Origin of the sequence: Shewanella sp. SM20 (assembly GCF_025654545.1) — a bacterium.
Classification (GTDB): Bacteria; Pseudomonadota; Gammaproteobacteria; order Enterobacterales; family Shewanellaceae; genus Shewanella; species Shewanella oncorhynchi.
In genome coordinates, this window is the sequence record NZ_JAKKRK010000001.1 from 57,672 (window position 1) to 173,014 (window position 115,343).

Consider the following 115,343-nt stretch of genomic DNA (forward strand, 5'->3'; position numbering starts at 1 on the left):
AACAAGCGAAAAAGTCGGCACCTTGTATTATCTTCATCGATGAAATCGATGCTGTCGGTCGTCAACGTGGTGCGGGTTTAGGTGGTGGTCATGATGAACGTGAGCAAACACTGAACCAAATGCTGGTTGAGATGGATGGCTTCGAAGGTAATGAAGGCGTTATTGTTATCGCGGCAACTAACCGTCCAGACGTACTCGATTCTGCGTTATTACGTCCGGGTCGTTTTGACCGTCAAGTGGTCGTTGGTTTACCAGACGTTCGTGGTCGTGAGCAGATTTTGAAAGTGCATATGCGTAAAGTGCCGCTTTCTGAAGATGTGAAGGCGAGTGTGATTGCCCGTGGTACGCCAGGTTTCTCGGGTGCTGATTTAGCTAACTTAGTGAACGAAGCTGCCTTGTTTGCGGCTCGCGGAAATCGCCGAGTTGTAGGCATGGAAGAATTTGAGCGTGCAAAAGATAAAATCATGATGGGTGCTGAGCGCCGTTCTATGGTGATGTCTGAAGCCGAAAAAGAAATGACTGCTTACCATGAAGCGGGCCATGCGATTGTGGGTTGTTTAGTGCCAGAGCACGATCCTGTGCACAAGGTGACTATCATTCCTCGCGGCCGTGCCTTAGGTGTGACTTTCTTCTTACCTGAAGCTGACTCAGTGAGCCAGAGCCGTCGTAAGCTAGAAAGCCAAATTTCGGTCGCCTACGGTGGTCGTTTAGCAGAAGAGCTTATCTACGGTACTGAGAAAGTGTCGACTGGCGCATCACAGGACATCAAATACGCGACATCTATTGCGCGTAACATGGTGACTCAGTGGGGCTTCTCGGACAAGTTAGGTCCATTGCTGTATGCAGAAGAAGATGGTGAAGTCTTCTTAGGTCGCAGCATGGGTAAAGCCAAAGCGATGTCCGATGAAACTGCAACCATTATCGATGCTGAAGTAAAGGTCTTTATCGACAAAAACTACGCTAGAGCGAGACAGATATTGACGGATAACCTCGATATTCTGCACTCAATGAAAGAAGCTTTAATGAAGTATGAAACCATTGATTCACTTCAAATTGACGATTTAATGAAACGTCGTGAAGTGCGTCAGCCTGCTGATTGGCAAGTGGATGACAATGGTTCTAACGATAAAGGCAATGGTCATGGTGAACCAGCAGCGAAAGCTGAAGACAGTGTGACTGCACCTGCTGAGCCAGAACTGAAAGATCCTGATGAATCTCCAGCTAAGTAATGTGTTGTGAAACCAAAGAAAACCCCGTAAAGGGGTTTTCTTGTTTTACCTTGTTAGCAATTTGACTGCGCTGTCATTGATACTCTCTGCCACCATTGATATTTATCTTCTGACATTGGTCTTTTCGGATAGAAAATGAAGGCTTGAAATTAATGACGCCAGTTATGCCAGTGAGTAAAATCGTAAGTGTTCGTATTACAGGAGTAAATGCGTGTTTGAACTGATTGCTGGCACTAAACGCCTCGCGTTATCTTCACCCATTGTGATGGGGATTCTTAATGTCACTCCCGATTCTTTTTCCGACGGTGGTCAATATTCTTCCTATGAGCTTGCCTGTCAGCATGCAGATGACATGGTGGCTCAAGGCGCGGGAATGATAGACATTGGCGGTGAGTCGACAAGACCTGGCGCTGCCGAGGTGAGCTTAGCCGATGAACTTGCGCGGGTGATCCCGTTAGTGAAATATGTTGCGGCGCACCATGATGTGTGGATTTCGGTTGATACCAGTAAGCCTGAAGTCATGCGTCAAGCTGTTGCTGCGGGCGCGCATTTGATTAACGATGTGCGCGCCCTGATGGAGCCTGGTGCGCTTGAAGCTGCTGCAGAGTTGCAAGTCCCCATATGCTTAATGCATATGCAAGGTGAACCCAAAAGCATGCAATTTGCACCGACTTACCATAATGTTATTGAAGAAGTTTCTGTCTTTTTAACTGAGCGGATTGAAGCTTGCTTGCGAGCAGGGATCCCCCGTGAATTATTAATACTCGATCCGGGATTTGGTTTTGGTAAAAGCTTAGAACATAACTATGAATTACTGGCGAAGCTCGACTGTTTTGCCCAGTTTGATTTACCGATATTGATAGGATTGTCTCGTAAGAGCATGATAGGAAACCTCTTAGCAAAACCGACCTCAGAACGTCTTGCTGGGAGCCTTGCTGGCGCTATGATAGCGGCCCAAAAGGGCGCTCATATCATTCGTGTGCATGATGTTACTGAAACTGTGGATATGCTCAAGGTGTTACAAGCGACACAAGCGTATTTTTAAGCATCGTTATGCTCTCGTTAAGCATTTAATTAATATTATGATCCCAAATCATTGGGACACATTTGAGTTTGTGGAGCGATATGAAAGAACGTAAATTTTTTGGAACTGACGGTATTCGGGGAAAAGTCGGTTCAGGTCAAATGACGCCTGAGCTCGCGCTTAAGTTAGGTTGGGCGGCGGGGCGCGTGTTATCCCGCAGTGGTACCAAAAAGGTGATTATAGGGAAAGATACCCGTATTTCGGGCTATATGTTTGAGTCAGCATTAGAAGCTGGCCTTTCTGCTGCAGGCCTTAATGTGATGTTAATGGGACCTATGCCAACGCCAGCTGTAGCCTATTTGACGCGCACGTTTCGCGCCGAAGCTGGGGTGGTGATCAGCGCGTCACACAATCCGTATTACGATAATGGTATTAAGTTTTTCTCCACCGATGGCAGTAAGTTAGACGATAACCTAGAGCTAGAAATTGAAGCTGAGCTTGAAAAGCCCCTCGTTTGTGTTGAGTCGCATCTATTGGGGAAGGTATCGCGTATTGAAGATGCCCGTGGCCGTTATATTGAGTATTGCAAAGGTAATTTTCCTGCAGAACACACGTTAACTGGGCTAAAAATTGTGGTTGATTGTGCCCATGGCGCAACTTATCACATAGCGCCAGCTGTGTTTCGTGAGTTAGGCGCCGAGGTGATTGCCATTGGTGATAAACCCAACGGGGTGAACATCAATGATAAAGTGGGCGCGACGTCCATGGGCAAAATTTGTGAAACCGTTCTAGCCGAAAGTGCCGATTTAGGTATTGCACTCGACGGTGACGGTGACCGTATTATGATGGTCAACAGCAAAGGCGAAGTGATCGACGGCGATCAAATTTTATATATTCTGGCCTGTGATGCGAAATCCCGTGGCGTATTACGCGGTGGTGTAGTTGGTACGTTAATGTCAAACCTTGGGCTTGATCTCGCCTTGCAAGCATTAGACATCCCCTTTGCGCGTTCGAAAGTGGGCGACCGTTATGTGATGGAACTACTTAAAGAACTCGATTGGCGCATAGGCGGTGAAAATTCAGGGCATATCCTCAATCTTGATCACGGCACAACTGGTGATGGCATAGTTGCGGGGATTTTAGTGTTAGCGGCTATGCGTCGTCAGAATGCCACGCTAGAAGAACTGACTTCTGCGATGGAAATGTTGCCGCAGGTGTTAGTCAATGTGCGCTTTGAAGGCGAGCACGACCCTCTTAAGTCAGATAAAGTTAAAGCGGCGCAGGCACAGGTTGAATCTCAACTGGGCGTGCGTGGCCGAGTATTATTACGTAAGTCAGGTACTGAACCTTTGATCCGTGTCATGGTTGAAGGTGACGATCATAGTGCAGTATTGGCGCACGCAAATTTGATTGCGGATGCGGTAAAATCGGCAAGCTAATATTTGCTAATTTTGTAATGAGTGCGGCTGATACCAATTTAAAATTAAGGTGTTAGCTGCACAAATGAACAGAAAACAGCTTTGGCGTGTAAAAAATAAGCATTCCAACCTGATATCTGAAAAAATTCGAATTTAGCTATTGTAACTTAATAAGTGGTTCGCTATTATTCACGCCGCTTTCAGAGGAGACAGTGATGGCACTCAGACGTCCTATGGTAGCTGGCAATTGGAAGATGAACGGCAGTGCGGCATTAGCGCAAGAGTTGTTCAAAAAATTTGCCTCTAAGCTCCAAAATGATTCAGCTGAAGTGGTTTTATGCCCGCCTTCTATCTATCTAGAGAGCGTTAGGCAACTGCTAGAAGCAAACAAGGAAGCGTTAGACGGTTCACTTGTTAGGATGGGCGCACAAAACCTTAGTCAACATGACTTTGGCGCTTATACCGGAGAAGTTTCAGGTCAGATGCTCAAAGATTCAGGATGTCGATATGTAATTATCGGGCATTCAGAACGTCGCCGTATGTACGGAGAGACGAGTAATATCGTAGCGGAGAAATTCGCCGCTGCACAAAAGCATGGCTTAACCCCAATTTTATGTGTGGGTGAGTCAGGTCCAGCACGAGAAGCAAGACGCACCTTCGAGGTGATTGCTGAAGAGTTGGATATAGTGATCCAGAAAAATGGCACTATGGCTTTTGATAACGCTATTATCGCCTACGAGCCGCTTTGGGCTGTAGGAACAGGTAAAAGTGCTACACCAGAGCAGGCACAAGAAGTTCATGCGTTTATTCGCAAACGCCTCTCTGAAGTGTCTCCGTTTATCGGAGAAAATATCAGGATTCTCTACGGTGGTAGTGTGACACCGAGTAATGCTGCAGATTTATTTGCCCAACCTGATGTTGATGGTGGACTGATTGGCGGTGCTAGCTTAAACTCTAGCGAGTTTTTAAGTCTGTGTACCATAGCGATGAGCGCATAATATGTATGAAGTTCTAGTAGTTATTTACTTGTTGGTTGCATTAGGTCTAATAGGCTTAGTATTAATTCAGCAAGGTAAGGGAGCTGACATGGGGGCCTCTTTTGGCGCCGGTGCATCAGGTACTCTTTTTGGTTCAAGCGGTTCAGGTAATTTCCTGACACGCAGTACGGCGATTCTTGCCATTGCGTTTTTCACTTTAAGTCTGCTTATTGGTAACTTAAGTGCAAACCACGCAAAAAATGAAGATTCATGGAAAGATTTAGGTTCAGACACTGAACAGGTTACCCAACCAGTTGAGCAAGGAACCCAAAAGTCAGAAACGAAAATTCCTGACTAGTAAAAGGTGTCGCCGAGGTGGCGAAATTGGTAGACGCGCAGCCTTGAGGTGGCTGTGACCTAACGGTCGTGCGGGTTCAAGTCCCGCTCTCGGCACCAAATATAACTAAGATAGGCGAGATAAGTTCTCTCTTAGTTATTGCAAGAAATGACGATAGTCAATATACTTGCACACAGTTGACGCGGGGTGGAGCAGCATGGTAGCTCGTCGGGCTCATAACCCGAAGGTCGTCGGTTCAAATCCGGCCCCCGCAACCAACTCCTAGTAACGAATAGTGTTTGAATTCGTTATGGTTTACAGGTTCTTGAAATTAATGACCTCGTGATTACGGGGTTTTTTGTTATCTGGGACTTTTACATTTGTCGCATGCTTCGTATGTGGCGTTGTACTAGGGCTATTAAGCCCTTTTTTGTTTTTTCGGGGGTCAATCTTGGCAACGTTAGAATTCAGACTGGCAGAAATGCTCAAAGTACCTGTGGAAGCATTAGGCTTTCAGCTGTGGGGCATTGAATATGTTCAAGCGGGTAAGCATTCCACACTGCGAGTGTTCATTGATGGTGAGAATGGTATCAATATTGAAGATTGTGCCAATGCAAGTCGCCAAGTCAGTGCTGTACTCGATGTTGAAGATCCTATTTCTACAGAATATACCCTAGAGGTTTCTTCGCCAGGTGTAGATAGACCCTTATTTACTGCTGAGCAGTACGCGGGCTATGTAGGCGAGGATGTAAAGCTTCAATTGACTATGCCGGTTGACGGCAGTCGTAATTTAAAAGGCGCCATCACTGCGGTCGACGGGCAAATGCTCTCGCTGAAAGTGAATGGTAAAGAGTTAGTTGTCGCATTGGATAATATCCGCAAAGGCAACTTAATCGCTAAGTTTTGATGGTTTCAAGGTGAACGAGGCAAGACGAGATGAATAAAGAGATTCTGCTAGTCGCTGAGGCGGTTTCAAATGAAAAGGCCGTTCCACGCGAGAAAATTTTTGAAGCGCTAGAGATTGCTCTGGCCACAGCAACCAAGAAAAAGTACGAAGGTGATATTGACGTTCGTGTTGCTATCGACCGTAAAACCGGTGGTTATGATACTTTCCGTCGTTGGATGGTAGTTGATGATCACGGTGAAGCGTTAGAAAACCCTTATCGTGAAATCACGTTAGAAGCGGCACGTTACGAAAATCCGGACATCCAACCTGGCGAGTTTATCGAAGACGATATCGAGTCAGTGGTGTTTGACCGTATTACCACTCAAACCGCTAAGCAAGTGATCGTACAGAAAGTACGTGAAGCTGAACGTGCACAAGTGGTTGAGCAGTTCCAAGATCAAGAAGGTGAGTTAATCACTGGTGTGGTCAAAAAAGCGACTCGCGAGAGCGTAGTGGTTGACTTAGGCAATAACGCTGACGGCGTATTGTTCCGTGAAGACTTAATTTCACGCGAATCTTTCCGTCCTGGTGACCGTGTGCGTGCATTATTGTACTCAGTACGTCCAGAAGCTCGTGGTGCACAGTTATTCTTAAGCCGTACTAAACCTGAAATGCTGATCGAGCTTTTCCGTGTTGAAGTGCCTGAAATCGCTGACGAACTGATTGAAATCATGGGCGCTGCTCGTGATCCAGGCGCTCGCGCTAAGATTGCCGTTAAGTCGAATGATCGCCGTATCGATCCTATCGGTGCGTGTGTGGGTATGCGCGGTGCGCGTGTACAAGCCGTTTCGAATGAACTGGGTGGCGAACGTGTTGATATCGTGTTGTGGGATGATAATCCAGCACAATACGTGATCAATGCCATGGCGCCAGCCGATGTTGCCTCTATCATAGTCGACGAAGATAACCATTCTATGGATATCGCTGTTGAAGCCGATAGTTTGGCACAAGCCATTGGACGTAATGGCCAGAACGTACGTTTAGCAACACAACTGACTGGTTGGGTTCTGAACGTTATGACAGTGGAAGATATGAATAAGAAACATCAGGCAGAAAGTGCCAAGGTGGTTGATTTATTTGTTAACTCACTGGATGTCGATGAAGATTTTGCACAAGTACTGGCAGATGAGGGCTTTACGTCGCTCGAAGAAGTTGCCTATGTGCCTGTGTCTGAACTATTGGCGATTGACGGTTTTGACGAAGATCTCGTCGAAGCTTTACGTGAACGTGCAAAAGCGGCGATCTCAACTCGAGCTCTCGCTACTGAAGAAGCACTGGATGGTGTGGAGCCAAGTGAAGAGTTGCTAGCACTTGAAGGTGTTGAAAGACACTTAGCCTATGTTTTCGCTAGCAAAGGTATTGTGACTCTAGAAGACTTGGCTGAACAAGGCATTGATGATTTGATCGAAATTGAAGAATTGACAGAAGAAAAAGCAGGTGAGCTCATCATGGCAGCCCGCAATATCTGTTGGTTTGGCGAAGAAGCATAAGTCGATCAACAGGGGGATTTAACTGATGGCAGATACTACCGTAGAGAAATTGGCCACGGAAGTGGGTAAAAGTGTTGAACGTCTGATTGAGCAATTCTCTCAGGCTGGAATTAAGAAAGGCCAAGCTGATAAAGTGACTGAAGCTGAAAAGCAGCAGTTACTGGATTATCTGAAAAAGCAGCACGGTGGCGAAAATGCGCCAACGAAAATGACGCTGCAGCGTAAAACCGTATCGACCCTAAGTGTGGCCGGTAATGGTGGTCAATCTAAAGATGTTAAAGTTGAAGTTCGTAAAACACGAACTTTCGTTAAGCGTGATGCTAATGAGGCTACTCTGAAGGCTGAAGAAGAAGCGAAGGCCGAAGCAGAAGCTTTGGCAAAAGCAAAGGCCGAAGCAGAAGCTGCTGCGGCAGCAAAAGTGAAAGCTGAAGCAGATGCTAAGGCAAAAGTGGAAGCAGAAGCCAAGGCGAAAGCTAAAGCAGCAGCCGAAGTGAAAGTGGTTAAAGATATGTCACCAGAAGCAGAAGCGGCTCGTCTAGAAGCTGAACGTTTGAAAGCGGCGCAAGAAGCGGCAACCAAACGTAAGCAAGACGAAGAAGCGGCTAAAGCGGCAGAAACTGCTCGCTTACTCGCTGAAGAACATTCTAAGCGCTGGGCCGAAGAAGAGCGCCAACGTTTAGAAGCCGAGAAAAACGGTGATCATCACATCACGACATCTAAAGTAGCTCGTGCTGCTGAAGATACTTCTGATCTAGATGAAGAAAAACGCGGACGTCGTGCTCGTAACAAGAGCAACGCGAAAAAACGTGGCGGCAAAGATGCCCGTGACGGCCGTGAAAAACACATGCGTAACCGTAGCACTGCACCTGAGTCTATGGCGCATGGCTTCAATAAACCTGTGGCAGCAGTGAGCCGTGATGTGCGTATCGGTGAAACTGTTACTGTTTCTGAACTTGCGCATTTAATGGCAGTGAAAGCGACTGAAATCATCAAACAGATGATGAAAATGGGTTCTATGGTCACGATCAACCAAGTGTTAGATCAAGAGACTGCCCAGCTAGTTGCTGAAGAAATGGGTCACAAAGTTGTGCTTATCCGTGAAAACGAACTTGAGCACCAAGTGCTACAAGACCGTGATGATGAAGATGGCATTAAGCTAGAATCTCGTGCACCGGTTGTGACTATCATGGGTCACGTTGACCACGGTAAGACTTCGTTACTCGACTACATTCGCCGCGCTAAAGTGGCTGCTGGCGAAGCCGGTGGTATTACTCAGCATATCGGTGCATACCATGTTGAAACTGAAAATGGCATGATCACTTTCCTTGATACTCCTGGTCACGCCGCGTTTACCGCAATGCGTGCCCGTGGTGCCAAGGCAACGGATATTGTTGTGCTAGTTGTTGCTGCCGATGACGGTGTAATGCCGCAAACAATCGAAGCTATTCAACATGCTAAAGCTGGTAACGTGCCATTAATCGTGGCTGTGAACAAGATGGATAAACCGGAAGCGGATATCGATCGCGTTAAGAGCGAATTGTCACAACACGGTGTTATGTCTGAAGATTGGGGTGGAGACAACATGTTTGCCTTCGTTTCAGCTAAGACAGGTGAAGGCGTTGACGAACTGTTAGAAGGTATCTTACTGCAAGCTGAAGTTCTCGAACTGAAAGCGGTACGTGATGGTATGGCTGCCGGTGTGGTCATTGAATCACAATTGGACAAAGGTCGCGGCCCTGTGGCTACGATTCTGGTTCAAGAAGGTACGCTGCGCCAAGGTGATATCGTTCTGTGTGGTCTTGAGTACGGTAAAATTCGTGCAATGAAAGACGAAAACGGTCGTTCAATCACTGAAGCGGGTCCATCTATTCCTGTTGAAATTCTAGGTCTGTCAGGCGTTCCGTCTGCAGGTGATGAAGCAACAGTCGTACGTGACGAACGTAAAGCTCGCGAAGTTGCCCTGTATCGTCAAGGTAAGTTCCGTGATGTGAAACTGGCACGTCAGCAAAAATCTAAGCTAGAAAACATGTTTGCGAACATGACAGACGGCGAAGTGAAAGAACTGAACATCGTTCTTAAAGCGGACGTACAAGGTTCACTGGAAGCGATTACTGATTCGTTAACAGGTTTGTCTACCGACGAAGTGAAAGTGAACATCATCGCTCGCGGTGTGGGTGCACTGACTGAAACGGATGCAACCTTAGCGGCTGCCTCTAACGCTATCATGGTTGGCTTTAACGTACGTGCCGATGCACAAGCCCGTAAGACTATCGAAAGTGAAAGTGTTGATTTACGTTACTACAGCGTTATCTATAATTTGATTGATGAAGTTCGTGCAGCAATGACAGGTATGTTGTCTCCTGTGTTCAAACAACAAATTATCGGTCTGGCTGAAGTTCGTGATGTGTTCAAGTCACCTAAGCTGGGTGCAATTGCTGGCTGTATGGTGACCGAAGGTACCATCAAGCGTAGCGCGCCAATTCGCGTACTACGTGATAACGTTGTTATCTACGAAGGTGAACTCGAATCGCTACGTCGCTTTAAAGACGACGTTGCTGAAGTTCGCAATGGTATGGAATGTGGTATTGGCGTTAAGAACTACAACGATGTTCGCGTAGGCGATCAAATCGAAGTATTCGAAACCGTCGAGATTGCTCGTACTCTGTAACGATAATAAGGGCGGCTTTAGCCGCCCTTATCAATTTAAGCTATGGTAAGAAATATTATGGCAAAAGAATTCAGTCGTACTCGTCGAATCGCTCAGCAGCTTCAGCAAGAACTTGCTCAAGTGCTACAGCGCGACATGAAAGATCCTCGTATTGGCTTTGTGACTGTGAATGACGTCGACGTCTCTCGCGATCTCAGCTATGCCAAAGTGTTTGTGACTTTTTTTGAAGAAGACAAAGCTGTCGTTCAAGAAAAGCTAAACGCTTTGATCAGCGCAGCTCCTTATATCCGCACTTTAGTGGCGGGTCGTATGAAGCTGCGTGTCATGCCTGAACTGCGTTTTATCTACGATAGCTCGCTGGTTGAAGGTATGCGCATGTCTAACTTAGTTAGCCAAGTGATCAACCAAGACAAAGCGAAGCAACAGCAATTTGGCAGCGAAGACGCATCGGTTGAAGATGAAGTCTTAGGTGATGATATTGCTGATGACGCAGATGAAACGGAAGGTAAAGATTAATGGCTCGTCGTCCAAAAGGTCGTTTTATCGATGGGATAGTGCTGCTGGATAAATCCACTGGCATGAGTTCTAACTTTGCATTGCAAAGGGTAAAGCGCTTTTTTAATGCGAATAAAGCTGGGCATACGGGCGCACTCGATCCGTTAGCGACAGGTATGTTACCTGTATGCTTAGGTGAAGGGACTAAGTTTTCTCAGCATTTATTGGATGCCGATAAACGCTACTTAGTCACGGCAAAGCTTGGCGAACGGACAGATACCAGTGATTCCGATGGTGAAGTGGTGCAAACCCGCGCCATTGATTTTACCGAGGCGCAGCTATTAACTGCGCTTGATTTCTTCCGTGGTGAAACTCAGCAAGTGCCTTCTATGTATTCCGCGCTGAAATATCAGGGTCAGCCCCTGTATAAATATGCCCGTGAAGGCATAGAAGTGCCGCGTGAATCTCGCCCTATTACGGTATTTGAGCTAAATTTCATCGGTCTTGAAGGCGATGAGCTGACCTTAGACATTCATTGCTCTAAGGGCACTTATATTCGCACTATCATAGACGATCTCGGTGAGATGCTCGGTTGTGGCGCCCATGTGATTATGCTGCGCCGCACCCAAGTTGCACAGTATCCCTATGCCAGAATGGTCACTTTAGAACAACTTGAAACGCTAGTTGCTCAAGCACATGAACAACAGATAGATCCGAGCGTATTACTCGACCCTCTGTTATTGCCTATGGACACGGCCGTGGCCGATTTTCCAGAGGTGAATGTGCCGGATGCGATAGCTCCTTACTTAATGCAAGGTCAAGCGGTTCGTGTACCGGTTAATGCAGAATTGAAAACCGATGAGTTGGTACGTATCACTTTAGGTGATATTCGCCGATTTGTGGGGATTGGCACAATGAACGAAGATGGCTTATTAGCGCCGAAACGACTCATTGTTATCCATGACGAACCTGCAGAAACGCATTAGCCCGCTATCCATCGACAAATGATTAAATTAGTTGATGCATTAGTCACCGCCTTTTATTGCGCTAGGGTGGGTTTATGGGTAAAATAGCGCGCCCTCTGGCTGAGTTAGTGATCGGCTAGAGATTCATATTATTTATTTGGAGATATACATGTCACTAAGTCCTGAAGCAAAAGCAAAAATTTTGGCTGATTTTGGCCGTTGTGAAAACGACACTGGTTCAACTGAAGTTCAAGTTGCTTTGTTAACTGCGCAAATCAACCATTTGCAAGATCACTTCAAAGAGCACATTCATGATCACCACTCACGTCGTGGTCTGTTACGTATGGTTAGCTCACGTCGTAAGTTAACTGCTTACCTGAAACGTACTGATTTAGCACGTTACACTGCTCTGATCCAAAAGTTAGGTCTACGTCGTTAATTTCGCGTCGACTAACGTGAAAAAGGAGGCTTAGCCTCCTTTTTTATTGTCTAAAATTCAACAGAATATTGATTGTGCAAACGAGAGATATACAGAAGTTACAGCCAAAATCAGTCTAACGTTTAGGTCCGTTATGCTTAGCTTAATGTGATTAAGCATCGAATTGATTAAGTGCCAATGTAAGTATCCTAAGCCCCACGTAAACCATCAAGACTGCTTATTGTTGCTGTTTGTGTTGCTATATACAGCGCTTCAAATTCTGCTTGGGGTAGAGGCTGACTAAAATAGAAACCTTGGCCGACTTGGCACTGATTTTCTTTCAACCAATCCAATTGCTGCTCGTTTTCAATGCCTTCGGCCACAATGGTCAAATTAAGCTGCTTTCCCAACATTAAAATGGTCGATGCAATTGCGCTATCCCCTGGTAGATCGGAAACGAAACAACGATCGATTTTCATGGTAGTGATAGGCAAATGGCGCAGGTAAGAGAGTGAAGAATACCCTGTGCCAAAGTCATCGACTGCAATACCAAATCCGGCTGATTTCAATTGTTCAAGCTTAGCGATAGCGAGTTCAATGTCGTTCATCAACGAGGTTTCAGTGATTTCAATTTCCAGCAACTCGGGTTGGATTTGATAGCGTAATGCCATCTGTTTGATATCGGGAACTAAACTAGCATCGGCAAATTGCTGTGAGGCAACATTAATTGCAATTGGGATGGCATAGTTATATTTTTTCTGCCATTCCCTAAGTACTTTACAGCTTTGCTCTATCACCCAACGACCTATAGGAATGATGATACCGGTCTCTTCCGCGACGGGAATAAAGGAAATGGGGCTGATGAGTCGTCCGTCTTTTTGCCAACGGATCAAGGCTTCACAGGCGATGACTTTACCTGTTTGCAGATCAAGTTTCGGTTGGAAATACAGTAAAAATTCATTGTTTTTTAACGCATCATGTAAAGATGCTTCAGTGCGTAAACGAACTGCTGCTCGCTCAGTCATCTGTTGTTTGAAGAAGGCCCATTGATTCGAGCCTGCAGCTTTCGCGCTGTACATGGCAATGTCAGCGTGACGGATCAAATCTTCAGCGCTGTTACCGTCTTCGGGATAAATAGAAATCCCAATCGATGCCGCAGGATGAATTGCATGTTCATTTAATTGAATCGGGACATTGAGCTGGATCAGTAGCTTATCTACAAAATCTGCCGCTTGGTCTGGGGTGTGAACTGTATCGGCTAGAATAACAAATTCATCGCCACCTAAGCGGGAAACTGTGCCTTTATCACCAACGAATCGTTCGAGAATGCGGGCGATACGAGCGAGGAATTGATCGCCTAATGCGTGGCCAAGGGAATCGTTGATATTCTTAAAACGGTCTAAGTCGATAAACATCAATGCAAAGCTGCGTTTGTGTACTCGCGAGCGTTGGATAGTGACTGCGATGGTTTCAAGCAATAATGTGCGGTTCGGTAAGCCAGTTAGCGGATCTCGGGTCGCCATTTTGCGCAGTTTGGACTGGGTTTGGCTAAATTGAATAAGAATTTGGTTGAATTTTGAGGTTACCAAGCCGAGTTCATCATCCTTGTGTGCGTTGGACATAGGTAAGAGATTTTCATCCGGAGAGTCGGGTTCGATCTTATCGATGGCTTCACTGATGCGTGCAATAGGCTGAGTCAGGAAGCGATGGAATACCACGGAAAGTACTAAGGTGAGTAAGAGTGCACGAGCGAGAGTAGCAAAAAAACTAAATCTTAACTGCGAGAAGAGGGTGTTTGTGAGTTCTTGGGTATCGTAGAAAACCGTTAATGTACCAATGAGTTGCTGTTGTTGGGTACCTTCAAAATAAAAAGGCCTATACAAAGGGCGAGAAATTTCTTTGAGATCATCAAATAATTTATTACTTAAACTGATAAAAGTCTGTGAGTTATTCTGCTTATTATTACTGACAGAAACAAACATTGAGCCATCGTCCAGCTCAATCACCGCCGAGCCAACATGTTCGACTTTGATGGCACCCTCTAAAGTTTGACGGGCTAAATTATCATCTAATGCCCATACGGCATTTGCTGCAGGTTGTTCAACTGAATCAAGGAGTTCTTGCTGAGTGGTCGTGAGTTGTTGTTTGGTTGATACGACGACTAAAGCGATTTCAACAATAAAAATGGCAATGGCAAAAAATAGGGCAGTAAATACGACTAGGTTAGTTTGTTTCCACGTCAGTGACTTAAAACGGCCTGTCATCGGGCGCATCCTTCATGATAATTATTCACCATCGGCGAGATTTTCCGTATCAATATAAACCGCAACTCTTTGTTGATTTAACCACTTTAGTGAAAAGTTACGTATTTGTCATCATTATCTGCTCTTTATCTATTGATCCGAATTGCAGTATACTTACGCGCGTAATTCAAGGTCATTAATTAAGGAATGGGTCACGTGAATCCTATTGTAAAGAGTTTTGAGTATGGTCAACATACAGTCACCCTGGAAACAGGTGTTATAGCGCGTCAAGCTGATGCAGCCGTTTTAGCGAGTATGGGTGACACGACAGTGTTAGTCACTGTTGTCGGTAAAAAAGATGCAGATGCAGGCCGTGACTTTTTCCCTCTGACTGTTAACTATCAAGAAAAAACCTACGCAGCGGGTAAAATTCCTGGTGGTTTCTTTAAGCGTGAAGGCCGTCCTTCAGAAGATGAGACATTAATCGCTCGTCTGATCGACCGTCCAATTCGCCCTCTTTTCCCTAATGGTTTCAAAAACGAAGTTCAAGTTATCATTACCGTAGTATCTGTCGATCCACAAATCGAGCCAGATATCATCTCCATGATCGGTACTTCTGCGGCACTGGCTATTTCTGGTATTCCATTCAGCGGTCCTTTAGGTGCTGCACGTGTGGGTTACATTGATGGCGAATACGTGTTGAACCCAAGTGTTGCACAACTTGCAACCAGTCAACTGAACTTAGTGGTTGCTGGTACTGCTGGTGCAGTATTAATGGTGGAATCAGAAGCCCAAGCATTACCAGAAGAAGTGATGTTAGGTTCTGTAGTTTACGGTCACGATCAACAACAAGTGGTTATCAAGGCGATTGCTGAATTTAAAGCAGAAGCCGGTAAACCAACTTGGGATTGGACTGCACCAACGCAAGATGCCGATTTAGTTGCCCAAATTAAAGAGCTTGCTGAAGCTGGTTTAGGTGATGCGTATAAAATCCAAGTTAAACAAGATCGTTATGCTCAAGTTTCTGTTGTTAAAGCAGCAGCAAAAGAAGCCTTGTTAGCGAGCAATCCAAGCGTTGATTTACGTGAAGTTGACAACTTACTGGGTAGCTTAGAGAAGAAAGTGGTTCGTGGTCGCATCATCCGTGGCGAGCCACGTATTGATGGTCGTGAACCAGACATGATCCGTGCCTTAAGTGTGTTAGCGGGCGTATTGCCACGTACTCACGGTAGCGCATTGTTCACTCGTGGCGAAACTCAAGCGTTGGTAACTTGTACTTTAGGTACTGAACGTGATGCACAGAAGATCGACAGCATCATGGGCGAGCGCACTAACCGTTTCATGCTGCACTATAACTTCCCTCCATACTCTGTTGGTGAAACAGGCATGGTGGGATCACCTAAGCGCCGCGAAATCGGTCATGGTAAGTTAGCTTGGCGCGGTATTAACGCTGTTATGCCTTCAGCGGCTGAATTCCCATACAGCGTACGCGTTGTATCTGAAATCACTGAATCTAACGGTTCAAGCTCTATGGCGTCAGTATGTGGTACTTCTCTCGCGCTGATGGATGCCGGTGTACCTATCAAGACTTCTGTAGCGGGTATCGCTATGGGTCTAGTGAAAGAAGGCGATGATTTCGTTGTTCTTTCTGACATCTTAGGTGATGAAGATCATTTAGGTGACATGGACTTTAAAGTTGCGGGTACGCGTGATGGTATTACTGCACTGCAGATGGATATCAAGATCGAAGGTATTACTAAAGAAATCATGGATATCGCACTGCAACAAGCCTATGGTGCACGTGTACATATTCTAAACGTGATGGATCAAGCGATTGGTTCACACCGTGATGATATTTCTGATCACGCTCCACGTATCACTGTTATCAAGATCAACCCAGAAAAAATCCGTGACGTTATCGGTAAAGGTGGCGCAGTTATCCGTGCTCTGACCGAAGAAACGGGCACTACGATTGAACTGGAAGATGATGGTACTGTGAAAATCGCTTCTTCAAACGGCGAAGCAACTAAAGAAGCTATCCGTCGTATCGAAGAAATCACTTCAGAAGTTGAAGTGGGTCGTATCTACAATGGTAAGGTTATCCGTATCGTTGATTTCGGCGCATTCGTGAATATTCTGCCGGGCAAAGACGGTTTAGTACACATTTCACAAATCAGTGATGAACGTGTTGCTAACGTGTCTGATCACCTTGAGCTGAACCAAGAAGTTGCCGTTAAGGTGATGGAAGTGGATCGTCAAGGCCGCGTACGTCTGTCAATTAAAGAAGCACAAACGAAAGAAGCTGCTGCTGAATAATGAGTCTTTGACTTATTTATAGGCACACACTTTTTAAGTGATTGCATCAAAAGGAGATCAAATGATCTCCTTTTTTGTTTTGGCATTAAGAAAGTCGGTATTAATCTTAATTCCCTAATAGCGGTCCTGTGGTGGGATTGCTATCATGAAGATTCTTCTGCGTATGTTGGGAATCTAAAAAGGTAGAAATGGATGAGTCTTAAAATTAGAACCGCTGTCGTTGCTGTGCTGGCGAGTGCCAGTCTGTTGTTAGCCGGATGCGCAACCACCCAGTCTCCTTTAGATAACCATAATGATGTTGAAGGTAAATTGGTTGTCGCGCCTGTCATGCCTGATTATAAAGTCGAAGTGACACTGGCAAAACTCAACGAGATTTTGGCTACGGTCGAACTGACGAATGAACAGAGAGCCAGATTTCATTACGATCGTGGTGTGATTTACGACAGTGTAGGCTTAAGACTGCTCGCACGGATTGATTTTATGCAAGCGTTAAAACTTCAGCCTGATCTTGCTGATGCCTATAATTTCCTTGGAATTTATTACACCCAAGAAGGTGAATACGACAGCGCCTATGAAGCCTTCGATGGCGTATTAGAGTTAGCACCTAATTATGATTATGCCTATTTGAATCGCGGTATTGCTTTGTACTATGGCGACCGCATTGATTTAGCGACTAAAGATATGCAGGCGTTTTATGCAGGCGATAATAAAGACGGTTATCGGGCATTATGGCTGTATTTGATTGATTTGAAAGCTGACTCCGTTGAAGCGAAAAAACAGTTAGCGCAGCATCGTCAGAATTTAGAAAATGATGCTTGGGCGACCGTTATCGTCGATTATTATTTAGGTAAAAAAAGCCGTGATGAGGTTTTTTCAGCCGCTAAAGTAGGCTTAACATATCCGAAAGAATATGCTGAACGTTTATGCGAAGCTTATTTTTACCTTGCAAAAATGGCGATAGAAACTAAGCAATATCAAGATGCTGCAAACTATTTTCGCTTAGCATTGGCAACCAATATCTATGATTTTGTCGAACATAGATATGCGCGTATTGAACTCGCCAAAGTCAAAGGTTTGCTCGAAGCCACAAAATAACCTCCCTCAGCCCGAGTTCATCTCGGGCTTTGCCTAGCCAAGCTCGAACTGAGGCGCTATAATTTGCGCCTTTTTAGCGATACAAGTGCATAGGTTAACATGTCAGGCAATAAAGTAGAGGTCGATAAACGTCGCACCTTCGCGATCATATCGCACCCCGACGCGGGTAAAACAACCATTACCGAAAAAGTGCTGTTATTCGGAAACGCTTTGCAGAAAGCGGGTACGGTTAAAGGCAAAAAATCGGGTCAGCATGCTAAGTCTGACTGGATGGAAATGGAAAAAGACCGTGGTATTTCTATTACTACGTCTGTCATGCAATTTCCCTATAGTGGCGCCCTTGTTAACCTACTCGATACGCCTGGTCACGAAGACTTCTCTGAAGATACTTATCGTACTCTGACGGCCGTTGACTCATGTTTGATGGTGATCGACTCTGCTAAGGGTGTTGAAGACCGTACGATCAAGTTGATGGAAGTGACACGTCTGCGTGATACGCCGATTGTGACCTTTATGAACAAACTCGACCGCGATATCCGTGATCCTATTGATCTGATGGATGAAGTCGAAAGCGTGCTGAATATTGCCTGTGCACCTATTACTTGGCCTATTGGCAGTGGTAAAGAGTTCAAAGGTATTTACCACATACTGCGTGATGAAGTGGTCTTGTATCAAGGCGGTATGGGACACACGATCCAAGAGCGTCGTGTAATTAAAGGCATTAATAATCCTGATCTTGAGAAAGCGATTGGCAGTTATGCCGCTGATTTGCGCAATGAGATGGAATTAGTGCGCGGCGCGTCGCATGAATTTGACCATGCAGCTTTCTTGAAAGGCGAGTTGACGCCAGTGTTCTTCGGTACTGCGCTAGGTAACTTTGGTGTGGACCATATTCTTGACGGCATCGTCGAGTGGGCGCCTAAGCCATTACCGCGCGAAAGCGATACACGCGTTATCATGCCTGATGAAGAAAAATTCACCGGTTTCGTGTTCAAGATACAAGCAAACATGGATCCAAAACACCGTGACCGTGTCGCCTTTATGCGTGTGTGTTCTGGCCGTTACGAGCAAGGCATGAAAATGCACCATGTGCGTATTGGTAAAGATGTTAACGTTAGCGATGCATTAACCTTTATGGCGGGCGATCGTGAGCGCGCTGAAGAAGCTTACCCAGGCGATATCATCGGTTTACATAACCATGGCACTATCCGTATTGGCGATACTTTTACCCAAGGTGAAAAATTCCGTTTCACTGGCGTGCCTAACTTCGCCCCTGAAATGTTCCGCCGTATTCGTCTGCGCGATCCGCTTAAGCAAAAACAGCTCTTAAAAGGCTTAGTACAGTTGTCAGAAGAAGGCGCTGTGCAAGTATTCCGCCCAATCGATACTAACGATTTAATTGTTGGCGCCGTGGGTGTGCTGCAGTTTGAAGTGGTTGTTGGTCGTCTTAAGAGCGAATATAACGTTGAAGCCATTTACGAAGGTATTAGTGTTTCGACCGCTCGCTGGGTTTATTGTAAGGATGAGCGTAAGCTTGAAGAGTTCCGCCGCAAGTGTAGCCAAAACTTAGCACTCGATGGTGGTGACAACTTAACCTATATTGCGCCAACTATGGTCAACCTGAATCTTTCGATGGAAAGGTATCCTGATATTGAGTTTGCAAAAACCCGCGAGCACTAATTAGGTTCGGTTTAGAATAGTTGTTGAAATGGCGGTGAATTCACCGCCATTTTTGTATCTAATGAAATCTAAAAACGGTTCTGGATGTGAATGATGGCGAATTGGATCACAAAAACATGGCAGGTTTATATTCAGTGGTGCGACCGCATGGGGCTGACACCCGAAAATCGTCGTTGTTGTATGCCACGCCTTGAAGATCCGCCATTAGCGGTAAAATGTGCCAAAGCTTTGGTGGTTGACGAAACGGTATCACCACCTGAACCTCATTCAATTGGTAAATCGACCGCAGAGTGAGGCATTTACTGTGATTGATACCCACGCCCATTTGGATTTTGCCGAGTTTGATGTTGACCGCGACGATGTGGTGTTACGAATGCACAGTGTTGGCGTAGATAATCTGATTATTCCCGGTGTGTCGCCGCAGCACTGGCACAAACAGCTCGCTGTTGCCGAACAATACCAAACTTATTTTGCCCTTGGTATTCATCCTTGGTTTTGTCCAGAGGATGTTGATGCTGGGATCTTAGCATTAACATCTCAAGTTTCGGCGTTACTAGAATGTCCTCGCTTTGTTGCTATTGGTGAATGTGGCTTAGATAAGCTCTATTCCTCAACTTGGCCTCAGCAGCTCGCATTTTTTGAGGCACAATTAGCTTTAGCTAAGTCCGTTAATCTGCCAGTTATTATTCATAGCGTAAAAGCACATTCAGAGGTTTTAGGGTGTTTGAAAAAGTATCAATTGCCTAGGGGCGGTGTGATACATGCTTTTTCTGGCAGTACTGAAATTGCACAGGAATATATTAAATTAGGTTTTAAGCTGGGAATTGGCGGTTTGATTATGAACCCTAATGCCAAAAAATTGCTCAAAACTGTCTGCGAATTACCGCTTCAGCACTTCATACTTGAGACTGACTCTCCTGCAATGACACCAATAAATGTTACTGAAAAACGTAACCAACCCGCTAACCTTGTTCTTTTTATAGACAAAATTGCCAATTTGCAAAAAAAATCAAGTGTTCTAATATCAGAACACTTGGTGTTGAATGCAATGCAACTGTTTGACCTTTAGCTGTTTTTAAATAAACAGGTGTAGGTCGCACTAGCATTCTGCACTAAGCGATTGAAATTAAACTCCAAAAATATGATCAAAACGACGATTTTCGACTTTGCCTCGGGTATAATCTGACTCGGAAATAGGTTGATTAACAACATAATTAAAAAGTGTTAACAATAGGGTGATGGTTAATGGATATATTAATGAGTTTAGTAGGGGTGGTCACCCTACTTGCGATAGGTTTCCTCCTATCGAATAACAAAAAAGCAATTAATTTACGTACAGTGGGTGTCGCGTTAGCTATCCAAGCTGCCTTCGGTGGTTTTGTACTGTATGTTCCAGTTGGTAAAGACATTCTGAAAGGGATGTCTGATGCGGTTTCTAGCGTTATTGGTTACGCACAAAACGGTATCGGTTTCCTGTTTGGTGATTTAGCTAACTTCAAACTTGGCTTTATCTTCGCAGTTAACGTGTTACCCGTTATTGTGTTCTTCTCTTCTCTGATTGCGGTTCTATATTACTTAGGCGTTATGCAGTGGATCATCCGTATCATCGGTGGTGGTTTACAAAAGGCATTGGGCACAAGCCGTACTGAATCTATGTCAGCAACTGCTAACATCTTCGTTGGTCAGACTGAAGCCCCATTAGTGGTTCGCCCATTCATTCCAACTATGACGCAGTCTGAACTGTTTGCGATCATGGTGGGTGGTTTGGCATCAATCGCGGGTTCAGTATTGGCTGGTTACGCGCAGATGGGTGTACCTATCGAATACTTAGTTGCCGCTTCATTCATGGCAGCACCAGGTGGTCTATTAATGGCTAAACTGATGCACCCTGAAACTGAAGCTGCTAAAAATGACATGAGCGATTTACCAGAAGATCCTGACAAACCAGCTAACGTATTAGACGCCGCTGCTGCAGGTGCTTCATCTGGTATGCATTTAGCCTTAAACGTAGGCGCTATGTTGTTAGCCTTCGTTGGTTTGATCGCTATGGTCAACGGCATTATTGGTGGTGTGGGTGGTTGGTTTGGCGTTGAAGGTTTAACACTTGAACTGATCCTTGGCTATGTGTTTATGCCATTAGCATTCCTTATCGGTGTGCCTTGGAATGAAGCATTAGTAGCAGGTTCTTTCATCGGTCAAAAGATCATTGTTAACGAATTCGTTGCTTACTTAAACTTTGCTCCATATATCTCTGATGCTGCCACTACTTGTACAGCGGTTGCTGCTGAAGTTGTTAAAGGCCTGCCGTTATGCGTTGCTGAAACTCAAGCTGTGATGACTCATAGAACACAAGCGATTATTTCGTTTGCTCTGTGTGGTTTCGCTAACTTGTCTTCAATCGCGATTTTGCTTGGTGGTTTAGGTGCTATGGCTCCTAACCGTCGTCATGATTTAGCTACAATGGGTATTCGTGCGGTTATCGCCGGCTCTTTAGCTAACTTAATGAGCGCAACGCTTGCTGGTTTGTTCTTAGCTATCTAAGTAGCAACAGCTGGGGGAAACCCCACTAACTGGGTCCTGACCATGCAGGGCAGGGCCTAAGTTAATTCAACCATTTTCCAGTAGTGATTCCTGTAGTGAATAGTTTCTCCAATTGAAAGACACAGAATGCAACTGAAGTGTAGCTGTCATTCTGTCTTAAATGTCGTGAGTCTACGGTTACGTTAATTAATCGTAATGCAGAAGTCGCGACTTTGTTCACAATTAAGAATTTTGTGTTTGTGATTTTACGCTAGATTATTGAGATTTTTTTTAATCTAGGTAGAATGCGAACGCCACAAAAAGAACGCTACCCTCGATGGTAGCAAACAAGATAAATGGGGTTGATGATGAAAAACGTTAAAACTTTAGCTTTAGCCGCTACTGCAGTAGCAGCAATCTCTGGCAACGCATTTGCTGCTGATCGTACAGATCTTCACGGTTCTGATTACAAGTGGATGCAGTTCAACGCTATGTACTCTATTGGTGAAAAGCCAGATAACCCAGCAACAGGCGATCAACACAACTACTTAGAAATGGAATTCGGCGGTCGTTCTGGCGTATTCGATCTATACGGTTATGTTGACGTATTCAACTTAGCAAACCAATCAAGCAGCAACGGTGATAAGAACCCTGGTTCTGGCACAAGCAAAATTTTCATGAAGTTTGCTCCACGTGTGTCTATCGATGCTTTGACTGGTAAAGACTTATCTTTTGGTCCAGTTCAAGAAGTTTACTTCTCTACTCTGTTCAACTGGGACGGTCTGAATGGTGAAGGCGTTAACTCTTCATTCTGGGGTGTTGGTGCTGATGTAAACGTGCCTTGGTTAGGCAAAACAGGTATGAACCTATATGGTTTCTACGACCTGAATGCTAAAGAGTGGAACGGATATCAGTTCTCTGCTAACTGGTTCAAACCTTTCTACTTCTTTGATAACAAGAGCTTCCTGTCATTCCAAGGTTACATCGATTATCAATTCGGTGCAGATGAAGACCAAGCTGCTTTCGTACCAAAAACGTCAAACGGTGGTAACATCTTCTTCGGCCTATACTGGCATTCAGATCGTTATGCTCTGGGCTATGGCTTGAAAGGCTTCAAAGACGTTTATCTGTTAGAAGATGGTGCTGGTGCTCTAGCTCTAGAATCAACAGGTTGGTCACACTACCTGTCAGCAACTTACAAGTTCTAATCTCTTGTAATCATTGCTTGTTGGAGCCGCATTATGCGGCTCCATCTTTGTTTTACCATGAGTCTTTATCTAAGCCTATTAGGCTAACAAGTGGGTTTATATAAAGGTTTGTGTTTTTCTCGCGCTAAAATGGATTTTTCGCGGAAAAGTAGGAGCAAGATTTTATTCGTATCCTCTCTTCCGGTCTTCAAGGATTCAAGTCGTGGTCACTTATAAGTTATTTTAAGTGTCAGGATGCCTATTGTTCTTTATGACTTAGGCAAGATTGAATACCTACAACAAGGTAGTTTGTACAAGCAAATTACTCGGCACCGCCTGAAGGCCCGGCCATATAAAAATAATCAAAATAATGCCACCTCTCAAGCGTTGCTTTTATGCGACTGATTTCTATTCATTTAATTTTTATTTTGGAGAGCTATTATGACTGATTTAAAAAAAGCAGCACAACGCGCCATTGAGTTAATGGACTTAACGACTTTGAATGATGACGACACAGATCAAAAAGTGATCGACCTGTGCCACAAAGCGAAAACGGCTGCGGGCAATACTGCCGCTATCTGCATTTATCCACGTTTCATCCCGATTGCACGCAAGACGTTAGATGAGATCGGTGCTGAAGATATCCAAATCGCCACTGTGACTAACTTCCCCCATGGCAATGATGACATTGCCATTGCTGTGCTAGAAACTCGCGCCGCTGTTGCTTATGGTGCCGACGAAGTTGACGTGGTATTCCCATACCGCGCACTGATGGAAGGCAATGAAACAATTGGTTTTGAATTAGTTAAAGCCTGTAAAGAAGCCTGTGGTGAAGTCTTGTTAAAAGTCATCATCGAATCTGGCGTGTTAGCTGATCCTGCACTTATCCGCCGTGCATCAGAGCTTTCAATCGATGCAGGTGCTGACTTTATTAAAACCTCTACTGGTAAAGTGCCTGTAAACGCCACACTTGAAGCCGCTGAAATCATGTTAACTGTGATTAGCGAGAAGAATACACAAGTAGGCTTCAAGCCTGCCGGTGGTGTGCGTGATGCTGCACAAGCGGCTGAATTCCTTGGTGTTGCTGAGCGTATTTTAGGTGCTGAATGGGTTTCACCACGTACCTTTAGATTTGGTGCTTCAAGTTTACTAAACAGCTTGTTACACACACTAGAATTAGCTGATGCGCCTAAGCCGACTCAAGGCTATTAATTGCAAACTATCGCTGATTAATACTATCAGCGTATAGCGAGCCTAATTAAGTGTGACCTAAATCTATTTGGCAAACTCAAAACTTCGATAGTATGAACTTGTAATATTGCTACAGTTTTGATGTTTCATTGCAAAGATAAGCACTAGCGACAGGGTTGTTAGTGTCTATCTTGGAGGCAGTATCATGTTTCTAGCTCAAGAGATTATTCGTAAAAAACGTAATGGTTTAGCGCTAAGTTCCGCAGAAATACAGTTTTTTGTTCAAGGTATCACTACTAACGCAGTGTCCGAAGGCCAGATTGCCGCATTAGGCATGGCTGTGTACTTTAATGACATGAACATGGATGAAAGAATCGCTTTAACAACAGCGATGCGTGATTCTGGCACTGTACTTAATTGGCAGTCATTGGGACTCAATGGCCCTGTTATCGACAAACACAGCACTGGCGGTGTGGGTGATGTGATTAGCCTCATGCTTGGCCCTATGGCTGCGGCTTGTGGTGGTTATGTGCCTATGATTTCTGGACGTGGCCTAGGTCATACGGGCGGCACGCTCGATAAGTTTGATGCCATTCCGGGTTATCAAACTGAGCCATCAAGTGAATTATTCCGCAAAGTGGTTAAAGAAGTCGGTGTTGCGATTATTGGTCAAACAGGCGATCTCGTTCCTGCCGACAAACGTTTCTATTCTATCCGCGATAATACCGCCACCGTTGAATCCATTTCCCTCATCACAGCGTCGATTTTGTCTAAGAAATTAGCCTGTAATTTAGATGCGCTAGCGATGGATGTGAAAGTCGGTAGTGGTGCTTTCATGCCAACCTATGAAGCATCGGAAGAATTAGCTCGCAGTATTGCAGCTGTTGCTAATGGCGCGGGCACTAAAACGACAGCTTTGCTTACCGATATGAATCAAGTGCTTGCATCTTGCGCCGGTAACGCGGTTGAAGTGAAAGAAGCCATCGACTTTTTAACGGGTGCTTACCGTAACCCGCGTTTATATGAAGTCACTATGGGTCTTTGCGCTGAGATGTTGCTTCTGGGCGGTCTTGCAAGCAATGAAGCCGATGCTCGCGCTAAACTGAATCGTGTACTCGACAATGGTCGCGCTGCAGAACTCTTTGGCAAGATGGTGTCGGGTCTTGGTGGTCCAGTCGATTTTGTTGAAAACTACAATAAATACCTACCGCAATCACAAATTATTCGTCCAGTTTTTGCCGATATGAAAGGTTATGCCTATAGCATGGATACCCGTGAATTAGGTTTAGCGGTTGTGACCTTAGGTGGCGGCCGCCGTAAGCCCGGTGATGCACTAGACTATAGTGTTGGCTTAACTCAAGTGTGTGCTTTAGGCGATAAAGTAGATTCATCGACTCCGATTGCCGTTATCCATGCACAGTCTGAAGCCGCCTTCGCGGAAGCTGAACTTGCGGTGAAAAAAGCGATTCACATTGGTGAAACCGCTCCAGAAAAAACACCTGAGATCTATGCCTATATTCGTGCATCGGATCTTTAAGGAAGAATTATGAAACGTACCATTATTATGATGTTGGACTCCTTTGGAGTCGGTGCTTCTGCTGATGCAGCAAGCTTTGGTGATGTCGGTTCCGATACTTTTGGTCATATTGCTAAAGCATGCGCCGAAGGCAAAGCCGATATTGGCCGTGAAGGTCCGCTGAAATTACCTAACTTAGCGCGCTTAGGTCTAGGCCATGCGGCGATGGAAAGTACTGGCGCCTTTGCACCCGGTTTTGGCGATAATGTTGAGCTGATTGGTGCTTATGGTCATGCACAAGAGTTAAGTTCGGGTAAAGATACGCCGAGCGGTCACTGGGAGATGGCGGGCGTGCCCGTACTATTCGAGTGGGGTTATTTCAGCGAGCATCAAAATTCTTTCCCTAAAGAACTGACGGATAAGATCTTAGCCCGTGCAGGTCTGGATGGATTCTTAGGTAATTGCCATGCCTCAGGTACAACCATTTTAGAAGAGTTAGGCGAAGAGCACATGCGCTCTGGCAAGCCTATTTTCTACACCTCTGCTGATTCAGTATTCCAAATCGCTTGTCATGAAGAAACCTTCGGTTTAGACAATCTCTATCGTCTTTGCGAAATAACCCGTGAAGAGTTAGAGCCTTACAACATAGGTCGCGTCATTGCCCGTCCATTTGATGGTACTGGTCCAAGTGATTTTGCCCGTACCGGCAATCGTAAGGATTATTCGCTCGCGCCACCTGCAAAAACTGTACTCGATAAGCTGAAAGAGGCTGGCGGTGAAGTGGTGAGTGTAGGCAAGATTGCCGACATTTATGCTTACTGTGGTATCACTAAAAAAGTGAAGGCGAACGGCTTAGAAGCACTTTTCGATGCGACCTTAGCCGAAGTGAAATCTGCGGGTGATAACACTATCGTGTTTACTAACTTCGTTGATTTCGACTCTCACTACGGTCATCGCCGTGATGTTGCTGGCTACGCCAAAGGGCTGGAATATTTTGATGCCCGTTTGCCTGAAATGCTCGCATTATTAGGTGAAGACGATCTGCTGATTTTAACGGCGGATCACGGTTGCGATCCAACATGGCAAGGTACGGATCATACTCGTGAATATGTGCCAGTATTAGCCTTTGGCGCTGGATTGAAAGCAGGTTCTTTGGGGCGTCGTAAGAGCTTTGCCGATATCGGTCAATCTATTGCTAGCCACTTTAAGCTTGAACCTATGGCCTATGGTGAATCTTTCCTTTAGGCAAATTAGCATTTATTTCGATTTGGCGGCTGACATTTGCCGCCAGTAAACAAAGACTTAAGTCTTAATAAAATAAACAGGGGTTATTTCGATGGCAACACCACACATTAATGCTGTAGAGGGCGCATTCGCTGAGACAATGCTGTTTCCAGGCGATCCATTACGTGCAAAATATATTGCTGAAACATTCTTAGAAAATGTTGAGCAAGTGACTGATGTTCGAAACATGCTAGGTTTTACTGGTACTTACAAAGGTAAGCGTATTTCAGTAATGGGTTCTGGCATGGGTATTCCTTCATGCTCTATCTATGCAACTGAATTAATTCGTGATTACGGCGTTAAGAACCTGATCCGTGTGGGTACTTGTGGTGCGATCAGCACTGACGTTAAAGTACGTGACGTGATCATCGGTATGGGTGCATGTACTGACTCAGCGGTTAACCGTTTACGTTTTAAAGGCCAAGATTTTGCCGCTATCGCTAACTATGAGCTGATGAATGCGGTTATCGAATCTGCGAAAGCTCGTGGCACTAAAGTTCGCGTAGGTAACATTTTCTCTGCGGACCTGTTCTACACTCCTGATCCACAAATGTTTGACGTGATGGAGAAGATGGGCGTATTAGGCGTTGAAATGGAAGCGGCTGGTTTGTACGGTGTTGCCCATGAGTTTGGTGCGCGTGCCCTGTGCGTTGTGACTGTATCTGACCATATCCGCACCGGTGAAAAGACTTCTGCAGAAGAACGTCAAACCACATTCAATGACATGATTATCATGACATTAGAAGCGGCGATTACACTGTAACTGTGATTCTGTAAGAGTGTGCTACTGAAAAAAGGGTTCGCAATGCGAACCCTTTTTTATGCCAATTTTTAGCGGCTGTTCTATTCGACTTTGTTATTAATGGTTTGGTTATTAGAAATTGCTTGTTTAAGGCTTATCTAGAGCTTAGCTATCTAGGTGTAGTGATTTTCCTATCTATTGAGATCGAGATTAACCTGTTGAATCTGTGTCGAGATCGCTTGGCTCATTGAGCGTTTTTGGCGTCGAGGTTTCGGCCGCAGCGGCTGTCGCTTTAGTCGCATGTTTTACCCGGCGGACACTTTTAACTTTAGGTTTCATCTTTACAGGTGCCGCTTGAACCGCATCGTTTGTCGCGTTTTCAACTGCTGTATTATCCTGTAATTCCAATGATTTTTTTGACGTTTTTTCGGCCTTAGTTTGCACGCTGGTCTGAGTGAGCTTATCGGTATTTGCCTCTGTCACTGCTTTTGGCGCCTTAGTGGGTTTAGCCGCTTTTTCTTGTGGATTATCAGTGGTCGACACCAGTTGATCTTCGGTTAGCACTTGCGTCAAACCATCATTAACACTTTCTGATGGCTCTTCAGCTATGGATCGTTTCTTAGGTTTTTTCGGCGCTTGACGCAACTTAACCCTAAAGCGGCGGCGGTCGAAGTCGGCACGTTTGAAAGACAAAGAGCGTGAAAGCAACATACCAATCAAGCCTGCAACCAACAGCATGATTTGTTGTTGCTCCATGTTTAAATTATGGGCTTCTTTGATTTCATTGAAAAATAACTTGGTATCAAGCCTGACTTCGACATAACCTAGATTTTTCCCTTCTTGGATCACGGGCTCTACATAGGGAGGATATTTGCTTAGCAGCAAATTCATTTCTTCCGAGTCAGGATCAACTACATCCTTAGTGATGCTTTGAGCGAAGGATAGCCGCATGCCTTGGTCACTGAAGATGGCGGCGGACATCACCTTAGGATCTTCGACTAAAGCGCTGGCGAGCCATTGCAACTGCTCGTCATTTTGCAGTTGTAGCGCGGGCGCGGCACCATAAGCGGTTTGCTGTACCAGTAATCTGGCCATCTTTTGAGTTTGGGACTTTAGAAGCAGCTGACCTTGTAGTAGGCTTGTTTGCCACAATTGTACTAAGCCGAATATCAAGGCGAAGGCGGCGGCAATTTGGATCAGTCTACTGATTTTATGGCTTTTCTTTAGCCCTTTAAGATATAACACTTTGACCCTTAAAATGTAGAGCGCTTGCCTAATCATAATTGATTCTGAGTGAGCCCGATAGTTGGAGAATTTAAGTCCGATGGAAAGCTTGAACCAAGATGCGCTTTTTTTGTGGTTAGTCTCTGACCATTCCCCAAGGTTTGAACGCCAAGGGCAAGTGTTTGAACGTTATCAAGAGTCAGCAAACCCCGCTGGTGTTTCACGTGTGCGAATTATTTATCAAGATGCCGCGGTAGAGGCGACAATATCGGCCTGGATAGCGCAATTGCCTCAGTCTAACGTTATCGGTATCGCCCATATCGAACGCCAAGTTGGTTTACATTGTATCGAGTTGGCACTGGTAAATTTGCCTTCTCAGGCGCAGTTAGCGGCATTCCCGCAGTCTTTAGCTGAATTGCATGTCATCAATTTTGATTTGCCTTGCTTGAATCATCCCGGTTTATTAGTGATGGACATGGATTCAACGGCGATTCAGATTGAATGTATTGATGAATTAGCGGCCATGGCAGGCGTTGGCGAGCGCGTGGCGGCGATTACTGAACGTGCTATGCAAGGTGAGCTAGATTTTGAGCAGAGTTTGCGCCAGCGCGTGGCACAGCTTAAGGGCGCTGATGCCAGTATTATCACGACCTTGTGCGACAACTTGCCTTTGATGCCAGGGCTTGAGCCTATGCTTTTAGAGCTTAAATCCCATGGCTGGCGTTTAGTGGTGGCATCTGGCGGCTTTACGCCTTTTGTTGGCCATTTAAGGCTGCTGTTAAACTTAGATGCGGCCTTTGCTAATGAGTTAGTGATCACTGACGGTAAACTTGCGGGTGAAGTAACGGGTAAAGTTGTGGATGCGCAGTTTAAAGCAGATGTGGTTGAGCGTTGCAGTGAGCAGTGGCAAATTCCAAAAGGCCAAAGAGTCGCGATCGGCGATGGCGCGAATGATATTCCTATGGTGATGGCAGCGGATTTTGGTATCGCTTTCCATGCCAAACCTAAGCTGGCTGCGGCGGCGGATGCCAATATTCGCCATCTCGACCTGCGGGTTCTACCTTATCTGCTACAAATCTAGGTTATTCATTTATTTAAATATAAGTCTGGATAGAGACTGAGTTAGAGCAATGACTCTTGTCTTTTATTGATGAGCTGGTAGTTTAGGGATATTGATAAACTACCAGTGACTTATTTTGACTCAGCTCGCCCAAGGCTCAATTTCGACCATTTCACAGTCTTCAATCTACCTGCCGTACCGCGATGGTCAACTGCATCTACGCCAGTTATTACCGGCTGCGCCTGATTTTTCTAAGACGCCTATCCTCATGCTCCATGGCGCTATGTCTAACGGTCGGGTGTTTTATAGCCAGAGTGGCCGTGGTCTTGGTTGTTATTTAGCGAAGGCGGGATTTGTGGTGTATGTGCTGGATACTGCAGGAAGAGGGCTCAGCTTGCCTAAAATTGATCGTGATTTTACCTTAGGGCAGGGTGAAGTGATCCGCGAGCAGTTACCTTTAGTGCAGCAGGCGATTCTCGATTTACATCAAAAAGTCTGCCAAGAGCAGACGACTCATAAAGCCGTGGCGCCTTCGCAGGTGCATTGGTGTGCCCATTCATGGGGCGGTGTGTTGATGGCGAGTAGTTTGGCCCGATATCCTGATTTGCAGCAAAGCGTTCGTTCACTGCTTACTTTCGGTAGCAAACGGACAATTCGGGTTAAATCCTTCAAAAAGTGGTTAATGGTTGATGTTTTTTGGAATCGTTTAGCGCCAGGTTTAGCGATGGGACAAGGTTACCTCGCCGCCGATAAGCTGCGCATTGGTATGGACAATGAGAGCCGCGCCTCATTAGTTCAAAGTATCGATTGGGTGCGGGGCGATTGGATCGATCACGATGATAGATTTGATTATGCGAAAGCGGCAAAGCATGCTCATTGGCCACCGGCTTGGTTTATCTCAGGGCAAAACGATACTGTGTTGGGGCATCCAGAAGATGTGGCGGATATGGTCGTAGAGTGTGGTTTTAAACGGGTTAAATCGACGCTTCTCTCTAAGGATAATGGCTTTAAGCATGACTATGGTCATGCAGATATGCTGACGCATTTAGATGCCACCAGTGATCATTTTCCTAAGATAAGGGATTGGTATTTAAGTTTTGATCTGGCGGTATTGAACAATTAAGACTGCTTTTTATGAAGTACTGGGTATCTTAATTCGACTTCTTGGGTAATATCTAACAGTTCGCCGACACCAATCACACGCCATAACTGTTCTTCTAACTGCTTAGCTTTATGGTTTGCATGAATATTAATGTATTCCAATTCACGGCGTAGGTAGTTCATGTCTGGCTTCTCTGTCGCGCCGCGATAAATGCGTAGGGCGAGGAACCTGCCTAATGCTTTGCTCTGATTGATAAAGGTTATCTGTGCTTCGACATCACCGATTTCAGTTGCAAGAGTGCACTTTAAAAAGATTTTTCCGCGAGATTGACGAATTAACTGAATAAACACTTCAATAAAATCCATGTCCTGTTGAGGTTTCATTTGACGGATAGGTTCGAGAATATCTTGCTTAAAAAAACCGTCTTTTAGCAGTGGCGCTAAATTATATTGCAGGGTATCTGAGGTGCCCGCGGCAAAAATATCGCTGATCTCATCCTGTTGTGTACCAACGCCTAAACAAGCGACTTGGGCAGATTTTGTCGTTTTTTCAACAAAATAGGGCACAGAATGTAAATCATGCATCAAAATATTTTTTAAACCATCGGCAAGTTCTTTGATTTCACTATTGTTTTCGGTGAGTTGCTCTAATTTTTCTTTGTTATGGGCAATAAGTTTATTTAAAAATTCGACCCCAACATGGGGCGTATGGCCCATAACGGCGGTTAAATGCAAGGTTACACCATTCTTGCGGGTACGCACTAAGCGGTAGGGGAGGTTATCTAGCTGTGTTTTGCCTGCTATGGTTTGGAGCTTTGGGAAGCTTAACAGTAGTGGTTTATTTGATGAAAAATCGGCAGGATTATCCAAGGTTAATTGCATGCCTCGGCTAGAAATATCTAAAGTAATGCCCGTGGCTTTGTGCTTGTCTTGAGTCACATTAACTAAGGTTTTAAAGGCGAAACGCGCCTCTTGGCGTCGCTCGCTAAACTGCATGGAAACTAACTTAATTTGATTGGTGGTCAGTCTTTGTTGACCAAAGGTTTTTAGGGCGTTGGCATTACTATCGTCTTGCCAAGCTTTGTAATGGCCTCTGGTATCTTCGTTGCTGATTTCGATGAGCTGAAGCAAATGACTAAATTGTGATAATTGTTGTTCGACCAATGGGCTGAATTTAGCCTCATCGCCCGGCAGGGTTGCGCGGCGATAGCCCTTATCATGATAAATTTTATCTTGGGTAACTTTAAAGATCCGCCAGCTGGGCTTGGTCGATGCAAAGCCTAGGAATAAAGGCATCATGCCCTTAGCTTTAAGCTCTGCTAAGGTGGCAGAGTAAAAATATAAGCAACCTTGAGCATTATAGGTAAAGCTAAAAAATAGTCCATGGTCGGGATTTTCAGGATGATTAAGTAGCGCAGATAAACGGCTTGGTGTCAGCATAGCTGGTAACTGGCTCACATCATTTTCATCTTGAAAATAATGCACTATCTGCTGGTTGTCTCGGCTGAGTAGCATGTGGCTCAAACCTTGAGTTTGAGTATTGAAATATAAAGGTAAGTGCGGCAAATGGGGTAAATAATGACGCTCAAATCCAAGCCCTGTTGCTGTGACTATCACATCATTCACATCTACTTTGTAACGCAGTTTGTAGCCGCGGATTAAATTGCCAAGCATTTCACTTAAGGCTTCGCTGCCCCCAATACGTTTGAGTCTTAACCAAATATATTCGCCATTGGTTTGGCTATCGACAACCTCATAGTCAACACCGAGCTGGAGATCGGGATAGTAAAACTCTTCACTGAGTTCCAGTAATTTTATTTTAAGGGGATGGTCGAGATCGAAGGGATGGTTGGCTGCAAGACGAATACGGGCACCACCTACGGATAAATCTGCAGTTATCCCTTGTACTTCACCACGGCCGGTTTGCGATGCTGCGATGCGAATACTGTAATTCATCCGCTCTTCTGTGCGGTTGAAATAACTGCCTAATACCACGCCTGGCACCATAAAAGGCTCTGACTCAGCGGCTTCCACTTGCGTGACATTTTGGCGCAACTTTAACCGACGTTGTTGGTGAGCATTGAGCACATACTCGTATACTCCCAAGGTATATTGGTTGCGAAACAGTGACATGGCCTCATGCATACTGTTTTTGGCGGGTTCATCTAAAAAATGTCGCTGTTGACCTAACATCACTTCAACACAAGGAAGCTCAGATTTATCCCTGAGATCGATAATTCGCGTGCATGGTGAAGCCAAGCGACTGAGTTCCATTTTCACTAGAAAACGGGTCGAATTGGTTTCATCTATCGTCAGCTGATGGAAAATCTCTTGGAAGTTAGGTTCCATGAGCAATGGCTTGAGCTGTTCGATGAGTGCACTATGGTTATCTAGACTCATGTAGGGTTCTTTTTAATGCTTATTTTGTATTGGGCTGTTAGTCTTATGTCGGCAGTATTCGCAGTTACTTAAATTGATTTTATACAGATTTTAATGAGTTATGGCAAAGAATAAAACGGCGTACGTATGTAATGAGTGTGGACAAGACTTTCCTCGTTGGCAAGGGCAGTGTAGCGCTTGTCAGGAATGGAATACGATCACTGAGGTGAGGCTCGGTGCAGCTTCGCCTGGGCGCAGCACTAAGTTTGTCGGTTATGCCGGAGCAAGCAGCAATGAAGTGAAGACATTAGATCAAATCGATCTCAATGCCTTACCGCGGATCTTGAGTCATTTTGGCGAATTAGATCGAGTGCTCGGTGGTGGGATTGTACCAGGTTCTGCCATTTTGATTGGTGGACATCCAGGCGCTGGTAAGAGTACGCTTTTATTGCAAACTCTGTGTCATCTGGCCGAGCAAATGCCTGCACTGTATGTCACGGGTGAAGAATCGTTGCAGCAGGTAGCGATGCGCGCCCATCGCCTTGGTTTACCAACCAATAAATTGCGGATGTTGTCTGAAACCAGCGTCGAGCAAATTTGCGAAGTTGCCCTTAAAGAATTGCCTAAAGTCATCGTTGTTGACTCGATTCAAGTGATGCATATGAGTGATGTGGCATCGAGCCCAGGCAGTGTGTCGCAGGTGCGTGAATCCGCTTCTTACTTAACCCGTTTTGCGAAAGAAAATGGCATTGCCGTGATCATGGTCGGCCATGTGACCAAAGATGGCAGTTTGGCTGGGCCCAAGGTATTGGAACATTGTATCGACTGCTCAGTGATGTTTGAAGGGGATAGCGATAGTCGTTACCGCACCTTGCGCTCCCATAAAAATCGTTTTGGCGCGATCAATGAATTAGGCGTATTTGCCATGACAGAGCGCGGCTTAAAGGAAGTCGCCAATCCTTCGGCAATCTTCCTTTCTCGTGGTGAAGAAGAATCTTCTGGATCGCTTGTCATGGTGGTTTGGGAAGGCACGCGGCCCTTGCTGGTGGAGCTGCAAGTGCTGGTGGATAACTCGGCCATGTCTAACCCGCGCCGCGTGGCTGTGGGTATGGATGCAAACCGTTTGGCCATGTTGCTTGCCGTAATGCACCGCCATGGTGGTTTGCAGATGTCGGATCAGGACGTGTTTGTTAACGTGGTGGGCGGCGTGAAAGTGACTGAAACCAGTGCCGACTTAACCTTGCTGCTTGCTATGGTATCGAGTTTTCGCGGTGATATTTTGCCTAGCGATTTAGTGGCCTTTGGTGAGGTCGGGCTGTCCGGCGAAATTCGTCCTGTGCCCAATGGGCAAGAGCGATTAATCGAAGCCGCTAAGCATGGTTTTAAGCGAGCAATAGTGCCCAAGGCCAATGTGCCGAAAAAGCCTCCTGCTGGGATGGAAGTGGTGGGTGTTTCTAAGTTATCCGAAGCGCTAGAAGCGATTTAGCATCAAATGCTCGCGAAGTGAGTTAACACCAGCAAGCAAAACAGCGCCATGAGGCGCTGTTTGTGTTTGTGAGCGAGTGTCTTAATCTGTGATATTGTGTTTTTCGATAAACAACATGAGTTCACGATTTAGCAAAGAAGCATCACCTAGGTTCAGTTCCACCATACGTTTTAGGTGGCTGATACTATCAACATCGATAAAGTTACACTTCAAACCTAATTGGGCATTTTTTTGATGGACCAACTCAGTTTCCATACGGATCTCAATGTCAGATTCTGGTAAGGCAAAACTGAGGGTAATAGCATCACCCGAATTAATAAAATTTTGCGGTTCTTCAACCAAGGCACCATTTAGACTCAAATCGAGAATGGTCGTCTCCCACTGTGCTCCACCTTGTTGTAGATGTGCGCTCGTGGCAAATAGAATCCGCGAAAACTTACGCCTTTCGTCCATACCCAATCCTTTTTCTTTCATAGTCAGCTAAGTGTAGTCCCATCAGTGCCTCTAAGCATAAGTCATATTGATGTGGCTGTAAAAGCAGAGTAATTTTTTGTTCAATAAAGCTACCAAGATCGCATATTCACGCAGGCTGTGTGAATGACGAGGTGTTCGTTACATAAAGCGTAAGTGTGGCTCCTTGTACAACAACCCCTGAAACGTTAATACGCCAAGTATCAATACACTAAGTATCAATACACTAAGTATCAATACACTAAGTATCAAGGTTTGGTTGACTTGCCATATTCTAATATTGGGAGATGAAGGAGGGGTGAAGTTAGCGTACGTTTACGCGGCACTGGCAGACTCTTATCGTGATTAATGTGATATTAAGTAGCAGTTATTACATAGGTTTAGGCGTTTTTTTAAACAACAGATTTCAGTTTTTGCCGCTAATTTTTTATCGAAGTGTAGGGGATGTCTTAGCTATCTTTGGGAGATTCCAGTATCATCCGCGGCCAACAACGGCTGCGTCTACATGATTAATGGCTTGTTAATCATCGCGAAGCATCACTGCTTGCAGATCATGGATTTTTCCCACAGTAGGAAAATGATGTGGATCTCTCACCCAAGTCCGATGGATTTGGGGCTCTAATCTGCCGCAGCCAGCGTCGCCAATTGCGTTTTAGGTAATTGGTACCGACCCCATTTTAAGAGATCACAAGGTATAACAACATTATGTCTGAGCAATTGAGTTCAACAGCCGTACCCTCTGGTTCGTTTCTGGACCGTTATTTTTCTATTCAACAACGTGGCAGCACAGTTCGCCAAGAAGTGATTGCGGGATTAACGACTTTCCTCGCTATGGTCTACTCAGTGATTGTGGTGCCAAACATGTTAGGCCAAGCGGGGTTTGATCCCGGCGCCGTGTTTATTGCAACCTGTTTAATTGCTTCATTTGGTTCTTTGCTCATGGGTTTATGGGCTAACTTACCTATGGCGATTGGCTGCGCTATTTCGCTCACGGCCTTTACTGCGTTTAGCTTAGTCCTAGGTCAGGGAATGTCGATTCCAGTCACCTTAGGCGCTATTTTCCTAATGGGCGTCACGTTCACGCTTGTGAGTGTGACAGGTATTCGCCAGTGGGTGCTGGCGAATTTACCAAAGGGCATAGCCCACGGTACAGGCATAGGTATCGGCTTGTTTTTACTTTTGATTGCGACTAACAGTGTGCAGTTGATTGTGGCCAATAGCGCAGGCTTACCTGTGAAGTTAGGCGACATTAACAGCTTACCTGTTATCGCTACCGTTATAGGTTTAGCGGCGACAATTGGTTTAGAGCGCCGCGGTGTACCAGGCGGTATTTTGTTGGTGATTATCGCGCTATCGGTATTTGGTTTAGTGTTCGATCCGAGCGTTAAATACCAAGGTTTGTTCGCCTTGCCTGATTTTACCTCAGAGCATTCACTGATTGGTCAGCTCGATATTATGGGAGCCTTTAATCCTGTGGTCTTGCCTATCGTATTAGCGTTAGTGATGACGGCGATTTTCGATGCGACCGGCACTATTCGTGCTGTGGCTGGCCAAGCAAATTTACTCGATAAAGACGACAATATTGTCGGCGGTGGTAAAGCCTTAACCTCAGACTCAGTCAGCAGTATGGTGGCAGGTTTAGTCGGCGGTGCACCAGCGGCTGTGTATATCGAGTCGGCGGCGGGTACTGCAGCGGGCGGTAAGACAGGTTTAACCGCGACTATCGTTGGCGTACTGTTTTTATTGATGATGTTTTTAGCGCCATTAAGCTACTTAGTGCCTGCCTATGCGACAGCGCCTGCTTTGATGTATGTGGGTTTGTTGATGCTGAGTAATGTGGCGAAACTCGATTTTGACGATAAAGTTGATGCCATGTCGGGCTTAACCTGCGCTGTGTTTATCATCTTAAGCTGTAATATCGTTACCGGTATTATGCTGGGTTTTGTGACACTGGTGGTAGGCCGTATTTGCAGTGGCGAATGGCGCAAACTGAAGTTAGGCGTGCTTGCCATCACCTTAGGTTTAGTGGTGTTTTATATGGGTGGCTGGGCGATTTAAGTTAGGCAAACTGAGTGATTTGAACTGAGTTATTGAGAACAGAAGCGAGTGCAGTCTTAGGATTAGCACTCGCTTTGATTTTGTGCTCTGTACTCACAATAGGCACGTAATAAGTCTTTCCAAGTAACAATCCCAACCAATTTACCGTCCTCTAACACGGGTAAGCAGCCGATATCGTTATCTAATAACATGCGGGTGGCCGTGTCTAAATTGATGTGGGGTGCGACGGTAACCGGATTACGCGTCATCACTTGATGTACACGTTTTTGTAGAGTTTCTAAGTCTCTTGCGGTTTCCGCGCTACTGCCCAAGTTCGGGCTAATCGCGCGCAATAGATCCCGCTCCGATAACACGCCTTCAAGTTGGTACTCATCGACGACCAACAAGTGATGAAAGCTCGCTTGGTCGAAGATTTCCTTCGCCACAGTTAATCGATCGTCCATTTCAACCGTGACGACTCGGGTACTCATAATATCGGCGATAATGATCGGCATGATGATCCCCTGTTAAGCTTGCGCATCCTAAGATGCGCTCTGTTAATGCGCAGCATTACAGTTACTTATAACAGAGTGGTGCAAGTTTAGCCAACACCCATTACAAAGTTTTAACGCAAAGATCTTAGGCCTCTGGCTCATCATCTGCTGTGATTGGCATCCGCTCCGATTCGGGCAAGTGTGCGCCTATGTAGCGTTGATACTTTTTGCCTTTCAGTTTGTGGGTGTCCACCAGCACTAAGCCATCGATACAATCGCCAAAGTCGGCGTCGATACCAAAGGCGAGAAACTTAACCCCATCGGCTTTACACAGTTCACCATATTGTTTGTAGAGCGTAGGTACGGCCGCCCCCATACTCGCGAGCACTTGTTTGAGTTGCTTAAAGTTACTCTGATAATCCTCGGAGAAATACAAGTCATCTAACTTAGCTTTTTGGGATTTAGATAAGCCAAAGGGTGACATGGAAACTGCCATCTGCTGCGCAGGTGCAAATTCCCGCGCATAAAAGTGCACTAGCATTTCCCTCGCACTTCCAGGCAGTTGATTACTGATGGACACAGGGCCAAATAGATAACGATATTCAGGATGCTTGGCGAGATAAGCCCCAATGCCAAACCACAGATAATCTAAACTGCGTTTACCCCAATATTTAGGCTGTACAAAGCTGCGACCGAGTTCTAACCCTTGCTTCACAAAGGGCATAAAGCTGTCGGCGTATTGAAATAGGGATTGGCTGTAGAGTGCGTTGTCGCCATATTTTGCTAAGACTTGCTCACCACTGGCAAAACGATAGGCGCCGATAATTTCAAACTGCTCTTTATCCCACAACACTAAGTGTTGGTAGTAGGAATCGTATTTATCGATATCGCGGCGCTTGCCCGAACCTTCGCCTACGGCGCGAAAGGCGATTTCCCTCAGGCGGCCGATTTCCCGCATGATGGGATTACTGTCGTGGTGTTGGTAGAGATAAATCAACTTGTTATCTTGCGTTTCCCCTAGAAGTTCACATTGTTGCAGTGCCGCTTGCAGTTCACGGCGCGATTCGGGGTGGGCGATAGCGCTCTGGGTGATAAACAGTGGCTCTTTATCTTTGCCGATACGATACAAGTGATTTTTAAGCAGTTTTATCTTTGTCTTGAGTGGAAAGTCCATTGAGCGTACGGCTTCATTGGGAATGAGCTCGCCAATGCGGATCGGCATATTACGTTTAGCCTGCTTGAACATTTCCTTCACTAGCAGCAGTGTCGCAAGTGGCTTGTAAATCATAGATGCGCCGTAGAAAGTGGCAGAGTTTTTGGCATCTAAAAATATTGGCAGTAGGGGCGCATTGCAGGAAATCGCCATCTTTAAAAAGCCTGAGTGCCATTGGGTATCACGCACGCCGTTAGGGCGCAGACGCGAGACTTCGCCCGACGGAAAAATCAGCACTGCGCCTTCGTTACGCAGGTGCTGGTGGATTTTTTCTAAATGTTGTTTCGGTGTGCCACCCGTCATATTGCGCACCGGCAGTAGGATTGAGTGCAGCGGTTCCAGCGCCATCAAGAGTTCATTCGCGACGACTTTAATATCAGGGCGAACTTCACTGATGAGTTTGATGAGCGCTAATGCATCGAGTGAACCTATAGGATGGTTCGCGAATATGACCACTCGGCCTTCACAGGGAATATTTTCTATTTCGTTGGCGGGCACGGTAAAACTAAAGTCAAAACTCGCCAGCATTTGTTCGACAAAGTCTACGCCCTGTAAATAGGTATATTGACTGGCGATATCGTTGCACTGTTTTTCATTGAGCAGGTAACGCAGCATGGCCTTGGCAGGTTTAGCGAGCCAAGGTTTGTCATTGATCGCTGGTAGATTTTGTTCAACCACATTATCAACGGTAAAAATCATGTTATTCGCCTTAAACGGCACAGTATGCTTGTTATGGCTAAGGTTGCTGTTTAGCGTTTTTTCATTGTATTCCATAGCGTTATGTAATTGATTCATAGTGTTAGGCAACATCCCTTGGGCGAGTTTCGCCGGTATTTGTGTTTGGCATTTGCTGCGCTGCCGTTTTTTGTTGCTTGTCTTTGTGCGTCTCAGACGGCTGTTGTACCAGCGCTATACTGTTGAGAATATCGAGCTTGAGCGTTTGCTCGTTCCAGCGGCAAAGTTGTAATTCGCCGCTTAAGGTTTCTGTGATTAAACTGCAGTTTTCGACCCAGTCACCGTCGTTGGCGTAGATGATCTGCCTCTTTTCTGGGGGGCTGAGTGGTGAGTAATATTGGGCGGCTCTGGGGTGAGTCGAGAGTTCAGGCTGATGGATATGACCGCAGATCACACCGTCAACATCAAAGTGCTGGGCATAGTTGAGTACCGCTTGACGGTAATGTCCAATAGCGGCTTGAGCCTTACCCACTTTGGATTTGATGTAACTTGCCAGTGACCAATAGGGGTAACCTAAGCGTTCCCGCAAGCTATGGAGATTGCGATTGAGGAACAATAATAGGTCATATAAATGGTCGCCCAATATGGCGTAGAAACGGCCGACACACACATCGGCATCAAACTGATCCCCGTGGAGCATCAAGAGTTTATGGCCGCCAATTCCGTGGTGAATATGTTGGCGGGCAATTTTAATATTCCACAGGCTTAGCTCGGCGTAGGGTTTAATCAGTTCGTCGTGGTTGCCCGGCAGATAAATCACTTGGGTGCCGTTTTGTGCCAGTTCAATGAATTTCTGCAGTACCTTATTGTGGCTATTGGGCCAGTGCAGCTTACGTTTCAACGCCCATAAATCGACTATGTCACCGACCAGATACAAGTGCTGACAACGCACGGTTTCAAGCAAGCTGAGCAGGTAGTCAGCCTTGCAATCCTTACAGCCTAAATGGATATCTGACAACCAGAGAGCGTTAACTGTGATGCTTGGGGTATGGGCTGAAGTTAATGCGGATGGGGTAATCGCGGCACAATTGAATTGATTTGAGGATGTTGGTGCTAATGTTGGCGTTTGTGTTGAGCGATTAAAGATGGGAGGAGAAAGGCTGGGGTCATTTATCTCTTCCCGCGTAGACCTCTCAAGTTTCCTGAAATTAAATCCTGTCATCTCGTATTCACCCCATTAGGCTGTTAACGAATATGAGCTTAGTGGGGGGCTTTGACCGAATGATGAAGTTTAGATGACATGCAGATGACAAAAGGTGAATTAGCCTGGACTGAACCTGCAAGATTCACATCAGGATGTAATTAGATCCGATAGGTTGGTTTAACTTACTTCTGCCCCAAAGCAAGATAACTTTGTTGTCAGTTTGCAGCATGAATTGTCATTGTTTCCCCTGTGACACGCCGCCCTAGCATTTAACAAGAAGCGTCCCTGAGGGCTCGACGATGGCATCCATGCCGCCAACGGTCACAGTTGCAACAATGCCAATCTTAATTAACACTTCTGCTGTTCGTGTAGCTAAAAAGCTATTGCCCCCATTATCAGTTAGACCAAATACACTACAGTTTTGAGTTTCAAATCTGTCACAATTTCCTAAATTGCATATCTATTCAACTCATTGACCTCAATCTCAAGCTAAAATAAATAAGGACATTTCTAAAGTCATTTAGGGGTCAGTTATGTGGACGAAAAAAGGCCATCGAACTGGGCAGAAAAAGCCCTTTAAGCTCGAGGATATCTGGCGTATCCGCACTAGACTCGAAATCGAAGGTAATATCATGGAGCTAGCGTTACTTAATCTCGCTATTGATTGCAAGTTACGCTCATGTGATTTACTCAGGATGAAAGTAAGGGATATTTCGTCAGGTGGTATTATCCAAAATCGTGTCCTTTATAGCCAAAGTAAAACGGGTAGAGAGGTACAATTTGAAATCACGTCACGCACGGCACAATCGTTAACCCAGTGGTTTATACACAGCCAATTAGCCATTTCAGACTATCTTTTCCCAAGTCCTCGAAAGTCGGGCAGACCAATGAGTTATAGCTGTTATTCAACAATCATTCGTCGTTGGGCATCACAACTTGGCTATGACTCTCACCTGTATGGAACTCACTCTATGCGAAGAACAAAAGCAACGTTGATCTATGCTCGAACAAAGAACATACGAGCCGTGCAGCTACTACTAGGCCATGTCAAGTTGGATAGTACCATTCGCTATCTAGGGGTAGAAATGGAAGATGCATTAAATATATCTGAAGATATAGAGTTTTGACGTTACCCGTAATAAGTCTATATACATCGGTAGGTTGTAAGGTTAGGCATGAGCAAAATGGAGAACCCTGCGCTGCAAAATAGATAGAAAATCTTATTTATAAGGTTTATATTAAACATAATTTTAATGACTTTATAAACCGAGCTATTGCTTGAGAGGATTCCATGTTTGCAGAACGCTTAGAACGAGCCCGTAAGGCTGCCGGGCTATCCATGAATGCATTAGCCAACGAGGTAGGACTGTCCGCTAACGCCATTAAAAAGTATGAACATGGCACGGCTATGCCTTCTTCTTCAAACCTACTAAAACTCGCGAAAGCGCTCGATGTGCGCACTGAGTACTTCTTTCGTCCAACGAAGGTGAAACTAGAGGGCGTAGAGTACCGCAAGCGTGCTAGTACACCAAAGAAAGTGTTAGACCGAATTAATGGCGATGTTTTAGAACAAGCTGAACGTTGGCAAGAGCTTTTAGAGTTGTATCCCGACTCAGTGAAGCCTATCCCTGAGTTTACTTTACCAAATGAGCTTCCAGAACAAATCTTTAGCTTAGAACAAGCGGAAGACTTGGCTATTCAGATGCGCCATGCTTGGGAGCTAGGGCTAAACCCTATTCACGATATGATCGATACCCTCGAAGCTAAAGGGGTGATGATCATTACCACTGATGTGGAAACTGATAAGAAGTTTGACGGTTTAGCGGGCAAGATTGGTAGCACTCCTGTAGTGGTGATCTCTACCGCCCAAAGTGGTGACCGTCAGCGCTTCACCTTGGCCCATGAACTTGGGCACTTAGTCGTGCATGGTCGTTTAGCTGAAGGGATTGATGAGGAGAAGGCTTGTAATGCCTTTGCTGGTGCATTTCTTTTACCTACCCAATCACTTATTGAACACTTGGGTGAAAAGCGCCGTCATATTGAACCGCGTGAATTACTCATGCTAAAGCACGAATACGGTATTAGCATGCTAGCGGCACTGTTTCGAGCTGGCCAATGTGGAATAATTACGCCTGCGACTCAGAAAAACCTATTTATGCTGTTTAGCAAAAATGGCTGGCGAACGGAGGAGCCAGGAAAAGCTTACCCGCATGAGTCGACTTATCTACACAAGCAACTCGTTTATCGTGCGCTAGGTGAGGAGTATATTGGGGAATCAAAAGCCGCAGAGTTACTGGGAATGTCGGTTTCTAGCTTTCGTAAAGAACGAAAGTTGGAGGTGCCGACTCAAGCACAGTTAGCTCAGGAGGCTAGCCGTGCAGCAGCTGCTAATTAGTGATGCCAATATCCTCATTGACATGGAAGAAGGTGGTTTACTGGAAGCAATGTTTCAGTTGCCCTATGACTTTGCAACGCCAGATATTCTTTTTGTTGAAGAACTTGAAGAAGATCATCCCCACCTTCTGGATTTAGGGTTAGCGCTAAAAGAGGTTTCTGCAGAATCAATGATGTATGCCATGCAGCTAACGGGGACCTATACCCAAGCGAGCCGAAACGATTGTTTTGCCCTTGCTTTAGCAAAGCAAGAACAGTGTCCTTTACTGACCGGTGATATGGCACTGAGAAAAGCAGCAGAAAAAGAAGCTGCCATTGTTAAAGGCACAGTTTGGCTAGTAAGCCAACTGGTGGTTCATCAGCAAATCAATACCGAACAAGCGCGAGCAGCCTATAAGCAGATGCAAGCCAATGGCAGGCGTCTACCTTGGCATAACGCAGAACAAGCTTTAGTAGAACTAGAGCAAGTAAATTAATAATTAATAGGTTGCCCTCATAAAGTGCAATTTAGAACGATCAGGAATTCTAATAATGACAAGTTTACAACAACGTGCCGAACTTCAACGCCAAATATGGGCGATTGCCAACGATGTAAGAGGCTCAGTGGATGGCTGGGATTTTAAACAATATGTACTGGGTACGCTGTTTTACCGTTTTATCAGTGAAAACTTTGTCAACTACATCACAGGCGGAGATGAGAGCGTTAATTATGCTGCCATGTCTGACGATGATGAAAACATCAAGTTTGCTAAAGAAGATGCCATTAAAACCAAAGGCTACTTTCTTTACCCTAGCCAGTTGTTTAGCAATGTAGCGGCTAATGCACACAAAAACGAAAATTTAAATACGGATTTGGCAGCAATTTTTGCTGCAATCGAAAACTCAGCCAATGGCTATGATTCAGAAAAAGACATCAAAGGCTTGTTTGCAGATTTTGATACCACTAGTAATCGTCTGGGTAATACGGTAGAGGCAAAAAACAAACGCTTGGCAGCCGTGTTAAAAGGCGTGGCAGGTTTAACCTTCGGTAATTTTGAAGGCGGTTTTGAAAATAATCAGATTGATTTATTCGGTGACGCCTACGAGTTCCTTATTTCAAACTATGCCGCAAATGCGGGCAAATCCGGTGGCGAATTTTTCACGCCTCAGCACGTCTCAAAATTGATCGCGCAACTTGCCATGCACGGCCAAACCAGCGTCAATAAAATCTATGACCCGGCGGCGGGTTCGGGCTCGTTGCTGTTACAAGCTAAAAAGCACTTTGATGCGCATATCATTGAAGATGGTTTTTTTGGCCAAGAGCTCAACCACACCACCTACAACTTGGCGCGTATGAACATGTTTTTGCACAACATTAACTACGACAAGTTTAATATTCAGTTGGGCGATACCTTAATCGAACCGCATTTTCTCGATGACAAACCCTTTGATGCGATAGTCTCTAACCCGCCTTATTCGATTAACTGGATTGGTAGCGACGACCCAACCCTAATCAACGACGATCGCTTTGCGCCCGCTGGTGTGCTCGCGCCTAAATCAAAAGCCGACTTTGCCTTTGTGCTGCATGCGCTTAGTTACTTATCAAGCAAAGGCCGAGCGGCGATTGTTTGCTTCCCAGGTATTTTCTACCGTGGTGGTGCTGAACAAAAAATTCGCCAGTACTTGGTTGATAACAACTATGTTGAAACCGTGATTTCACTGGCACCTAACCTGTTCTTTGGCACCACCATTGCCGTGAATATATTGGTGCTGTCGAAACACAAAACTGACACCACCACCCAGTTTATTGATGCCAGCGGTTTGTTTAAAAAAGAAACCAATAACAACACCCTAAGCAATGAGCACATTGAAGCCATCATGAAGGTGTTTGCCAGCAAAGAGGACGTGGATCACTTTGCCAAATCCGTTGATTTCGATGTTATCGCAGGCAACAGCTACAACCTGTCGGTCAGCAGTTATGTGGAAGCCAAAGATAATCGCGTAGTTACAAACATTACAGAGCTTAATGCAGAGCTTAAAACCACTGTCGCTAAAATTGATGCGCTTCGCAGTGATATTGATGCCATTGTTGCAAAGATTGAAGGTGAGGAGCTTGAAGCATGAATCATTTGAGTTACATGGAAAAACTGCTAGATGGGGTTGAGGTTGAGTGGAAAAAGTTAGCTGATGTTTTTCAGCTTAAAAATGGATATACACCATCAAAATCAAAAAAAGAATTCTGGGAAAATGGAACTGTTCCATGGTTTAGAATGGACGACATCCGAGAAAATGGTCAAATTCTGGATGAATCGCTACAGAAAGTCTCAGAGAGTGCAATCAAAGGTGGAAAGCTATTTCCTGAAAATTCAATAATAATTGCCACATCAGCAACTATTGGAGAGCACGCTTTGATTCGTGTTCCATTTTTAGCAAATCAGAGATTTACTAATTTAAGTTTAAAGCCAGTATATAAAGACACATTTAACAACAAGTTTATTTTCTACTACTGCTTTATGTTGGCGGATTGGTGTAAAAAAAACACAACCATGTCTAGCTTTGCATCTGTTGATATGGATGGATTTAAAAAATATCCTTTCCCAATTCCATGCCCAAACAACCCAGAAAAATCGCTGGCAATACAAGCTGAAATAGTGCGTATTCTGGACGCATTTACCGCCATGACCGCCGAGCTGACCGCCGAACTTAACATGCGGAAAAAACAATACAACTACTACCGCGACAAGTTGTTGAGTTTTGAAGAGGGTGAAGTTGAGTGGAGGGCTTTGAGTGAAATAGCCGAGTATTCAAAGGCTCGTATTAGTTACACAGAACTAGATGACAGCAATTACGTTGGTGTTGAAAGCTTACTTCAGAATCGAGCTGGTAAAATAGACTCCACTCGAACCCCTGATAGTGGAAATCTTACACAATACAATCCTGATGATATCTTAATTGGGAATATACGTCCTTATTTGAAGAAGATATGGCATGCAGATCGAGTTGGCGGCACGAATGGCGATGTTCTTGTTGTTCAGACGACTGATACAGCTATAAATCCACGATATTTGTATCAAGTTTTAGCTGATGACAAGTTTTTTGAATACAACATGCAACATGCAAAAGGCGCAAAAATGCCACGAGGAAATAAGCCAAAAATCATGGAGTATTTGGTTCCTATTCCATTTGCTAGCAATAGAGAAAAATCTCTTTCGGAACAAGAACGAATCGTTACTATTCTCGACAAATTTGACACTCTAACGAGCTCCATTACCGAAGGTCTGCCCCGCGAAATCGAGCTGCGCCAGAAGCAATACGAATATTACCGAGATTTGCTGCTGAGCTTCCCTAAACCTCATTCAGATGAGGCAGCTTAATGGCCTACCAACCACCTTTTACCATCACCAGCGATATTTTGAACTTGGTGGCACAAATCAGCCAGCAGGTGGGTGAGTTAAATGCCAGCCAGCTCAATGCCTCGCCGCAACTGCGCAAGCAAAACCGCATTAAAACCATTACCGGCACGCTGGCGATTGAAGGCAATAGCTTAACTGAAGAACAAATTACCGCCATTGTTGAGGGTAAGCCCGTGCTCGGCAGCGTGCGTGAGCTGGCCGAGGTAAAAGGCGCGATTGCCGCTTATGATGCACTGCCTGCATTCACACCCAGCGAGATTTCCGATTTACTCACGGCTCACGGTTTAATGCTGTCAGATGTTCTTGTAAATGCCGGTGAGTTTCGCAGTAAAGGCGTGGGTATCCATAAAGGTGGTGTGGTGCACCATGTTGCGCCGCCTGCCCATCAAGTATCTGGTTTAATGGCTGATTTACTCCAATGGCTTAAGCAAACAAAAGACCACCCATTGATCGCCAGTTGTGTATTTCATTACGAATTTGAGTTTATTCACCCCTTTGCCGATGGTAACGGCCGAATGGGGCGGTTATGGCAAACGCTGATTTTGTCCAAGTGGCATCCGTTGTTTCTATCCTTGCCGCTAGAAAGTGTGATTAAAGACCATCAGCAAGCCTATTATCACGCCCTTGAGCAGGCCGATAACCAAGCAGACAGTACGCCGTTTATTCATTTTATGTTGTCGGTTATTCAGCAAACGCTGGCGCAAAACGCCTCTGTAAACGCCCCTGTAAAAGAAGGTGAAAACGCCCCTGTAAATACCCTTATCAATGTAACGGGCCTTAAAACGCCTGAGGCTATTTTGGCATTACTCAGTAACACGCCCGAGCTAACCCGACAACAACTCGCTGATACCTTAAATAAAGACGTGAGAACCATTGGCCGCGCCATTAGCAAACTACAAAAAGAAGGCAGGTTAACTCGGGTAGGTTCAGATAAAACCGGCCATTGGCAAGTCACTGAATAATGCGATGCGGTGGCTATTTCCATTTTGGAAAACACCACGGCTAACAAAAAAGGATGTAAACGTATGACGACGTATAAAACGGTTGCAGAGTCCAATAATTACATTGTTTTAGATAAATACACTAAAGAATGGCAGGTTAACGAAAGCTTTCAGAGTGAAGCTGACTTAGAGCGCGAGCTTATTCAGGACTTAACTAATCAAGGTTATGAATACCTACCTGCTTTAACCACACCCGATGCCATGATGGCGAATGTGCGCAAGCAGCTACAAGCCCTTAATAAGGTCGAGTTTACCGATGCCGAATGGGCGCGCTTTTGCGAGCAATACCTGAACACACCCAGCGATAATATTCTTGATAAAACTCGCAAGGTGCACAGTGACTATATTTTCGATTTTGTCTTTGATGATGGCCACATAGAAAATATCTACCTGTTCGACAAGAAAACCATTGCTCGTAACAAAGTGCAGGTCATTAAGCAGTTTGAGCAAACGGGAAGCCATGCTAACCGTTACGATGTGACTATTTTGGTCAATGGTTTGCCTTTGGTGCAAATCGAACTGAAAAAGCGTGGTGTGGCGATCCGTGAGGCATTTAATCAAATTCATAGGTACAGCAAAGAGAGCTTTAATGCAGAGAACTCGTTGTACAAGTTCTTGCAGTTGTTTGTGATCTCTAATGGCACCGACACGCGCTATTTTGCCAATACCACCAAGCGCGACAAGAACAGCTTCGACTTTACGATGAACTGGGCGAAGTCAGACAATACGCTGATCAAAGATTTAAAAGACTTTACCGCCACCTTTTTCCAGAAAGAGACGCTGCTTGAAGTGATCTTGCGTTACTCTGTGTTTGACGTCAGCAATACCTTGCTCGTGATGCGCCCTTACCAAATTGCGGCCACTGAGCGCATTTTATGGAAGATTAAGAGCGCCTTGAACGCTAAGAATTGGAGCTCTCCTAGTAATCAAAACAAGGAAAGCGGTGGATACATTTGGCACACTACCGGTTCAGGTAAAACACTCACTAGCTTTAAAGCGGCACGTTTGGCCACCGATTTAGACTGTATCGATAAAGTCTTCTTTGTGGTGGACCGAAAAGACCTCGACTATCAGACGATGAAAGAGTATCAGCGGTTCTCACCTGATAGTGTGAACGGTTCAGACAGTACCGCAGGACTTAAGAGTAACCTGGATAAAGACGATAACAAGATTGTCGTCACCACAATCCAAAAGCTCAACAACTTAATCAAAAGCGAAAGCGATTTAGCTATATACAACAAGCAAGTTGTCTTTATTTTTGATGAGTGTCATCGAAGCCAGTTCGGTGAGGCGCAGAAAAACCTGAAGAAGAAATTCAAAAAGTACTACCAGTTTGGCTTCACAGGTACGCCCATTTTCCCAGAAAATGCACTGGGCGCAGAAACCACGGGTAGCGTGTTTGGCCAGCAGTTGCACACGTATGTGATCACCGATGCCATTCGTGATGAAAAAGTACTCAAGTTCAAAGTGGACTATAACGATGTTCGTCCGCAATTTAAGAGCATTGAGACTGAGCAGGATGATAAGAAGCTTAGTGCGGCGGAGAATAAGAAAGCCTTCTTACATCCAATGCGCATTGGTGAAATCTCGCAGTATATTCTGAGCCATTTTAACCAGAAAACACATCGAGCCTATTCTGGCGCCAAAGGGTTTAACGCCATGTTTGCGGTCAGTAGTGTTGATGCGGCGAAAGCCTACTATGAAACCTTCAAAACATTGCAGGCCGAGGCTGAGAATGGACCTACAAGTAAACCTCTGCGCATTGCAACTATCTTCTCATTTGCTGCCAATGAAGAGCAGGACGCCATTGGTGATATTTTAGATGAGAGTTTTGAAGTCAGTGCCATGAACAGCAGCGCAAAAGAGTTTTTGAGCGCCGCGATTAAAGATTACAACGCCATGTTTAAATCTAACTATGGCGTGGACAGTAATGGCTTTCAGAACTACTACCGTGACCTTGCTCAGCGCGTGAAGAATCAAGAAATAGATCTGCTCATAGTGGTGGGGATGTTTTTAACGGGCTTTGATGCGCCTACGCTTAATACCCTGTTTGTTGATAAGAATTTGCGCTATCACGGCTTGATGCAGGCATTTTCTCGCACTAACCGCATTTATGATGCGACGAAGACCTTTGGCAATATTGTTACCTTCCGTGATTTGGAGCAGGCAACCATCGATGCTATCACCTTGTTTGGTGACAAAAACACCAAAAACGTGGTGTTGGAGAAGAGCTACAAAGAATACATGGAAGGCTTTAACGATATTGCTACTGGCCAAGCTCGTCGAGGTTTTGTTGATATCGTCAAAGAGCTGCAAGAACGTTTTCCAAACCCAGAAAATATTGAAAAAGAACAAGATAAAAAAGAATTTGCCAAGCTGTTTGGTGAATACCTAAAAGCAGAAAATATTCTACAAAACTACGATGAGTTTGCTGGATTAAAAGCACTGCAAAGCTTAGATACCAGTGATGAACAAGCTGTTGAAGAGTTTAAGTCAAAGTACTATCTGGACGATGCTGACATCGAGGCAATGCAAACCATCGATATGCCGAGCGAACGTGCTATCCAAGATTATCGCTCTACCTACAACGATACCCGCGACTGGTTGCGACGCGATAAAGAAGGTCAGGATAAAGATAAGTCAACGGTAGACTGGGACGATGTGGTCTTTGAAATTGATTTGCTTAAATCGCAAGAAATCAACCTCGATTACATTCTTGAACTGATTTTTGATCACAATAAGAAGAACAAGAGCAAAGAAGGCTTGATTGAAGAAGTTCGTCGTATGATCCGCGGTAGCCTTGGCAATAGAGCGAAAGAGAGCTTGGTGGTTGATTTTATTAACCAGACAAACCTAGATGAGATCAATGACAAAGCCAGCATTATCGACGCTTTCTTCAAATTCGCCCAGGCGGAGCAGAAGCGCGAAGCCGATGCCATTATTGCCTCTGAAAAGCTCAATATCGATGCTGCCAAACGCTATATTGCGTCATCACTCAAACGTGAGTACGCCTCTGAAAATGGCACAGCACTTAATGAGGCACTGCCCAAACTTAGCCCATTGAACCCACAGTACCGAACCCAGAAGCAAACGGTTTTTCAGAAAATTGCCGCTTTTGTTGAAAAATTCAAAGGTGTGGGTGGGCAGTTGTAGTGATATGAAGAGCTCTTTTCACGTAGTTAATGCTTGATGAAAAGAGCTCGATATTTTTAAATTAGTGCTGTTTTTTTTCGAGATAGCAGATATGAATATTCAAATTAGTTTAATTATTATGCATTTTCTGGATAGGTCATTGGCCCACAAATGGAGCTAATAAATAAAGCTACTAAATGATTTCTGTCCAAAAGTGAGTTGTGTGGTGTCGAGTGGAGATTGTACGATTAAGTCACGCTATATAATCAAATCAGCCAGTTCGTGTATGAGTTAGTGCAAAAAGGGGAGTCAGTTAATCTGACTCCCCTTTTTTGGAACGCTTGTTGGACTTACATTAAAACCTACGTTAGGCCCAAACTAGCGTAATGTTAGAACAATAAATGCGCTACACCTGCGATAACAGGCAGTGTCACTAAGGTGCGTAGAATAAATACTACGAAAAGCTCAACGAAGTTGACGGGAATTTTACTGCCGATAAGCAGTGCACCGACTTCACTCATATAGATCAACTGAGTCACAGATAAGGCTGCAATTACAAAGCGGGTCATATCTGATTCAATTGAGCTGGCAAGGATTGACGGAATAAACATATCCGCAAAACCGACTACGATTGTTTTAGAGGCTTCAGTGGCTTCTGGAATATGCAGTAATTCGAGTAATGGAATAAACGGCATACCAAGATAGTTAAAGATGGGCGTGTGCTCGGCAATAATCAGTGCCAGCGTACCAATGGCCATTACCACAGGGATAATACCAAACACCATATCGACAACGTTTTTAATACCTTCATTTAAGACCGCTTTTATGCCACCAGCACTGGCGGCTTTTTCTAAGGCTTTATCAAAGCCCCAAGATAAGGCGCCATGTCCTGCTGGGATCAGCTCATCATCTGGCATGCGTGGTGTGTCATCTATGTAGTTGTCTTTCTTCCACGATAATGGTGGCAACTTAGGCACAATCACAGCGGCGGCAAAACCCGCGAGGCACACAGTCAAATAAAAGGGCACAAACATATGCTCTAACTTAACTTGTGAAATCACCACTAAGCTGAAGGTAATCGATACCGCCGAGAAGGTTGTACCAATAACTGCGGCTTCTCTCTGGGTATAAAAACGGGCTTCGTATTGTTTGCTGGTCAGCAAAATGCCGACACTGCCATCACCTAACCATGAGGCCATACAATCGATAGCGCTACGACCCGGTAGATTGAACACGGGACGCATGACTTTCGTTAAGAGTGTGCCAAAGAGCTCGAGTAGGCCGAAGTTCAGCAGCAGCGGCAGTAACATACCCGCAAAGATAAATACTGAGAACAACACAGGTAATAAGTCGTTTAAGACTAATGCGCCAGTGCTCGAGGAGTTGATGATCTCTGGACCTAAACCTAAGTAAGTCAGTACGATAAACACTGCACCTAAGATCCGAGTCGTCAACCACATAGGGCTGACATTCAATAAACCATTAAGGAAGTGATTTTGGCTAACAAATGTGGGCTTAAACACTTTTGACAGTAAAGAGGCCAGCGCCGTAGTCACAACAATAATAGTCACTATGAGGGTTAGCACACCGCTCAATGCGCCTTGCAGTGCTTTAGATATGATAGCGATAGGAATTGTGATCGCATCGTTGTAGCTGATAGGGGTCATAAATAACAACAGACCAATCAGCGAAGGGACGATAAAGGTGAGTATCGTCTTAATGTTTCGGTTTTTATTTTCAGTAGCCAATGTTGTACACCTTAAAGTACGAGTCGTACATGGTAAATTTGAATAAATAGCCGCACGTAACAAGCTGTCGACGCTAATTAAGGTGCATTTAAATTCAACTCAAAAACGAGAATGGGGAAGATTACTCGCTTAGCTTCTCTATGTAAAACGATTCGCTAGTTAGTTTGATATAAGCAGCAAAACAGCATAGTTATTTTACTTCAGTTGTCGATAAATTAAGAGTGGTTACATTGGCTTGTGTTACTATAAAAGCATTATTAAACATGGTTTTACCATCAATTATCTTAGGTGGGTTAACGACTGGTTAATTACTTGTTTACTGATGTGTGTGAAACTATCTAGATGTTATTTCTGCACAAAAAAACATCAGCAACTTTAGCGCTACTGCCATGTTGGCTGGTTTTCTGTTCGATTTGAAAGTGCAATAGAGATAACTCTGGCTATATAGCGTTGGCGAGAACCTGTTGTGCATATCGCGGTAATGTTAAGGAGTCTTGGGCACTAGGACACATTTTTATGCGATAAGCCTTTAAATCGACCTATCTCTAAAAGTGACCTTCTCCATTATCTTGATGCTTTTGTGATTGACTAAAAAGTCGCAAATAACGATGAAAGTAAAAATATTATTCATAAAGCGGATACCCGCCGCTTTAAATCTTCTCATTTCCATGTAAGTTAGTATTACTCCCATCCAGCTCTAGTATTCATGATCGCAAAAGTACAGAAGGTTACGATTAAAGGCGGCTCAACACTGGCCATTAAGTTTGGTTTTTTGGGGATCTTTGGGCTTTTAATTGGCATTGTTATTACTGTTTTGGGGTTCGATGATTCTGAATTCCATCGCTTCAACTTTTTGAATCACACCCTAAGTGAATTAGGGACTTATGGTCATTCGTCTTTCGCTGTTATTCTTAACGGTGGATTGTTTTTTGGCAGTTTAAGCCTCGTTTTCTATTGTTTGTCTTCTTTGCAGCAGGTGACTTCTTGCTGGGGATACCCTTTCTTTATCAGTTTGGCTCTCACTTTTCTGGCTTTAGCGAGCGTGGGATTATTTCCGGTGAACGTGTATCACTTGCATGTTCTTGGGCTGAAATGGTTTTTCTATCTGGGGAGTTTGAGTGCGATCTTCTACTTAGCCTTGGTCTGTTTCGGCAAGTCTAACTTTGGCCGTTGGACTGGGTTGTTGGCGTTAATAGTCTTATGTAGCATGTTGACGTTTCTGTATGCACCACAGCTCAATTTAGGTTTGACCGAAGGTGATAGACCGTTTTATCAGGAGATGGTATTGCAACTGCCGCGTCCTACTTTGTGGTGGCCAGCCCTACTAGAATGGATTGGACTGGGAAGTTTATTGTGCTGGACAAGTGTGCTGCTTTTTAGCCAGTTAAGCTTCAGCCAAGATCCCAAAATCATTGGCTGAGTTATCTTTGAATTTAGACTTATCTTCAGCTCTAGGCTATGGATTCACATGCACAGCAAGGCCCGCTTCACCAAACCAATAACCGTTGCACTGGGTTATACCAAGATTGCTATTCATCGAAAAATCCTGAACATTTTTAGTCGCTTGAATCGTATCGACCAAAGTATTGGCTTTAGTGATGCAGTCAAGACTACTGGGTGATACTCGAAACACATCGACCCCTATTTGTGTCATTGCCGCTATTTCACTGCGTAAATCTAAACAGCTAGCGGATTGGGTTTGAATTCCATTGAGCCTGAGTAAAGGTTGCTGCTCTTGGGTTTGCGCGAGTAGTCCTTTACTGTATTCACGGCATACCGTTTCGCAATGATCTTTCGTGAGCTGTTTGTGCCTAGCGGTAAAGCAGCGCGCCGAATGGGCGAGTGGTAAATAGCCGTGGCCGAGCACTTCCACCTCAAATGATGGCTGCTCTTGAATTACTTGTTGTAACCAAGCCTTAGATAGCTCCACTGGCATCACAAATCTTTGCATTCCAAACCGCTGCAAAATGTCTAAACTGGCACGATTGTAGTTATTGATACTCGCGCCGCAGACAAAGGGCAAATTACGCTCTTTAGCAAGATACACTGCCGCCATATCGTTTGCTTCGACGATAAATTCACCGTTATCGACCTGGCGTTTGAGCTCAGTATATTCAGATGGCGCTTCGATTAAGGCCAGCGTTGAAAGCACGACTTCTTTACCCGCCTGCTTGAGCATTTGCGCCAGCTCTAGATAATCGCCCCACTTGAGTTCGCGTCTGCGGCTACAAACCGCCTCACCTAAATACACTAAGGGAATTTGACTGGCGGCGACTTGCTGGTAAAAGTCAGCGACTTGCTGTTTCTGCCAGCAATACAACAGTGGTCCTAGGGAAATCTTCATAAGGTGTCCTTTGTCAATCTTGCTCTCTATTTACCTTTTATTGCCAATCGCGCTCGTAGGCGCCAAGCGTAGTGATCTGACCCTCGGATACTTTCGCTAGGGCTTGTTCCCAATGGGGTTGATTTTGGCTTTGTGAGTACAGCGCTGGATTATTTAGATAGGTGTCTATGGCCTGACGCCATACTCGAGTGACTTGTTCAACATAGGCGGGGCTGCGTTGACGTCCTTCGATTTTCAGCGACACTATGCCAGCTTTGGCTAGCTCTGGAAGTAAGCTTAAGGTATTCAAACTGGTTGGTGATTCGAGTAAATATTGCGGCGAATCTTGATCTGCTGTGATGTAACGGCCTTTGCATACCACGGGATAACCCATTTGTTCGTCGAGGGCCGATTTATCAATTAACACATCGTTGAGCCGGGTTAATCTGTTCTGTCCTTCTTCTTGCCAGCGTACGTGTTTTGCTGGTGAACAAGATCCACCTGTGTTGGGCGATTGGCCCGTTACATAGGATGACAGCTGGCAACGCCCTTCGGCCATAATGCACAGACTACCAAAGGCGAATACTTCCAAATCCACAGGGCTGACTTTAGCAAGATCCCGTACTTGTTTCATGGATAACACCCGTGGCAATACTACTCGGGCGATGTTAAAGGCTTCCTTATAAAAGCTCAGCGCACCCAGATTGGTTGCACTGGCCTGCACCGATAAATGCAGTGGCAGGTTTGGATAGTGCCTATGGGCATAATCGAGTAAAGAAAGATCGGCGACAATTAATGCATCCATACCCAGTTTTGCCGCTAAATCGATAGCTTGATACCAACGATGCTCTTCACCGGGCTTTGGAAAAGTATTTAAGGTCAAAAAGATTTTTTTGCCGTGCTTTTGCGTCAGCTCAGTGGCTTCTTGCAATTTTGTGGGGGTGAAGTTTAATCCTGCAAACGAGCGCGCGTTGGTGTCGTCTTTTAACCCTAGATACACAGCGTCGGCTCCGGCATGTAATGCCGACTTTAGCGAGGCCAGATTTCCTGCTGGACACAACAGCTCCATAGTGATGCTCCCGATAAAATGATAGCCGCTGAGTGTAGGTAAGATTGAATGGCGATGAATTGATTTAAAACAGGTTTAAGATCATAAAATCCCGATAAACTGGGATATATCATGTTTTATTCTTGTAGGGTTCCCGCTATGTCCGCTGTTTTTTTCGCAAAATTTGCTCAGCAACTTTTAGAGTTCACCCCAAAAGCCATCGGCTTTCCCCTTGCTAAGATGCCGTTTAGCCTCAAAGCAAAAGCCATCAGCCAATTGCTTGAACTCTTACTTGCCGAGCAAGCTGCTGGCGATGAGCTTGGATTTTTGACGGATAAATGGGTCGCGATTCGAGTGGAAGATATAAACTTAGCCTTCGAAGTCAGTTTTAATGGCAAGTGGCAAGTCAGAGAGCTCACCAATGCGCAGGTGACCTTCAGTGCCAACTCTGCTGAGCTAGTGTTAGTGGCGGCGGCGAAGGAAGATCCCGACACGCTATTCTTCCAGCGTAAGCTGAGTATTCAAGGTGATACTGAATTAGGACTCGAAGTGAAAAACCTGCTGTTAAGTATCGAATTTGCCAGTATGCCAGCCCCAATTCGTCTTAGTGTTGAAAAGCTTGCCGCTGTGATTGAGCGTCTGCAAATTGAAGCGAAACCGACAATTATTCTCGCCAAATCACCAAGCTTTTAACGTTATTTAGTGAGACTACACACTGCTAATTCCATAAAGAAGCCCGCTAAGTTGTTATCTTAGTGGGCTTATTTTTATTTAAACTTTATTATATGGTTTGGCCAATGAGTTAGTAGCTTGCACTCAGTTGTAGTCCCGAGTAGCTCGAATAAGCGCGTAACATCACATGGTAAGTTCCCGCTTGAGTCACGGTAATCGAACAGCTTTCATTGTTCCCGTTTTTATAGGGACGGCAATCATAGCTGGTAGTCGTCGGGGCTGTACCTGCTTTAACATACAGGTCTACATCTCCAGTTCCGCCACTGGTGGCAATGTTGAGTTGGCTATTGGCAGGAACCACTATCTTATACAGTTTCTCTGTTGCCGTTGCCCCGCTTAAATTCGTGACAGGTACGCCATTGGTTAAGCAGTTTGCATCGGTGCAGCTTCCGCCACCATTCAGGTTATAGCTGGCTGTCAGTTGGGCATTGGCGTAATTATTATAGCCTTGCACCATCACATACCACCGACCCGCCGTAGGTGTGGTGAAATTACAGCTCTCGTTGTTGCCATTTTGATAGGGGCGGCATTGGTAGCTTGTTGTCGTCGGTTTTTGCCCTTGGCTGACATAAATATCCGCATCACCAGAACCACCCGCTAGATTGATCCCTAAACTTGCCGCATTGACTGGGACATCGATGTAGTAATACGTCGCAGAACCTGTGGCACCACTGATTGCGACACCCACATTATTTTGCAGTGGTGTTTCATCGACGGGACAATTATTGCCACAGCCACCATCATCGCCTGCGAGTGAAAAGAGTAATTTATTGGGTGAACCTGTTTTCGCGTCTGTAACTTTATTTGACGTGGCGCGCGTCGTAAGTAAGTTTGTCACCTGTGCGGGAGAGAGATTTGGATTTTCATCTAAGTATAATGCGGCAACGCCTGCCACATGTGGGGCTGCCATTGAGGTACCACTTATGGTATTAGTCGCTGAATTCGAGTTATACCAAGCGGACGTAATGCTCGAACCTGGCGCATAGATATCAAGGCAAGTCCCGAAGTTAGAAAAACTCGAGCGGGAATCGTTACTGGTGGTTGAACCAACCGTGATGGCATTTACCGCCCGTGCGGGTGAGTAATTACAGGCGCTGCTGTTGTCGTTACCCGCCGCCACTATGAAAGTGACCCCTGCGGCAACTGCGGCATTGACTGCATCATCAGTTGCTTGGGAGGCGCCGCCTCCTAAACTCATGTTTGCGACGGCGGGGCCGGAAGCATTGTTTTTCACCCAGTTTATCCCTGCAATCACGCCAGAGTTACTGCCTGAACCTGAACAGTTGAGTACTCTGACGCCCACAAGATTGACGTTTTTAGCCACACCGTAGGTAGCACCGCCAACAGTTCCTGCCACATGGGTACCATGGCCGTTACAGTCAGTCGCATCGTAATCATTATCCACAAAATCATAGCCACTGCTGGCGCGACCACCAAACTCATTGTGAGTATTAAGCACGCCAGTATCGATCACAAAGGCGGTTACACCAGAGCCGTCGAAATCCGTGTGATAGTTACTATCCAATGGCAAGTTTCGTTGATCGATTCTGTCTATGCCCCAGGTCGGACTCGGTTGATTGGCATTGGCTTCAACCATAGGCGTTACTGACATGATTTGATCTTGTTCTATGTATTTCACATTTGGATCTTTACGCAGTGCTTTAATCTGTTGGGCGCTGGCCTTGATGAGTACACCATTGAGCACATTGCCAAAGTTTTTCATCACAGTGACATCATATTGGTTGACTAAACTCTCGGCTTGTTTCGTCGCGAATTCAGCTATGGTGTTGTTATTACTTAGATTAAGAACGCTTGGGGTATTGAATACAACAATGTAAGTATCTTTGATGGCTTTAGATTGCGGGACACTTACCATACTCGCTTGGTATTCATTAGCGTTAACAGGGAAGTAAGCAAGTCCAGTTGCGACCGCGACTGCAATTAAATGTTTCTTATGCATGTTGAACTCCATTTTCTTTTTATGTCTCCACGGACTTCGAGACATAATTCAATGTAGAAGGTATTTTCAACCTGCCCAGTTTGATGATTAAGGTATACCTAATTCATAAGGTTAAAATGTAACACTTGATTTACAATTTGACCGTGGGTGACTTTTTACTTAGCTAAAGAGTGAGGTGTACAAATAAGCGTCAAAATAATAACTATTAGTCTATTAAAACAACCTAGTCTGTAAAAGTGGTGATTTATCAAGCGACATTTTGTCCGAATCATAAACTGTGCAGCAGCGATAAATTCCGTCTGCTACTTTTTTGACATTCACCGCTGAAAAGAAAGTCAGTCTAAAGTAGTGTTTTGACTAATGCTGAGATAAAGGCTTGGATTTAAGCGATTTAAAGGTTTTCCATACCGTTAAATGCATCTTTATTGTGATTTTTTATGCGGGTTGTTTTGCGCAGGTTATGGCAGGTATTAGAGCAGATGTGACCGAGAGGCATTATAGCCACTCGGTCAGGTGGCGTGATTAAGCTTTTTGCGTTAACACGGCAAATTTCACTAACAATTCGTCGTTAGATTCGACACGGTTTGGATCTGGGTCGATGCAATCAATGGGGCAGACAGACACGCAAGTCGGTTTGTCGTAGTGACCCACACATTCGGTGCAACGGTCTGGATCGATTTCATAGATCTCTTCGCCCATAGTGATAGCCTGATTAGGACATTCAGGTTCACACATGTCGCAATTGATGCAGCTATCGTCGATCAGTAGTGCCATGATCTTAACCTAGTTCATGTGGGTTGCGAGTATCCTGACCTTGGGGCAAGTTACGCAGCAAAATTCCGTGGCTCAAATCGACTTCTTTCGGCACGGGTAGATATACAGTGTGCCCCGAACCTAAACCGGCTTCAACCGCTTCAGCTTTGCGATTTTCGAGTTGTTCAATCGTCAAACTGATATTGCCCTGCGGTGTCATCAGTTCAACACTGTCGCCAACGGAGAACTTGTTTTTTACTTCAATTTCGGCCAATCCTGCAAGATTACGTTTGCCCGTCAGTTCACCTACAAATTGTTGGGTGTCACTAACTGAGTAGCCATAGTCATAATTTTGATATTCATCATGCACATGGCGACGTAAAAAGCCTTCGGTATAACCACGGTGGGCTAGGCCTTCTAATTGATTCATTAGACTGCGGTCGAAATCTTTACCCGATGAAGCATCTTCAATCGCGCGGCGATACAGTTGTGCGGTACGGGCAACGTAATAGAAGGACTTAGTGCGGCCTTCAATTTTGAGCGAGTCTATGCCCATTTTAGTCAGGCGCTCAACGTGCTGAATGGCCCGTAAGTCTTTAGAGTTCATGATATAAGTGCCGTGCTCATCTTCGAAGGCGGGCATGTATTCGCCGGGGCGATTGGCTTCCTGTAGTAGGTAAATTTGATCTGTGGGAGCGCCTGCGCCTAAGGTCGTTGGCGTTTCAATTTGCACCGGATTTGGCATGGCAATGATGTCACCGCTGTCATTTTGCTGGGCTTCGTGTACATCGTATTTCCAGCGACAAGCATTAGTGCAGGTGCCTTGGTTAGGATCGCGTTTATTGATATAACCTGAGAGTAAACAACGGCCTGAATACGCCATACACAGGGCGCCATGCACAAACACTTCAAGCTCGATATCGGGGCAGCGCTGACGAATTTCTTCTATTTCATCTAAAGACAATTCGCGTGACAGGATCACGCGTTTGATGCCTTGGGTTTGCCAAAACTTGACCGAGGCCCAGTTGATGGCATTCGCTTGCACGGATAAATGCACCACTTGATCAGGAAACGCTTCACGCACCATCATGATTAAACCGGGATCGGACATGATCAGTGCGTCAGGCTTCATCGCCACTACGGGTTCCATGTCCTTGATATAGGTTTTTAGCTTGGCATTGTGGGGCGCGATATTGCTCACCACATACAGCTTTTTACCGAGTGCATGGGCTTCTTCAATCCCAGTGGCAAGGTTTTCCATTTTAAAGTCATTGTTACGTACCCTTAGACTATATCTTGGCTGACCGGCATACACTGCATCTGCACCATAGGCAAAGGCGTAGCGCATGTTCTTTAAGGTTCCAGCTGGAGACAGCAGCTCAGGTTTAAACATAATCACTCTCAAATGGGTTAATAAATGACGCGGTGCGCGGGGGCGGCATTTTACACAATGAAAGTAGGGGTATGCAAATTGCCTTAGTTAACTTTAGCAGTACTTCACATTTTACGAATATAGTGAGTTTTACTTAGATCGACTGGAGCGGAATATTTCAACTTGAGTGATGATTGAGGTCGATGATCAAGACAGATAATTAAGGCAAAATTGATAACGCAATCATACAATTTATTAACGTCCGTTGCTTTTTTCTACGTATCTAATGACAGCCAGCTGATATACTCCAACTATCCAATGTTCATGTTTACAGATTGATGGGAGCTAAGATGTCTACCGAACATCTACTGTTAGTCAGTTTATTAAAAAAACTAAAAGATGATGCCTTAGTGCTACCGACCTTGCCTGAAGTGGCGATGCGGGTGCAAGAAGTGGTCGGACGCTCCGATGCGAGCCTTAAACAAGTGGCGGAAGTGATCGGTCAAGATGCTGCGATTTCTGCGCGTATTATTAAGGTCGCCAACAGCGCGCTATATAGCCGAGGCGTGCCCGCTGAAAGTATTAACAGTGCGGTTTCTCGTATCGGTTTAATTCAGATTAAAAGCATTGCCACTTCGGTGGCGATGGAGCAATTATTCATTTCCACCAATGAAATGGTGTGGGAAGTCATGGACGAAGTGTGGCGTACCTCAATCGATGTAACCGCTGCGTCTTGTGCCATGCTGCAGATGTACAATAAGCGCCATTCAACCAGCCGGTTAAATTTTGATACCTTAACCTTAGCTGGACTCGTGCATAACATTGGCGCCTTACCTGTATTAACAGAAGCGGAGGCGCATCCCCATTTATTCACTAGCATTGATCAATTACGCGCGCTCGTACGTAAAATGCAAGGGCCTTTGGGTCGTGCTGTTTTGAAAAGTTGGGATTTCTCTACCGAAGTGATGGAAGTGGTTGAGCGTTGGGCTGATTTACCTTATCTACCCGATCATGTCACCTATCTTGACTTTATTCGTGCAGCGGCCTTTTATACCGGTGAATTGCGAGCGGGCACTGAACTAGAGCAACGTCTCGGTGTGTTTGTCGCCCGTGGATTACCTGTGACGACCGATGATTTAGCCAGTGATGAGTTTATGGATAAATTCCATTCAATTAGAGAAAGTTACCAATAATCGTTAGGCCTAAATGGAATTCAAATGGCGCTGATATCTTTTATCGTGTCATTTGAGAAAAAGCTTACGTGGTATGGCAGAGGCCAAGGTATGTTCGTAATCGGGTTAGTTGTCGCTTCTCTCGCTTTATTGATATTTTCATTGTATATCCTGCAGGCAAAATACAGATCTTTACGGTCGCAGCAAAAATTCTTAGCACAGCTTTGTACCCAGCTAGAGCAGCAAAAGGTTGAACGCCAAGCTTTAGACATTGGCATCGTCCCCCAAGCGTTTGCTCCTCTCTACCATACTTTAAATGAATTATTAAAGGCGTTACCGGCAAGTGTGGGTAAGGATAAGCTAACAGGACTAGTTAATCGTGTCGGCTTGAAACGTACTCTTACTGGCATGATGCCGCTGACTCAAGGGACATTAGTGCTAATTGATATTTATCGATTTCGCTATGTGAATGATCTCTTTGGTTTTGTATTTGGCGATATCCTGCTGAAGCAATTTGCAGAACGCTTAAACAGCTTAAGTTTATCCCCAAGGTTAATCGCACGGCTCAATGGTGATGAATTTTGCCTATATTACGAGCAAGCGTTGACTGAGGAGCAATTAGTCCATTTGAGAGGCCGTTTGCAGGTGCCTTTTAGCATTAAGAACACGCCAGTCAGCGTTAAACTTCAAATCGGTTGTGTGCATTTACAAGAACACCACGCCGATACGAGCCAGATGTTACGTCGCGTCGATTTGGCGCTGAAGAAAGCCCGCCACTCTCGTAGCGCGATTGCTTACTATGCCGAGAATGATGATATTCAACAGTTAAGAGAACTGAGAATTATCGATAGCTTGCCCAAAGGTTTACAACGCAATCAAGTGTATATGGTGTATCAAGCGAAACAGGATATTGCGACGGGACGGTGTTTTCAGGTTGAAGCCTTGATGCGCTGGGAGCACGACGAGCTTGGGGTTATTTCTCCTGGCGAGTTTATCCCCTTAGCCGAATATGCTGGCATGATTGATTTAGTGAGCCAATGGGCACTCGACCAAGTGTTAGCGCAGCAGGCAAAATGGCGCGCGGCAGGAATACAATTGTGCGTCGCAGTCAATCTATCAACACGGGATCTCGATAGTGAAACCTTGCCCCAAGAAATTGCGGCGAGATTAGCTTATTACCAGCTTCCACCCGAATCTTTAATGATTGAAATTACCGAGAGTACTTTAATGGCGGATTTAACTAAGGCGGTCGAAACCTTAGATAAAATTCGTGCGTTAGGGGTTAGGCTCGCGATTGATGATTTTGGTACCGGTCATTCTTCATTGGCTTATTTGAAGCATCTACCCGTTAATGAAGTCAAAATCGATAAAGCCTTTTTAAAGGATCTCGAGCAAGATAAACCATCGGAATATATCCTCGAAGCCAGTATTAATATTGCCAAAAAACTCGGTTATGAGGTAACTGTTGAAGGAATTGAAACGCTTGAGATTAGAGATAGGTTAGTGGCTATGGGGGTTGATACTATACAAGGTATGTATTACGCGAAGCCCATGAGTGCCGCTGAACTCGAAATGAACTGGGCCCAACTACATAATACAATCTAAACTTTGTGCTCATTAAAGTAAGCGCTCGTTAAATCAAATGTTCGTCAAATAAAATGCTCGTTAAATCAAGAGTATTAAGGCTTGCAGCCGAGCCTTAATACTGTCCAGTTATCGTTATTTGAGTTGTACTTCTTTGAGTGATTTTTGTTGCCTTTGCTGATGTCGAAATAAGCTCAGGAAATCGCGCGTGTACTTGTATGTAAGAGTATTAGCTTTGTTCGCTTGAAAGAAAACCCTGACTTAATACGGCGATTAAATCTGCCGGCATAGGCGCTAATTGGCGGGCTTGATTCATACACACCATTTCAATGGTTGCCGTAACAGCAGGCTTTTTACCCTGCGGGCGCCAAATCTCCTGCTGCCACACAGTGCGATACTTGCTCTCAAAGTAAAATTTAGTGCGAACATCGATAATATCGGCAAATTCCACCCCCTCATGGCACAACATATCGCTACGATACACAGCAAAACCCAGTTGGTTTTGTTGCCATAATGCACTTAAACGCTCAGCACCAATCACATGCTCACGGGCTCGCTCGAAGTATTTCAAAAAGTTGGGGTGATACACCACGCCAGAAAAATCAGTATCTTCATAGTAGATTTGCACTGGGAAAGAAAAGGTCGGGCTAAATTGCGGCATGGGGTACGGCTATTCTAGATAGTTTTATTGCGCAATAGTTTAGCGGCTTATCTCTTAAAACAAAACCTCTAATGCGGAGAGACAAAAGCGCTGTTAAGGGAAATGTGCAGGCTACTTTAGGTCGGCAACGGCTGGACATGATTGACAATGTGACGACTGAAATAGTTATTAGATTCGATTATGTGACGTTTTTCTGCTTATAGATAAAATGCTTGTTACCCAAAAAATATCACGCTAATCAGGCAGTAAAATCACACTATCGTGCCTAATTCATTAATCCCTTCCTATACTGATAACTGCAATCCCTTTCTTACGTTGATTTGCTAGGTTGAGAGCTTTATATGAGCGAAATTAAAAAATCAGAAATATTGACAGAGAGTGGCACAAATGAACTCGAAATTATTGAGTTTCATCTACATAAGACACTTCCTAACGGTGGCCATAAGGTGTGCCATTACGGTATTAATGTCGCCAAAGTGAGAGAAGTGATTAGGGTGCCAGAAACGTCAGATTATCCCAATGCCCAGCGGCACATGGTTGGGGTGTTCTCGCTGCGAGAAAAGTTGATCCCTTTGGTCGATCTTGCCGGTTGGCTCGGAATATCGACACCAGAGGATTTAACCCACAAAGTGGTCATAGTGACTGATTTTAATAAGATGATTAATGGGTTCTTAATCGATAGTGTTCGTAGCATCCATAGAGTGTCGTGGGAGCAAGTTGAATCGCCGAGTCAATTTTTAGAAGCGGGTGAAAATGATTGTGTCGTTGCCGTAGTGCGCCGTGATGGCATGCTCATTATGATATTGGATTTTGAGAAAATTATTGCTGACATTAATCCTGAACTGAGTATGGATAAGTACGATGTCACGCTCGATAGAAGTGTACTGATCAATGATAAAATGCTGGCGAAACGTGAAGCGAAAACGATTTTAATTGTCGATGATTCCGCTTTTATTCGTAAGATGATCGAAAATACCCTTCGCAGCGCAGGTTACAACATTATCACAGCCAAAGATGGTGGTGATGCTCTTGAAATGCTAATGGAATTTGAGAATCTTGCTGACCAAGATAATGCTTCTATCTCTGATTTTGTCAGCGCCATTATTACGGATGTTGAGATGCCTCGCATGGATGGCATGCATTTGGTGAAACGCTTAAGAGAATCCAAGGCGTATCGACAAATGCCAATTGTGATGTTTTCCTCTTTAATGAGTGAAGATAACCGCGCAAAGGCGATGGCATTAGGTGCTAACGATACCATTACTAAACCAGAAATTGGTCGTATGGTCGGTATGATAGATAAATACGTATTCGAAGAGTAATGCCATTTCATTTAGCGGCGATATTTGAATATGGGGTATTCGAGTCATCGCTATCAACGTCTTTAGTGATTCTTCAATGACAAACCATATCAAAGTAAAAAGCCATATTCACCGAGGCGAATATGGCTTTTTTGTAGGGTAAACGTTGTTTACTAGCGAATGATCATTTGATCGCGCTCTGGTCCAACAGAAACCATGCTAACGCGTACACCCATTAAGTCTTCAATACGTTCAACATATTGTTGTGCGGCGACTGGTAGGCTTTCGAAGGTGCGACAACTAGTAATATCTTCGCTCCAGCTTTGCATTTGCTCATACACTGGGCTTAACGCAGCAGTTTGTGGCCAAATTGGGTTCTCAGTGTGTTCACCAGCATAGGCAACACAGATTTTCAGATCTTTCATGCCAGAAAGACAATCAATCTTAGTCAGGGCAATTTCGGTTGCTGCTTGTAGCTCAACACCATTACGGGTGGCAACAGCATCAAAATATCCCATGTCACGTGGACGGCCTGTCGTTGCACCAAACTCGTTGGCATTTTCGCGGAAGGCGTCTTGCTCTTCCATTGCGGTCACTAACGTACCTGTGCCGACTGATGAGCTAAAGGCTTTTGCGACAGCAATTACGCGCTCTGGACGCAGAGCTGGTAAACCGCTGCCGATACCCGCGTAAGCCGCAGTCACGTTTGAAGATGTGGTATAAGGATATTCGCCGTAGACTAAGTCGCGGCCAGCACCTAATTGCGCTTCAAACAGTAAGCTCGCATCTTGTTTTTGTAATGCTTTTAATGGCTCTGTCACGTTACAAATAAACGGACGCCAAGGTGCCGTCACTTCTAATAACCATGCGGTCATTTCGGCGGCGGTTTGATTAAAATCGCAACTTGGATAAAGTGCTTTTAACTGTGGCAATTTCCAGTCGAGCATAAATTGAATACGCTCTTGCAGCACTTCAGGTTGGTTTAACCAGCCGACTAAAATGCCTTTTTTCATCACGCGATCGCCATAGGCTGGTGCAATCCCTTGACGGGTTGAACCATAGGCGAGGTCGCCAAGACGTTGTTCTTCTAAGGTATCTTCTAATGCATGTAGAGGTAAGCACAAGGTAGCACGGTCAGAAATGCATAATTTGACTTCAATGCCAGCCGCTTGCACTTCAGCAATTTCTACACTGAGTTTTTCAGGGCTGATCACCATGCCAGGGCCTAAAACTGCAACGCAGTTAGGGTTGAAAATGCCACTTGGTAATTGGTGTAATTTAAAGGTGCCATAGTCGTTGACGACGGTATGGCCAGCGTTGTTACCACCTTGAAAGCGAATACTGGCAGCGGCATCCGCGGCTAAATAATCTACGATGCGGCCTTTGCCTTCATCACCCCAATTTGCACCCACAACCACGATCGACGGCATAACAACATCTCCTCATTGATTAAGACGCTATGCTAGACCCGTCATTTGAATAAGAGAAATTAATTATGGTTATCATCCCAATAAGAATTTCATATATCATTGGCTATAATTAACGCTAATACATAGTAAAAGGGGGTTTTATGCTCGATATCCATTGGTTAAAGACCTTCGTGACTTTGGCTGAATACAAGCATTTTGGGAAAGCGGCCACAGCGCTGCACATGACGCAGCCCAATGTTAGCTTGCATATTAAGCAGTTAGAGCAAAGCACTCGAGTCAAGTTGATTGACCGTAATCCCTTTCGATTAACGCAAGCGGGATTTCGCCTGTTAGAGAGCAGTCAGAAGACGTTAATGGAGCTACAAATTTGTCAGGCGGATCTCAATGCGATTAATGACCTTAGCCAAGGCACCTTGACCATTGCCGCCAGCGATATTATCTCGCGGTTATTGTTAATCCAGCCGTTTCAGCTCTTTAAGGCGGAGTTTCCGGGAATAGATTTCTCACTGCTCAACACAACCTCATCACAAGCCTCTGAATTGGTGAAAAATGCCGAGGCAGATTTAGGGTTTGTGATTGCGCAGAAGGAAAGTCAGCCACTGCATTTTACTGAGCTACAACAGATTAAATGGTGTGCAATCGGAGATAATTTACAGCAATGGCAGCAGGCAAAACCCTCTGTGGACACGCCCTTAGCCGAGCAACCGACGTTGATTTTATTAGGACACGATACGCGAACCCGCGAATTGTTAGATCCCGCATTGCCGTCGCTGAACTTATCGAATTACAGAATAATGGAAGTCGGCAGTGTTGACGCGCAAATCGATTGGGCTGAGGCGGGATTTGGTGTGGCTATCGTACCGGAATTTTCGGTTTACACTAAGGCGAATCTCACCACTAAAGTCACTCCTCTACCGCAATTCCCTACAACGAGTTTAGGTTATATTGTGCGCCAGAATCAGATCCTGTCGAAGGCTATTAAGCAGCTGTTATATTGGGTAAATCAAGAGATCATTCGCTCGCAGCGGTAATCTATCATTCGCTCGTAGTAATAGGCGATTAGTCAGCGACTAAGAGCAGTTTGTCGTATTGGCCTGTGGCTTTTAGCTGTGATAAGCCAGCGTCGAGTTGGGTCGCTAAGGTTTGTGCTTGCGGATTTCCTTTCGAGAAGGCCAAAAAAATATCGCTGCTGTGGTTAGCAAATGCAGGAATAATCTCATCATCTACCCCCATTTTTTTCAGGTTTTCCTTGGCGACTAAGTCGAACATCAAGGCGGCATCTATGCGACCAATCAACAATAAATTGATGAGCTGTTGTTGGTTGGCGACGGTGACGATATTGAGCTGTTGCTGTTTAACTAATGTGGGAAACTCATCGCCATATTCATAGCTTTTAATCACGCCGATAACGGTGCCTTTAGGTAGCGCCCATTTATTGTCTGCCAGAATAGGTTTTTGTTTCTTTTGATAAAAAGAAGCCGTGGCGATAAATAATGGGGTGTTTCCAAAGATGAAGCGTTGCTCAGTACTGTTCTCGCGGGTGACGTTAAACACCCCATCAACTGCACCTTTTTCCGCCATCATTAAGGCGCGGGAGTAGGGTACAACTAAGCTATTCACTTCAATATGCGACTGTTTAAATGCGGCTTGGATTAAACGATGGGAAATACCTTGACCAAACTGATTGGCGAAAGGTGGCCAACTGTCTTCTGCAGCTAAGGTTATGGCTTGAGGTTGCGATTCTGCTGGTATTGCATTGCTTTCTTTAGCGAGTGCCATGTTACAAATAATGGATACGAGCAATAAAACGATGCTAAGTATCAATGCTGACGGCAAATTTAATGCCTGCTGCATCCTGAGCTTCATTCTGTTCCCTGCGCGCATTTTGCTTCCATCTCCTCGCTTAATATATGGCTTTTATAGCATAAAGAATTATATCTAGACTAATGATTTGAATATTAATTACTGATAGTTAGTCCTTTTGTGATGTTAATAGGATATTTTAACAACCTCAGTTTACTGTGTGCGGGTTTATTATTTTTATGTACTGTGTTTAAGGGGAATTTTACGCTGGGTAACACATGAACTGGCTTAGCTTTCTTGCTAATACCAATCGTACTAAATATCTGTTCATTCAGCGGGAGTTCAACGCGCTTTAGACAAGGCGAAGGCTTGAAGGCATAGTGGTGCTCTGTTCAGCCGCCCTTCGGGAGCCTCACAGGCATCCCACTCCCGTGTTGCATTGACTTAAAAGGGAATAACCATTTCTGCGTCAATGCGCCTTGGATTGAGATGCCTGTGAGGCTCTGAACTGATTAGATATTTAATGTGATTGGTATAAGTAGAAGAAATTGAAATGGATAAGTTTCAATGTTGCCATCAAACGAATCGCTAAATTGTTTAGTGAGGTTCGTTTGATGGTGATGTGTGTTGATCTTAGCTGCGCTATTTGACCTTAGTGGCTTGCATAGTAAACCAAGTCTTGTAGGGCTGATATTTGTCATAGCACCAATGGAATAGGGTGCTGTAGAAGAAGAAAAAGATCAAAAAAACCGCTTCTAAGCCCATGGCTGCCAACCAACCTATCTGTAGAAACCAGGCGATGGTCGGTATGCTAATGAAAATAAGTCCCCCTTCAAATCCAAAGGTATGCAGTATTCTGGTTTTCAAAGTGCGTTGCTCTCGATTTGCCCCAAATACCCTGTCGAATCCTAGGTTGTAGAAGTAGTTCCATACCACGGTATAAAGACTCAAAGCGATACCTACTATGACAAGTTCACTGGTTCCCTTGCCTGATATTAGGGCAGAAACGGGGATAATAATAGCGAGTGCAATCGCTTCAAAGAGTAAGGCGTTAAAGATACGTTCTGTCGTTTTCATGGCTATTTCCCATTCATTTAATGTGACTATGGCCATAATTTTATCTAGTATAAGGATAAGTTATAGTTAGATAGTATCGGTAAAAACGATATGTTTAGTCTCGAACAACTCGAAGCCTTTATGGAAACCGTAGAATCGGGTTCATTTTCGAATGCTGCAAGGCAACTTAAGAAAGCACAATCCGTGATTAGCCAGCATGTGATGAATCTTGAAATTGACTGTGGGGTTGAGTTATTTGACCGTTCGGGTCGTTATCCAGTATTAACGGCCGAAGGTAGTAAATTACTGCCCTACGCAAGAGCGACGATTCTTCAACATCGTAGGCTCAAACATACCGCCTTATCGCTCTTCAGTAGTCAATCTTCAGAAGTGTGCCTTGCGATGGATGAAGGCATTCCGATACAGAGAATATCTGAAATTATTCGGTTGTTAGAAGGTGATTTTCCTAATATCGAACTCGAGTTTCTCAGTGCCTCAAGTATAGACATTATCGACATGGTGCATTCGGGAAGAGCATCTACAGGATTGATTTTTAGTGAATTATCTATGCCAAGTAGTATAGATTTTGAGAGTATTGGGGTGATTCAATTCGATCTTTATGTGGCGAGTTCGCATCCCTTAGCAAAATCAGTTGCACCGAACATGGACTCATTGCGACTGTATCGACAATTACTCATCCGCTCACGGAATACTAAAACCAGTAGTTTTCAGCAGGCGTTCAGTCCTGATGTTTGGTATGCCGATAACTATTACGTGTTATTGGAGCTCGCATTACAGGGCCATGGTTGGTGTCTGTTGCCCGAGCACATGGCGTCCAGTTCAGTTTTATCGGGTAACTTAACTCGCGTCCCCATAGAATTTGAGCAGATAGGCTGGTATGCAAACGTCGATGTGATCCAGCATCAAGATAAAAGTAGCCTGCCATTATTGAAACGACTCAGACAACTGTTTAGAGAACTCTTGGTTGGACAGAAGTAAATGGTTGGACAGAAATAAAGCAAAGCATAAATAAAACCCCAGTTAAGTGAGTACTCTACTGGGGTTTAGTTTTTGTGGATCAGGATTAGTGGATCAGGATTAGTGAATCAGGATTAGTGAATCAGGATTAGTGAATCAGGATTAGTGAATCAGGATTAATTATTACGCGGAAAGTTAGCCAGCACTAGTTCGGCCACTTTGCGCAGTTCATTCGGGCAAATTCCACTGGTCGCTTGTACGGCCATACCTTGCAATACAGTGCCTATATAACGGGCAAGCAGCAGGGGATCGGCGTCAGCGGGCAAATCACCTTCATCTTTGGCGCGTTGCAGTCGTTCGCACAGGGCTATTTCACCGTCACGGCGACGATTAATCAAAGTATCTTTAATCGCTTGCCCTGCTTCACTACAGGTGAGTGCCCCTTGAACAATTAAACATCCCTGTGGATGGCTTTTATCCACCAAAGAGCTTGCCGCACCGAGTAGCATTGACTCGATAACCTGATAGGCTGTTTTCTGTTCCAGTGCTGGGTAGAAAAATGCACAGGGGCGCTGTTCATATAATTCTATCGCTTTGAGAAATAACTGTTCTTTATTACCGAAAGCGGCATAAAGGCTAGGTTTATTAATGCCCATAGCTTGGGTGAGATCGGTTAACGATGTACCTTCAAAACCTTTGAGCCAGAAGACTTCTAAGGCTTTTGCTAATGCATCGTCAGTGTCAAAAGCTCGTGGGCGACCAACACAGGGCGTCTGGGTGACGGTTGACATCATTAGGCTCCTCAATTCTCAATTGCCCCTAGGATAGACATGGGTTTAGTCCCTGTCCAGCCACACTTGCCACCTATGACGGACTTAGGGGGATATGTCTACTTAGTCATTCAAGGTGTCACCTAAGTTCAGCATGGTATCTGTGTTAGTCAGTGTCTGCTTCAATATTCATCAAAATGCTTTGCAGTTCAAACTCGTAGCCTTTTGCCTCTGGACGCATTGCCTGCCTAGGGTAAGTGCACACTTTTAATTAAATACCGTTCGGTACATAAATTTGTTGACAGCATCATTTTACGCTATATATTACCGTCCAGTACAGAATATTTTTTACCAGTCGGTATTTAATTGATTTGTAACACAGCTGCATGTGTGTGTGTGGTTCGAACAGCGTGAAATGCCCGCCACTTTGAGGATAGTAATATGATGAGTAACAAACCTTTACGAATAATGATGTTAACGGCTGTGGCTGCTTTCGTCCTTTCTGCTTGTGGTGAGCAAACAGCGCAGCAGGGACCTGCACCGAGTGCGCCTAAGGTGGATGTCGCTCAGGTATTACATGAGCGAGTCACCGAATGGGATGAGTTTACCGGTCGTTTACAGGCGCCAGAAAGTGTCACCCTTATCCCGCGGGTGTCGGGCTATATAGACTCAGTAAATTTTAAAGAAGGCGCCTTAGTGAAGAAAGGCGAAGTGTTATTTCGCATCGATCCAAGCGTGTTTGAAGTGGAAGTGGCCCGGTTAAAAGCAGATCTTGCTAGCGCACTCTCTGCAGAGCAACTGGCCACTAATGATTTTGAACGGGCACATAAATTATTTGACCAAAAGGCGGTCTCGGCCGAATTACTCGATACCCGTGAGTCGAACAAACGTCAGACTGCAGCCGCAGTCGCTTCGCTGAAAGCAGCACTCATGCGCGCCGAGCTTGATTTAGCTTATACCCAAGTACAAGCGCCGATTGATGGCCGAGTATCCTACGCCAACGTCACTGCGGGTAACTATGTCACCGCAGGGCAGAGTGTGCTGACCAGCTTAGTCTCTACCGCCAGCATGTATGCCTATTTTGATGTGGACGAGCAAACCTACCTTAAATACGTGAAGTTGACTGCGCAGAACAAACGTAACGATCCTCGTGCTGGCGATAATCCTGTGTACATGGCTTTAGCCAATGAGCGCGATTATCACCATATTGGCATGGTCGACTTTGTGGATAATGCGATGGATAAGCAGACGGGTACTATTCGAGTTCGTGCGACTTTTGACAATGAAGACAATAACCTATTGCCAGGCTTGTTTGCGCGTCTTCGTACTGCGGGCAGTGGCGCCTATGAGGGGATCTTGATTGACGATAAAGCGGTTGGCACAGATCTCAATAATAAGTTTGTGCTGGTCGTCGGTCATGATGGCACGGTCGAATATCGCGGTGTGACCTTAGGCGAAAAAGTCCAAGGACTGCGCATTGTAACCCAAGGCTTGATGGCCGAAGACAAGATCGTCGTCAACGGTATGCAACGCGTTCGTCCTAAGATGCAAATTGAGCCAAACATAGTGGACATGGTCGACAGCGACAAGCTCGAGGCGCTACGCCAAGCCCAGTTAATACTCGATAAAAACCAAGAGCATTTGACGGCGCAAGCGGTCGAAACGGCGAGCCGCGGTTAAGGAATCACACACTATGTTGTCGCAATTTTTCATTAAAAGACCGATATTTGCAGCCGTGCTGTCATTGCTGTTTCTTATCACGGGGGCGATTGCCGTTTGGCAGTTGCCTATCACCGAATATCCAGAGGTAGTGCCACCAACGGTAGTGGTCACTGCTAATTATCCTGGCGCAAATCCTAAAGTGATTGCCGAAACAGTGGCTTCACCGCTGGAGCAGGAAATCAACGGCGTCGAAGACATGTTGTACATGTCATCGCAGGCGACGTCCGATGGACGTATGACCTTGACTATCACCTTTGCGATTGGCACGGATGTGGATAAGGCTCAAACCCAAGTGCAGAGCCGAGTCGATCGTGCTATGCCCCGTCTGCCGCAGGAAGTACAACGTCTTGGTATAGTCACCGAAAAATCATCGCCGGATCTCACCATGGTGGTGCATTTGTTATCGCCGGATAACCGTTACGACATGTTGTATCTGTCTAACTATGCGGCGCTAAACGTCAAAGACGAGTTAGCGCGGATTAACGGTGTCGGCGCTGTACGTTTGTTTGGCGCCGGCGAATACAGCCTGCGAATTTGGCTCGATCCGAATAAAGTCTCGGCGCTGGGTTTATCGCCAGCGGACATTATTGCCGCCGTTCGTGAGCAAAACCAACAGGCAGCAGCGGGCAGTTTAGGCGCGCAGCCCAGTGGCAGTGCTGACTTTCAACTTTTAATTAACGTGAAAGGCCGTTTAACTGAACTGTCTGAATTTGAAGATATCATCATCAAAGTTGGTCAGAATGCTGAGGTGATCCGCCTAAAGGATGTTGCCCGCATCGAGTTGGGTGCAACGAGTTATGCGCTGCGCTCTTTACTCGATAATAAGGATGCGGTCGCTATTCCTGTATTCCAAGCATCGGGCTCTAATGCGATTCAGATTTCCGACGATGTACGCGCCAAAATGGCAGAGCTGTCTAAAGGATTCCCTGAAGGACTCGAATACGAAATCGTTTACGACCCAACAGTGTTCGTGCGTGGCTCGATTGAAGCTGTGGTAAAAACCCTGCTCGAAGCCGTGTTACTGGTGGTGTTGGTGGTGGTGCTATTCCTGCAAACTTGGCGCGCATCGATTATTCCGCTGGTGGCCGTGCCTGTGTCTTTGGTCGGTACCTTTGCCTTTATGCATTTGCTCGGTTTCTCGTTAAATGCCTTGTCGCTATTCGGGCTGGTGCTCGCCATCGGGATTGTGGTTGACGATGCCATCGTCGTGGTCGAAAACGTCGAGCGTAATATTGCCGCAGGATTAAGCCCAGTTGCGGCAACACAAAAGGCGATGAAGGAAGTGACTGGCCCGATTGTGGCAACCACCTTAGTGCTGGCGGCGGTGTTTATTCCAACGGCGTTTATGAGCGGTTTAACCGGGCAGTTCTATAAACAGTTTGCCTTGACTATTACTATCTCGACCTTTATCTCGGCGATTAACTCACTCACTTTGAGTCCGGCATTATCGGCGCTGTTACTCAAGAGCCATGATGCACCTAAGGACGGCTTAACCCGTCTAATGGATAAGTTGTTTGGTGCTTGGTTATTTGTGCCTTTTAATCGTTTATTTAACCGTGCATCCGATGGTTATGGCTGGTTAGTGCGTAAGGTGATCCGTTTTGGCGGCATTATTGGCCTAGTGTATTTAGGCATGGTGGCGTTAACGGGTGTGCAATTTGCCAATACACCAACGGGTTATGTACCCGGCCAAGATAAACAGTATTTAGTGGCCTTTGCTCAGTTGCCCGATGCGGCATCCCTTGAACGTACGGATAGTGTGATCAAAAAGATGTCTGAGATTGCGCTAAATCACCCCGGAGTAGCGCACTCGATTGCCTTCCCTGGCCTTAGCATCAACGGTTTTACCAATAGTCCTAACTCAGGCGTGGTGTTTGTTGCGCTCGATGATTTTGACTTGCGTACCAGTCCTGAACTGTCGGCGAATGCCATTGCAGGACAATTGAATCAGCAATTTGCTGCTATTCAAGACGCGTTTATTGCCATCTTCCCGCCGCCACCTGTGCAAGGCCTCGGCACCATAGGAGGGTTCCGTCTGCAAATTCAAGACAGAGCCAACCTTGGTTATGAGGCCTTGTATCAGGTGACCCAACAAGTGATGTACAAGGCGTGGGCCGATCCTCAGTTAGCTGGCGTTTTCTCTAGCTATCAAGTGAACGTGCCACAACTTGAACTGGATATCGATCGGACTAAAGCGAAACAGCAGGCAGTGTCGCTCGATCAAATTTTCCAGACATTACAAACCTATATGGGCTCGACCTATGTCAACGACTTCAATCGTTTCGGTCGAACCTATCAGGTGAATATGCAAGCCGACGAGGCGTTCCGTCAAAGTCCGCAGCAGATCAGTCAGCTAAAGGTGCCGAATCTGAATGGTGACATGATCCCGCTAGGTTCGTTCATCAACGTCAGCCAAAGTTCAGGCCCAGACAGAGTGATGCACTATAACGGTTTCACGACCGCTGAAATCAACGGTGGTCCAGCGCTCGGAGTGAGTACCGGCCAAGCGCAGGCGGCGATTGAGAAAATTTTGGCTGAAACGTTACCTAATGGTATGACTTATGAGTGGACCGAGCTGACCTATCAGCAAATTCTCGCGGGCAATACGGGTCTTTTGGTTTTCCCGCTGGTGATCATCTTAGTGTTTATGGTGCTAGCCGCCCAGTACGAGAGCTTAAGCCTGCCATTGGCGATTATCTTAATCATCCCAATGACACTGCTCTCGGCGCTCAGTGGTGTGCTGATTTACGGTGGCGATAATAATATTTTCACCCAAATTGGTCTGATAGTGCTGGTGGGGCTCGCAACTAAAAACGCTATCTTGATTGTCGAGTTTGCAAAGGAGAAACAAGATCACGGTATGGCACCTATGGAGGCGATATTAGAGGCTGCAAGATTACGTTTACGTCCTATCTTGATGACATCTATCGCCTTTATTATGGGAGTGGTGCCTATGGTGTTCTCCACTGGTGCGGGCGCCGAGATGCGCCAAGCCATGGGCGTGGCAGTATTCGCCGGTATGATTGGGGTGACTGTATTTGGTCTTATCCTAACGCCGCTGTTTTACTATGCCTTAGCAAAGAGAGGCGGTAAAAAAGCCGATGAGCATAAAGAGATAACCGTCGGTTAAGCTTGTTTTCTAGTTGAAAAATACATGAAAGGTCTACATTGAGTAGGCCTTTTTTGTTTATTCACGGCGAGAGCGATTAGATTTGACTATCTTTAGCTGGGGTTAATTAACATTAGGTCAATTGATGCTTAGTGATGGTATTCCTCGCTAGGTTAAAACTAAAACCAGAAATGAGGAATATCGTTGGTATTTTCTGGATCATCAATAAGAAACAATGAATAACTATTACCAGACCATTCTGTTAGCTTATAACTTATTGCCACTTGAGCGCGTCATTATCACAGAATGATTAGAATGGTTACTGTTTTACGACTTTTCTATATAATTTGAAGATTATTCAATACATTAGTAATGTACAATGCTAGATGAATCTAGAACGTTTTTTTACGCAGAACTCAGCTAAGGTACTTGTTGGCCTTGCATCACTATGCCCGAGGTAACGGATGATCCTATATCGCGTTTTATATGCGTTAGTACTTTGCGTTTTGATCTATTTCACGCCTCAAGTAATGGCTGCTGAACTCAATATTAATGTAGTAGATCTGCAACAACAGGCCATTGCCGATACTGTTGTGGAGCTGATCTCTGTAGTGATGCCCGATAATGCGATACCTGTCGAGCATTATGAAATGTCGCAAAAAAATCGAACCTTTATCCCCTTTGTGCTGGCGGTGCCTAAAGGTGCAAAGGTGGATTTTCCCAACTTAGATCGTACTCGCCACCATGTGTATTCTTTTTCAGAAGCTAAACCTTTCGAACTTAAATTGTATGTGGGTCAGGCCGAAGCGCCGATTCAGTTCGATAAACCCGGTTTGGTCGCGCTTGGCTGTAATATTCACGATTATATGCAGGCATTTATCTATGTGGCAGATAGCCCTATTGTCGCGGTGACGGACGAAAAAGGTGAGATCCAGTTTAAGGGACTTATCGCCGGTCAATATAAAGTTAAGCGCTGGCATCCATGGCAGAAGGCGGCATCAGAGCCAACGGATTTACTGATAGTTAATGGCCCTAATCAACTCAGCCTGCCCTTAGACATTGAGCGTCAAGCTAAACCGTCGGCTCCGCCGTCGGGATTTGGTCACTACGATTCTGAAGGTAAGCCATTACATGCTAAATAGTTTTCGCGCTCGGCTGATTTTAGTTTTCTTTATTGTGCTGACGTTGGTGCAATTTGCCACGGCATTTTCCGTGTTGACAGCGACCGAAAAAGATAACTTTTTACAGCAACAGAAAAGCCTCGATATTGGCGCGAATGTGTTTCTTGAAGTGTTATCGAATCGCGGTATTCAGCTCAGTCAAAGTTTGTCCGTACTCAGTGCCGATTTTGGTTTTAAGCGCGCGATTGCTACTGGTGAGCAAGAAACCATTGAGTCAGTGTTATCTAATCATGGATCTCGTATTGGTGCCGACGCCGCTGTATTGCTATCACCTAAAGGGGAGCTCTTGACCTCGAGTTTGCCTGGACTCACTCAGGATGATATTCAATCCTTATTTAATATGACCACCAGCAATCATAATGCGTTAGCTATCCTTAATTTTGATCATGCTAGCTATCAGTTTGTGCTGCAGCCGGTGAAGGCGCCGACCTTAATCGCTTGGGTTGGCATGGGGTTTCTATTAGATGAGAAGGTCGCCCAACAAGCTAAAGCCATTACGGGCATCGATGTGAGTTTTGTCAATCAGGCAACGGGCCGCACTGAAATTGCTTCAACCTTATCAGATAATGAAAAGTTAAGCGTAATTGAGCAGGCGAGCTTATTGCCTAGCTTGCTGAAAATGCCTAGTGAAAGTATTCCCGTAGATCATCTGTCTATGGGCATCAAACTTTATGATCACAACGGCAGCCAATTAGCGCTACTACATCAATCAAACCTTAAGTGGCAGCAAAGTTATCAGCAACTACGCAATAATATGCTGCTGATTTTTGCTTTGACCTTAGCACTGGCGATTGCGATTGCGATTTGGTTGTCGGGCAGTTTGACTGAACCTGTGCATCAACTAGTGAATTATGCCCGCAAAATCGGTCAAGGTAAGCAGCCTGCCAATATTCAAGGTGCGCCAGCAGAGCTTAGGGTGTTGGCTAAGAGTTTATCTTTAATGCGCGATGATATTGAAGCGCGGGAAAAGGATTTAGTCTACCAATCTCGCCACGATAGCTTGACAGGTTTACTCAATCGTTTTGCCGCAAAACAGCATTTGGCGGATCTGAACGATAAATTATCCGGTGCTATGGTGTTGTTAGATATTAAACATTTCCGCCATATCAACGATATTATTGGTTTTGCCAACGCCGATACTTTATTACTGCTTTTTGCTCGTCGCTTAGAGCAATTAGCACCGACACCGGATTTACTGGCGCGTTTAGACGGTGACTCATTTTTACTTCTGTATAGTCAAGGTATTCGCCCCGAACATTTACTGAAGTCATTGGATATGCTGGAGTCTCCCTTTCCAATCCAAGGCTCAAATATTTCTCTTACCGTGCGTGCGGGATTACTTGAAATCGATGGTAATGGTGCTGATATCGATGTATTGGTGCGCCGCGCCGAAATTGCCCTCAATCAAGCCTGTCTCGAAGAGCAACGCATCGTCAGTTATCGTCAAGGCGCCGATGAAAAGTATCAGCGTGAGCTGACGATTATCCGTGATTTGCCTATAGGTTTAGCGCAAAACCAATTGTATTTAGTGTTCCAACCTAAAGTGGATTTACGCCTAAACCAGTGCACTGGCGCCGAGGCATTGATCCGCTGGCAACATCCTACGCTAGGGTTTATTCCGCCCGATGAATTTATCCAACTGGCTGAAAATTCAGGCAATATTGATATTGTTAGCCAGTGGGTATTGAAGCAGGCAATTCAGCAATTAGTGACATGGCAGCGGCGGGGTATAGTGCTAAAACTGGCTATTAACCTGTCGGCCCATGATTTAGTCGATACTCGCTTACCAAATCAAATCGCCATTTTACTGAAAGACAATAATCTGCCAAGCGGTGCACTCTGTATCGAAGTCACTGAAGGCGCCGTGATGAAAGATGCACAGACTGTGGTGAGTGTATTACAGCGATTCCGTGACATGGGCGTGTCTGTTGCCATTGATGATTTTGGCACAGGTCATTCATCATTAGCCTATTTGAAAATTTTACCTGTTAATGAGGTGAAAATTGATCGCAGCTTTATCAAAGACATGCTCACGGATAGCCAGGATGTGATGATAGTCGATACGAGTATTAAATTGATCCATGGCTTAGGTTTTACCGTAGTAGCCGAAGGCGTTGAAGAACAAGAAGGTGTTGAGATATTGCGTAATCTTGATTGCGATATCATTCAAGGTTACGTGTTTTCGAAACCCTTAAAAGCGGCTGAATTTGATCTGTGGTTCGAGGCGTTTAACCATCCAAATACTTCTGATGCATAAGCGCGTTTACTCAAGTCAATATGCAAAGACGCTAGACTAACGATTCATCGTCGACAGAATTAGAGCGGAGCATCAAGTGAACATTTCCATAAATGCATTGAAGTTGAATTCATTAACTTGGACTTATGTTAAGGCTTTGTTTTTCCTATTTTTACTATTGGGCACTGTTCCTGCGTTTGCTGAAGGTAGCCGTGTGGTCGCGACTGGCGGCGGGACGATGATTGAAGGCAGTGCTGGCGGTGGCATAGTGCCATGGGCCGTGATCAACGGTTATGGTAGTAGCGGTGAATGGTCGGCAACGGCGATGGCGACGGGTGTCTATGTCGATGATTTTACGCTGAAAGTGATCGGTGCTTCTTTGAGTTTTGATAATCGATTCGAGCTGAGCGCCGCTCGTCAAACCTTTGATTTAGATACTATGGGCGGCGAGTTAGGCCAAGATATCTTCGGCGTAAAATACAAGCTTGCCGGAGAGCTGCTTTATACGGCTATGCCGCAAATTACCTTAGGTGCCCAGTATAAAAGAGTCGATGACTTTGCGATTCCTCAGGCGGTTGGGGCGCGGGATGATTGGGGTTTAGATGTGTATGTTGCTGCCAGCAAAGTATTTTTTGATGCGATAGCGGGACGAAATGTATTACTCAATGGGACCGTGCGCGCGACCAAGGCGAATCAAACGGGTTTATTGGGTTTTGGTACTCAAGCCAATCATGATTACCAGTTTGTGCTCGAAGCCTCTGCCGCGGTATTGCTGACGGATAATGTGGCACTGGGTATCGAATATCGCCAGAAACCCGATGAGTTAGCTTTTGCCCAGGAGGATGATTGGCAAGATGTGTTTTTAGCGTGGTTTATCAATAAGCATTTTTCCGTGGTTACGGCCTATGCGAATTTGGGCAGCATTGCAGGGTTTGAAGAGCAACGGGGTTGGTATCTGTCGGTGGAGGGGGCGTTATGAGGCGTTTACGGATGAAGCTATTACCTTTCGTCGTAGTATTTTTTTTCACTGGCTGTGCGGTGCCAACGACCGAAACCTCAGCATCACAAACTAACTCGAGTCATCAAACCGCAAGCCATCAAACCTTATACCAAGATTTAGGTGGTAACGCAGGCGTATCGGCGATAGTCGATGGTTTGCTGGCACGTATTGCCACAGATCCACGCATAGTACATCACTTTCAAGAGACAGATATTGCCCTGTTTCGGGCGCGCGCCATCGAACATTTCTGTCTGGTTGCCGATGGCGGCTGCGTGTATCACGGCGAAAGTATGCAGCACAGTCATAGAGGCTTGAATATTACTCAAGCGGATTTCGATGCCTTAGTCGGCCATTTGATTGAATCGATGAAAGAGCAACATATTCCGCTATCGACCCGTAATGCCTTTCTAAAACGCCTCGCCCCTATGTATACGGATATTACCTATCACTAGTGTGTTGTTTGTATTATTAAAAAGTGGCCTTTAAATATGGCGAAGGTGTTTGATGCGGTTAGTGTGATGAGTAGCCGCATTTTTGTCTTGTGACTAGAGCAATAACGCCTCATCTATGGGATGAAATTGAGAGGCTGCATCCCTTAAGGATTTAGCCGTCAGGGTAGGGACGCCATAGACTTGGGTTTCAACGCCATATTTTTGATGGATTTTTTGCAGCAATAAATCGAAATCGCCATCCCCAGACAATAAGATCACAGTATCCACTTCACTCGCCGCTTCCATAATATCTATCGTGATCCCCACGTCCCAATCGCCTTTGGCCGAACCATCACTACGTTGGATGAAAGGTTTTAACTTCACCTCAAAACCTATGTGCTTTAGTGCGTCCTGGAATTTCAATTGCCCATCGTCGCCCTTATGGATGGCATAAGCCACGGCCAACGCTATATCACCTTCATAACCTAAGTGCTGCCACAGTTTACGATAATTAAATTGGCGACCATAGGCTTCACGGCAGGTGTAATAGATGTTTTGTACATCGACAAATAAAGCGATTTTTTTCAAGGCGTTTTCCAGCGGCTAGGGGAGTAAGGGCACTATAGCATATCGAGGCAATAGGGTTTTCAAGGATGTTAGAGTGTTGGGTTCAGCCGTCGAGATGGTGAACCCAAAGCGTATGTTAGCTTCTATGGTATTTTTGATATTCGCCCGGTGACATGCCGCTGAGTTTTTTAAAGTAACGCCCCATATGACTTTGATTGGCAAAGCCATTATTGAGGGCGATCTCGGTCAATGATTGCGTTGAATGACTCAAGCTTTGTTTGACCTTTTCAATGCGCACTTGCAGCAAATACTCCTGCGGCGTCATCGCAAATTGGCATTTAAACATACGGCAAAAATGGTACTCGCTAAGTTGGGCAAGCTCGGCCAACTCAGACAAGTAAATCTGCCTATGGGAATGGCAATGAATAAACTCTTTGATCGCTTTGGCCACTTTAGGTGCGAGTCCGCCCTTAATTGGCCCCACCGACAAATTAAAGCCTGAGCTTTGCAGCAAAGTCACTAGCACAGTGTCGGTTACTTGTTCCATTATCAGATGGTGATCCCTCATCTGCCAATCGAGCCCCGCAACTTGGTGCCGAAACAGCGCCTCCAATCTCGGATTATCGACAAAGGTCAACTCAGGTAAACGCACTTGGCGTGGATCTTTATCAAAGACTCGCACCGCCAATTTTTTAAGATGTTCATCGCTAAAATACAAATGCATAAACTGCTGCGGTTGTCCCAGTTGCCAATGGCTTTGGCAGCCTTGGGGCATAAGGCAAAACTTACTGGGCGCGCCATAGTCGGCCTTGATATCGGTTCTGTGGGTTTCGTAGCCGCCATCCAGATACATGCTCAGCGTATGTTGTGCATCGTTTTGGTAATACAGACGCTCGCCCGCATTTTGATAATGAGCCCAAGATAAATCCTCCGTAATCGCTTGTTTACGAATACAGGTTTTGGCGGATTTATCAAAACTGATGTATTTGGGCTCCATGGGTTCCTAGTGATCTCACTGGCTAAGCATTTTGTCTTTCCAAATTATCGCACTTATGGGCGTGGCTCAACGTTCGCTTGCGATTAAAACCGCAATATCGTGTTATGACCCACAAGATGGTGACATAAGGACGAAAGCCATCGCTGTATAGTTCGCCTCATTAAGTATTTTATGAAGGTGTAGGGGACTCATTATGGCTGCTGTGATGTATTTGCTGATGATTTTTGTGTGGGGTTTTTCGTGGATTGCCATTAAGTGGCAGCACGGTGAGGTGGCGACGGAAGTCTCGATTTTTTATCGCTTCGCGATAGCGAGCCTGTTGATGTTCGCCATCGACTTTGCCTTTAACAAGCTGCAAGCGGTAAAGCTTAGGCAGCATCCTTGGTTTGCACTGCAAGGTGTGTGTCTATTTTGTTTGAATTTTATCGCGTTTTATACTGCAACCCATTATATCGCCAGCGGTTTAACGGCGGCGATTATGGCCACTGCGCCCATTTTTAATGCGATACATGGCCGCATTTTTTACGGCACGCCCACTACCCGCAACTTTTGGTTAGGAGTCAGTGTCGGTCTGGGGGGCATTATCTTACTCTTTGGCGCCGATTTGCTCGCGACTCAGTGGTCACAAAATTTAGTGTGGGGCTTATTGTTTTCGCTGTTAGGTACGTGGTTTTTCTCGATTGGTAACATGATCAGTATGCGCAACTCGCGCGATAATGTGTCGCCCTTTACCTCTACAGCGTATGCCATGTGCTATGGCAGTGCGGCGTTGTTGCTCATCATTTGGTTTAAAGATTTAAGCTTTAGTTTACCGCTGACAACCAGCTATCTTGGTAGCTTGTTCTACTTAGCCGTTATCGCCTCTGTGATTGGCTTTACCGCTTATTTGATCTTGGTTGAGCGAATTGGCGCTAATGCCGCTGCGTATCTGTTGGTGATTACCCCTGTGGTGGCGTTAAGTGTATCGAGTGTGTTTGAGAATTATCAGTGGACTTGGTATTCAAGCGTGGGACTCTTGCTAGTCGCGCTCGGAAACATGTTAACGCGCCGTCAAAAACCGCTTGGTGCTGGTCTCGGTTTACTTTTAGGCTTAGCCAATAAAGCAAAAAACGCTTAAAACGTTAATGAGAAAAAAGCCAAGGCACTGAGTACCTTGGCTTTTTGTTATTCGATTATCAAGAGCTATGATTCGCGTCAGGCTTTAGGTGCGAGTTCCTGCTTTGCGGCCGCCTCTTGTGCCGCTAACTCTTGTGCTTTAATCGCCGCTTCGAGCTTAGCTTCAACATAACCCGGTGAATGGGTCGTGGCCGAGATTAATCGATACATGGCGGGGATCACCAGTAAGGTCACAAAGGTCGCAAACGCCATTCCGAAGAACACTACAGTACCTACAGCGATACGGCTTTCTGAGCCTGCGCCCGTCGAGAAAATTAGCGGCACAGCGCCCACTAAGGTGGTGAAGGCTGTCATTAGGATTGGCCGCAAACGACGGGATGACGCATCGATAATAGCTTTATCGAGTTCAAAACCGCGGTCACGCAATTGGTTAGCAAACTCTACGATAAGGATACCGTTTTTAGTTACCATACCAATCAACATGATCATGCCTATCTGGCTGTAGATGTTGATCCCTTGGCTGGTGATCAGTAGTCCTAAGAAACCACCGAATACACCCATAGGCACAGTAAACATCACCACTAACGGGTTGATAAAGCTCTCAAACTGTGCGGCTAATACTAAGTAGGCAACCAGTAAAGCCAAACCAAATACGATAAAGATACTGCTTTGGTTTTCTTTAAAATCTTTGGATTCGCCCGTGTAACCAATCGAAATATCTTTAGGTAATAATTCAATGGCTTTAGCGTCAAGGAACTTTAAGCCTTCACCTAAGGTGTAACCTTCACTGACGTTAGCCTTGAGGGTGATCGATTTTTGCTTATTGGTGTGGCTTAATCTTTGTGCCGAGGCAATTTCTTCTATATGGGTGACAGTATCGAGAGTGACTAATTCGCCCTTAGCTGACCGCATGTAGATTTGGCTCAGATCACCGACATTGTTGAAACTGTTTTCATCACCGCGTAAATACACATCGTATTCTTCGCCTCGATCAACAAAGGTCGTTTCGGTGCGGCCACCCAGCATGACTTCTAAGGTTTCCGATACTTGGTCGACACTGATCCCCAGTTCTGCGGCGCGCTCTTTATCGACAGTAACAATGAGTTCTGGCGTTGTTTCTGCGTAGTCTAAGTCAGCCCCTTCCATCATAGGGCTAGCGTTAGCCTCTTCTTTCAATATCTGCGCCCACTTAAACAGTTCGGCATAGTCCGAACCACCAAGTACAAATTGCACGGGTTCGCTCGATTGCCCTCTAAAGCCTGGCATCATAGGGCGAACCATTACATCTGGAATATCCTTTAAGGCATTACTAATAATTCCAAGGGCTTGTTGCGCAGTCACATCGCGGTGTTCCCAATCTTCTAGCTGCATGATGACAAAGCCAGTTTGATCGCCAGCACGGCCACCAAAGGCGGGAGCTTGTACGCTGAAGGATCGCAGCACACCTTTACCTAACAAGGGCATGAGTCTGTCTTCGACTATGTCCATGTTGGCTGTCATACGGTTATAACTGGTGCCTTCGGCGCCTTTAACAAAGGCGTACAACACGCCGCGGTCTTCCTGCGGCGCGAGCTGTGTCGGTACTTGTTGCATTAACCAAGCACTGCCGCCGATACAAGCGAGGATGACTAGCGGTGCGAGTAGACGAAATTTAATCGCTCGAGTCACTGCGACACGATAAACGCTTTCCATGCGAGCAAAGCCGCTGTCGACCCAACGATTAAAGCGATTCGGTTTGACGTTGGCTTTAAGTAATTTACTGCTCAGTACAGGCGTAAGTGTGAGTGCCACTAAGGAGGAGAACAGCACTGACACCGCCAGCATCACGGAGAACTCGGTAAATAGTAGCCCGACCATGCCCTCCATAAATGAAATTGGGAGGAATACCATCACCAGTACCGCCGTAGTGGCGATAACGGCAAAGCCCACTTCTCGAGTACCTTTATAGGCGGCGAGTAAGGGCTCTTCACCTTTTTCGATATGGTGGAAAATGTTTTCAACCACCACAATCGCATCATCCACCACCAGACCGATGGAGAGGATTAACGCCATCAATGTCAGTAGATTAATCGAATAACCTAGCATGTTGGCGGCGATAAATGCCGAGATCAAAGATACTGGAACAGTCACCGCTGGGATTAACGTTGCTCGCGCTTGTCCAATGAAGATATACAGCACGAGTACGACCAAGGCGCCCGTGACATAAAGTGTGCTATACACTTCGTTAATCGAGCGGTCGATAAATACGGTCGAGTCGAAGTCGACCACTAGGCTAGTACCTTCGGGCAGGAAGTCTTGTACGCGATCAACTTCTTTATGCACTTCTTTAGCAACGAGCAGGGGGTTGGCATCGGACTGGGCAATAATGCCTAAACTGATGTTAACTATGCCGTCACTTTTGAAGGTCGAGTTTTCGTTTTGTGCGCCAACCGCCACATCCGCCACATCTTTTAAGTAGATAGCCGTGCCATCGCTGGCGGTACGCACCACAAGATAGTCGAAATCCTTCGGCGTGTAGTACAAGCGTTTGGTACGCACCGACATCACAGTGGTGTCGTTGCGCACTTGGCCGCCGGGCGTTTCGATGTTCTCTTTACGCAGGGCGTTGATAATATCCGTTGCAGTAACATTACGCCCTGCCATTTGTTCGGGTCTGAGCTTGACGTACATGACCTTATACAAGCCGCCGGAAATGCTGATAGAACTCACGCCGCTGATTAAGCTGAATTTGTCCTCGAGTACTCGCTGGGCGTAGTCCGTTAATTGAGTACGGTCCATCACACTCGAGCTTAAGTTCACATAGACTGAGGGTTCGCCGGAGCCGTTGTCTTTTGAGACGACGGGGTCTTTTGCATCTTCTGGGAGCCTGCGTTGGGCGCGGGCCACAGCATCACGCACATCGCTGACCCCTTCGGTTAAGTTCCAACCGAGGAGGAATTTAACTGTGATACGCGAGCTACCGTTACGTGTGGTCGAGGTGATTTCATCAATACCACTGATCCCTGTTAGCTCATCTTCTAAAGTCTTAGTGATCTGGCTTTCCATAATCGCCGCCGACGCACCTGAGTAACTGGTGCTGATGGTGACTACAGGGCTTTCGACGTCGGGCATTTCCCGTATCGACAGTTTAGTGAACGACACTATGCCGAATACACACAGCAGTAAGCTTAAAACGATGGCAACGACAGGGCGTTTAACCGAAATATCGGATAACCACATTATTTCATCTCCGTTGCTTTAGGACCTGAAAGCTCTGTCGCACGGGCTGAGGCTTTACCATCGAGCGTGACTTCATTGATTTGCAGGCCATCGCGCATATTGACTAAGCCCTGTACCACGACTTTGTCACCTATGTTTAAACCGCTTTCGATTAAGACTTGGTTATCGATACGTGCCCCGAGTGTCACTTCTGTGCGGTGGGCAATGTGGTCGGCGCTAACTACGTATACGTAACGTTTAGTTCCTGAATACTCAAGAGCTTGCACTGGCACCATAGGTGCTGAAATCGCAGGGAAGGTGATGGTTGACGACATCATCATGCCCGGTTTTAAGCGTTTCTTCGGATTATCGAATAGCACTCGTACTTTGAGGTTTAAGGTTTCTTCATTGACGCGGGGATCGATAGCTACCATTTTGCCAGTAAAGATTTCATTCGGCCAAGCGCGACTGGTGGCTGATACTTGCATGCCAATACTCAGTTGCGATAGGAAATGCTCAGGCACTTGTAAGTCGAGGCGCATGCTGGACAAATCATCTAGCGACATCAACTCAGTGCCCATGCTGACCATCTTGCCTTCGCTGAAATTAATCAGGCCAGTATTACCCGCAAACGGCGCTATCAGCGAGTGGTAATGTAAATCTGCTTGGGCGGAGGATAAGCGTGCTTGGGCGATATCAACACTGGCTTTTTGTGCGTCAATCTCGGTTTGGGTAATGGCGTTACGGCTGATCAGTTTTTCAAATTCTTTGAGTTTACGTTTTTCATCATTGAGGAAAGCATTGGCCTCGGCGACGGCGGCTTGGGCTTTCATATCATCGAGTTCGATCAGTAACTGGCCTTTTTTCACCGCTTGGTTTGAGGTCACTGCGACTTGTTTAATCTTACCTGTGACTTGCGGTGCAATGATCACTGCACGTTCAGCCGCGAGTTTGCCGATAAGAGAGATAGATTGCGCTAATGGATATTCAATCACTTCACCCGTGACCACAGGAACGGTACGCATAAGATGTGGCGCGTTTTCGGGTTTAGCCGCTTGAAGGACATCACTAAAACTCACCGCTGTGGCGATAATCGCAAGCAGGGCAATGGCAATAATGGTTTTTTTCATTGTAATTATTATCTCGCGCAAAGGCAGTTTAAAAAGGTAATCGCTCTAATGGCGCTATTCTAGTGAATAACGTACGCCAGTTGGGTAAAAGTTTGTAAAGGTAAGCGAACGAAAATGAAAGAAATTGTGTTTTTTGAGCATTGAGCACAATTCAACGAGAGCTTTGCTGTTTTTTTGTGCTGTTATTGCTTTTTAAAAGCTGGACGGACTTTAGGGATGGACTTCAGTTCGCGTTTTTTCAATCGGCACTTGAGTCGTTTCAACCTGAGGATATTGGCTTAAAATTGCCGCTAATCGTCCATCGCGGCGCATACTCTCTAAACCTTGATTAAAATCCGTCACTAACTGCGGATGATCCGCCACAGCCAAAGAGATCCCTAAATGAAATACCTCAGTCGCTATGGGTTGGCCGACTTGCTCAAAGGCACCCTCATATTCACTTGGTCCTTTTTTAATTAAATACCTCGCTAAGTTATGGCCAATCAAGACTAAATCAATACGCTTTAAAAACAGCTTTTTGAGATTCATCTCATCCGAATTTCCTTCCTCTGTGGTAAGCCCCGCGGCGAAGATTTCTGGCGGATTAGCGTAACCGCGACCTATACCGATAGTGAAAGGTTTAAGATCTGAAAGTTGACTGAAACTCAGCGGTGAATCTTTACGTTTATAAAACACAATTTGTACGGGTTGGATAGGCGCAGAATATTGGGCCCATTGTTCGCGCTCTTTACGATACCAGAGCCCAATGATGCCATCAGCTTGGCCAGTTTTAACGAGTAAAGCCGCGCGGGCGAAGGGATAAAACTTGAGACTGGCAGTGTAACCTTGACGTTTAAAAGCTTCTTTGACGACTTGCGCAACGCCGCCCTGTTCAGGTAAAGCATCGGCATAAAAAGGAGGATAGTTAGTGGCGACTAATTGGAGTTCCCTGCCCGCAAATGCTGGGGGATAGAAGCTGAATAGAAACAAGCAAAAGCTAGATAATCTGAGTAATTTCTTCCCCATTTCTACTCCAGCACTTAGGTGAGTCGCACTTGGCTTGAGTATAGTCAGAGTTAATTAAAACAGGCGAACTTATGGATATAAAGATGAGTGCATATTGAGCGCCATACAGATTGAGCGTTGTGCAGATTTAGATCCATGGCGGGCGCCCGTTTTACCCTTGCTCATTCATGCCTTAATTGCCCCAGCGAATTTATGGATTAAGGCGCTAGCTCATTCACGTATTGGGGCAAAGGATTTTAGCGAGGCAGGTTATAGCGAAACCTGCTCACCCTGATACAAACCTCGGCGGAGTTTTCCTGCGTCGATAAGTAATAGCTCACCGGATTTACCATTCTTAATGCTGCTATCTATCGCAATGATTTTATTATGATAAAGCCCAAGCACTTGTTCCTGCGATGTGTGCCCTACGACGATATGATCGACCTTGAAATAGCTCAGTATGCTATCGATATCCGACTCTTTCAGTTCATCTTTAAAGTAGCCTCGATACCAAGTTGGACCATTGGTAAAAAACAAAAAGTTGAGTAAATCGTCTTGCTTCAAATCGGCTTTTTTATCATCTAAATGCTGCCGAAATAGTTGGTTAGCATCGTTGATATTTAATTTACGCTCGACCCATTCAGGGCTGATACCGCCGTGCATAAACAAGATATTATTGATTTTGACTAAGGTATGTTTGCTGCGAAGCCATTGGCCTATTTCGGTGTCTTTGTTGTAGAGCGCATCGTAGCTGCGTTTGAGTAAATCTGCCGAGACTTGGTAGCGTTCGTTGACGTAGCGTAAGTCGCCGCGAAACACCATTTGCTCGTGATTGCCCATGAGTAGATGTAAGCGTCCGCCCGCAGCTTGGGCTTCTTGGTCTAAGGAATATAAAAACCACAATACTTCATTGACTTGATGACCACGGTCAAACATGTCGCCCGTCATCACCATATGGCCTTCACCAAAGGCCCAGTGGTTATCTTTGTCGATAATCTGATGGGCTTTTAGCAAGTTAATCATTACATCAAACTGGCCGTGTACATCGCTAAGGGCGACAATTTTTCTGACCTGGGTGAAGGTATCTGGCTCAACCGTGACAGCTTGTGTATGAAGGTGCGGTTGGGGTAATTCACCGCAATTGGTAGGGCGAGTTAACTGCGCCTTCGCAATCGGCGTTTGTTTTAGTTCACTCTGGCAAATCCAATAGGCTGTGTCTTTTTGAGCATCATCTAAAAACACATAAGGGCCATCGGTGACGCTGCTTTCTTGAATTTTTAGTTCTGGCTCGGCTTCACTGGTATTGGCCGCGAATGAGTTAAAGGAGAGTGAGACAAAGGGAAGCGCGGTAACAAACCATAACAGGAGCGTGAATTTTCTCTGTTGCTTGAGTATCCATTGGCTGGCTCGGCTAAGTCGCGTCATAGATAGCATGATTGGGTAAGCCCCGACTGGCATCGAATTGATTTGCATTAGACCGCATCCTTGTTCTTGTTTTAGTTATTTATTTTGTCATTTTAGACACTTGAGTTGATGAGTATTCGAACGTGCAGCTTGACGAATTCAATTTCAAGCGCTTAATCGCAAGTGCTTAATCTTAAGTACTTAATGTCAAGTGCTCAATCTATTGAAAACACTAAATCATACGGATAAGGCTTAACATCGGCAAGTCGTGGGGCGGGCTAAATTAAACTTGCCCGCCTCGTGATTCAGTTATTCCATCATTGCATGTCTATAAGTGCATGACTGTCGTTACATGGTATTGGCAGTTACATGGCATTGACGACGGTATGACTATCGACAAACTGCTCGAAACTGACGATTTTTCCGCTGTGTATCTTCCATAAATGGGCGACTCGAGCGGTAAAATGTTTGCCCGTTTTGACATAAGTACCTGAATAAGTGCCAAAGGCAAAAACCTTATCACCCTGCGCCACATAGTCTTCGATATCGACGCGATAGTTATCCCATTCTTTTTCGAGGCGGGCGAACACATTGGCGGCTATCGCGCTAAAACCTATGTAAGTGCCCGCATAGGGAAAACCTACCGCCTCTGTCCAGCGAGCGTCATTTGCCAGTGCATGCTCAAGATTTTTAGCATTTTCGGCTGAGCTGTGTCCCTCGTAAGTACTTTTGACAAGAGCAAGATTCGCATCAGTTTGCCTTGCTGTTTCAATGAGATTTAACTGAGCAGGCTCACTCACTAAAGAGCTTGTTGGAACACTATTAAGCGCTGGCATGATTACGACTCAAACTGTGCTTCAAGATGGCTTAACCACTGGGCGGGTTGGCCATAAAAGCGGTTGATATTAATGGCGGTTATGTTGCCGTCATCATCCTCTATAGCCATTGAAGGGAAGCCTTGGGCACCCATCAGATTCAGTAATGCTCTGGATTCAACAATATGCTCATATAGCTTGTATTCACCTTGGGCATAATGCTGCGCAAAGCTCATAGGGTCGAGCCCAAGTTCAGCGGCTAACTTTGCCAGATTACCTTCATCACTGGCGCTGTGACCATCGCGGTAATGGGCCAGTTGTACTGAGTGTAGATAGGCCAAACTGTCGCCACCCATAGCATCGACTGCGAGCATGGCTTTAATAGGAGGCGCCGAGTCGAGTACGATTGCGGTATCGCGCAGCAGACCATCAAAATAGTTTTCCCCAAAAGGTTGTCCTGTTAGCTCGGCAATACGCAGATCGTGGGGCATAACATAGTCGCGCCAGTTAGCATCGATTTGTTTACGTCTTGGGCCCGTGAGCATACCGCCGCCGTGGAGCTTAATGGTAAAGCCTGCTTTTGCGGCGGCATCGAGTAAAGGCGCTGCGGCATAACACCAACCACATAAAGGGTCGATAATGGCGTGCAGAGTGCGCTCTTTGGCCGTTGCTGTGCTGCTGGTTGTGCTAGTTGGATGAGCTGTTGGCTGAGTCATAGTGTTAAACCTTTTGGCTTAAGTCGCTACATTAGCGACTTAAGCCCTTTGAGAACATCGATTAAAATAGTTAGGTTGGTACAGTTATTTAGGTGAAGTCATTAAGCTAAAAAAGTGGCACGCAATCGAACACGTGCCTGCCTTTAACTATTTTCACTTAAATGCTTGTATCTAATCGCCGAGATAGATATGGCTGGGCTTACATAGGCCAGGTCATTTCACCCATGTAAACTTTGGCGCTGATCTCAAGCCCTGCATCAGCTGGCATTTGTGGGTATAGCGCCAGCATCTTTTGGATTAATTCGGCTGAATCTTTCGAGGCTTTTGCCGCGATTTCAAAGGCTTTTACATATTCACGGGTAAAACCGATGGCGTGGGTATTAAATCGCGCTTCGCCTAAATAGTGCCCTGGGATCACTGTGGTCGGCAGCAGTTTTTCCATTGCATCTAAATGGGTTAACCATTCCTGACGCTCAGAGGCAGTTTGAGTGTCAGCCATCCAAACATGCGTGTTATCAAATACTTCCACGCCACCTGTAATAGTTTTTGCCGATGGCACCCACAGGAAAGTGTGTTTAGGGTGTTTATCATTAAAACCTTTGATAATCACTTGCTCACCGTCGATAGTAAAAGTGTCACTGTGAATCGCCTTAGGTAACACTAATTCGCTTGGCGCATTATCTTTTAAAATCGGCCCCCAGTAGGCGAGTTTGCCTTCCATTGAGGCTTTAATAGCATCGACTGTGGTTTGAGTCGCGACGATTTGTGCATCGGGGAAATTCTTTTTAATCACGGCTAAGCCGAAATAGAAATCAGGATCGCTATGGCTGATATACACCTGAGTCAGCTTTTTACCGCTAGCCTTAATGGTGTCGACCAATGTTTGGGCATCGTTATTTTGAAATTGCGCATCGACTAGCATCATTTCACTCTCGCCGCTGATAAAGCTCGATGACACGGCAAAGATGCTGTTTTCGCCCGGATTAAAATGGCTCACTTGCAATGGCGCTGCATTGACCGCGCTAAGCCCTGCCAGCAACAAGGTGGCGGCTAGGCTGATTTTAGACGAGGCCTTTAATGTGGCATTAACTGTGTTACGTATTGCATAGGTCGATGTGTTCATTTGGGGCTCACTTATAGTCACAGGGTGAAAGAGTAAAAGGTTCGATTTAGCATTCATTGATTTGCAGCTGCTGCAAAAAGTGAGTTAAGTATAGGTTGCAATAATCAATAGATAAATGCGAGTATCTGCCCATATTTGTTGCATTAATCGGACGAATAGCCGTATGTACTCTTAGTTATTATTCATGTGGTGACGTGAGTATGTGAGTGAACCTTCGGGTGATTTGAAAGTGAGTGATTAAACGTTATTGATTTAACGCGAGTGGAGATAAATCATGGATAGACTCGAAGCGGCTAAGGTGTTTGTGACTATTGTTGAGCGCGGCAGCATGATCAGCGCCGCCAATGCCTTAGATATGTCGCGTTCTATGGTGACCCGTTACTTGAGCGAAATGGAAGAATGGTCTGGTGCTAGGTTGCTGCATCGTTCGACGCGTAGCCTCAGCTTAACGCCCGCGGGTGAGCAAGTGCTGGACTATTGCCATCGGCTGCTCGAACTGGCTAACGAAGTGCCTGCGGTAAGCCACGCCGCTGTGGCGATTCCGCGGGGCTTGTTGCGTATTAGTTGCTCCCAGTTTTTGGCGCATCAGATTTTAGCGCCCGTGGTACAGCAATATTTAGCCAGTTATCCGCAGGCGAGCGTGAATTTCCACGTGAGCAGCCAAACCGTCGATTTAGTCGCCGAGCGGATTGATCTGGCTATTCGCATCACCAATGAACTCGATCCCAATCTTATCGCTAGGCGCTTAGGGGAGTGTGAGTCTGTGGTGTGCGCCGCACCGAGTTATCTTGCCGCGCGCGCCGCCGTGCTGCATCCCGAGGATTTAACTCAGCATAACTGTTTAACCTATTCTTATTTTGGCGATGTGATGTGGCGCTTTTATAAAACCGATGTAGGTGCGAAACAGGCTCAAGCGCTGAACTCCGATCCTACGTTAAACCAAGGCCAGGCGTTTAATGTGCCTGTGAATGGTAATTTCAGCGCCAATGATTCCATGGTGGTGCTCAATGCCACGCTGGCTGGTGAGGGAATTGCTATGCAGCCTGTTTGGGCGGCGAAACCCTATTTAGACTCGGGTCAGCTAGTGCCTTTATTAACTGAGTTTAAACCTCAGTCCCTCGGTGTGTATGGCGTGTATCAATCCCGCAAACATATGCAGCCTGCACTCAGGGTGATGATGGACATGCTGGTGGCCTACTTTGCCAGCTTGAATTGAAATAGTGTTAGTTTGAAATAGCACCTTTGAAATAGTGCCAAAGTCTACAGCACTCATAGCGTAATTGGATGCCATAAAAAAGGAGCTTAACCCTTTCGAGTTAAACTCCTCAGATTTACACTTGCCTAGATTCTAGATTTACTTAATCATCCGCTTGTATTTCAAGCGGTGTGGCTCAACCACATCGGCGCCATAGGTGTTTTTCAACCATGCCGAGTATTCTGTGTAGTTACCTTCGTAGAAGTTCACTTGGCCTTCGTCACGGTAATCCAGAATGTGGGTCGCGATACGGTCGAGGAACCAACGGTCATGCGAAATCACCATAGCGCAACCTGGGAATTCCAGAATCGCTTCTTCCAGTGCGCGCAGGGTTTCAACGTCTAAGTCGTTGGTGGGTTCGTCGAGTAATAAGACGTTACCGCCCGCTTGCAGCAGTTTGGCTAAATGCACGCGGTTACGTTCACCACCAGACAAGGTGCCGATGATTTTTTGCTGATCGCCACCACGGAAGTTGAAGCGGCCTACATAAGCGCGGCTCGGGATTTCCATGTTGTTGATACGCATGATGTCTTGACCACCGGAGATTTCTTCCCAAATGGTGTTCTTATCATTCATCGAATCGCGGAACTGCTCAACCGAGGCCAGTTGCACTGTATCACCCAGCTCAATACTGCCGCTGTCTGGTTTTTCTGCGCCGGATAACATGCGGAACAGGGTCGATTTACCCGCGCCGTTGGCACCGATAATGCCGACGATAGCGCCCTTAGGTACTGAGAACGACAAGTTGTCGATCAAAACGCGGTCACCGTAAGACTTGGTCAGGTTATTCACTTCAATAACCTTGTCGCCTAAACGTGGTCCGGGCGGAATAAACAGCTCGTTGGTTTCGTTACGTTTTTGGTAATCGTTAGTGTTCAGTTCTTCAAAGCGCGCCATACGGGCCTTGCCTTTAGACTGACGGCCTTTGGCGCCTTGACGTACCCATTCCAATTCTTTGGCAATGGTTTTTTGACGAGCGCTTTCGGTGGCTGATTCTTGCTTCAGACGGGCATCTTTCTGCTCAAGCCATGAAGAATAGTTACCTTCCCACGGAATACCTTCACCGCGGTCGAGTTCTAAAATCCAGCCAGCGGCATTGTCGAGGAAGTATCTGTCATGGGTAATCGCGACCACAGTACCGGCATATTCCTGCAAGAAGTGCTCAAGCCAAGCCACAGATTCAGCATCCAAGTGGTTGGTGGGTTCGTCCAGTAACAGCATTTCTGGCTTTTCAAGCAGCAAACGACATATCGCCACGCGGCGACGTTCACCACCGGATAATACTTCGATTTTCTCATCCCAATCTGGCAGACGCAGGGCGTTGGCGGCGCGCTCAAGGACGTACTCTAAGTTATGGGCATCTTGGGCTTGAATAATGGCTTCGAGTTCGCCTTGCTCTTTTGCAAGGGCGTCGAAATCGGCGTCCGGCTCGGCGTAGGCTGCGTAAACGGCATCGAGGCGAGTCAGGGCATTTTTTGCCTCTGCTACCGCTTCTTCAATCGCTTCACGCACGGTTTGATTCGGATCGAGTTTAGGTTCCTGCGGCAGGTAACCGATTTTCAATCCCGGCATTGGGCGCGCTTCACCTTCAATTTCGGTGTCGATACCCGCCATAATGCGCAGTAGTGTCGACTTACCTGAACCGTTGAGGCCGAGTACGCCAATTTTGGCGCCGGGGAAAAAGCTTAAAGAAATATCTTTAAGGATCTGCTTCTTAGGCGGAACAATTTTACCCACCCGCAGCATGCTGTAAACAAACTGAGCCATTTTTCTCTATCTTAAGTGACTAATGATGCGGCTAATTCTACTCGATTGCGCGCCGAACTCAACTCGACAATGAGCCAAGTTCAAGCACTATCTGCAGGAATTTCATGTTTCAAATACTGGGATTGTGACCGCGTTCCGAGTAGAATACCGCGCAACCCTACCTATAAGAATTGGCAGCTGGAGTAAGCAATGCTGAAAAAAGATATGAATATCGCAGATTATGATCCGGAACTGTTTAACGCAATTCAGAATGAAACTCTGCGTCAAGAAGAGCATATTGAGCTGATTGCTTCTGAAAACTACACCAGTCCACGCGTGATGGAAGCGCAAGGTTCACAGTTAACCAATAAGTACGCTGAAGGCTATCCAGGCAAGCGTTACTATGGTGGTTGTGAGTATGTGGACGTAGTTGAAACCTTAGCGATTGAACGTGCTAAACAACTGTTTGGCGCAACTTACGCTAACGTACAACCTCATTCAGGTTCACAGGCAAACAGCGCGGTTTACATGGCATTGTTAAAACCTGGCGATACCGTACTGGGCATGAACTTAGCTCATGGTGGTCACTTGACCCACGGTTCACCCGTTAACTTCTCTGGCAAACTGTACAACATCATTCCTTACGGTATCGACGAGTCTGGCAAAATTGACTATGACGAGATGGAGCGTATTGCCATAGAACACAAGCCTAAGATGATGATCGGCGGTTTCTCTGCTTATTCAGGTATCGTTGATTGGGCAAAAATGCGTGAAATCGCAGACAAAATCGGTGCTTATTTATTTGTCGACATGGCGCACGTTGCCGGTCTTATTGCTGCGGGCGTTTATCCAAACCCAGTACCACACGCGCACGTTGTGACATCTACGACCCACAAAACCTTAGCGGGTCCTCGTGGTGGCGTGATCCTATCTGCTGCTGACGATGAAGACTTGTACAAAAAGTTGAACTCTGCTGTATTCCCAGGCGGTCAAGGTGGCCCATTGATGCACGTTATCGCCGGTAAAGCGGTGGCGTTCAAAGAAGCCCTAGAGCCAGAATTTAAAGTTTATCAACAGCAAGTTGTTAACAACGCTAAAGCTATGGTTAAAGTGTTCCTTGAGCGCGGTTACAAAATCGTCTCTGGCGGAACCAGCAACCACTTAATGCTAGTTGACCTGATTGGTCGTGACTTAACGGGTAAAGAAGCCGATGCCGCCTTAGGTAGCGCTAACATTACCGTGAACAAAAACTCAGTGCCAAACGATCCACGTTCACCCTTTGTGACCTCAGGTGTGCGTATCGGTACGCCAGCCATTACGCGCCGCGGCTTTAAAGAAGCGGAATCGAAAGAGCTGACTGGCTGGATTTGTGACATCCTTGATGATGCGAACAATCCTGCTGTGATTGAGCGTGTTAAGGGCCAAGTATTGGCACTGTGTGCACGTTTCCCTGTTTACGGCTAATTTGCCTATGCATCTACGTTTAGTAGATGAAGGGCCGAGATTGATCGCCGACTGACTTGATACTTGTCACATCAGGTACTTAGCATCAGGCACTTAACATTAAGTTGTTAAGCTCAGGTAGTTAACCTCAGCCCATAAATAGGATAAAATCCCATGGCCGCATCTCGCGGCCATTTTTATTGGTAAAATCTTAAGTTTAAATCCATGGCTTTTGACTGATATTTAACAGGTAAACCCATTAACGCTTTACGATCATTCACTGGCAGGAGGCTCAATGCATTGTCCATTTTGCAGCGCGACAGATACTAAAGTCATCGATTCTCGATTAGTGGCGGAAGGCCACCAAGTGCGCCGTCGCCGAGAATGCACCGAATGCCATGAACGATTTACCACCTTCGAAGGCGCCGAGTTAGTCATGCCTAGGGTGATTAAGCGCGATGGTTCACGCCAACCCTTCGATGAAGAAAAACTCCAAGGTGGCATGTTACGCGCCGTTGAAAAACGCCCCGTGTCTATGGATGAAATCGAGCAAGCACTCAGCAAAATCAAGTCTACCCTGCGCGCCACTGGCGAGCGGGAAGTGCCGTCAGAAATGGTGGGTAACTTAATGATGGAGCAATTGATGAGCCTAGATAAAGTCGCCTACATTCGTTTCGCTTCCGTGTACCGCGCCTTTGAAGACGTGTCTGAATTTGGCGAAGCCATCGCCAAACTGCAAAAGTAGTTATTCGATTTTTGTGGCTAGTCTATCGGTGTTTGGTTGCGCTAGCCTTAAAAGAGGCTTTTGATTAATAGCTTCTGCAAGACAGGTTTTAAAAACAGATTTGCAAGACTGGTGAAAGCCGAAACCTTTAACAACAGGGTTGAACATGAGCTTGAACATAAGTTGGTCCGTACTCGATACCCAAATGATGAGCCGCGCGATTCAATTGGCGCGCAAAGGCTTTTACACCACTAGACCCAATCCCAGTGTGGGCTGCGTTATCGTTAAAGATAACCAAATCATTGGTGAAGGTTATCATCAAAAAGCGGGTGAGCCCCACGCCGAAGTGCATGCGCTACGTATGGCTGGCGAACGCGCCCGCGGCGCAACAGCCTATGTCACTTTAGAGCCCTGCAGCCATTATGGCCGCACGCCGCCCTGCGCCTTGGCGCTGATCAATATTGGCGTTAAACGTGTTGTGGTAGCGGTGGAAGATCCTAATCCGCAAGTGGCTGGTCGCGGTATTCAAATGCTGCGTGACGCTGGCATTGAAGTGGATGTGGGATTACATCGCGATGAAGCCTATGCCTTGAATTTAGGTTTTATGAAGCGGATGGAATCAGGTTTACCCAGAGTCACAGTAAAATTAGCTGCGAGTCTTGATGGTAAAACCGCGCTGTCTAACGGTGTGTCTAAATGGATAACCGGTCCAGAATCTCGCCGCGACGTGCAGCGATTACGTTTACGTTCTTGTGCACTGGTCACGGGAATTGAAACCATACTGGCGGACGATCCCTCACTCAATGTGCGATATCAAGAACTTGGCGGCATAAAAGACTGCGTAACCGAGGCGCAATTACTGCAGCCATTAAGAGTAATACTCGACAGTCGCGCCCGTTTGCCGTTATCGGCTGCCTGTTTGGCTATCGTATCGCCGATACTCTTGGTCTCGACCGTGGTTTATCCTGCAGAGTTTCAAGCACAATTGCCCTCCCATGTGAGTTGCCTCCTGTTACCTGCAATTGCAGGTCGCGTATCCTTACCTGAACTATTAAGCTATTTAGGCCAAAGTTGTAATCACGTGCTGGTGGAAGCGGGTGCAACCTTAGCGGGCGCTTTTTTAGCAGAGGGGCTGGCCGATGAATTAGTGCTGTACCAAGCGATGAAAATCCTCGGTGGGCATGGGCGTAATCTGCTGCAATTGCCCGATTATCAAACCATGGCGCACATTCCTGCACTCACTTTGGTCGATGAGCGCAAATTAGGGCCAGATACCCGTTTAACCTTGAGCGTTATGCTTGATAGTTCTTTATTTAATTAAGTGAGTTAACCATGTTTACTGGGATTATTGAAGCCGTTGGCACCCTGCGCAAACTGGAGCGTAAAGGCGATGATATTCGTCTTACCGTGGCAAGTGGCAAATTGGATTTAACCGATGTGCGTTTAGGCGACAGTATTGCCACCAACGGTGTGTGCTTAACGGTTGTGCAGCAATTAGCAGACGGTTATGTGGCTGATGTATCAGCTGAAACTGTGAGTCTAACTGGCTTTGCAAACTACAAAGTGGGCACTAAGGTGAATCTTGAAAAGGCCGTCACCCCAACTACACGCTTAGGCGGCCATATGGTCAGCGGCCATGTTGACGGTATTGCAACGGTTGAGCAACGCTTAGTGCGTGGTCAAGCCATTGAATTTTGGTTAGCCGCACCCGTAGAGCTTGGGCGTTACATTGCCCATAAAGGTTCCATCACCATTGATGGCGTGAGTTTGACGGTTAACGAAGTGGACGGCAGTCGATTCCGCTTGACCATAGTGCCGCATACCGCAGGTGAAACCACGTTAATCGACCTGCAAGCGGGCGATAAGGTGAATATCGAAGTGGATTTAATCGCCCGTTATCTTGAACGCTTGATGAATTATGATGGCAAAGACAGCAAGAGCGGTGGCGTCACCATGGAAATGTTAGCCCGTGCCGGCTTTGTGCGTTAGTGCACAGGAGTAGATTATTTAACTTAAGCTTATCGGCAGCTTAGGTTATTTAGGTATAGAATTTCATAATAACAGCAAAATCATAAGGTCCTACAATGGCGCTGCACAGTATAGAAGAGATCATCGAAGATATTCGTCAAGGCAAAATGGTTATTTTGATGGATGACGAAGACAGAGAAAACGAAGGTGATTTGATCATGGCGGCCGAAATGGTCACGCCAGAAGCGATTAACTTTATGGCGAAATATGGCCGTGGGCTCATTTGCCAGACCATGACTAAAGCCCGTTGCCAGCAGTTAAATCTCCCCTTAATGGTGACGAATAATAACGCCCAGTTCTCGACTAACTTTACGGTTTCTATTGAAGCGGCGGAGGGTGTGACTACCGGTATTTCGGCCCACGATCGCGCTGTAACGGTGAAAGCGGCTGTGGCTAAAGAGGCTAAAGCGTCTGATTTAGTGCAACCTGGGCATATCTTCCCGTTAATGGCGCAGGACGGCGGCGTATTAACCCGCGCAGGCCACACTGAAGCTGGCTGTGATTTAGCCCGTCTTGCGGGACTTGAGCCATCGGGCGTTATCGTTGAGATTTTGAACGAAGACGGCACTATGGCACGTCGCCCAGATTTGGAGATTTTCTCCGAGTTGCATGGCATCAAAATCGGCACTATCGCGGCTTTAATCGAGTATCGCAACACCAAAGAAACCACGGTTGTGCGTGAAGCTAAATGCAAATTACCGACCCGTTTCGGTGAGTTCGACATGGTGACCTTCAGAGACACTATCGACAATCAACTGCACTTTGCCTTAGTCAAAGGTGAGGTGAAAGAAGATTGTTTGGTGCGCGTGCATTTGCAAAATACTTTCAACGATTTACTCCACTCAGAGCGCGATCAGCAACGCAGCTGGCCACTCGAAAAGGCAATGGAGCGTATTTCTGCAGAAGGTGGTGTATTGGTTTTACTCGGGAATCAAGAACATCCCTGTGAAATCCTCTCTAAGGTGAAAGCCTTTGAAGCTGAAGATCAAGGCCAAGCGCCTGCTTCTGCAAAATGGCAGGGGACGTCGCGCCGAGTGGGTGTTGGCTCGCAAATTCTCGCTAGCCTTGGCGTGACTAAGATGCGTCTGCTCAGCTCGCCTAAACGCTACCATTCACTTTCAGGCTTTGGCCTTGAAGTGACTGAGTATGTGGCGGACTAAAACCCAAAGTTACACTGAAGTAAAATTAACAATTTCTGATAATTTGCATAGGGCTCTGGGCAATTGGCTGTGATATCATGTCGCCACTTTTCGCCCCGAGCTGGGTGCTTTAGCTAAATTAGGTAAGATAATGAACGTAGTTCAAGGTAATATCGAAGCGAAAAATGCCAAAGTTGCGATTGTAATTTCGCGTTTCAACAGCTTTTTAGTTGAGAGCTTGCTTGAAGGTGCACTTGACACGCTGAAACGTTTTGGCCAAGTCAGCGACGACAATATCACTGTTGTCCGTGTACCAGGTGCGGTTGAGTTGCCGCTAGCTGCGCGTCGCGTAGCTGCCAGTGGTAAATTCGACGGTATTATCGCATTAGGTGCGGTGATCCGTGGTGGTACTCCTCATTTTGATTTTGTTGCAGGCGAATGTAATAAAGGTCTAGCTCAAGTTGCTTTAGAATTTGATCTGCCTGTTGCTTTCGGTGTTTTGACCACTGATACCATTGAACAAGCGATTGAACGTTCAGGTACCAAAGCGGGTAACAAAGGCGGCGAAGCTGCTCTAAGCCTGCTTGAAATGGTCAATGTTCTGCAAGAACTTGAACAACAGTTGTTATAGTAGGAAAAATAATGAAGCCTTCTGAGCGCCGCAAGGCCCGCCGTTTAGCCGTTCAAGCCATCTATTCATGGCAACTAAGCGGGAATAATATTGCCGATGTCGAGCATGAGTTTTTAACTGAACAAAGTCTCGACGGTGTTGATGTAGCTTATTTTCGTGAGCTATTTTCAGGCGTTGCAACGAAGAAAACCCAATTGGATGAGCTGATCATCCCGCATCTGGAACGCCCGATTGATGAAGTGTCTCCAGTAGAGAAAGCCATAGTTCGTTTAGCGGCCTATGAGCTGACTTTCCGTAAAGATGTGCCATACAAGGTCGCGATTAACGAAGCGATTGAGTTGGCAAAAGCTTTCGGTGCGGACGAGAGTCATAAGTTTGTGAACGGACTGCTCGACAAACTGGTTGCACGCAAGTAATAAAGACAAACGGTATCTTAGGATACCGTTTTTCATTGCTAACAAAGGTGGCCGATGTAAGTCGTGCCAAACTGTACAGTGAAAGAATTCCAATTAATTGAATGTTATTTTAGCAACCGCGGCCCCACTCGCCGTGATGTGAAGCTTGGCATCGGTGACGATTGCGCTTTAGTGCAACCTGCAGAAAACAAGTCGATCGCTATCTCCTGTGACACCTTAGTTGAAAATGTCCATTTCTTCCCCGACATGCCTCCCGCTGCCTTAGGTTACAAAGCTTTAGCGGTAAATTTATCTGATCTGGCTGCCATGGGCGCAGAACCCGCGTGGATGACGCTTGCCTTAACGCTACCCGAAGTCGATGAGACTTGGCTAAGTGGCTTTAGTGAAGGCTTGTTTGAAGCGGCCGATTACTATGGCATCGCCTTAATTGGCGGCGATACGACTCGTGGTCCACGGGCGATTAACATCACAGTGCACGGCCAAGTCCCACAGGGTAAGGCACTCACGCGTCATGGTGCTAAAGCGGGTGATTGGATTTATGTCACGGGCACGCTCGGAGATTCGGCCTTAGGTCTGGATATCATTCGAGGCGCGCAACAGGCCAGAGCCGAGCATAAAGAATTCCTGATTAATCGCCATTATCGTCCAACACCAAGAGTTTTAGCGGGCCAAGCTTTGCGTTCGCTTGCCTCCAGTGCTATCGACCTTTCCGACGGGTTTATCTCGGATATCGGTCATGTGCTTAAGGCTTCGGCAGTTGGTGCTGTGGTGGACGTTAATTGCATCCCGCTTTCACGCGCGATGCAAGATACCGTCAGCGAGGAGCATGCCTTAGGTTATGCGCTTACGGGGGGCGAAGATTATGAACTGCTGTTCACCGTTCCTGAGGCGCAAAAAGGCGCGCTTGAGACGGCATTAAGCCATGCAGGAGCAAAGTTTGTTCGCGTTGGCCAGATTTGTGCAGGCAGTAAGCTCAAGTTGCAACTTAATGGTGAGCCGTTTACGCCGCCGTATCACGGTTTCGAGCACTTTTAAGCGAAGAGCATGTTAATGAAATGGTTGTCAAAGGATCAGGCGTTAACGCGCCTGTCATTAAAAAATCCTGTCCACTTTTTGGCACTCGGTTTTGGTAGCGGACTCGCCGCTAAAGCACCTGGTACTTTCGGTACCTTAGCAGCCGTTCCCCTTTATTTATTGATGGCGCCATTACCGCTCACTTGGTATATCGGCTTAACCTTATTGAGCGCATTTGCGGGATTTTATATCTGCGGTAAAGCCGCTCAAGATATGGGGGTACACGATCACGGTGCGATTGTGTGGGATGAAGTGGTCGGGTTACTGATCACTATGATAGCGGCACCAGCAGGTTGGGGTTGGTTGTTAGTCGGCTTTGGTCTATTTCGCTTTTTCGACATCATCAAGCCTTGGCCTATTCGATGGCTCGATGCCAAAGTTCATGGTGGCTTTGGCATTATGATTGACGATGTCTTAGCGGGCGTGTTTTCGTTTATTTGTCTGCAAGGGCTAGTCTGGTGTGTTAGCTAACATTATCGTTAACCCGACATGTTAGTTAGCATGGCCAACAACTACCCCTTAGTTTTTGATATAGCCCCTTAGCTTGTGATATAGAGTGTGTAGATTCAAGCGTTTAGCGACCTCATCCGTTATCTGATCCATACTACTATTGCAGTAGTTCCCTTGCGTTCGCGAGGGTATTGCTGGTGATAGTATCGCCACCTAACAGTCTTGCAAGCTCTTGGATACGCTGCTCACGATCGAGCGATTTCATTGTGGTCTCAGTACTGCCTGCCTTATTAAATTTATCGACGAACATGTGTTGATGACCATTGCCCGCAACTTGCGGCAAGTGAGTCACGCACAGTACTTGGGTCGATTCCCCTAAGCTGCGTAACATGCGGCCCACCACTGCTGCGGTGGGGCCGGAAATCCCGACATCCACCTCATCGAAAATCAATGTCGGTGTGGCAACTTTCTTCGCGGTAATCACTTGGATCCCTAGCCCTATCCGTGAGAGCTCACCGCCAGACGCGACTTTCGAAATCGGTTGCAAGGGTTGGCCAGGGTTAGTGGTTACCATAAATTCGATATTGTCACTGCCATTGGCTGACATTTGCTCGGGGTGGAAATTGACTTCGATCGTAAATTTACCCTTAGGCATATTCAGTTCGTGGATTGACTGAGTCACCAGTTTGTCGAGTTCTTTAGCATAGCGGGCACGGCTTTGGCTGAGCTTTTGCGCATTGCTAAGATAAGCGGCTCTACTTGCCTCGACTTGAAGCTGAATTTCTTCAAGTTTACTTTCATCACTGTCTAAGGTGCTTAGCTCAGCCTTTAATGCTAAATGATGCTCGGCCAGTTTATTCGGGCTAACATGATGCTTACGCGCCAGTTGCATGGCTTTTGATAGCCGTTCTTCTAAATAGGCAAAGTGGGTTGGATCGAGTTCAAGCTTACTCAAATAGTGCTGTAATTCGCCTGCACTTTCTTGCACTTGGATTAAGGCATCATTGAGCATAGTGTTGATATTGCTTAATGCAGGATCGTAGCTTTGCAGGTCTTCGGCGAGGGAAATGACTCGATTGAGCAGCGACTCTATGTTGTTCTCTTCGCCTTCAGTGAGTATATCTAAGCTCGCTTGACAGGTATCAATCAACTCAGTGCCATTGGCTAAGCGTTTGTGCTCTTGCTCAATCTCATCGAACTCATCAACTTTAAGATCAAACTCATCGAGTTCTTCTACTTGATATTGCACTAATTGCTTACGGGCAATACGTTCATGCTGGGAGGCTTCGAGTTGCTTTAGATCGGCCTCAATTTGCTTGCAGCGTTGAAAACTGGCGGCAACCGTATCGATAAGCAATCTGTGGTTGGCATAACTGTCGAGCAGGGTGAGTTGATGTTCACTTTTTAACATTGCATGGTGCGCATGTTGACCGTGAATACCGATAAGCAACTGACCCAGTAATTTTAGCTGCGTCAGCGGCACTGGATTACCATTGATGTAGGCGCGTGAACGGCCATCGCTACCAATAGTCCGACGTAGGATGCACTCATCATCGAGTTCAAGATCGTTATCTTCTAACCAACGTTTTGCCAGTGGAATATCATCCAAGGAAAAGCGGGCGCTGACCTCGGTTTTATTGGCTCCGGGGCGAACACTACTGGCATCGGCGCGATTGCCTAGGCATAGGCCTAGCGCATCGATGGCAATCGATTTACCCGCACCGGTTTCACCTGTGATGCTGGTCATACCGGGGCGAAAATCCAGTTCTAAAAAACGGACGATAGCGAAGTTATTAATGCTGAGTTGGCAAAGCATAGTGAATTCCTGTCGAAAAACATACCAAACCACTGTATTGATAAACAGTATATACTGATTTTATATACAGTAAAGTGGCTTGGGTAAATAATCGGCATTATCGGCAGTAAATATTTTTAATTAACTGATTATGCATAGGTTCTTACTAAACTTTCTAAGATAGGTAAACTGAAGAAAGTGACTAAGGTGCCAAATAGAATGCCTTGAGCACTGGTTGAAGCCTGAGTGTTATAACGCTGGGCGAGTAAGTACACGCTAGCCGCGGTGGGCAGTGCGCTCAAGATCACGCCCATGATCAGGTAGTCACCACTTACGCCAAAACGGTTAAGCATAAAGTAGACGAGTGCCGGTTGGATAGCCAGCTTGAAGAGGTTGATAAGGCTCAGTTCGATAAAATTCTTGGGGCTAAATACGCTGCTATCTTTCTGGTAGCGCATCGCTTTGGCGAGTACCATGCCGATAGCAAATAGGGCGCAGGGGCTTGAGGTATTGCCTATTTGCTGGATCATTAGCGCCAGCCCTGACGGCAGTTTTATCTCTAGCGCCGAAATGCCGACGCCAATTAAGCTACCAATAACGATAGGGTTTTTACCGACCGCCATTGCCATTATGATTAAGGCGTGGTGTTGTCTTTGGGTGTTAGTGGCCAGTTCCATCGAGACTAAGGCGACGGCAAACATCAGCACGGATAATAAGCTGGCAATCGCGGCGGCGACTAAGGCACTTTGCTGCTGCGGAAAGAGGATGATGAGCAGTGGAATACCAATAAATGCCGTATTACCAAAGGTGGCATTGAGGGCTCGAATGGCGGCAACTGCATGCTGTTTAGGGTTAGCAATCAGCGAGAATCCAAGGCAGACAAGATAAGTGATCACCATAGCCGTGCTGTAGCCCGCAATAAATCCCCATTGCAAAATCTCACCAATCGGCTGCTGCGCGAGGGCGATAAGCATGATCGCGGGGAACGCAATATAGTACACATACTGGTTTAGCACTTGATCCGTATCGACGGGCAAGAGTTTTAATTTTTGCACTAGTGTGCCGAGCAACATGATCCCGAAGACGGCAAACAGAGGGGTTAAAATGGTCATTTCCCTCACTCATCCTTACGATTAAATTTGAATAAACTCGCCCACCGTCGTCATTTTACTGTCGCTATGATTCTTGGTGGACAGAGTTACAGCACTTGCTTCTTTTTATGTCACTTTAGAGCCAGATTTAGCGCCAGCGCAGTAAAACTCGCCACAAAATAACATACCATTTCAATCTAAGGCTATTGCGCTATGGTCGTATAAGTGAATAATTCAATGTTTAAAACACAATCACTTAGTGAATTTAGCGTTTTAACGTCAATACCCAATATGTGAAATTAGGATATGCAATGAGTGATGATTTAGGCGCTGAACTACAACTTGTCTATCTTTTTGTGCATTTAGTCAATGCGGGCAGTTTTTCGCAGGCGGCGAAGGAGCTTGATATGCCCATTGCCACAGTGAGCCGCAAGTTAGCTAAATTGGAAGAGAAGCTCGATAAACAGCTTTTTATGCGCAGCACCCGCAAGTTGCGACTGACAGAGGAAGGGCTGGCGCTCTTTCAACGCTACCAGAGCGTGGTTGCTCAATTCGATGAGCTGAGTGGGTTAGGCAGCGATAAACCCGAGGGTACCCTGCGCATCGCGGCGCCGATTTCGATTATTTCCATCGTGTTTATTCAAGCATTGAATGAATTTGGCCGCCTGTATCCCGATATCCGTTTACACATTTCCCAGAGCAATGAGTTAGTCGATTTGATCGACAAAGGCATAGATGTGGCGATTGTTGGCGGGGCTCAGCCTGATTCTTCTTGGGTGTCGAGTACCTTAGGCGAGCTCGACTATTGCCTGTTTGCCACACCAGAATATTTGGCTCAGGCGCCTAAACTTGAGCATCCCGATGATCTTGAAGCCCATCAACTGATAAAAGTCTGGCCGTTGTTTAATTGGCATTTAAAGCATCCAAGCGGCGAGTCTTTTTATTTTAATGGCCCGACTAAGCTCACCCTCACGGACTTACACGGAGCGATTCAGGCTACTTTAGGCCATGGCGGGATCTTGTATGGTCCTGAACTATTTGTAAAACAGCAGATTAAAGAGGGGAAACTTAAAGTATTACTGCCGGAATGGATTGGCGAACAGAGGCGAATTTCGATTTTATATCATCAGCGGAGCCAGCAGCCGCTAAAGGTAAGAGTCTTTATTGAGTTTATGCAGTCAAAGGCGCCAGAGTTATTCTCTATGCGTTGATTTAACGAGGGGAACTGATTTTTAGCGTCTTTTAGGTTTTACCGTGTTTTTGCTCATAGTATTTTGAGTTTGTTTTGCATCTTGCAGGCTGGAGCGTGTCGCGGGCAGTATGCCGAGTTCTAAGAAGTATCCCACTAAACGCCGCAGTTCAAATAAAGAACCGATACGCTGTTGATCTTTGATGGTCAGTTTCCAACTGTCGGTTCGTCCTTCGCTATTGGTTAAGATAAATCCTTGATAAACAATCTTTCTCATTGGAATAACTCAATCTTTATTGATGCTATTTATAGCAACTGGATATCTTTGACGGGACTCGTTGGTGAGGGTGTAAAACGATGATCCCTTTCTTATTCTGCATGGATAATAGGTGCTTGAGTAACCCCAAGCACCCCCATCAATTAAGCGACGCTGATACCGATATTTGATACGCCAGCTTCGATAATGTCTTTGCGTAAACCTTTGACCAGTTCTGCGGTGATCTTCGGATTTTCTTCAATAATTTCCAGCAGAGAATTTTGTAATTCTTTCTCTTCTTCCATGACTTCATGGGCGAAAACGAAATCATCTAACGCTTCATCCACCAAATCGACATCGCTGATCGCTTCGATGTAGTTAGCCACTGTGCTGGATGATAATTTGCTGATATTGACTATATCTTCTTCAATTTTGCCTTGAATCGCACCTAGTAAGGTCGATATGGCGACCACAGCATCCATAGCAGGATAGACGCCATAGGCTTCAAAATCAGCAGGATCTGGGGTGTTATCTTCCAGGCGTTGCAGATGCACATCGACATTGAATTTGAGCTTGGAGTCGTACTGGGATTGCCACAATAGTTCTAATGCGGTACTCAACACAGTAGGATCGCCAAACTCACAGACTTCGGAAAACAGTTGATAGTTGGGCAACATACGTTGGCAAAGTGCAGTGGCAAAGAGTTGTTTTTGTGGCAGTGTTAACGCCTTGAGACGTTTAAAGAAGCCCGTTTTTTTGGTCATCTGTTATTTCCGCTGATAGCTGTGATATCACTTGATTTGCCGCAGATTCTACCTTAGTTAACTCATCAAGTAACTCTAGTATTTCGGGTTCGAGATCTTCAACCGATGTTTCACGTTTTAGTGCCGATTCAATTTCTTGGCATAATCTTTGGGTTGTTGGCACGCCGCAGTAGCAGCTCGCACCATGCAGCTTATGGATAGTACTGAGCATGACAGGGTGATCGTTTTGACTTAGCGCCGTTTGAATCGTCGCCACGGTTTGCGGTAATGAGTCGAGCAACATTCTGAGCATATCTAAGGCGAGATCGGCCTTGTGATTGGCTTGGGTTAAGCATAAATCCCAGTTCAGCGTATGCAGGTCAAAATGGGTGAACTTAGGTCGAGTGATCCAGCGATGAATAATATCTTTGAGCGCCGCTTCATCAATAGGTTTAGGTAAATATCCGTCCATACCACTGCCTAAAATCAGTTCGCGTTCTTCGGCAATGGCATGGGCTGTTACGGCAATTATCGGCGTGTTGCGGTTCATCGAGCCTTGGCGAATTTGCTTCGTGGCGCTAATGCCATCTGTGCCAGGCATTTGGATATCCATAAAGATCAAGTCGAAGGTGCGAGTCTTCGCCTGTTTAACTGCCTCATCACCGCTGTTGACGGCAACCACAGTCGTCACTAATTCGCTGAGTAAAGTATCAATCAGTTTTAAGTTGGCAAAGTTATCATCTACCGCTAGCACGGTTAAGGATTGGCGAGCTACCGGTGTGGATATTGTCGCAGGGGCTATGATGTCGTACTCCATCGGTGGATAGAGTAAGTTGCGCGCAAGCTGATGCTCACTGACGGGCAGAGACAAGACCACATCGGCATTCGGGCGAATAAATTGGGTTAAGGCATCCTGTTCTTGACAATCGTATAGCACTATAAGGCAATCTGTTTTGGTCTTCGCTAAGTTTAGTGTACTTACCAGTTGTGCTGAATCGCTAAACCCATGGCAACTCAAGAGAACATAGTCGTATGGCGCTTCAGCCGTGGTGAGCGTAGTCAACAAGCTTGGGATATGCTGATGATGGGTGACTTTTGTATCCCATTGATTCAATTGGCGGCTTAATACTGCGTGGGTGAGTACTCGCGGTTCGTAAAACAGTATGGTTTTGTCTTTGAGTTTTTCGAGCGGCAGTGAGTCACCGATTTGGAATTGACCTAAGCCGAGCGGCAAACTGAACCAGAAGTTTGAGCCTTTTTCTGGGGATGAAGTAAAGCCGATTTGGCCGCCCATTTGATTCACTAAACGCTTAGTGATCACTAAACCTAAGCCGGTGCCACCAAAGCGACGCGAAATCGACGAGTCTGCTTGGCCAAAGGCTTGAAATAAAAAGTCCTGCTGGCTTTCATCGATGCCGATACCTGTGTCGACCACATCACAGCGTAGTACTACTTGTTCATCCGACTGGCTCTGCAGTTCGATTTTGACCATCACGCTGCCAGAGTCAGTGAATTTAATCGCGTTACCAACCAAGTTATTGATGATTTGGCATACGCGCATGGCATCGCCATTGACATTGTCGGGCACGTTGGGGGCGATATCGACGACGAGTTCTAGGCCTTTGGCCTGGGCGCTGCCCGAGATCAAGGTAATCGTATCGCTTATGGTTTCCCTAAGGCCGAAGGGCATGTTTTCTAACACCATTTTACCGGCTTCGAGTTTAGAAAAATCGAGAATGTCGTTGATGATACCCAGCAGGTTAGTGGCGCTGCGTTCTATAGTCTTGATGTAATCCACTTGGCTCGAATGCAATGGTGTTTTGACTAATTGCCGCGCAAAACCGATAACGCCATTGAGCGGCGTACGTAACTCGTGGGACATATTCGCTAAGAATTCAGATTTAATTCGGCTGGCTTCTAGGGCGCGTTTTTTAGCTAAATCCAGCTCGACGTTTTGGATTTCAATCTGCTCTAAGGTTTCCCGCAGATCCGACGTCGCTTGGTCGATATTTTGCTGCATCTCATCATGGTATTCCGACAATGAACCTGCCATGGCATTGATGCCGCGTTTGAGTAAGTCCAGCTCACCAATCAAGTTGCCATCTAAGCGGGCGTCCAATTTACCTTCACGGATTTTAGCGACGACGCGCACCATTTCAGTAATGGGCTGAGTGACGTTTTTCACTAGCCGGAAAGTAAATAGCAGGTTTAACTGCACGCCGATCAACACAATAATAAAGGCGGCGACTGCAGCTCTATGTTGCTCTAACAAGGCACGTTCTTTATTGATTATTATCGAGATATAGCCTAAAAGATGACCATCGTCTGTCTGGATATCGTAATTAGCGGGAGCAGCAATGGGGCCTGTGGCAAAAATGGGCGTCCGTAAAATAAGGCTGTCGTCCACATGTTCAATTTCGGTTTTATGCAGCGTATTGAGGGCTTCTTTGTAGCGCATAATTTCAAAGTCTTTGTGATAGTGGGAGGTCACAAAGAGTTGATTATTGGCATCGAAAATCGCGATGGATTTTACTAAGGTGGATTTGTTGAGCTGTGCCGCCGCGAGTAAGCGTTTGGTCGCCTCGCGATCATTCGCCACTAAGCCGATTTCACTGGCAATCGACAGGGGCTCGATAATATTGCTGCCCTGTTCGACGAGCGTATCTTCGAGCTCATAAAAACGGTTTATGGTAAAGTAGCTGCCCAGAAGGATACCGACCAAGATTGTTGGCGCGAGCGCCAGCACAAGAACCCAAGAACGTAGGCTGTATTTGGTCATGTTGTTGACAGGGTTCATAGCAGCGGCGGTGTTTCCTGTGACAGAGACTAAGATAATTTTATAAGACTGCCAGAAATAGGGCGGTCTTTGCCAGTATTTTATTGATTTAGAGGCCGAAATGGCGCAATTTTTTAAAGCAAAACCAAATAGTTCCAAACAGTTGTCGGCTAAGTTATCTCTGAGCGTAGAACAGCTCGATCACTTAGGTGCTGGTATAGCACAACATCAAGGTAAAGTCGTGTTTATCCCTGGCGCTTTACCCGATGAAACCGTGACGGTACAGCTCACCGAGCAAAAGAAAAATTATGCCCGTGCCAAGTTGATTAAAGTCGATACACCTAGCTCTGAGCGCGTCGAGCCTGAGTGTCCACACTACCACACCTGCGGCGGCTGCGACTTACAGCATATGTCATTATCGGGTCAGCGTGAGCATAAAGAAGCTGCGTTGCTGGATATTATGGCTAAGTTTGCTGGCACTGAAGGCGGTGCTTTATCGCCTGCACTCACGGGGGAAGGTTGGCATTATCGTCGCCGCGCCCGTCTTGCAACTTTATTTGATAAAAATACCAAGCACTTAAGTTTAGGCTTTCGCGCCGCCAGTAGCAGTAATGTGGTGCCAATCAGTCAGTGTCTGGTGTTAGCTAAGCCGTTATCGGACTTGATCGTCCCCTTTGCTAAGTTGCTGAACCAATTGTCGGCTAAAGCCAGCTTAGGCCATCTTGAGTTGATTGCCGCCGATAATGGTCACTTCGCTGTGCTGCGTATCACTAAGGCGCTAAACGATAAAGATCTCGCTAAGCTGTCTGCCTTTGCTGAGCAGCATCAGATCCATATTTGTCTGCAGGACAACGAAGGGCAATTCCAAGGCGTTGGCGCTGAGTTAGTGTTACCGGTTTATCAGCTGTTAGATGACAAAGCTGAGTCGGATGCGGTGAGTTTAAGCTTCACCCCAGGTAACTTTGTGCAAGTGAACGGACAGATTAACAAGGCCATGGTCGCTCAAGCGATGGATTGGTTAGCGCCAGCGCCAGATGAGCGCATTTTGGATTTGTTCTGCGGCATGGGTAATTTCAGTTTGCCCTTAGCGAAAATGGGCGCGGATGTGATTGGCGTCGAAGGGGTTGCCGAAATGGTGACTCAGGCACGGGTGAACGCGAAAGCTAACAATCTGGATAAACTGACCTTTTACCACGGCGATTTAAGTGCGGATTTATCCCTTGAGCCTTGGATGGGCAAGATTGATAAATTACTGCTCGATCCCGCTCGTGCGGGGGCATTTGAAAGCTTGCAATGGCTAAAGAAAATGAAGCCGCGCAAAGTCGTGTATGTTTCGTGTAATCCTGCGAGCTTGGCTCGCGATAGCGCTGTACTGTTAGAGCGCGGTTACCGATTACAGCAATTGGGACTTATCGACATGTTCCCACAAACACACCATATCGAAGCCATGGCCCTGTTTGAATTAACCAAGTAATTTGCGCTGGCAAAGTAAGCAAAGCGTTTGAATAACGTAAAAAATGTGATTATTACGTCGGTTGGGTTTGACAAGTTCGCGCCAATGCTGAAGATAGGAGAGCTGAAGTGGTGCCCACTTTCTCTCTGAGCACGGATAAGGAAATAAATTAGATGGTCTCTGTTCGCGAAGCGCACTTTAATGATCCCGATTTTCACTTAGAAGATTGGGTAGCTCGCTATGTTGGTCATGCCGATGAAGCGCAGATGCTGCTCTCTTTGATAGGGCAGATTGACGCCTTACCAGCCAAGAGTCCTGCGGCGAAGAGAGAACTGCTCGAACGTGCTCGAGAGATGATTGAAATCCTCGCACCGCTAAACATGGACATTGAAACCCTGCAGGCGGCAATTTTGTTTGTGGTGCTCGATGCTGGGTTACTGACTGAAGAAGCCATCCAAGAGAAATTTGGTGAGCCGCTGGCGCGTTTAGTGGCGAGTGTCGTGACCATGAACGCCATCGGCGCCTTGAAAATCAATCCTAATAGCCGCTCAACCGAGCCGCAAATCGACAATATCCGCCGCATGTTATTGGCTATGGTTGAAGATGTGCGCGCCGTGGTGATTAAGCTTGCCGAGCGTGTGTGTTTGCTACGGGCGGTGAAAAATGCCGACGAAGAAACTCGCGTGCTGCTGGCCCGTGAAATTGCCGATATTTATGCGCCGCTGGCTAACCGTTTAGGGATTGGACAATTGAAGTGGGAGCTGGAAGATATTTCTTTCCGCTATCTGCATCCTGATACCTATAAAGACATTGCTAAGCAATTAGATGGCAAACGGCTGGATCGTGAAGTCTTTATCGACAAGTTTGTCAGTCAGTTGCAACAAAGATTAGATGAAGATCAAATTCGCGCTAAGGTCTACGGCCGGCCGAAACATATCTACAGTATTTGGCGCAAGATGAAGGGCAAACACCTCAAATTTGATGAGTTGTTTGACGTGCGCGCCGTGCGTATCGTGACTGAGCGTTTGCAGGATTGTTATGGCGCGTTAGGTGTGGTGCATACGCTTTGGCACCATATTCCACGGGAATTTGACGACTATGTCGCTAACCCTAAGCCTAACGGGTATCAATCGATTCATACCGTGGTGGTGGGGCCTGAGGGCAAAACCGTTGAAATTCAAATTCGTACCCAAGACATGCATGAAGATGCAGAGCTGGGTGTGGCCGCGCACTGGAAATACAAAGAAGGCAATCATTCCGGTAAGCAAAGCGGCTACGAAGAAAAAATTAACTGGCTGCGTAAAATTCTGCAATGGCAGGAAGACGTGGTCGAAAGTGGCAACTTGGTCGAAGAAGTGCGCAGCCAAGTGTTTGAAGACAGAGTCTATGTGTTCACTCCAAGCGGTGAAGTCGTCGACTTGCCACTGGGCTCAACCGTGCTCGACTTTGCCTATTACATTCACTCCCAAGTGGGACATAAATGTATTGGTGCTAAGGTCGATGGCCGTATTGTGCCGTTCACCTATCAGGTTGAAACGGGCGAGCGTATCGAGATCATCACCTCGAAACAGCCCAACCCTAAGCGTGACTGGCTTAACCCTAACTTAGGTTATATCCGTACCTCGCGGGCGCGTTCGAAAATTCAGCATTGGTTTAAGCAGCAGGACAGAGACAAGAATATTGTCGCCGGCAAAGAAATGCTCGAATCTG

93 protein-coding genes and 2 tRNA genes (2 of these 95 cut by a window edge) are annotated in these 115,343 nt (G+C 45.8%); 62 read left to right on the forward strand and 33 right to left on the reverse strand.

Features of this window, described 5'->3' with window-relative positions:
- The 13 genes from ftsH to rpsO form a co-directional block, all read left to right on the forward strand.
- On the forward strand, positions 1 to 1,229 hold the 3' portion of the coding sequence (gene ftsH / locus L5M18_RS00300) for an ATP-dependent zinc metalloprotease FtsH (RefSeq protein ID WP_168822810.1). 742 nt of this gene lie to the left of the window's left edge; 1,229 of the gene's 1,971 nt are visible here — the last part of the coding sequence; its start codon lies off the left edge, out of view; the stop codon is at positions 1,227 to 1,229.
- Positions 1,230 to 1,440: 211 nt separating this feature from the next.
- Positions 1,441 to 2,274, forward strand: coding sequence for a dihydropteroate synthase (gene folP / locus L5M18_RS00305; protein ID WP_263195668.1), 834 nt, complete (start codon positions 1,441 to 1,443; stop codon positions 2,272 to 2,274).
- An 80-nt stretch (positions 2,275 to 2,354) separates the two neighbouring features.
- Positions 2,355 to 3,692 (forward strand): phosphoglucosamine mutase, encoded by a 1,338-nt coding sequence (gene glmM, locus L5M18_RS00310; protein WP_263195669.1) that lies wholly within the window; start codon positions 2,355 to 2,357, stop codon positions 3,690 to 3,692.
- Between the two features lie 194 nt (positions 3,693 to 3,886).
- Positions 3,887 to 4,669: a triose-phosphate isomerase gene (gene tpiA / locus L5M18_RS00315; protein ID WP_006082720.1), complete on the forward strand. Its 783-nt coding sequence runs from the start codon at positions 3,887 to 3,889 to the stop codon at positions 4,667 to 4,669.
- Position 4,670: 1 nt separating this feature from the next.
- The gene (gene secG / locus L5M18_RS00320) at positions 4,671 to 5,006 is read left to right on the forward strand and encodes a preprotein translocase subunit SecG (protein ID WP_028761453.1); all 336 of its coding nucleotides are present in this window, start codon (positions 4,671 to 4,673) and stop codon (positions 5,004 to 5,006) included.
- Positions 5,007 to 5,017: 11 nt separating this feature from the next.
- Positions 5,018 to 5,104, forward strand: a tRNA-Leu gene (locus L5M18_RS00325).
- Between the two features lie 82 nt (positions 5,105 to 5,186).
- Positions 5,187 to 5,263, forward strand: a tRNA-Met gene (locus tag L5M18_RS00330).
- A 173-nt stretch (positions 5,264 to 5,436) separates the two neighbouring features.
- Positions 5,437 to 5,892, forward strand: a complete 456-nt coding sequence (rimP, locus tag L5M18_RS00335; RefSeq protein ID WP_006082718.1) for a ribosome maturation factor RimP — start codon at positions 5,437 to 5,439, stop codon at positions 5,890 to 5,892.
- A gap of 29 nt (positions 5,893 to 5,921) precedes the next feature.
- Positions 5,922 to 7,421 carry a transcription termination factor NusA gene (gene nusA / locus L5M18_RS00340; RefSeq protein WP_028761452.1) on the forward strand — a complete coding sequence of 500 codons (1,500 nt, stop codon included), beginning with the start codon at positions 5,922 to 5,924 and terminating at the stop codon, positions 7,419 to 7,421.
- A gap of 25 nt (positions 7,422 to 7,446) precedes the next feature.
- Complete coding sequence (infB, locus tag L5M18_RS00345) at positions 7,447 to 10,089, forward strand: translation initiation factor IF-2 (RefSeq protein WP_105251699.1); 2,643 nt, start codon at positions 7,447 to 7,449, stop codon at positions 10,087 to 10,089.
- 57 nt (positions 10,090 to 10,146) lie between these two features.
- Complete coding sequence (gene rbfA / locus L5M18_RS00350; RefSeq protein ID WP_105251700.1) at positions 10,147 to 10,605, forward strand: 30S ribosome-binding factor RbfA; 459 nt, start codon at positions 10,147 to 10,149, stop codon at positions 10,603 to 10,605.
- The gene (gene truB, locus L5M18_RS00355) at positions 10,605 to 11,570 is read left to right on the forward strand and encodes a tRNA pseudouridine(55) synthase TruB (protein WP_263140107.1); all 966 of its coding nucleotides are present in this window, start codon (positions 10,605 to 10,607) and stop codon (positions 11,568 to 11,570) included. The genes rbfA and truB overlap by 1 nt, the downstream gene beginning before the upstream one ends.
- A 148-nt stretch (positions 11,571 to 11,718) precedes the next feature.
- Positions 11,719 to 11,988 carry a 30S ribosomal protein S15 gene (rpsO, locus tag L5M18_RS00360; protein ID WP_028761447.1) on the forward strand — a complete coding sequence of 90 codons (270 nt, stop codon included), beginning with the start codon at positions 11,719 to 11,721 and terminating at the stop codon, positions 11,986 to 11,988.
- 188 nt (positions 11,989 to 12,176) lie between these two features.
- Here rpsO and L5M18_RS00365 read toward each other — a convergent pair whose 3' ends face one another.
- Positions 12,177 to 14,231 carry a putative bifunctional diguanylate cyclase/phosphodiesterase gene (locus L5M18_RS00365; RefSeq protein ID WP_105251701.1) on the reverse strand — a complete coding sequence of 685 codons (2,055 nt, stop codon included), beginning with the start codon at positions 14,229 to 14,231 and terminating at the stop codon, positions 12,177 to 12,179.
- A gap of 195 nt (positions 14,232 to 14,426) precedes the next feature.
- On the opposite strand from L5M18_RS00365, the gene pnp reads away from it, so the two are divergent.
- The 11 genes from pnp to deoD all read left to right on the forward strand — a co-directional run bounded on the left by pnp (position 14,427) and on the right by deoD (position 27,762).
- A complete protein-coding gene (gene pnp / locus L5M18_RS00370) occupies positions 14,427 to 16,526 on the forward strand; it encodes a polyribonucleotide nucleotidyltransferase (protein ID WP_105251702.1) in 2,100 nt (699 codons plus the stop codon).
- 192 nt (positions 16,527 to 16,718) lie between these two features.
- Positions 16,719 to 17,621: a lipoprotein NlpI gene (gene nlpI, locus L5M18_RS00375; protein WP_168822816.1), complete on the forward strand. Its 903-nt coding sequence runs from the start codon at positions 16,719 to 16,721 to the stop codon at positions 17,619 to 17,621.
- Positions 17,622 to 17,720: 99 nt separating this feature from the next.
- On the forward strand, positions 17,721 to 19,301 hold the full coding sequence (gene prfC, locus L5M18_RS00380) for a peptide chain release factor 3 (RefSeq protein WP_263195670.1): 1,581 nt from the start codon (positions 17,721 to 17,723) through the stop codon (positions 19,299 to 19,301).
- 90 nt (positions 19,302 to 19,391) lie between these two features.
- The gene (locus tag L5M18_RS00385; RefSeq protein ID WP_263195671.1) at positions 19,392 to 19,595 is read left to right on the forward strand and encodes a hypothetical protein; all 204 of its coding nucleotides are present in this window, start codon (positions 19,392 to 19,394) and stop codon (positions 19,593 to 19,595) included.
- 10 nt (positions 19,596 to 19,605) lie between these two features.
- Positions 19,606 to 20,370: a TatD family hydrolase gene (locus tag L5M18_RS00390; RefSeq protein ID WP_263195672.1), complete on the forward strand. Its 765-nt coding sequence runs from the start codon at positions 19,606 to 19,608 to the stop codon at positions 20,368 to 20,370.
- A gap of 176 nt (positions 20,371 to 20,546) precedes the next feature.
- On the forward strand, positions 20,547 to 21,842 hold the full coding sequence (locus L5M18_RS00395) for a NupC/NupG family nucleoside CNT transporter (protein WP_263195673.1): 1,296 nt from the start codon (positions 20,547 to 20,549) through the stop codon (positions 21,840 to 21,842).
- Positions 21,843 to 22,189: 347 nt separating this feature from the next.
- Entirely contained in the window at positions 22,190 to 23,029 is an 840-nt protein-coding gene (locus L5M18_RS00400) for an outer membrane protein OmpK (protein ID WP_263195674.1), read from the forward strand.
- A gap of 420 nt (positions 23,030 to 23,449) precedes the next feature.
- The gene (gene deoC, locus L5M18_RS00405) at positions 23,450 to 24,220 is read left to right on the forward strand and encodes a deoxyribose-phosphate aldolase (protein WP_219234627.1); all 771 of its coding nucleotides are present in this window, start codon (positions 23,450 to 23,452) and stop codon (positions 24,218 to 24,220) included.
- Positions 24,221 to 24,404: 184 nt separating this feature from the next.
- On the forward strand, positions 24,405 to 25,736 hold the full coding sequence (gene deoA / locus L5M18_RS00410; RefSeq protein WP_263195675.1) for a thymidine phosphorylase: 1,332 nt from the start codon (positions 24,405 to 24,407) through the stop codon (positions 25,734 to 25,736).
- Between the two features lie 9 nt (positions 25,737 to 25,745).
- Positions 25,746 to 26,960 (forward strand): phosphopentomutase, encoded by a 1,215-nt coding sequence (locus tag L5M18_RS00415; protein WP_212599321.1) that lies wholly within the window; start codon positions 25,746 to 25,748, stop codon positions 26,958 to 26,960.
- Positions 26,961 to 27,051: 91 nt separating this feature from the next.
- Positions 27,052 to 27,762: a purine-nucleoside phosphorylase gene (deoD, locus tag L5M18_RS00420; protein WP_113939310.1), complete on the forward strand. Its 711-nt coding sequence runs from the start codon at positions 27,052 to 27,054 to the stop codon at positions 27,760 to 27,762.
- A gap of 189 nt (positions 27,763 to 27,951) precedes the next feature.
- On the opposite strand, the gene L5M18_RS00425 is transcribed toward deoD, so the two are convergent.
- Positions 27,952 to 28,986 carry a YtjB family periplasmic protein gene (locus L5M18_RS00425; RefSeq protein ID WP_263203618.1) on the reverse strand — a complete coding sequence of 345 codons (1,035 nt, stop codon included), beginning with the start codon at positions 28,984 to 28,986 and terminating at the stop codon, positions 27,952 to 27,954.
- 79 nt (positions 28,987 to 29,065) lie between these two features.
- On the opposite strand from L5M18_RS00425, the gene serB reads away from it, so the two are divergent.
- Both serB and L5M18_RS00435 read left to right on the forward strand, forming a co-directional pair.
- Positions 29,066 to 30,046: a phosphoserine phosphatase SerB gene (serB, locus tag L5M18_RS00430; RefSeq protein ID WP_263195677.1), complete on the forward strand. Its 981-nt coding sequence runs from the start codon at positions 29,066 to 29,068 to the stop codon at positions 30,044 to 30,046.
- A gap of 115 nt (positions 30,047 to 30,161) precedes the next feature.
- Complete coding sequence (locus L5M18_RS00435) at positions 30,162 to 31,148, forward strand: alpha/beta fold hydrolase (protein ID WP_263195678.1); 987 nt, start codon at positions 30,162 to 30,164, stop codon at positions 31,146 to 31,148.
- Here L5M18_RS00435 and L5M18_RS00440 read toward each other — a convergent pair.
- Entirely contained in the window at positions 31,145 to 33,526 is a 2,382-nt protein-coding gene (locus L5M18_RS00440; RefSeq protein WP_263195679.1) for a PilZ domain-containing protein, read from the reverse strand. The genes L5M18_RS00435 and L5M18_RS00440 overlap by 4 nt on opposite strands.
- A gap of 100 nt (positions 33,527 to 33,626) precedes the next feature.
- Between L5M18_RS00440 and radA the strand changes: the two genes are divergently transcribed.
- Positions 33,627 to 34,991: a DNA repair protein RadA gene (radA, locus tag L5M18_RS00445; protein WP_006082696.1), complete on the forward strand. Its 1,365-nt coding sequence runs from the start codon at positions 33,627 to 33,629 to the stop codon at positions 34,989 to 34,991.
- A gap of 81 nt (positions 34,992 to 35,072) precedes the next feature.
- Here radA and L5M18_RS00450 read toward each other — a convergent pair whose 3' ends face one another.
- The gene (locus L5M18_RS00450; RefSeq protein WP_173243387.1) at positions 35,073 to 35,444 is read right to left on the reverse strand and encodes a PilZ domain-containing protein; all 372 of its coding nucleotides are present in this window, start codon (positions 35,442 to 35,444) and stop codon (positions 35,073 to 35,075) included.
- 723 nt (positions 35,445 to 36,167) lie between these two features.
- On the opposite strand from L5M18_RS00450, the gene L5M18_RS00455 reads away from it, so the two are divergent.
- Positions 36,168 to 37,520: an NCS2 family permease gene (locus tag L5M18_RS00455; protein WP_263195680.1), complete on the forward strand. Its 1,353-nt coding sequence runs from the start codon at positions 36,168 to 36,170 to the stop codon at positions 37,518 to 37,520.
- Positions 37,521 to 37,582: 62 nt separating this feature from the next.
- Here L5M18_RS00455 and L5M18_RS00460 read toward each other — a convergent pair whose 3' ends face one another.
- The 3 genes from L5M18_RS00460 to L5M18_RS00470 all read right to left on the reverse strand — a co-directional run bounded on the left by L5M18_RS00460 (position 37,583) and on the right by L5M18_RS00470 (position 41,103).
- Entirely contained in the window at positions 37,583 to 38,014 is a 432-nt protein-coding gene (locus tag L5M18_RS00460; protein WP_263140136.1) for a CBS domain-containing protein, read from the reverse strand.
- Positions 38,015 to 38,138: 124 nt separating this feature from the next.
- The gene (locus tag L5M18_RS00465; protein ID WP_263195681.1) at positions 38,139 to 40,016 is read right to left on the reverse strand and encodes a lysophospholipid acyltransferase family protein; all 1,878 of its coding nucleotides are present in this window, start codon (positions 40,014 to 40,016) and stop codon (positions 38,139 to 38,141) included.
- The gene (locus L5M18_RS00470; protein WP_263195682.1) at positions 40,006 to 41,103 is read right to left on the reverse strand and encodes a UDP-2,3-diacylglucosamine diphosphatase; all 1,098 of its coding nucleotides are present in this window, start codon (positions 41,101 to 41,103) and stop codon (positions 40,006 to 40,008) included. The genes L5M18_RS00465 and L5M18_RS00470 overlap by 11 nt, the downstream gene beginning before the upstream one ends.
- Positions 41,104 to 41,618: 515 nt before the next feature.
- Here L5M18_RS00470 and L5M18_RS00475 point away from each other — a divergent pair.
- From L5M18_RS00475 to L5M18_RS00505, 7 genes are all read left to right on the forward strand, one after another.
- Positions 41,619 to 42,212, forward strand: coding sequence for a tyrosine-type recombinase/integrase (locus L5M18_RS00475; RefSeq protein WP_012588474.1), 594 nt, complete (start codon positions 41,619 to 41,621; stop codon positions 42,210 to 42,212).
- Between the two features lie 164 nt (positions 42,213 to 42,376).
- Positions 42,377 to 43,480, forward strand: a complete 1,104-nt coding sequence (locus L5M18_RS00480) for a helix-turn-helix domain-containing protein (RefSeq protein WP_088585932.1) — start codon at positions 42,377 to 42,379, stop codon at positions 43,478 to 43,480.
- The gene (locus tag L5M18_RS00485) at positions 43,461 to 43,955 is read left to right on the forward strand and encodes a PIN domain-containing protein (RefSeq protein WP_088585931.1); all 495 of its coding nucleotides are present in this window, start codon (positions 43,461 to 43,463) and stop codon (positions 43,953 to 43,955) included. Before L5M18_RS00480 ends, L5M18_RS00485 begins: the two co-directional genes overlap by 20 nt.
- Before the next feature lie 55 nt (positions 43,956 to 44,010).
- The gene (locus L5M18_RS00490; RefSeq protein ID WP_263195683.1) at positions 44,011 to 45,582 is read left to right on the forward strand and encodes a type I restriction-modification system subunit M; all 1,572 of its coding nucleotides are present in this window, start codon (positions 44,011 to 44,013) and stop codon (positions 45,580 to 45,582) included.
- Positions 45,579 to 46,832 (forward strand): restriction endonuclease subunit S, encoded by a 1,254-nt coding sequence (locus L5M18_RS00495; protein ID WP_263195684.1) that lies wholly within the window; start codon positions 45,579 to 45,581, stop codon positions 46,830 to 46,832. Before L5M18_RS00490 ends, L5M18_RS00495 begins: the two co-directional genes overlap by 4 nt.
- The gene (locus L5M18_RS00500; protein ID WP_263180443.1) at positions 46,832 to 47,833 is read left to right on the forward strand and encodes a Fic family protein; all 1,002 of its coding nucleotides are present in this window, start codon (positions 46,832 to 46,834) and stop codon (positions 47,831 to 47,833) included. The genes L5M18_RS00495 and L5M18_RS00500 overlap by 1 nt, the downstream gene beginning before the upstream one ends.
- A 63-nt stretch (positions 47,834 to 47,896) precedes the next feature.
- Positions 47,897 to 51,025 (forward strand): HsdR family type I site-specific deoxyribonuclease, encoded by a 3,129-nt coding sequence (locus L5M18_RS00505; RefSeq protein ID WP_263180442.1) that lies wholly within the window; start codon positions 47,897 to 47,899, stop codon positions 51,023 to 51,025.
- Positions 51,026 to 51,393: 368 nt separating this feature from the next.
- Here the strand turns inward: L5M18_RS00505 and L5M18_RS00510 are convergent, their stop codons facing one another.
- A complete protein-coding gene (locus L5M18_RS00510; RefSeq protein WP_131523258.1) occupies positions 51,394 to 52,752 on the reverse strand; it encodes a YjiH family protein in 1,359 nt (452 codons plus the stop codon).
- 706 nt (positions 52,753 to 53,458) lie between these two features.
- Here L5M18_RS00510 and L5M18_RS00515 point away from each other — a divergent pair.
- On the forward strand, positions 53,459 to 54,172 hold the full coding sequence (locus L5M18_RS00515; RefSeq protein ID WP_028761881.1) for a hypothetical protein: 714 nt from the start codon (positions 53,459 to 53,461) through the stop codon (positions 54,170 to 54,172).
- Positions 54,173 to 54,208: 36 nt separating this feature from the next.
- Here the strand turns inward: L5M18_RS00515 and L5M18_RS00520 are convergent, their stop codons facing one another.
- Positions 54,209 to 55,096: a U32 family peptidase gene (locus L5M18_RS00520; protein ID WP_263195685.1), complete on the reverse strand. Its 888-nt coding sequence runs from the start codon at positions 55,094 to 55,096 to the stop codon at positions 54,209 to 54,211.
- A gap of 37 nt (positions 55,097 to 55,133) precedes the next feature.
- Entirely contained in the window at positions 55,134 to 56,144 is a 1,011-nt protein-coding gene (locus L5M18_RS00525; protein ID WP_263195686.1) for a peptidase U32 family protein, read from the reverse strand.
- Between the two features lie 138 nt (positions 56,145 to 56,282).
- Here L5M18_RS00525 and L5M18_RS00530 point away from each other — a divergent pair, with 138 nt between their 5' ends.
- Entirely contained in the window at positions 56,283 to 56,816 is a 534-nt protein-coding gene (locus L5M18_RS00530; RefSeq protein ID WP_105251724.1) for an SCP2 domain-containing protein, read from the forward strand.
- Between the two features lie 109 nt (positions 56,817 to 56,925).
- Here the strand turns inward: L5M18_RS00530 and L5M18_RS00535 are convergent, their stop codons facing one another.
- From L5M18_RS00535 to yegQ, 3 genes are all read right to left on the reverse strand, one after another.
- Complete coding sequence (locus L5M18_RS00535) at positions 56,926 to 58,815, reverse strand: S8 family peptidase (RefSeq protein WP_263195687.1); 1,890 nt, start codon at positions 58,813 to 58,815, stop codon at positions 56,926 to 56,928.
- Between the two features lie 522 nt (positions 58,816 to 59,337).
- The gene (locus tag L5M18_RS00540; protein ID WP_006082676.1) at positions 59,338 to 59,589 is read right to left on the reverse strand and encodes a YfhL family 4Fe-4S dicluster ferredoxin; all 252 of its coding nucleotides are present in this window, start codon (positions 59,587 to 59,589) and stop codon (positions 59,338 to 59,340) included.
- Between the two features lie 4 nt (positions 59,590 to 59,593).
- On the reverse strand, positions 59,594 to 60,961 hold the full coding sequence (yegQ, locus tag L5M18_RS00545; protein ID WP_263195688.1) for a tRNA 5-hydroxyuridine modification protein YegQ: 1,368 nt from the start codon (positions 60,959 to 60,961) through the stop codon (positions 59,594 to 59,596).
- Between the two features lie 329 nt (positions 60,962 to 61,290).
- Between yegQ and L5M18_RS00550 the strand changes: the two genes are divergently transcribed.
- A complete protein-coding gene (locus L5M18_RS00550) occupies positions 61,291 to 62,133 on the forward strand; it encodes an HDOD domain-containing protein (protein ID WP_131523262.1) in 843 nt (280 codons plus the stop codon).
- A 90-nt stretch (positions 62,134 to 62,223) separates the two neighbouring features.
- Positions 62,224 to 63,717: a putative bifunctional diguanylate cyclase/phosphodiesterase gene (locus L5M18_RS00555; protein WP_263195731.1), complete on the forward strand. Its 1,494-nt coding sequence runs from the start codon at positions 62,224 to 62,226 to the stop codon at positions 63,715 to 63,717.
- A 208-nt stretch (positions 63,718 to 63,925) separates the two neighbouring features.
- On the opposite strand, the gene L5M18_RS00560 is transcribed toward L5M18_RS00555, so the two are convergent.
- Positions 63,926 to 64,357 carry a thioesterase family protein gene (locus L5M18_RS00560; protein ID WP_263195689.1) on the reverse strand — a complete coding sequence of 144 codons (432 nt, stop codon included), beginning with the start codon at positions 64,355 to 64,357 and terminating at the stop codon, positions 63,926 to 63,928.
- Positions 64,358 to 64,698: 341 nt separating this feature from the next.
- On the opposite strand from L5M18_RS00560, the gene L5M18_RS00565 reads away from it, so the two are divergent.
- The gene (locus tag L5M18_RS00565) at positions 64,699 to 65,679 is read left to right on the forward strand and encodes a chemotaxis protein (RefSeq protein ID WP_028761419.1); all 981 of its coding nucleotides are present in this window, start codon (positions 64,699 to 64,701) and stop codon (positions 65,677 to 65,679) included.
- 152 nt (positions 65,680 to 65,831) lie between these two features.
- On the opposite strand, the gene L5M18_RS00570 is transcribed toward L5M18_RS00565, so the two are convergent.
- Positions 65,832 to 67,088 carry an adenylosuccinate synthase gene (locus tag L5M18_RS00570; RefSeq protein WP_113939327.1) on the reverse strand — a complete coding sequence of 419 codons (1,257 nt, stop codon included), beginning with the start codon at positions 67,086 to 67,088 and terminating at the stop codon, positions 65,832 to 65,834.
- 140 nt (positions 67,089 to 67,228) lie between these two features.
- Here L5M18_RS00570 and L5M18_RS00575 point away from each other — a divergent pair, with 140 nt between their 5' ends.
- Positions 67,229 to 68,119, forward strand: coding sequence for a LysR family transcriptional regulator (locus tag L5M18_RS00575; protein ID WP_028761417.1), 891 nt, complete (start codon positions 67,229 to 67,231; stop codon positions 68,117 to 68,119).
- Between the two features lie 28 nt (positions 68,120 to 68,147).
- Here the strand turns inward: L5M18_RS00575 and L5M18_RS00580 are convergent, their stop codons facing one another.
- Together L5M18_RS00580 and L5M18_RS00585 are read right to left on the reverse strand one after the other, a co-directional pair.
- Positions 68,148 to 68,972 (reverse strand): substrate-binding periplasmic protein, encoded by an 825-nt coding sequence (locus L5M18_RS00580; protein WP_263178740.1) that lies wholly within the window; start codon positions 68,970 to 68,972, stop codon positions 68,148 to 68,150.
- Positions 68,973 to 69,533: 561 nt separating this feature from the next.
- The gene (locus L5M18_RS00585) at positions 69,534 to 69,968 is read right to left on the reverse strand and encodes a PACE efflux transporter (RefSeq protein WP_006086899.1); all 435 of its coding nucleotides are present in this window, start codon (positions 69,966 to 69,968) and stop codon (positions 69,534 to 69,536) included.
- Positions 69,969 to 70,058: 90 nt separating this feature from the next.
- Here L5M18_RS00585 and L5M18_RS00590 point away from each other — a divergent pair, with 90 nt between their 5' ends.
- Entirely contained in the window at positions 70,059 to 70,946 is an 888-nt protein-coding gene (locus L5M18_RS00590; protein ID WP_263195690.1) for a LysR family transcriptional regulator, read from the forward strand.
- A gap of 155 nt (positions 70,947 to 71,101) precedes the next feature.
- Here L5M18_RS00590 and L5M18_RS00595 read toward each other — a convergent pair whose 3' ends face one another.
- Positions 71,102 to 71,719: a TetR/AcrR family transcriptional regulator gene (locus L5M18_RS00595; RefSeq protein ID WP_198572928.1), complete on the reverse strand. Its 618-nt coding sequence runs from the start codon at positions 71,717 to 71,719 to the stop codon at positions 71,102 to 71,104.
- 417 nt (positions 71,720 to 72,136) lie between these two features.
- On the opposite strand from L5M18_RS00595, the gene L5M18_RS00600 reads away from it, so the two are divergent.
- The 6 genes from L5M18_RS00600 (at position 72,137) to L5M18_RS00625 (ending at position 81,395) form a co-directional block, all read left to right on the forward strand.
- A complete protein-coding gene (locus L5M18_RS00600; RefSeq protein WP_263195691.1) occupies positions 72,137 to 73,375 on the forward strand; it encodes an efflux RND transporter periplasmic adaptor subunit in 1,239 nt (412 codons plus the stop codon).
- A gap of 13 nt (positions 73,376 to 73,388) precedes the next feature.
- Positions 73,389 to 76,547: an efflux RND transporter permease subunit gene (locus tag L5M18_RS00605; RefSeq protein ID WP_263195692.1), complete on the forward strand. Its 3,159-nt coding sequence runs from the start codon at positions 73,389 to 73,391 to the stop codon at positions 76,545 to 76,547.
- A gap of 443 nt (positions 76,548 to 76,990) precedes the next feature.
- Positions 76,991 to 77,668, forward strand: a complete 678-nt coding sequence (locus L5M18_RS00610; protein ID WP_263195693.1) for a methylamine utilization protein — start codon at positions 76,991 to 76,993, stop codon at positions 77,666 to 77,668.
- Positions 77,658 to 79,964, forward strand: a complete 2,307-nt coding sequence (locus L5M18_RS00615) for a GGDEF domain-containing phosphodiesterase (protein WP_219234648.1) — start codon at positions 77,658 to 77,660, stop codon at positions 79,962 to 79,964. Before L5M18_RS00610 ends, L5M18_RS00615 begins: the two co-directional genes overlap by 11 nt.
- A 76-nt stretch (positions 79,965 to 80,040) precedes the next feature.
- Entirely contained in the window at positions 80,041 to 80,922 is an 882-nt protein-coding gene (locus L5M18_RS00620) for a DUF3034 family protein (protein WP_263195694.1), read from the forward strand.
- Positions 80,919 to 81,395 (forward strand): group I truncated hemoglobin, encoded by a 477-nt coding sequence (locus L5M18_RS00625; protein WP_263195695.1) that lies wholly within the window; start codon positions 80,919 to 80,921, stop codon positions 81,393 to 81,395. Before L5M18_RS00620 ends, L5M18_RS00625 begins: the two co-directional genes overlap by 4 nt.
- A gap of 93 nt (positions 81,396 to 81,488) precedes the next feature.
- Here L5M18_RS00625 and L5M18_RS00630 read toward each other — a convergent pair whose 3' ends face one another.
- Both L5M18_RS00630 and L5M18_RS00635 read right to left on the reverse strand, forming a co-directional pair.
- Positions 81,489 to 81,962 (reverse strand): NYN domain-containing protein, encoded by a 474-nt coding sequence (locus L5M18_RS00630; RefSeq protein WP_006082658.1) that lies wholly within the window; start codon positions 81,960 to 81,962, stop codon positions 81,489 to 81,491.
- Between the two features lie 115 nt (positions 81,963 to 82,077).
- Positions 82,078 to 82,938: a helix-turn-helix transcriptional regulator gene (locus L5M18_RS00635; RefSeq protein ID WP_263195696.1), complete on the reverse strand. Its 861-nt coding sequence runs from the start codon at positions 82,936 to 82,938 to the stop codon at positions 82,078 to 82,080.
- Positions 82,939 to 83,131: 193 nt separating this feature from the next.
- Between L5M18_RS00635 and L5M18_RS00640 the strand changes: the two genes are divergently transcribed.
- A complete protein-coding gene (locus L5M18_RS00640; protein ID WP_263195697.1) occupies positions 83,132 to 84,055 on the forward strand; it encodes a DMT family transporter in 924 nt (307 codons plus the stop codon).
- Positions 84,056 to 84,132: 77 nt separating this feature from the next.
- Here the strand turns inward: L5M18_RS00640 and L5M18_RS00645 are convergent, their stop codons facing one another.
- From L5M18_RS00645 to L5M18_RS00675, 7 genes are all read right to left on the reverse strand, one after another.
- Positions 84,133 to 87,273, reverse strand: a complete 3,141-nt coding sequence (locus tag L5M18_RS00645; protein WP_263195698.1) for a multidrug efflux RND transporter permease subunit — start codon at positions 87,271 to 87,273, stop codon at positions 84,133 to 84,135.
- Positions 87,273 to 88,382: an efflux RND transporter periplasmic adaptor subunit gene (locus tag L5M18_RS00650; RefSeq protein WP_263195699.1), complete on the reverse strand. Its 1,110-nt coding sequence runs from the start codon at positions 88,380 to 88,382 to the stop codon at positions 87,273 to 87,275. Before L5M18_RS00650 ends, L5M18_RS00645 begins: the two co-directional genes overlap by 1 nt.
- Positions 88,383 to 88,592: 210 nt before the next feature.
- Positions 88,593 to 89,387: a substrate-binding periplasmic protein gene (locus tag L5M18_RS00655; RefSeq protein WP_113939342.1), complete on the reverse strand. Its 795-nt coding sequence runs from the start codon at positions 89,385 to 89,387 to the stop codon at positions 88,593 to 88,595.
- 249 nt (positions 89,388 to 89,636) lie between these two features.
- Positions 89,637 to 90,839, reverse strand: coding sequence for a metallophosphoesterase (locus L5M18_RS00660; RefSeq protein WP_263195700.1), 1,203 nt, complete (start codon positions 90,837 to 90,839; stop codon positions 89,637 to 89,639).
- A 296-nt stretch (positions 90,840 to 91,135) separates the two neighbouring features.
- Positions 91,136 to 91,606: a nuclear transport factor 2 family protein gene (locus L5M18_RS00665; RefSeq protein WP_263195701.1), complete on the reverse strand. Its 471-nt coding sequence runs from the start codon at positions 91,604 to 91,606 to the stop codon at positions 91,136 to 91,138.
- Between the two features lie 2 nt (positions 91,607 to 91,608).
- Entirely contained in the window at positions 91,609 to 92,301 is a 693-nt protein-coding gene (locus tag L5M18_RS00670) for a DsbA family protein (protein WP_263195702.1), read from the reverse strand.
- 199 nt (positions 92,302 to 92,500) lie between these two features.
- Positions 92,501 to 93,424 carry an MBL fold metallo-hydrolase gene (locus L5M18_RS00675; RefSeq protein ID WP_263195703.1) on the reverse strand — a complete coding sequence of 308 codons (924 nt, stop codon included), beginning with the start codon at positions 93,422 to 93,424 and terminating at the stop codon, positions 92,501 to 92,503.
- Between the two features lie 274 nt (positions 93,425 to 93,698).
- Between L5M18_RS00675 and L5M18_RS00680 the strand changes: the two genes are divergently transcribed.
- On the forward strand, positions 93,699 to 94,640 hold the full coding sequence (locus tag L5M18_RS00680) for a LysR family transcriptional regulator (protein ID WP_263195704.1): 942 nt from the start codon (positions 93,699 to 93,701) through the stop codon (positions 94,638 to 94,640).
- Between the two features lie 138 nt (positions 94,641 to 94,778).
- On the opposite strand, the gene ettA is transcribed toward L5M18_RS00680, so the two are convergent.
- The gene (ettA, locus tag L5M18_RS00685) at positions 94,779 to 96,446 is read right to left on the reverse strand and encodes an energy-dependent translational throttle protein EttA (protein ID WP_259561090.1); all 1,668 of its coding nucleotides are present in this window, start codon (positions 96,444 to 96,446) and stop codon (positions 94,779 to 94,781) included.
- Positions 96,447 to 96,635: 189 nt separating this feature from the next.
- Between ettA and glyA the strand changes: the two genes are divergently transcribed.
- The 9 genes from glyA (at position 96,636) to L5M18_RS00730 (ending at position 104,351) form a co-directional block, all read left to right on the forward strand.
- Positions 96,636 to 97,889, forward strand: coding sequence for a serine hydroxymethyltransferase (gene glyA / locus L5M18_RS00690; RefSeq protein WP_263195705.1), 1,254 nt, complete (start codon positions 96,636 to 96,638; stop codon positions 97,887 to 97,889).
- A 274-nt stretch (positions 97,890 to 98,163) separates the two neighbouring features.
- The gene (gene nrdR / locus L5M18_RS00695) at positions 98,164 to 98,613 is read left to right on the forward strand and encodes a transcriptional regulator NrdR (RefSeq protein ID WP_006082643.1); all 450 of its coding nucleotides are present in this window, start codon (positions 98,164 to 98,166) and stop codon (positions 98,611 to 98,613) included.
- A gap of 145 nt (positions 98,614 to 98,758) precedes the next feature.
- Entirely contained in the window at positions 98,759 to 99,913 is a 1,155-nt protein-coding gene (gene ribD, locus L5M18_RS00700) for a bifunctional diaminohydroxyphosphoribosylaminopyrimidine deaminase/5-amino-6-(5-phosphoribosylamino)uracil reductase RibD (protein ID WP_263195706.1), read from the forward strand.
- Between the two features lie 11 nt (positions 99,914 to 99,924).
- Positions 99,925 to 100,581: a riboflavin synthase gene (locus L5M18_RS00705; protein WP_263195707.1), complete on the forward strand. Its 657-nt coding sequence runs from the start codon at positions 99,925 to 99,927 to the stop codon at positions 100,579 to 100,581.
- A 95-nt stretch (positions 100,582 to 100,676) separates the two neighbouring features.
- Entirely contained in the window at positions 100,677 to 101,780 is a 1,104-nt protein-coding gene (gene ribBA, locus L5M18_RS00710; RefSeq protein ID WP_028761388.1) for a bifunctional 3,4-dihydroxy-2-butanone-4-phosphate synthase/GTP cyclohydrolase II, read from the forward strand.
- 130 nt (positions 101,781 to 101,910) lie between these two features.
- Positions 101,911 to 102,390, forward strand: a complete 480-nt coding sequence (ribE, locus tag L5M18_RS00715) for a 6,7-dimethyl-8-ribityllumazine synthase (protein WP_006082639.1) — start codon at positions 101,911 to 101,913, stop codon at positions 102,388 to 102,390.
- An 11-nt stretch (positions 102,391 to 102,401) separates the two neighbouring features.
- Positions 102,402 to 102,806, forward strand: coding sequence for a transcription antitermination factor NusB (nusB, locus tag L5M18_RS00720; RefSeq protein WP_263195708.1), 405 nt, complete (start codon positions 102,402 to 102,404; stop codon positions 102,804 to 102,806).
- A 78-nt stretch (positions 102,807 to 102,884) separates the two neighbouring features.
- Complete coding sequence (gene thiL / locus L5M18_RS00725; RefSeq protein WP_037392620.1) at positions 102,885 to 103,841, forward strand: thiamine-phosphate kinase; 957 nt, start codon at positions 102,885 to 102,887, stop codon at positions 103,839 to 103,841.
- A gap of 15 nt (positions 103,842 to 103,856) precedes the next feature.
- Positions 103,857 to 104,351, forward strand: coding sequence for a phosphatidylglycerophosphatase A (locus L5M18_RS00730; RefSeq protein ID WP_263195709.1), 495 nt, complete (start codon positions 103,857 to 103,859; stop codon positions 104,349 to 104,351).
- Positions 104,352 to 104,487: 136 nt separating this feature from the next.
- Here L5M18_RS00730 and recN read toward each other — a convergent pair whose 3' ends face one another.
- Entirely contained in the window at positions 104,488 to 106,146 is a 1,659-nt protein-coding gene (recN, locus tag L5M18_RS00735) for a DNA repair protein RecN (protein ID WP_198572911.1), read from the reverse strand.
- 128 nt (positions 106,147 to 106,274) lie between these two features.
- A complete protein-coding gene (locus tag L5M18_RS00740; protein ID WP_219254110.1) occupies positions 106,275 to 107,237 on the reverse strand; it encodes an AEC family transporter in 963 nt (320 codons plus the stop codon).
- A gap of 290 nt (positions 107,238 to 107,527) precedes the next feature.
- On the opposite strand from L5M18_RS00740, the gene lldR reads away from it, so the two are divergent.
- Positions 107,528 to 108,427 (forward strand): LysR family transcriptional regulator LldR, encoded by a 900-nt coding sequence (gene lldR / locus L5M18_RS00745; RefSeq protein ID WP_105251752.1) that lies wholly within the window; start codon positions 107,528 to 107,530, stop codon positions 108,425 to 108,427.
- Positions 108,428 to 108,448: 21 nt separating this feature from the next.
- Here the strand turns inward: lldR and L5M18_RS00750 are convergent, their stop codons facing one another.
- The 3 genes from L5M18_RS00750 to barA all read right to left on the reverse strand — a co-directional run bounded on the left by L5M18_RS00750 (position 108,449) and on the right by barA (position 112,201).
- Positions 108,449 to 108,682 (reverse strand): DUF3319 domain-containing protein, encoded by a 234-nt coding sequence (locus tag L5M18_RS00750; protein ID WP_131523583.1) that lies wholly within the window; start codon positions 108,680 to 108,682, stop codon positions 108,449 to 108,451.
- A 143-nt stretch (positions 108,683 to 108,825) separates the two neighbouring features.
- Positions 108,826 to 109,425 (reverse strand): YjaG family protein, encoded by a 600-nt coding sequence (locus L5M18_RS00755; protein ID WP_028761381.1) that lies wholly within the window; start codon positions 109,423 to 109,425, stop codon positions 108,826 to 108,828.
- Complete coding sequence (gene barA / locus L5M18_RS00760; RefSeq protein ID WP_105251754.1) at positions 109,400 to 112,201, reverse strand: two-component sensor histidine kinase BarA; 2,802 nt, start codon at positions 112,199 to 112,201, stop codon at positions 109,400 to 109,402. The genes L5M18_RS00755 and barA overlap by 26 nt, the downstream gene beginning before the upstream one ends.
- A 100-nt stretch (positions 112,202 to 112,301) precedes the next feature.
- Between barA and rlmD the strand changes: the two genes are divergently transcribed.
- Positions 112,302 to 113,654 (forward strand): 23S rRNA (uracil(1939)-C(5))-methyltransferase RlmD, encoded by a 1,353-nt coding sequence (gene rlmD, locus L5M18_RS00765; RefSeq protein WP_263195710.1) that lies wholly within the window; start codon positions 112,302 to 112,304, stop codon positions 113,652 to 113,654.
- A 152-nt stretch (positions 113,655 to 113,806) separates the two neighbouring features.
- Positions 113,807 to 115,343, forward strand: the 5' portion of a protein-coding gene (gene relA, locus L5M18_RS00770) for a GTP diphosphokinase (RefSeq protein WP_028761378.1). The gene runs 671 nt beyond the window's last position; only the first 1,537 of its 2,208 coding nucleotides appear in the window; it begins with the start codon at positions 113,807 to 113,809; its stop codon lies off the right edge, out of view.

Coding starts and splice junctions, on each gene's coding strand:
- L5M18_RS00705 (WP_263195707.1), top strand. CDS start 99,925: ATGTTTACTGGGATTATTGAAGCCGTTGGCACCCTGCGCAAACTGGAG.
- L5M18_RS00635 (WP_263195696.1), bottom strand. CDS start 82,938: ATGGAGCCCAAATACATCAGTTTTGATAAATCCGCCAAAACCTGTATT.
- recN (WP_198572911.1), bottom strand. CDS start 106,146: ATGCTTTGCCAACTCAGCATTAATAACTTCGCTATCGTCCGTTTTTTA.
- rpsO (WP_028761447.1), top strand. CDS start 11,719: ATGTCACTAAGTCCTGAAGCAAAAGCAAAAATTTTGGCTGATTTTGGC.
- L5M18_RS00460 (WP_263140136.1), bottom strand. CDS start 38,014: ATGCCGATCATTATCGCCGATATTATGAGTACCCGAGTCGTCACGGTT.
- ribE (WP_006082639.1), top strand. CDS start 101,911: ATGAACGTAGTTCAAGGTAATATCGAAGCGAAAAATGCCAAAGTTGCG.
- L5M18_RS00650 (WP_263195699.1), bottom strand. CDS start 88,382: ATGAAAAAAACCATTATTGCCATTGCCCTGCTTGCGATTATCGCCACA.
- L5M18_RS00565 (WP_028761419.1), top strand. CDS start 64,699: ATGAGCGAAATTAAAAAATCAGAAATATTGACAGAGAGTGGCACAAAT.
- L5M18_RS00490 (WP_263195683.1), top strand. CDS start 44,011: ATGACAAGTTTACAACAACGTGCCGAACTTCAACGCCAAATATGGGCG.
- infB (WP_105251699.1), top strand. CDS start 7,447: ATGGCAGATACTACCGTAGAGAAATTGGCCACGGAAGTGGGTAAAAGT.
- secG (WP_028761453.1), top strand. CDS start 4,671: ATGTATGAAGTTCTAGTAGTTATTTACTTGTTGGTTGCATTAGGTCTA.
- lldR (WP_105251752.1), top strand. CDS start 107,528: ATGAGTGATGATTTAGGCGCTGAACTACAACTTGTCTATCTTTTTGTG.
- L5M18_RS00365 (WP_105251701.1), bottom strand. CDS start 14,231: ATGACAGGCCGTTTTAAGTCACTGACGTGGAAACAAACTAACCTAGTC.
- L5M18_RS00605 (WP_263195692.1), top strand. CDS start 73,389: ATGTTGTCGCAATTTTTCATTAAAAGACCGATATTTGCAGCCGTGCTG.
- L5M18_RS00640 (WP_263195697.1), top strand. CDS start 83,132: ATGGCTGCTGTGATGTATTTGCTGATGATTTTTGTGTGGGGTTTTTCG.
- yegQ (WP_263195688.1), bottom strand. CDS start 60,961: ATGTTTAAACCTGAGCTGCTGTCTCCAGCTGGAACCTTAAAGAACATG.
- L5M18_RS00580 (WP_263178740.1), bottom strand. CDS start 68,972: ATGCGCGCAGGGAACAGAATGAAGCTCAGGATGCAGCAGGCATTAAAT.
- ribD (WP_263195706.1), top strand. CDS start 98,759: ATGAGCTTGAACATAAGTTGGTCCGTACTCGATACCCAAATGATGAGC.
- serB (WP_263195677.1), top strand. CDS start 29,066: ATGGAAAGCTTGAACCAAGATGCGCTTTTTTTGTGGTTAGTCTCTGAC.
- L5M18_RS00470 (WP_263195682.1), bottom strand. CDS start 41,103: ATGACAGGATTTAATTTCAGGAAACTTGAGAGGTCTACGCGGGAAGAG.
- L5M18_RS00525 (WP_263195686.1), bottom strand. CDS start 56,144: ATGGAGCTGTTGTGTCCAGCAGGAAATCTGGCCTCGCTAAAGTCGGCA.
- L5M18_RS00550 (WP_131523262.1), top strand. CDS start 61,291: ATGTCTACCGAACATCTACTGTTAGTCAGTTTATTAAAAAAACTAAAA.
- L5M18_RS00645 (WP_263195698.1), bottom strand. CDS start 87,273: ATGTGGTTATCCGATATTTCGGTTAAACGCCCTGTCGTTGCCATCGTT.
- nlpI (WP_168822816.1), top strand. CDS start 16,719: ATGAGTCTTAAAATTAGAACCGCTGTCGTTGCTGTGCTGGCGAGTGCC.
- L5M18_RS00615 (WP_219234648.1), top strand. CDS start 77,658: ATGCTAAATAGTTTTCGCGCTCGGCTGATTTTAGTTTTCTTTATTGTG.
- L5M18_RS00585 (WP_006086899.1), bottom strand. CDS start 69,968: ATGAAAACGACAGAACGTATCTTTAACGCCTTACTCTTTGAAGCGATT.
- L5M18_RS00385 (WP_263195671.1), top strand. CDS start 19,392: ATGATGGCGAATTGGATCACAAAAACATGGCAGGTTTATATTCAGTGG.
- L5M18_RS00395 (WP_263195673.1), top strand. CDS start 20,547: ATGGATATATTAATGAGTTTAGTAGGGGTGGTCACCCTACTTGCGATA.
- prfC (WP_263195670.1), top strand. CDS start 17,721: ATGTCAGGCAATAAAGTAGAGGTCGATAAACGTCGCACCTTCGCGATC.
- ettA (WP_259561090.1), bottom strand. CDS start 96,446: ATGGCTCAGTTTGTTTACAGCATGCTGCGGGTGGGTAAAATTGTTCCG.
- truB (WP_263140107.1), top strand. CDS start 10,605: ATGGCTCGTCGTCCAAAAGGTCGTTTTATCGATGGGATAGTGCTGCTG.
- L5M18_RS00595 (WP_198572928.1), bottom strand. CDS start 71,719: ATGATGTCAACCGTCACCCAGACGCCCTGTGTTGGTCGCCCACGAGCT.
- L5M18_RS00755 (WP_028761381.1), bottom strand. CDS start 109,425: ATGACCAAAAAAACGGGCTTCTTTAAACGTCTCAAGGCGTTAACACTG.
- L5M18_RS00515 (WP_028761881.1), top strand. CDS start 53,459: ATGATCGCAAAAGTACAGAAGGTTACGATTAAAGGCGGCTCAACACTG.
- L5M18_RS00450 (WP_173243387.1), bottom strand. CDS start 35,444: ATGGACGAAAGGCGTAAGTTTTCGCGGATTCTATTTGCCACGAGCGCA.
- L5M18_RS00625 (WP_263195695.1), top strand. CDS start 80,919: ATGAGGCGTTTACGGATGAAGCTATTACCTTTCGTCGTAGTATTTTTT.
- L5M18_RS00750 (WP_131523583.1), bottom strand. CDS start 108,682: ATGAGAAAGATTGTTTATCAAGGATTTATCTTAACCAATAGCGAAGGA.
- tpiA (WP_006082720.1), top strand. CDS start 3,887: ATGGCACTCAGACGTCCTATGGTAGCTGGCAATTGGAAGATGAACGGC.
- glmM (WP_263195669.1), top strand. CDS start 2,355: ATGAAAGAACGTAAATTTTTTGGAACTGACGGTATTCGGGGAAAAGTC.
- rbfA (WP_105251700.1), top strand. CDS start 10,147: ATGGCAAAAGAATTCAGTCGTACTCGTCGAATCGCTCAGCAGCTTCAG.
- L5M18_RS00400 (WP_263195674.1), top strand. CDS start 22,190: ATGAAAAACGTTAAAACTTTAGCTTTAGCCGCTACTGCAGTAGCAGCA.
- L5M18_RS00570 (WP_113939327.1), bottom strand. CDS start 67,088: ATGCCGTCGATCGTGGTTGTGGGTGCAAATTGGGGTGATGAAGGCAAA.
- deoD (WP_113939310.1), top strand. CDS start 27,052: ATGGCAACACCACACATTAATGCTGTAGAGGGCGCATTCGCTGAGACA.
- L5M18_RS00600 (WP_263195691.1), top strand. CDS start 72,137: ATGATGAGTAACAAACCTTTACGAATAATGATGTTAACGGCTGTGGCT.
- glyA (WP_263195705.1), top strand. CDS start 96,636: ATGCTGAAAAAAGATATGAATATCGCAGATTATGATCCGGAACTGTTT.
- L5M18_RS00740 (WP_219254110.1), bottom strand. CDS start 107,237: ATGACCATTTTAACCCCTCTGTTTGCCGTCTTCGGGATCATGTTGCTC.
- L5M18_RS00465 (WP_263195681.1), bottom strand. CDS start 40,016: ATGTTGCCTAACACTATGAATCAATTACATAACGCTATGGAATACAAT.
- L5M18_RS00535 (WP_263195687.1), bottom strand. CDS start 58,815: ATGCATAAGAAACATTTAATTGCAGTCGCGGTCGCAACTGGACTTGCT.
- L5M18_RS00675 (WP_263195703.1), bottom strand. CDS start 93,424: ATGAACACATCGACCTATGCAATACGTAACACAGTTAATGCCACATTA.
- L5M18_RS00505 (WP_263180442.1), top strand. CDS start 47,897: ATGACGACGTATAAAACGGTTGCAGAGTCCAATAATTACATTGTTTTA.
- L5M18_RS00495 (WP_263195684.1), top strand. CDS start 45,579: ATGAATCATTTGAGTTACATGGAAAAACTGCTAGATGGGGTTGAGGTT.
- L5M18_RS00480 (WP_088585932.1), top strand. CDS start 42,377: ATGTTTGCAGAACGCTTAGAACGAGCCCGTAAGGCTGCCGGGCTATCC.
- L5M18_RS00440 (WP_263195679.1), bottom strand. CDS start 33,526: ATGAGTCTAGATAACCATAGTGCACTCATCGAACAGCTCAAGCCATTG.
- L5M18_RS00415 (WP_212599321.1), top strand. CDS start 25,746: ATGAAACGTACCATTATTATGATGTTGGACTCCTTTGGAGTCGGTGCT.
- rlmD (WP_263195710.1), top strand. CDS start 112,302: ATGGCGCAATTTTTTAAAGCAAAACCAAATAGTTCCAAACAGTTGTCG.
- L5M18_RS00655 (WP_113939342.1), bottom strand. CDS start 89,387: ATGGGGAAGAAATTACTCAGATTATCTAGCTTTTGCTTGTTTCTATTC.
- L5M18_RS00455 (WP_263195680.1), top strand. CDS start 36,168: ATGTCTGAGCAATTGAGTTCAACAGCCGTACCCTCTGGTTCGTTTCTG.
- L5M18_RS00530 (WP_105251724.1), top strand. CDS start 56,283: ATGTCCGCTGTTTTTTTCGCAAAATTTGCTCAGCAACTTTTAGAGTTC.
- L5M18_RS00730 (WP_263195709.1), top strand. CDS start 103,857: ATGAAATGGTTGTCAAAGGATCAGGCGTTAACGCGCCTGTCATTAAAA.
- barA (WP_105251754.1), bottom strand. CDS start 112,201: ATGAACCCTGTCAACAACATGACCAAATACAGCCTACGTTCTTGGGTT.
- deoA (WP_263195675.1), top strand. CDS start 24,405: ATGTTTCTAGCTCAAGAGATTATTCGTAAAAAACGTAATGGTTTAGCG.
- L5M18_RS00500 (WP_263180443.1), top strand. CDS start 46,832: ATGGCCTACCAACCACCTTTTACCATCACCAGCGATATTTTGAACTTG.
- deoC (WP_219234627.1), top strand. CDS start 23,450: ATGACTGATTTAAAAAAAGCAGCACAACGCGCCATTGAGTTAATGGAC.
- L5M18_RS00540 (WP_006082676.1), bottom strand. CDS start 59,589: ATGGCACTACTGATCGACGATAGCTGCATCAATTGCGACATGTGTGAA.
- L5M18_RS00590 (WP_263195690.1), top strand. CDS start 70,059: ATGTTTAGTCTCGAACAACTCGAAGCCTTTATGGAAACCGTAGAATCG.
- nusA (WP_028761452.1), top strand. CDS start 5,922: ATGAATAAAGAGATTCTGCTAGTCGCTGAGGCGGTTTCAAATGAAAAG.
- L5M18_RS00680 (WP_263195704.1), top strand. CDS start 93,699: ATGGATAGACTCGAAGCGGCTAAGGTGTTTGTGACTATTGTTGAGCGC.
- nusB (WP_263195708.1), top strand. CDS start 102,402: ATGAAGCCTTCTGAGCGCCGCAAGGCCCGCCGTTTAGCCGTTCAAGCC.
- L5M18_RS00575 (WP_028761417.1), top strand. CDS start 67,229: ATGCTCGATATCCATTGGTTAAAGACCTTCGTGACTTTGGCTGAATAC.
- ribBA (WP_028761388.1), top strand. CDS start 100,677: ATGGCGCTGCACAGTATAGAAGAGATCATCGAAGATATTCGTCAAGGC.
- L5M18_RS00660 (WP_263195700.1), bottom strand. CDS start 90,839: ATGCAAATCAATTCGATGCCAGTCGGGGCTTACCCAATCATGCTATCT.
- nrdR (WP_006082643.1), top strand. CDS start 98,164: ATGCATTGTCCATTTTGCAGCGCGACAGATACTAAAGTCATCGATTCT.
- L5M18_RS00665 (WP_263195701.1), bottom strand. CDS start 91,606: ATGCCAGCGCTTAATAGTGTTCCAACAAGCTCTTTAGTGAGTGAGCCT.
- L5M18_RS00670 (WP_263195702.1), bottom strand. CDS start 92,301: ATGACTCAGCCAACAGCTCATCCAACTAGCACAACCAGCAGCACAGCA.
- L5M18_RS00560 (WP_263195689.1), bottom strand. CDS start 64,357: ATGCCGCAATTTAGCCCGACCTTTTCTTTCCCAGTGCAAATCTACTAT.
- radA (WP_006082696.1), top strand. CDS start 33,627: ATGGCAAAGAATAAAACGGCGTACGTATGTAATGAGTGTGGACAAGAC.
- L5M18_RS00555 (WP_263195731.1), top strand. CDS start 62,224: ATGTTCGTAATCGGGTTAGTTGTCGCTTCTCTCGCTTTATTGATATTT.
- L5M18_RS00610 (WP_263195693.1), top strand. CDS start 76,991: ATGATCCTATATCGCGTTTTATATGCGTTAGTACTTTGCGTTTTGATC.
- L5M18_RS00475 (WP_012588474.1), top strand. CDS start 41,619: ATGTGGACGAAAAAAGGCCATCGAACTGGGCAGAAAAAGCCCTTTAAG.
- L5M18_RS00520 (WP_263195685.1), bottom strand. CDS start 55,096: ATGAAGATTTCCCTAGGACCACTGTTGTATTGCTGGCAGAAACAGCAA.